This is a genomic window from Lysobacter defluvii IMMIB APB-9 = DSM 18482, from assembly GCF_000423325.1.
GTDB classification, from domain to species: domain Bacteria; phylum Pseudomonadota; class Gammaproteobacteria; order Xanthomonadales; family Xanthomonadaceae; genus Novilysobacter; species Novilysobacter defluvii.
Map to the genome: position 1 here is coordinate 65491 of NZ_KE384007.1, position 114517 is coordinate 180007.

At 71.0% G+C, this 114517-nt stretch carries 94 protein-coding genes, 1 tRNA gene and 2 pseudogenes (1 of these 97 cut by a window edge); 34 read left to right on the forward strand and 63 right to left on the reverse strand.

Going from position 1 to position 114517, the window contains the following annotated elements; translation table 11 throughout:
* The 5 genes and pseudogenes from G545_RS14660 to pilG all read right to left on the reverse strand — a co-directional run.
* Window positions 1-3254: Hpt domain-containing protein (locus tag G545_RS14660; protein ID WP_211220263.1), on the reverse strand; the 3254-nt coding region annotated here is incomplete at its 3' end.
* Between the two features lie 84 nt (window positions 3255-3338).
* Entirely contained in the window at window positions 3339-5360 is a 2022-nt protein-coding gene (locus G545_RS0111990; RefSeq protein WP_027070588.1) for a methyl-accepting chemotaxis protein, read from the reverse strand.
* Window positions 5361-5409: 49 nt separating this feature from the next.
* Window positions 5410-5955 (reverse strand): annotated as a pseudogene (locus G545_RS14665) (chemotaxis protein CheW); the annotation flags it as partial.
* A 14-nt stretch (window positions 5956-5969) separates the two neighbouring features.
* Window positions 5970-6335: a response regulator gene (locus G545_RS0112000; RefSeq protein ID WP_027070589.1), complete on the reverse strand. Its 366-nt coding sequence runs from the start codon at window positions 6333-6335 to the stop codon at window positions 5970-5972.
* Between the two features lie 25 nt (window positions 6336-6360).
* Window positions 6361-6762 (reverse strand): twitching motility response regulator PilG, encoded by a 402-nt coding sequence (gene pilG / locus G545_RS0112005; RefSeq protein ID WP_036137906.1) that lies wholly within the window; start codon window positions 6760-6762, stop codon window positions 6361-6363.
* A 206-nt stretch (window positions 6763-6968) separates the two neighbouring features.
* Between pilG and gshB the strand changes: the two genes are divergently transcribed.
* The 3 genes from gshB to G545_RS16065 all read left to right on the forward strand — a co-directional run bounded on the left by gshB (window position 6969) and on the right by G545_RS16065 (window position 10146).
* Window positions 6969-7943 (forward strand): glutathione synthase, encoded by a 975-nt coding sequence (gene gshB / locus G545_RS0112010; protein WP_027070591.1) that lies wholly within the window; start codon window positions 6969-6971, stop codon window positions 7941-7943.
* 8 nt (window positions 7944-7951) lie between these two features.
* Window positions 7952-8818 carry an energy transducer TonB gene (locus tag G545_RS0112015; protein ID WP_081677883.1) on the forward strand — a complete coding sequence of 289 codons (867 nt, stop codon included), beginning with the start codon at window positions 7952-7954 and terminating at the stop codon, window positions 8816-8818.
* 101 nt (window positions 8819-8919) lie between these two features.
* A complete protein-coding gene (locus G545_RS16065) occupies window positions 8920-10146 on the forward strand; it encodes a hypothetical protein (RefSeq protein ID WP_052347329.1) in 1227 nt (408 codons plus the stop codon).
* A 37-nt stretch (window positions 10147-10183) separates the two neighbouring features.
* Here the strand turns inward: G545_RS16065 and tsaB are convergent, their stop codons facing one another.
* The 6 genes from tsaB to mrcB form a co-directional block, all read right to left on the reverse strand.
* Entirely contained in the window at window positions 10184-10927 is a 744-nt protein-coding gene (gene tsaB / locus G545_RS0112025; RefSeq protein WP_027070593.1) for a tRNA (adenosine(37)-N6)-threonylcarbamoyltransferase complex dimerization subunit type 1 TsaB, read from the reverse strand.
* 60 nt (window positions 10928-10987) lie between these two features.
* A complete protein-coding gene (locus G545_RS0112030; protein WP_027070594.1) occupies window positions 10988-11437 on the reverse strand; it encodes a hypothetical protein in 450 nt (149 codons plus the stop codon).
* A gap of 128 nt (window positions 11438-11565) precedes the next feature.
* Entirely contained in the window at window positions 11566-12630 is a 1065-nt protein-coding gene (locus G545_RS0112035) for an alpha/beta hydrolase (protein WP_027070595.1), read from the reverse strand.
* 63 nt (window positions 12631-12693) lie between these two features.
* Window positions 12694-14757, reverse strand: coding sequence for an ATP-dependent DNA helicase (locus G545_RS14675; RefSeq protein ID WP_231553190.1), 2064 nt, complete (start codon window positions 14755-14757; stop codon window positions 12694-12696).
* Window positions 14758-14759: 2 nt separating this feature from the next.
* Window positions 14760-15296, reverse strand: coding sequence for a hypothetical protein (locus tag G545_RS16000; protein WP_052347330.1), 537 nt, complete (start codon window positions 15294-15296; stop codon window positions 14760-14762).
* Window positions 15293-17677 carry a penicillin-binding protein 1B gene (mrcB, locus tag G545_RS14680; protein WP_052106720.1) on the reverse strand — a complete coding sequence of 795 codons (2385 nt, stop codon included), beginning with the start codon at window positions 17675-17677 and terminating at the stop codon, window positions 15293-15295. Before mrcB ends, G545_RS16000 begins: the two co-directional genes overlap by 4 nt.
* A gap of 154 nt (window positions 17678-17831) precedes the next feature.
* On the opposite strand from mrcB, the gene G545_RS0112055 reads away from it, so the two are divergent.
* Entirely contained in the window at window positions 17832-19928 is a 2097-nt protein-coding gene (locus tag G545_RS0112055) for a glycosyltransferase (protein ID WP_027070597.1), read from the forward strand.
* Window positions 19929-19970: 42 nt separating this feature from the next.
* Here G545_RS0112055 and G545_RS0112060 read toward each other — a convergent pair whose 3' ends face one another.
* Window positions 19971-22133, reverse strand: a complete 2163-nt coding sequence (locus G545_RS0112060; protein WP_027070598.1) for a RelA/SpoT family protein — start codon at window positions 22131-22133, stop codon at window positions 19971-19973.
* 81 nt (window positions 22134-22214) lie between these two features.
* On the opposite strand from G545_RS0112060, the gene G545_RS0112065 reads away from it, so the two are divergent.
* Window positions 22215-22721, forward strand: coding sequence for a hypothetical protein (locus G545_RS0112065; protein ID WP_036136902.1), 507 nt, complete (start codon window positions 22215-22217; stop codon window positions 22719-22721).
* 40 nt (window positions 22722-22761) lie between these two features.
* On the opposite strand, the gene hrpA is transcribed toward G545_RS0112065, so the two are convergent.
* Complete coding sequence (gene hrpA / locus G545_RS0112070) at window positions 22762-26883, reverse strand: ATP-dependent RNA helicase HrpA (protein WP_081677885.1); 4122 nt, start codon at window positions 26881-26883, stop codon at window positions 22762-22764.
* 43 nt (window positions 26884-26926) lie between these two features.
* On the opposite strand from hrpA, the gene G545_RS0112075 reads away from it, so the two are divergent.
* Both G545_RS0112075 and recQ read left to right on the forward strand, forming a co-directional pair.
* Complete coding sequence (locus G545_RS0112075; protein ID WP_027070601.1) at window positions 26927-27511, forward strand: Dps family protein; 585 nt, start codon at window positions 26927-26929, stop codon at window positions 27509-27511.
* 73 nt (window positions 27512-27584) lie between these two features.
* Window positions 27585-29414, forward strand: coding sequence for a DNA helicase RecQ (recQ, locus tag G545_RS0112080; RefSeq protein ID WP_027070602.1), 1830 nt, complete (start codon window positions 27585-27587; stop codon window positions 29412-29414).
* Window positions 29415-29456: 42 nt separating this feature from the next.
* Here the strand turns inward: recQ and G545_RS0112085 are convergent.
* Window positions 29457-29532 (reverse strand) — tRNA-Lys (locus tag G545_RS0112085).
* Between the two features lie 145 nt (window positions 29533-29677).
* On the opposite strand from G545_RS0112085, the gene G545_RS14685 reads away from it, so the two are divergent.
* From G545_RS14685 to G545_RS14695, 4 genes are read left to right on the forward strand one after another with little or no spacing between them, the layout of a single operon-like run.
* Window positions 29678-30433 carry a cytochrome c oxidase subunit II gene (locus tag G545_RS14685; RefSeq protein ID WP_081677886.1) on the forward strand — a complete coding sequence of 252 codons (756 nt, stop codon included), beginning with the start codon at window positions 29678-29680 and terminating at the stop codon, window positions 30431-30433.
* Entirely contained in the window at window positions 30426-32945 is a 2520-nt protein-coding gene (gene ctaD / locus G545_RS14690; RefSeq protein ID WP_043711796.1) for a cytochrome c oxidase subunit I, read from the forward strand. The genes G545_RS14685 and ctaD overlap by 8 nt, the downstream gene beginning before the upstream one ends.
* Window positions 32942-33322, forward strand: coding sequence for a hypothetical protein (locus G545_RS0112100; protein WP_027070603.1), 381 nt, complete (start codon window positions 32942-32944; stop codon window positions 33320-33322). The genes ctaD and G545_RS0112100 overlap by 4 nt, the downstream gene beginning before the upstream one ends.
* A complete protein-coding gene (locus G545_RS14695) occupies window positions 33322-33891 on the forward strand; it encodes a DUF2231 domain-containing protein (protein WP_081677887.1) in 570 nt (189 codons plus the stop codon). Before G545_RS0112100 ends, G545_RS14695 begins: the two co-directional genes overlap by 1 nt.
* Window positions 33892-33901: 10 nt before the next feature.
* Here G545_RS14695 and G545_RS14700 read toward each other — a convergent pair whose 3' ends face one another.
* Window positions 33902-34390 (reverse strand): CopD family protein, encoded by a 489-nt coding sequence (locus tag G545_RS14700; protein WP_052106923.1) that lies wholly within the window; start codon window positions 34388-34390, stop codon window positions 33902-33904.
* 120 nt (window positions 34391-34510) lie between these two features.
* On the opposite strand from G545_RS14700, the gene G545_RS14705 reads away from it, so the two are divergent.
* Complete coding sequence (locus G545_RS14705) at window positions 34511-35395, forward strand: cytochrome c oxidase assembly protein (protein WP_043711797.1); 885 nt, start codon at window positions 34511-34513, stop codon at window positions 35393-35395.
* Window positions 35396-35461: 66 nt separating this feature from the next.
* Window positions 35462-36364: an SDR family NAD(P)-dependent oxidoreductase gene (locus G545_RS0112120; RefSeq protein ID WP_027070604.1), complete on the forward strand. Its 903-nt coding sequence runs from the start codon at window positions 35462-35464 to the stop codon at window positions 36362-36364.
* A 64-nt stretch (window positions 36365-36428) separates the two neighbouring features.
* Here the strand turns inward: G545_RS0112120 and queC are convergent, their stop codons facing one another.
* From queC to G545_RS0112210, 18 genes are all read right to left on the reverse strand, one after another.
* Entirely contained in the window at window positions 36429-37106 is a 678-nt protein-coding gene (queC, locus tag G545_RS0112125; RefSeq protein WP_036138207.1) for a 7-cyano-7-deazaguanine synthase QueC, read from the reverse strand.
* Between the two features lie 20 nt (window positions 37107-37126).
* Complete coding sequence (gene queE, locus G545_RS0112130) at window positions 37127-37804, reverse strand: 7-carboxy-7-deazaguanine synthase QueE (RefSeq protein WP_027070606.1); 678 nt, start codon at window positions 37802-37804, stop codon at window positions 37127-37129.
* 113 nt (window positions 37805-37917) lie between these two features.
* The gene (gene ybgF / locus G545_RS0112135; RefSeq protein WP_027070607.1) at window positions 37918-38751 is read right to left on the reverse strand and encodes a tol-pal system protein YbgF; all 834 of its coding nucleotides are present in this window, start codon (window positions 38749-38751) and stop codon (window positions 37918-37920) included.
* Window positions 38752-38766: 15 nt separating this feature from the next.
* Window positions 38767-39276 carry a peptidoglycan-associated lipoprotein Pal gene (gene pal, locus G545_RS0112140; RefSeq protein WP_027070608.1) on the reverse strand — a complete coding sequence of 170 codons (510 nt, stop codon included), beginning with the start codon at window positions 39274-39276 and terminating at the stop codon, window positions 38767-38769.
* A 68-nt stretch (window positions 39277-39344) separates the two neighbouring features.
* Complete coding sequence (tolB, locus tag G545_RS0112145; protein ID WP_027070609.1) at window positions 39345-40661, reverse strand: Tol-Pal system beta propeller repeat protein TolB; 1317 nt, start codon at window positions 40659-40661, stop codon at window positions 39345-39347.
* Between the two features lie 87 nt (window positions 40662-40748).
* Window positions 40749-41720: a cell envelope integrity protein TolA gene (gene tolA, locus G545_RS0112150; protein ID WP_027070610.1), complete on the reverse strand. Its 972-nt coding sequence runs from the start codon at window positions 41718-41720 to the stop codon at window positions 40749-40751.
* Window positions 41717-42160 (reverse strand): protein TolR, encoded by a 444-nt coding sequence (gene tolR / locus G545_RS0112155; RefSeq protein ID WP_027070611.1) that lies wholly within the window; start codon window positions 42158-42160, stop codon window positions 41717-41719. The genes tolA and tolR overlap by 4 nt, the downstream gene beginning before the upstream one ends.
* Window positions 42161-42163: 3 nt before the next feature.
* Window positions 42164-42940 carry a protein TolQ gene (gene tolQ / locus G545_RS0112160; RefSeq protein ID WP_027070612.1) on the reverse strand — a complete coding sequence of 259 codons (777 nt, stop codon included), beginning with the start codon at window positions 42938-42940 and terminating at the stop codon, window positions 42164-42166.
* Between the two features lie 145 nt (window positions 42941-43085).
* Window positions 43086-43502, reverse strand: coding sequence for a tol-pal system-associated acyl-CoA thioesterase (ybgC, locus tag G545_RS14710; RefSeq protein WP_036137407.1), 417 nt, complete (start codon window positions 43500-43502; stop codon window positions 43086-43088).
* 70 nt (window positions 43503-43572) lie between these two features.
* Entirely contained in the window at window positions 43573-44613 is a 1041-nt protein-coding gene (ruvB, locus tag G545_RS0112170; RefSeq protein WP_027070613.1) for a Holliday junction branch migration DNA helicase RuvB, read from the reverse strand.
* 841 nt (window positions 44614-45454) lie between these two features.
* Entirely contained in the window at window positions 45455-47380 is a 1926-nt protein-coding gene (locus tag G545_RS0112175) for a potassium transporter Kup (RefSeq protein ID WP_027070614.1), read from the reverse strand.
* A 33-nt stretch (window positions 47381-47413) separates the two neighbouring features.
* The gene (ruvA, locus tag G545_RS0112180) at window positions 47414-48004 is read right to left on the reverse strand and encodes a Holliday junction branch migration protein RuvA (protein WP_027070615.1); all 591 of its coding nucleotides are present in this window, start codon (window positions 48002-48004) and stop codon (window positions 47414-47416) included.
* Between the two features lie 13 nt (window positions 48005-48017).
* Entirely contained in the window at window positions 48018-48539 is a 522-nt protein-coding gene (ruvC, locus tag G545_RS0112185; RefSeq protein WP_027070616.1) for a crossover junction endodeoxyribonuclease RuvC, read from the reverse strand.
* 55 nt (window positions 48540-48594) lie between these two features.
* On the reverse strand, window positions 48595-49335 hold the full coding sequence (locus G545_RS0112190; protein ID WP_027070617.1) for a YebC/PmpR family DNA-binding transcriptional regulator: 741 nt from the start codon (window positions 49333-49335) through the stop codon (window positions 48595-48597).
* A 44-nt stretch (window positions 49336-49379) separates the two neighbouring features.
* Window positions 49380-50045, reverse strand: coding sequence for an esterase/lipase family protein (locus G545_RS14715; RefSeq protein WP_244874626.1), 666 nt, complete (start codon window positions 50043-50045; stop codon window positions 49380-49382).
* A gap of 2 nt (window positions 50046-50047) precedes the next feature.
* Window positions 50048-50581 (reverse strand): DUF3016 domain-containing protein, encoded by a 534-nt coding sequence (locus tag G545_RS0112200; protein WP_027070618.1) that lies wholly within the window; start codon window positions 50579-50581, stop codon window positions 50048-50050.
* A gap of 72 nt (window positions 50582-50653) precedes the next feature.
* Window positions 50654-52429: an aspartate--tRNA ligase gene (gene aspS / locus G545_RS0112205; protein ID WP_027070619.1), complete on the reverse strand. Its 1776-nt coding sequence runs from the start codon at window positions 52427-52429 to the stop codon at window positions 50654-50656.
* A 51-nt stretch (window positions 52430-52480) separates the two neighbouring features.
* Window positions 52481-52801 (reverse strand): FmdB family zinc ribbon protein, encoded by a 321-nt coding sequence (locus G545_RS0112210; protein WP_027070620.1) that lies wholly within the window; start codon window positions 52799-52801, stop codon window positions 52481-52483.
* Window positions 52802-52931: 130 nt separating this feature from the next.
* On the opposite strand from G545_RS0112210, the gene G545_RS0112215 reads away from it, so the two are divergent.
* Complete coding sequence (locus G545_RS0112215; protein ID WP_027070621.1) at window positions 52932-54191, forward strand: MFS transporter; 1260 nt, start codon at window positions 52932-52934, stop codon at window positions 54189-54191.
* Window positions 54192-54196: 5 nt separating this feature from the next.
* Here G545_RS0112215 and G545_RS14720 read toward each other — a convergent pair whose 3' ends face one another.
* Entirely contained in the window at window positions 54197-55405 is a 1209-nt protein-coding gene (locus G545_RS14720) for a cation:proton antiporter (protein ID WP_081677889.1), read from the reverse strand.
* 123 nt (window positions 55406-55528) lie between these two features.
* On the opposite strand from G545_RS14720, the gene G545_RS0112225 reads away from it, so the two are divergent.
* Window positions 55529-56239, forward strand: a complete 711-nt coding sequence (locus G545_RS0112225; RefSeq protein ID WP_027070622.1) for an SIMPL domain-containing protein — start codon at window positions 55529-55531, stop codon at window positions 56237-56239.
* Between the two features lie 7 nt (window positions 56240-56246).
* Here the strand turns inward: G545_RS0112225 and G545_RS0112230 are convergent, their stop codons facing one another.
* Window positions 56247-58262: an ABC-F family ATP-binding cassette domain-containing protein gene (locus G545_RS0112230; protein ID WP_027070623.1), complete on the reverse strand. Its 2016-nt coding sequence runs from the start codon at window positions 58260-58262 to the stop codon at window positions 56247-56249.
* Between the two features lie 98 nt (window positions 58263-58360).
* On the opposite strand from G545_RS0112230, the gene ybaL reads away from it, so the two are divergent.
* Window positions 58361-60037, forward strand: a complete 1677-nt coding sequence (gene ybaL / locus G545_RS0112235) for a YbaL family putative K(+) efflux transporter (RefSeq protein ID WP_027070624.1) — start codon at window positions 58361-58363, stop codon at window positions 60035-60037.
* Window positions 60038-60121: 84 nt separating this feature from the next.
* Window positions 60122-62509, forward strand: coding sequence for a TonB-dependent receptor plug domain-containing protein (locus tag G545_RS0112240; RefSeq protein ID WP_027070625.1), 2388 nt, complete (start codon window positions 60122-60124; stop codon window positions 62507-62509).
* 81 nt (window positions 62510-62590) lie between these two features.
* Here G545_RS0112240 and clpB read toward each other — a convergent pair whose 3' ends face one another.
* Window positions 62591-65176, reverse strand: a complete 2586-nt coding sequence (gene clpB, locus G545_RS0112245; RefSeq protein ID WP_027070626.1) for an ATP-dependent chaperone ClpB — start codon at window positions 65174-65176, stop codon at window positions 62591-62593.
* A gap of 171 nt (window positions 65177-65347) precedes the next feature.
* Between clpB and otsB the strand changes: the two genes are divergently transcribed.
* From otsB to G545_RS0112265, 4 genes and pseudogenes are all read left to right on the forward strand, one after another.
* Window positions 65348-66091 (forward strand): trehalose-phosphatase, encoded by a 744-nt coding sequence (gene otsB, locus G545_RS0112250; protein WP_043711803.1) that lies wholly within the window; start codon window positions 65348-65350, stop codon window positions 66089-66091.
* Window positions 66088-67872, forward strand: coding sequence for a glycoside hydrolase family 15 protein (locus tag G545_RS0112255; protein WP_027070628.1), 1785 nt, complete (start codon window positions 66088-66090; stop codon window positions 67870-67872). The genes otsB and G545_RS0112255 overlap by 4 nt, the downstream gene beginning before the upstream one ends.
* 260 nt (window positions 67873-68132) lie before the next feature.
* Window positions 68133-68541, forward strand: a pseudogene (locus G545_RS14725) (endonuclease domain-containing protein).
* A 98-nt stretch (window positions 68542-68639) separates the two neighbouring features.
* The gene (locus G545_RS0112265; RefSeq protein WP_027070629.1) at window positions 68640-70274 is read left to right on the forward strand and encodes an NAD+ synthase; all 1635 of its coding nucleotides are present in this window, start codon (window positions 68640-68642) and stop codon (window positions 70272-70274) included.
* 90 nt (window positions 70275-70364) lie between these two features.
* On the opposite strand, the gene G545_RS0112270 is transcribed toward G545_RS0112265, so the two are convergent.
* A complete protein-coding gene (locus G545_RS0112270; protein ID WP_027070630.1) occupies window positions 70365-71219 on the reverse strand; it encodes an outer membrane protein assembly factor BamD in 855 nt (284 codons plus the stop codon).
* A 77-nt stretch (window positions 71220-71296) separates the two neighbouring features.
* On the opposite strand from G545_RS0112270, the gene rluD reads away from it, so the two are divergent.
* From rluD to gloA, 3 genes are read left to right on the forward strand one after another with little or no spacing between them, the layout of a single operon-like run.
* Entirely contained in the window at window positions 71297-72268 is a 972-nt protein-coding gene (gene rluD / locus G545_RS0112275) for a 23S rRNA pseudouridine(1911/1915/1917) synthase RluD (RefSeq protein WP_027070631.1), read from the forward strand.
* The gene (pgeF, locus tag G545_RS0112280; RefSeq protein ID WP_027070632.1) at window positions 72252-73043 is read left to right on the forward strand and encodes a peptidoglycan editing factor PgeF; all 792 of its coding nucleotides are present in this window, start codon (window positions 72252-72254) and stop codon (window positions 73041-73043) included. Before rluD ends, pgeF begins: the two co-directional genes overlap by 17 nt.
* A 55-nt stretch (window positions 73044-73098) precedes the next feature.
* Window positions 73099-73626 (forward strand): lactoylglutathione lyase, encoded by a 528-nt coding sequence (gloA, locus tag G545_RS0112285; RefSeq protein ID WP_027070633.1) that lies wholly within the window; start codon window positions 73099-73101, stop codon window positions 73624-73626.
* A 6-nt stretch (window positions 73627-73632) separates the two neighbouring features.
* Here gloA and otsA read toward each other — a convergent pair whose 3' ends face one another.
* From otsA to sucC, 3 genes are all read right to left on the reverse strand, one after another.
* Complete coding sequence (otsA, locus tag G545_RS0112290) at window positions 73633-75012, reverse strand: alpha,alpha-trehalose-phosphate synthase (UDP-forming) (protein WP_027070634.1); 1380 nt, start codon at window positions 75010-75012, stop codon at window positions 73633-73635.
* 227 nt (window positions 75013-75239) lie between these two features.
* Window positions 75240-76115: a succinate--CoA ligase subunit alpha gene (gene sucD, locus G545_RS0112295; RefSeq protein ID WP_027070635.1), complete on the reverse strand. Its 876-nt coding sequence runs from the start codon at window positions 76113-76115 to the stop codon at window positions 75240-75242.
* Window positions 76116-76252: 137 nt separating this feature from the next.
* Window positions 76253-77416, reverse strand: a complete 1164-nt coding sequence (gene sucC, locus G545_RS0112300) for an ADP-forming succinate--CoA ligase subunit beta (protein ID WP_027070636.1) — start codon at window positions 77414-77416, stop codon at window positions 76253-76255.
* Between the two features lie 157 nt (window positions 77417-77573).
* On the opposite strand from sucC, the gene G545_RS0112305 reads away from it, so the two are divergent.
* Window positions 77574-79169, forward strand: a complete 1596-nt coding sequence (locus tag G545_RS0112305; RefSeq protein ID WP_027070637.1) for a sensor histidine kinase — start codon at window positions 77574-77576, stop codon at window positions 79167-79169.
* Window positions 79170-79182: 13 nt separating this feature from the next.
* Here the strand turns inward: G545_RS0112305 and G545_RS15870 are convergent, their stop codons facing one another.
* The 4 genes from G545_RS15870 to G545_RS0112325 are packed head-to-tail and all read right to left on the reverse strand — an operon-like array spanning window position 79183 to window position 84182.
* Window positions 79183-79386 (reverse strand): hypothetical protein, encoded by a 204-nt coding sequence (locus G545_RS15870; protein ID WP_052106686.1) that lies wholly within the window; start codon window positions 79384-79386, stop codon window positions 79183-79185.
* Window positions 79387-79442: 56 nt separating this feature from the next.
* Window positions 79443-80267 (reverse strand): hypothetical protein, encoded by an 825-nt coding sequence (locus tag G545_RS0112315; RefSeq protein ID WP_027070638.1) that lies wholly within the window; start codon window positions 80265-80267, stop codon window positions 79443-79445.
* Window positions 80248-81069 carry a glycoside hydrolase family 19 protein gene (locus G545_RS15080; protein ID WP_052347332.1) on the reverse strand — a complete coding sequence of 274 codons (822 nt, stop codon included), beginning with the start codon at window positions 81067-81069 and terminating at the stop codon, window positions 80248-80250. The genes G545_RS0112315 and G545_RS15080 overlap by 20 nt, the downstream gene beginning before the upstream one ends.
* The gene (locus tag G545_RS0112325) at window positions 81066-84182 is read right to left on the reverse strand and encodes a type VI secretion system Vgr family protein (protein WP_052106682.1); all 3117 of its coding nucleotides are present in this window, start codon (window positions 84180-84182) and stop codon (window positions 81066-81068) included. Before G545_RS0112325 ends, G545_RS15080 begins: the two co-directional genes overlap by 4 nt.
* A 142-nt stretch (window positions 84183-84324) precedes the next feature.
* Here G545_RS0112325 and G545_RS0112330 point away from each other — a divergent pair, with 142 nt between their 5' ends.
* The 3 genes from G545_RS0112330 to G545_RS14740 all read left to right on the forward strand — a co-directional run bounded on the left by G545_RS0112330 (window position 84325) and on the right by G545_RS14740 (window position 86602).
* Complete coding sequence (locus G545_RS0112330; protein ID WP_043711804.1) at window positions 84325-85803, forward strand: sigma-54-dependent transcriptional regulator; 1479 nt, start codon at window positions 84325-84327, stop codon at window positions 85801-85803.
* Window positions 85804-85901: 98 nt separating this feature from the next.
* Window positions 85902-86138, forward strand: coding sequence for a CopG family transcriptional regulator (locus tag G545_RS0112335; RefSeq protein WP_027070641.1), 237 nt, complete (start codon window positions 85902-85904; stop codon window positions 86136-86138).
* The gene (locus G545_RS14740; RefSeq protein ID WP_052106680.1) at window positions 86135-86602 is read left to right on the forward strand and encodes a PIN domain-containing protein; all 468 of its coding nucleotides are present in this window, start codon (window positions 86135-86137) and stop codon (window positions 86600-86602) included. Before G545_RS0112335 ends, G545_RS14740 begins: the two co-directional genes overlap by 4 nt.
* A 23-nt stretch (window positions 86603-86625) precedes the next feature.
* Here G545_RS14740 and G545_RS0112345 read toward each other — a convergent pair whose 3' ends face one another.
* Genes G545_RS0112345 through G545_RS15445 form a run of 5 tightly spaced genes read right to left on the reverse strand, consistent with a single transcriptional unit; the run spans window position 86626 to window position 90730 of the window.
* Window positions 86626-88770 carry a hypothetical protein gene (locus G545_RS0112345; RefSeq protein WP_154656594.1) on the reverse strand — a complete coding sequence of 715 codons (2145 nt, stop codon included), beginning with the start codon at window positions 88768-88770 and terminating at the stop codon, window positions 86626-86628.
* Window positions 88752-89456 (reverse strand): PilW family protein, encoded by a 705-nt coding sequence (locus G545_RS0112350; protein ID WP_027070643.1) that lies wholly within the window; start codon window positions 89454-89456, stop codon window positions 88752-88754. The genes G545_RS0112345 and G545_RS0112350 overlap by 19 nt, the downstream gene beginning before the upstream one ends.
* Window positions 89453-89884 (reverse strand): hypothetical protein, encoded by a 432-nt coding sequence (locus G545_RS0112355; RefSeq protein ID WP_027070644.1) that lies wholly within the window; start codon window positions 89882-89884, stop codon window positions 89453-89455. Before G545_RS0112355 ends, G545_RS0112350 begins: the two co-directional genes overlap by 4 nt.
* Window positions 89868-90317 carry a prepilin-type N-terminal cleavage/methylation domain-containing protein gene (locus G545_RS15085; RefSeq protein ID WP_027070645.1) on the reverse strand — a complete coding sequence of 150 codons (450 nt, stop codon included), beginning with the start codon at window positions 90315-90317 and terminating at the stop codon, window positions 89868-89870. The genes G545_RS0112355 and G545_RS15085 overlap by 17 nt, the downstream gene beginning before the upstream one ends.
* Complete coding sequence (locus G545_RS15445) at window positions 90314-90730, reverse strand: type IV pilin protein (RefSeq protein WP_081677891.1); 417 nt, start codon at window positions 90728-90730, stop codon at window positions 90314-90316. The genes G545_RS15085 and G545_RS15445 overlap by 4 nt, the downstream gene beginning before the upstream one ends.
* A gap of 342 nt (window positions 90731-91072) precedes the next feature.
* On the opposite strand from G545_RS15445, the gene G545_RS0112370 reads away from it, so the two are divergent.
* The 5 genes from G545_RS0112370 (at window position 91073) to coaE (ending at window position 96278) form a co-directional block, all read left to right on the forward strand.
* Window positions 91073-91504 carry a pilin gene (locus tag G545_RS0112370; RefSeq protein WP_027070646.1) on the forward strand — a complete coding sequence of 144 codons (432 nt, stop codon included), beginning with the start codon at window positions 91073-91075 and terminating at the stop codon, window positions 91502-91504.
* Window positions 91505-91589: 85 nt separating this feature from the next.
* Complete coding sequence (gene pilB / locus G545_RS0112375) at window positions 91590-93323, forward strand: type IV-A pilus assembly ATPase PilB (RefSeq protein WP_027070647.1); 1734 nt, start codon at window positions 91590-91592, stop codon at window positions 93321-93323.
* A gap of 175 nt (window positions 93324-93498) precedes the next feature.
* Window positions 93499-94758 (forward strand): type II secretion system F family protein, encoded by a 1260-nt coding sequence (locus G545_RS0112380; protein WP_027070648.1) that lies wholly within the window; start codon window positions 93499-93501, stop codon window positions 94756-94758.
* Window positions 94759-94767: 9 nt separating this feature from the next.
* The gene (locus tag G545_RS0112385; RefSeq protein WP_027070649.1) at window positions 94768-95631 is read left to right on the forward strand and encodes a prepilin peptidase; all 864 of its coding nucleotides are present in this window, start codon (window positions 94768-94770) and stop codon (window positions 95629-95631) included.
* Window positions 95628-96278: a dephospho-CoA kinase gene (gene coaE, locus G545_RS14755; protein ID WP_052106835.1), complete on the forward strand. Its 651-nt coding sequence runs from the start codon at window positions 95628-95630 to the stop codon at window positions 96276-96278. The genes G545_RS0112385 and coaE overlap by 4 nt, the downstream gene beginning before the upstream one ends.
* Before the next feature lie 41 nt (window positions 96279-96319).
* Here coaE and G545_RS0112395 read toward each other — a convergent pair whose 3' ends face one another.
* The 3 genes from G545_RS0112395 to G545_RS0112405 all read right to left on the reverse strand — a co-directional run bounded on the left by G545_RS0112395 (window position 96320) and on the right by G545_RS0112405 (window position 101218).
* The gene (locus tag G545_RS0112395) at window positions 96320-97345 is read right to left on the reverse strand and encodes a Nudix family hydrolase (protein ID WP_052347333.1); all 1026 of its coding nucleotides are present in this window, start codon (window positions 97343-97345) and stop codon (window positions 96320-96322) included.
* Between the two features lie 65 nt (window positions 97346-97410).
* A complete protein-coding gene (gene secA, locus G545_RS0112400; protein ID WP_027070651.1) occupies window positions 97411-100188 on the reverse strand; it encodes a preprotein translocase subunit SecA in 2778 nt (925 codons plus the stop codon).
* Between the two features lie 118 nt (window positions 100189-100306).
* A complete protein-coding gene (locus G545_RS0112405; protein ID WP_036137040.1) occupies window positions 100307-101218 on the reverse strand; it encodes a M23 family metallopeptidase in 912 nt (303 codons plus the stop codon).
* A gap of 6 nt (window positions 101219-101224) precedes the next feature.
* Between G545_RS0112405 and G545_RS0112410 the strand changes: the two genes are divergently transcribed.
* A complete protein-coding gene (locus G545_RS0112410; protein ID WP_027070653.1) occupies window positions 101225-101668 on the forward strand; it encodes a DUF721 domain-containing protein in 444 nt (147 codons plus the stop codon).
* A gap of 434 nt (window positions 101669-102102) precedes the next feature.
* Here the strand turns inward: G545_RS0112410 and lpxC are convergent, their stop codons facing one another.
* The 11 genes from lpxC to G545_RS0112465 all read right to left on the reverse strand — a co-directional run.
* On the reverse strand, window positions 102103-103017 hold the full coding sequence (gene lpxC / locus G545_RS0112415; protein WP_027070654.1) for a UDP-3-O-acyl-N-acetylglucosamine deacetylase: 915 nt from the start codon (window positions 103015-103017) through the stop codon (window positions 102103-102105).
* Between the two features lie 215 nt (window positions 103018-103232).
* Window positions 103233-104441, reverse strand: a complete 1209-nt coding sequence (gene ftsZ / locus G545_RS0112420; protein WP_027070655.1) for a cell division protein FtsZ — start codon at window positions 104439-104441, stop codon at window positions 103233-103235.
* Between the two features lie 80 nt (window positions 104442-104521).
* Window positions 104522-105772: a cell division protein FtsA gene (gene ftsA / locus G545_RS0112425; protein WP_027070656.1), complete on the reverse strand. Its 1251-nt coding sequence runs from the start codon at window positions 105770-105772 to the stop codon at window positions 104522-104524.
* On the reverse strand, window positions 105769-106491 hold the full coding sequence (locus G545_RS0112430) for a cell division protein FtsQ/DivIB (protein ID WP_027070657.1): 723 nt from the start codon (window positions 106489-106491) through the stop codon (window positions 105769-105771). Before G545_RS0112430 ends, ftsA begins: the two co-directional genes overlap by 4 nt.
* A complete protein-coding gene (locus tag G545_RS0112435; protein WP_027070658.1) occupies window positions 106488-107480 on the reverse strand; it encodes a D-alanine--D-alanine ligase in 993 nt (330 codons plus the stop codon). The genes G545_RS0112430 and G545_RS0112435 overlap by 4 nt, the downstream gene beginning before the upstream one ends.
* Complete coding sequence (gene murC / locus G545_RS0112440) at window positions 107477-108916, reverse strand: UDP-N-acetylmuramate--L-alanine ligase (protein WP_027070659.1); 1440 nt, start codon at window positions 108914-108916, stop codon at window positions 107477-107479. Before murC ends, G545_RS0112435 begins: the two co-directional genes overlap by 4 nt.
* Before the next feature lie 8 nt (window positions 108917-108924).
* The gene (locus G545_RS0112445; protein WP_027070660.1) at window positions 108925-110112 is read right to left on the reverse strand and encodes a UDP-N-acetylglucosamine--N-acetylmuramyl-(pentapeptide) pyrophosphoryl-undecaprenol N-acetylglucosamine transferase; all 1188 of its coding nucleotides are present in this window, start codon (window positions 110110-110112) and stop codon (window positions 108925-108927) included.
* Window positions 110109-111470 (reverse strand): putative lipid II flippase FtsW, encoded by a 1362-nt coding sequence (gene ftsW / locus G545_RS0112450; protein ID WP_027070661.1) that lies wholly within the window; start codon window positions 111468-111470, stop codon window positions 110109-110111. Before ftsW ends, G545_RS0112445 begins: the two co-directional genes overlap by 4 nt.
* Window position 111471: 1 nt before the next feature.
* A complete protein-coding gene (gene mraY, locus G545_RS0112455) occupies window positions 111472-112551 on the reverse strand; it encodes a phospho-N-acetylmuramoyl-pentapeptide-transferase (protein WP_027070662.1) in 1080 nt (359 codons plus the stop codon).
* Window positions 112541-113962: a UDP-N-acetylmuramoyl-tripeptide--D-alanyl-D-alanine ligase gene (locus G545_RS0112460; protein ID WP_027070663.1), complete on the reverse strand. Its 1422-nt coding sequence runs from the start codon at window positions 113960-113962 to the stop codon at window positions 112541-112543. The genes mraY and G545_RS0112460 overlap by 11 nt, the downstream gene beginning before the upstream one ends.
* Window positions 113959-114517: the 3' portion of a UDP-N-acetylmuramoyl-L-alanyl-D-glutamate--2,6-diaminopimelate ligase gene (locus G545_RS0112465; RefSeq protein ID WP_027070664.1), read on the reverse strand. The gene runs 947 nt beyond the window's last position; the window shows 559 of its 1506 coding nt (coding positions 948-1506); its start codon lies beyond the right edge, outside the window; it ends in the stop codon at window positions 113959-113961. The genes G545_RS0112460 and G545_RS0112465 overlap by 4 nt, the downstream gene beginning before the upstream one ends.

Sequence of the window (114517 nt, forward strand, 5' to 3'; positions counted from 1 at the left end):
GCTTCGAGACGCTCTGCTTCGAGACGCTCTGCTTCGAGACGCTCTGCTTCGAGGCGCTCCGCCTCGAGACGCTCCGCCTCGAGACGCTCTGCCTCTAGACGCTCTGCCTCGAGACGCTCTGCCTCGAGACGTTCTGCCTCGAGGCGCTCCGCCTTGAGACGCTCTTCCTCACCGGCAGCTTCGACCCCCGCCGGGTCTTCCTCCACGACCGGTACGTCGCCGGCACCTGCCTCGACGCCGAGGCCGGTCATGTCGATGTCGACGATCGCCGGCGCTTCGATGACCGCCTCGGCGGCGGCATCGTCGTCCCCGTCACCGGCCTCCAGGGCGGACGGGCGTACCGGCGGCAGGCTGTCGCGCAGGGCTTCCATGCGCTCGGCCAGGCCCGGGAACAGCGGCACGCGGGGCTGGTCGGATTCGAGCGTGGCGAGGGTGCGGGCCACGGCCTCCGACACCGCCTCCATCGCCCCGACGCCTTCCGCGGTGGCGGGCTGGCCGCTGGCGAGCAGGCGCCGGACATAGGCCTCGGCGGGCGAGGTGATCTCGGTGATCACCGGCACCTCGGTCATCGCCAGGGCGCCGTTGAGGGTATGGATCGCACGCTGCAGGGCGTCGTCGGCCGGCTGCGGGACAGCCGCGCTGCGGTCGAGCCAGCCATGGATCGTGGACAGGTGCGAGGCGGCCTCGGCAGCGAGGATCTCCAGCAGGACGGCGTCGACGGAAGCGGGGACACCCTCCTCTTCCGGCGCCGCGCCGGGCACTTCCTGCTCCGCCGCGGCAGGCGCGGATCCCGGCTCCAAGGCTTCGCCGGGCGGCGGCGCCGTCACGGGCTCGTCCTCGACCGGCGCCTGGGCCACGGGGGCTTCGTAGCGCACCTCCTCGCCCGCGGCAACGCGGTCGGCGACCGCCTCCATCGCGGCGAGGTCGGCCGTCACCGGATCCGTCCCGGCCAGCGCGGCGCGGAACTGGGGCAGCACTTCGTGCGCCTGCCCGACCAGCGCGACCACGGCCGGGCTGGCATCGCGGCTGCCATCGAGAACCCGGTTGAGCATGTTCTCGATCTTCCAGCTGAACTCGCCCAGCGCACGTGCGCCGACGAGCCGCCCGCTGCCCTTCAGGGTGTGGAAGATGCGGCGGATCGAGCGCACCTGCTCGGTGTCGTGGGGCGCGTCGCGCCAGCCCTGCAGCAGATCGCCAAGGTTCGCGACCTCCTCGTCGAGCTCCTCCAGGAACACCTCGCGGATGTCGTCGTCGATGTCGGCGCTGTGCTCGAACCCGCCCACGGGCGGACGGCCGCCGGTGGGCTCTTCCGGTGCCGCGGAAGGCGCCGGTCCGGCCGTCACGGAGGGCTGCGCCGACGGTGCGGCAGCACTTTCCCCGGGCATGCTTCCGGGTTCGGCCCGCGTCTCCACGGCCGCGGCGGACGCCTCGCGGCCCGCCTCGATGGCCGCGGCAGGAGCTTCGGCTTCCTCCGGCGCGTCGGCAAGGTCCATGCCCAGCGCGGCCGCCGCGCCGTCGCGATCGGCAAGGCTGACCGGCGAGTCGCCCTCGGCCATCGGGACCGGCACCGGCCAGTAGCCCAGCGCCTCCAGGCTCTGGCGGGCGATGTCGAGGATGCGGTCGCGGTTCGGCCGCTGCTCGCGCAGGGCCTCCAGGTAGTACTCGATGCTGGCCAGCGCGTCGGCCATGGTGTCCAGCTGGCGGCTGTTGGGCACGCGCCTGCGCCCCAGCAACTCCAGCTCGATGTAGCGGCGGATGCCCAGCAGGTATTCCGCGGGCGAATCCAGGTCGAGGATGCGCAAGGCACCGCCGACCTCGTCGAGCAGGCGCGGGATCTCGGCGAGCTCGGCGTGGTCCCAGCCGGTCTCGACGAAGGCCACGAATGCCTGCCGCGCATCGCCGAAGTTGGCGATCGCCTCGCGGACCACCACCTCCAGCACGCGGCGCGATTCGGCGGCCATCAGGTCGGCGTCGGCGCGGTCGTCGGGCAGGCCGAGCCGGGCGACCTGCTCGTCCAGCGACGCGTCGACGTAGAGCAGCGCACCGGCGATGTCCAGCAGCGAGGCCTCGTCGGCCGGGCTGTTGCCGGCGACGATCGCGTGCATCGCGTCGCGCTGCTGCAGCACCACGCCGCGGGCCACGCCCAGGCCCATCATGCCGAGCGTATCGCTGACCCGGCCGAGGGTCTCAACCTGCGGACGCAGGTCCTCGACCCCGGTCTGGCCGGTGCGCAGGTGCAGGTCCAGGACATCCTTGACCCGCAGCAGGTCTTCCTTGATCGCCGCCGAGACCGTGTCCAGCAGCGCGCGGTTGCGTCCGCTCAGGCTGCCGCGGGCGTGCTCGATCTCGGACTCGCTGGGCAGCTGCGCGTCCAGCTCGAAGGTGTGGCGCAGCCGGTCCAGTGCCGGATGGCCGCCGTCGCTGTGGGCGACGTGGTAGAGCAGCTGGCGGGTAGGTTCGGCATTCGCCTCCTGTCCGCTGAAGCCGGTGTCGGCGAGCGCGCGGCGGGCCTCGCGCTCGACTCCGCTGAAGGCCGCGCGCAGTGCGCGCGTGGGCTGCAGCGCGCCGTCGCGAAGCGCGCCGGCCACCGACGAGGCGACCCAGAGCATGCGCCGCAGCGGTTCGACGGACACCTCCGACAGCAGCTGGTCGACCGCCCCGGCAAGTGCCTCCGGGTCACCGGGCGCGCCGTCCTCGGGCCACTGCGACAGCGCGTTGCGCAGCGCCGCGACGGCCGGGCTGGGCGGGCGCGACGAGGTGCCCACGGCCGCCGGCGGGGCGTCCGGCGCCGGCAGGTCCTGCGGCAACGGCCGGTCCAGGTCCGGCGCGAACAGGATGCTCTCGTTGAGGCCGGGTTCCCCGCGGGTGGCGCGCAGCTCGTTGAGCAGGGGCAGCAGCACGATCGGGATGTCGCGGTGCCCGCCCTGCAACCTCTCGAGGTAGTCCGGCAGCTGCACGGCGCCGCGCATGAGCATCGCGCAGGCGTCCTCGCGGTCGTCGATCCCGCCATGGACGAGCGCCAGCGCCAGCCGCTCCATCTCCTCGGCCACCATCGCCGGGGCGTACAGCTCGATCATCCGCAGCGTGCCGTGGACCTGGTGCAGCAGGCCGGCACAGGTGCGCATGTGCTCGACCTCCCCCAGCGACTGGGAGAACGCCTCGATCTCCTGGCGGGCCAGCCGCAGGGTCTCGTCGAGCTCGGGCTTGATCCAGCCGAGGGTGGTGGTGTCGATCGCGTCGCGCATCACTGTCATTGGTCATCCCCGCCGGCCGCAGGGCCGGGTGCCGGTCCTGCCGTCCGGCGGGTACTGGCTGCCATCCGTCGGTCCGCCCCGCCCTCAGGCCGGGAGCTTGAAGTCGGCGACCGAGCGACGCAGGTCGGCCGCCAGCTGCGCCAGGTTCCCAATCGACTGTGCGGTCTGGTTGGCGCCCTGGCTGGTCTGCGAGGTGATCTGCTGGATGGTGCTCATGGTGTGGGTGATGTTGGCCGCCGCCCCGGACTGCTGCTGCGCGGCCTGTGAGATGCCCTGGATGAGGCCCGACAGGTCGGACGACACCTTTTCGATCTCGCCCAGCGCGGTGCCGGCGTCCTCGGCCAGGCGCGCGCCGGCCACCACCTCGGACGTGGTCTGCTCCATCGAGCTGACCGCCTCGTTGGTGTCGGCCTGGATGGTCTGGACCAGCGATTCGATCCGCTTGGTCGCGTTCGACGAGCGTTCGGCAAGGCGCTGCACTTCGTCGGCGACCACCGCGAAGCCGCGGCCGGCCTCGCCCGCGGACGCCGCCTGGATCGAGGCGTTCAGCGCCAGGATGTTGGTCTGCTCGGAGATGTCGTTGATCAGTTCGACGATGGAGCCGATCTCCTGCGAGCTCTCGCCCAGCCGCTTGATGCGCTTGGAGGTCTCCTGGATCTGGTCACGGATGTTGTCCATGCCCTGGATCGTCTGCCGCACGACGCCGGCGCCGGTGGTGGCGATCTGCACCGAGCGCTGCGCCACGTCCGCCGACTCGGCGGAGTTGCGCGACACCTGGTCGATGCTGGCGGCGATCTCGCTGATGCGGCCGGAGGCAGAGGTGATCTCCTGTGCCTGGTGCTCGGCGGCCTCGGCCAGGTGCATCGCGGTGGCCTGGGTCTCCTGGGCGCTGGCGGCGACCTGCACCGAGGTGTCGGTGATGGTCTGCACCAGGCTGCGCAGCTGCTCGATGGCGAAGTTGATCGAGTCCGCGATGGCGCCGGTCACGTCCTCGGTGACGGTGGCCTTGACGGTCAGGTCGCCCTCGGCGAGCGAACCCATCTCGTCCAGCAGGCGCATGATCGCCTCCTGGTTGCGGTCGTTGAGCTCCTTGGTGGTCTCGTAGCGCGCCTGCTGCTGGCGGTTGAGCGAGAACAGCAGGCCGCCGATCGCCAGCAGCGCCAGGGCGCCGGACACGATCGAGATCCAGATGTTGCCGACCAGGCTGGTGTCGCGCAGCGAGCCGAACGCGGTGAAGGCGTCGAACAGCGAACGCGCCTCGTCCAGCAGGCTCTCGGACCCGGCGGTGATGGCGTCGGCCGCGGACTGCGCCGCGACCAGGTCGCCCGAGGAGGCCAGGATGGCGTCCAGGTCGGTGCGCATCTCCTCCCACAGCGTCTCGGCCTGCGCCAGCGTCTCCAGCGCGGCTGCGTTGGACAGCGCGGCCACACCGGAGGCTTCGTCGCCGGAGCGCAGGCCGGCCAGCACGGTGCCGAACAGCGTCGCGTCGCGCTGCAGCCCCTCGCTGGCGGTGGTCGCGGCCGGGCCGCCGGCACGGATCTCGGTCACGCGGCGGGCCATGGTTCCCGACAGCACGACCTGGCGCAGGGCGTAGTAGACCTGCGAGGACGGCGAGCCGCTGGAGGACATCGCCCGCACCAGCTCGTCGAGCCGTGCCTGCAGGTCCGGGACCCGCGCGGTGAAGCTGTCGGCGCGCCCGGCCAGGCCCAGCACGGCCTCCTGGCTGGCGGCCAGCTGCGCGGCGCTCTGCTCCAGCGGCGCCCAGGTCGCATTGGCCTGCTCGAGCGGCCCGGCCACCCCCGGGGTGGAGCCGAACTGCCCGGTCAGGCGCTCCAGGGTGCCGTCGATCTGCCCGCGCGTGCGGTTGAAGGCCTCGAACGCGGCCGCCTCGCCGCCCACCGCCTCGCGGGCGTGGACCGCCAGCTGCTGCGAGTACACGCGCAGGTCGGAGGCCGAGGTGCTGGCACCGCCCAGCTGGGCACCCTTCCAGGTCGCGTAGCCGGTGTTGAGGCCGAACACCAGCACCGCCAGGGCCAGCAACACCAGCCAGGTGTTGACGCCGGCATTGCGGACCTTGCCGGCCACGGAGTTCATATCAGTGCTCATGGTCTTCCTCGGGTGTGTCGCTGGCGCTGGTGTGCGGGCGGGCCCCGTCCGACGCGGCCTGCCTGAATTCGGGGGTACGGGTCAGCCGGTCCAGGCTGAAGATGCCCCAGTCGTGGTCGTCGAGCCGGAACGCCCGGTCGACGAAGTGGGAGTAGCGGCCGGCCGGGATGCCGGACGCGGCCAGGACGGCGTCGTCCAGCCGCTGGGAGGGCAGGAAGCTGCGCTGGCCGAACAGCTCGTCGATCAGCACCGCGACGTTGCCGCCCTCCTGCCGCACCACCAGCATCCGCTGGCCCTCGTGCAGCACGGTGCGCACGCCCTCCAGCAGCTGCTTCAGGTCGGCGACGGGCAGCAGGTTGCCGCGGACGTTGGCCAGCCCGAGCATCCATGGCTGCGCGCCGGGCACCGGGGTGACCTGCGGCAGCGGCAGGATCTCGACCACCTCGTCGAAGCTGGACGCCAGCCGGCGGCGCCCGATGCGGTAGCCGATGCCGCGCCACAGTCCGGGCGTGTCGAGCTGCTCCGGCAGGCCGGCCACGTGCGCCAGGCTGCGGCGCTCGTAGTCCAGCAGGATGTCGAAGGCATCCACCGCCATGGCAGCCAGGCTGGTCACGGCTCCAGCAGCGCGTTGATGCGCGCGACCAGGTCTTCCTCGCGCGGCGGCTTGACGATGTAGTCGCGGGCGCCCTGCCGCAGGCCCCAGGCCTTGTCGGTCTCCATGCCCTTGGTGCTGACGATCAGCACCGGGATGGACCGGGTGTCGTCGTCGCGCGACAGCGCGCGGGTCGCCTGGAACCCGTTCATGCCGGGCAGGATGATGTCCATCAGCACCAGGTCCGGCCGCTCGCGGCGGCACATCTCGATGCCGTCCTCGGCATTGTCGGACGCGAGTACACGGTGCCCGTTGCGTTCCAGCAACTGGGTCAGGACCGCCGTATCGGTCGGCGAATCCTCGATCAGCAGGATGCGTGCCATGAATCCCCCACCCCCCTGGGGCGAATCAGTCTGCGTTGTTTACGTGGGTACGGATCGCGTCGAGGAGCTCCTCACGCGTGAAAGGCTTGGTGAGGTACTGCTCGGACCCGACGATCCGGCCACGCGCCTTGTCGAACAGCCCGTCGCGGGACGAGAGCATGATGACCGGCGTGGACTTGAACACTTGGTTGTTCTTGATCAGCGCGCAGGTCTGGTACCCGTCCAGCCGCGGCATCATGATGTCGACGAAGATGATCTGCGGCTGCTGGTCGGCGATCTTGGCCAGCGCCTCGAACCCGTCGGTGGCGGTGACCACCTCGCACCCTTCGCGCTTGAGCAGGGTCTCGGCCGTCCTGCGGATGGTCTTCGAGTCGTCGATGACCATGACCCGCAAGCCTTCCAGGCTCCTGCGACCTTCGTCTTGCATGTGACTGACACCCCTGTGGCGATGCGCCCGACGCGTATCCCCGTGGCGCGTCGCGAGGCATCCTTTATTTCAAGCAAGCGACCGAGTGTCAAGCCGCGGTGACGAACGGCGGCGCCCCCCGCGACGCCCGTCACGCCCCGTGCCCCGCCACGCCGGCGGGCGCCCCGCGGCTGGTAGGATCGGCACAGGACATTCCCGGCGCCGCCATGCCCCTCGATATCGTCGTCGTGATGGACCCGATCGGGTCGATCAACATCGCCAAGGACTCCACCTTCGCCATGCTGCTGGAGGCCCAGCGCCGCGGGCACCGGCTGCTGTACGTGCGCCCCGGCGGCCTGGCGGTGGACAACGGCGCCGCCGTGGCCACCATGGCGCCGCTGCAGGTGCGCGAGGACCCGTCCGGCTGGTACCAGCTGGGGGACTGGGCGACGACCCCGCTCGGCCCCGGCCACGTGGTGCTGGTGCGCACCGATCCGCCGGTCGACGCCGAGTACATCCACGACACCCAGGTGCTGGGCCTGGCCCAGGCGGCCGGGGCGATGGTCGTCAACGACCCGCAGGGGCTGCGCGACTACAACGAGAAGCTCGCCGCGCTGCTGTTCCCGCAGTGCTGCCCGCCGACCCTGGTCAGCCGCGACGCCGCCGCCCTGAAGGCCTTCGTGGCCCGCCACGGTCGCGCGGTGCTCAAGCCCCTGGACGGCATGGGCGGGCGATCGATCTTCCTGCTCACGCATGGCGAGGCCAACACCAACGTGGTGCTGGAGACGCTCACCCAGGGCGGGCGGAGCCTGGCGATGGCGCAGCAGTACCTGCCGGAAATCTCCGAGGGCGACAAGCGGATCCTGCTGGTCGACGGCGAGCCGGTGGACTACTGCCTGGCGCGGATCCCGCAGGGCGACGAGTTCCGCGGCAACCTGGCCACCGGTGGCCGCGGAGAGGGGCGCCCGCTCAGTGACCGCGACCGCTGGATCGCGTCGCAGGTCGGTCCGGAGATGAAGCGCCGCGGCATGGTGTTCGTCGGGCTGGACGTCATCGGCGACTGGCTGACCGAGGTCAACGTGACCAGCCCGACCTGCATCCGCGAGCTGGACGCGCAGTTCGGGCTGAACATCGCCGGCCGGCTGTTCGACGCCATCGAGGCACGCGCCGGCTCCGGCCCGGCGGCCCCGCGCGCGGAGTGACTACCGCGATGGCGGCGGCACGCGGCTTCCACGACTCGGGCCAGCGCCTGGGCGCGACCATGGCGCTGTCCCTCGCGCTGCATGCGATCGTGCTGCTGGGGGTGGGCTTCACGCTGCACCAGGCCGCGCCGGTGGTACCGACGCTGGATGTCATCCTGACCCGCACCACCACCGCGCTGACCCCGGAGCAGGCCGATTTCCTGGCCCAGGCCAGCAACCAGGGCGGTGGCGAACACGACCACAGCACCCGCCCGAGGGAGAACCAGGCCGGGCCGCTGCCACGCCCGAGCACCGGGCTGGCGGCCCAGCAGCTGCAGGCCCAGGCACCCGATCCGCAACCGGCGCCCGAGGCGCGGGTGGTGGACAGCGCGCGCGGCGAGGCGCCCGCCGCGGTCGCCCGCGACACGCCGGAGCCGGAGACCCGCCCGCTCCCCCGCGGCCGCGAACGCATCGAGCACGACATGGAGATGGCGCGCTTGGCGGCCGAGATCCACCTGCGCTCGGAGCAGTACGCGAAGCGGCCCTCGCGCAAGTTCGTCTCCGCCAGCACCACCGAGTACGCCTGGGCCGGATACCTGCGCGAGTGGGTGGATCGCGTGGAGCGCGTCGGCAACCTCAACTACCCGGACGAGGCACGCCGGCGCCGGCTTTCGGGCGAAGTGGTGATCAGCGTCGCGATCCGCCGGGACGGAAGCGTCGAGCAGTCGCGGATCCTGCGCAGCAGCGGCATCCCGCTGCTGGACGACTCGGCGCTGCGCATCGCCGCGCTGGCCGAGCCGTATCCCCCGCTGCCGCGGACCGAAGAGGATCCGGACATCCTGCACGTGACGCGCACCTGGGCGTTCCTGGCCGGTGGGGAGCTGGTGGACCGCTGAGGCCGGTGGCAGTTCCGGTCGCGGGATTGCGTTGTCTGGAGGGCCCGGGGATGACCGGGTGCGGCCGGGCCGCCGTACGGTCCGTCACTCCGGAGCACGCCATGCCCAGCACCAAGCCCTGCCTCGTCGCCGCGATCGCCGCGGGCGTCGCCCTCGTTTCCCTGCCCGCGGCGGCGCAGCAGCCGCAGGCCGAGCTCCACATCGACGTGGCCACCCACAGCGCCCCCGGGATGCCCGGGATGGGGGCCGCCGGGCGCCTGGCCGGGATGATGGGAGGTGGCAAGGCCAGCTACGGCATGGCCCGCCACCCGGCGATGCCCGGCAAGTACCTGGACCTGGCCCTGTACAACCGCAACCGCCCGGGCACCGCGGCGCGCCAGGCGATCCCCGAGGGCGCGCGGATGGGCCCCCACCTCGACCTGCTCCCCCCTCCCCGGCCGGTCGAGACGGCACGCGACGCGAATCCGATCGCCAACGCCACCGGCCAGGCGGACGGCGGCCGCGGCCGCATCCTCTACTACTGGGGCTGCGGCGAGACGGTGGGCGCGGGCCAGCCCCGGGAGTTCTCGTTCGAGGTGCGCGATGGCGAGTTCCGCACCACCGGCGACGCACCCGCGCCGCGGGCGGTGGCCGATGCCGGCATCAGCGCCGGGCCGGAGTATGGCCTGTGGCCGAACGACACCCACGGCCCGATGGTCCCGGCCGACGCCTCGCTGCGCGGTGGCCACCACGTCACCGGCGAGGCCCTGCCCGACTCGATGCGGTTCGAGCTGCAGCAGGCGCATGACTTCATGCCGGCCCTGGACGTGGAGCGCAGTGGCTCGGCGGCGGACGGCATCACCCTGCAGTGGCAGCCGGTCGACGGCGCCCGCGCCTACTTCCTCCACGCCATGGGCAGCCGGGGCGACGACACCATGGTGATGTGGAGCAGCTCGGAGGTCGGCAACGCCGGCCCGGAACTGATCACCTATCTGTCCAGCGCCCAGGCCGACCGGTGGGTCGGGGAGAAGGTGCTGCTGGACCGCGACGCGCGCTCGTGCACCATCCCGCGCGAGGTCTTCGCCGGCGACGGCACGGCGGTGGAACCGATGGTGCAGATGGTCGCCTACGGCGGCGACAGCACCATCCAGCAGCCGCGCCCGGCCGACGCGCCGGCTGGCTGGGCTCCGGAGTGGCAGGTGCGGGTCCGCAACAAGTCGACGGCGATGCTGGTCCCGGGCATGGAGGGCATGGCGGTGCCGGACGCCAGGGACGTCGCCGGGGAAACCGGGAAGGACCAGGTGAAGCGGGCCGCGCGCGGCCTGTTGCGGGGGATCCTGGGGCGTTGAGCCCCTGGTCCGGCGCCAGCCCTGGCGCGCGGAGCGGTCAGGGCGTCCGGGCGCCGCGGAGCGCCTGTTGCTCGCCAATGGTCAGCGCGACCTGGTTGCGCAGGTAGGCCGGTTCGACGTCGTGCGGGGCCACCGCCTCGCCCCGGGCCCATGCGCGTGCGGCAAGACGGGCAAGTCGGCCCGCCCGCGGCAGCGCGGCCGGATCGGTCGCCCGCAGCCGGCCGGCGAGCCTGGTGGCGAGCGCGCCGTCCAGGGCGGCCAGCCCGGTACCCACTGCCACCCAGCCTGGACCCTGGTCCGCGTCGCCTCCGGTCGCCGTGGGCAGGTCGATCGCGTCCGGCGCGCCCACCGTCTCGGCCTCCAGTGCCAGGGCATCGCCGTCGCGCAGCTCGAAGCTTCCGGCGTAGACCTCCTGCATCCGCGCATCCAGCGTGGCCAGCACGCGGATCGGCGCCGGATCCGGAACCAGCCGGGTCGCCTCCATCGCCAGCACCGCGAGCGTCGACACCGGCACCAGCGGCCGGTCCAGCCCGAGCGCCAGTCCCTGCGCGACCGCGATCCCCAGGCGCACGCCGGTGAAGGCACCCGGTCCGCGGCCGACCGCGACGGCATCCAGTTGCGAGCGTGCCACGCCGGCTTCGGCGAGCACCTGTCCGCACCACGGCAGCACCAGCTCGGCATGGCGGCGCGGCGCCAGCTCGAAGCGCTCCACCACCTCCCCGCCGCTCAGCACGGCGACCGAGCAGGCTTCGGTGGAGGTCTCGATGGCGAGCAGGTTCATTGCACGGCGTCCGGGAGCGGGCCGGACAGGGTAGCGCCCGCGGCCGGGCGGCGGGAGCGCTCAGCGCACCAGGTCGGCGCGCGCGGTGATGGGACCGAAGTCGACCGCGCCCGACGGGTCGCGCATGCACGGCGTGTTGAAGAAGCCCACCACGTAGGTGCCGGGGCCGGCCTCGAAGCCGGAGTCGAGCACCCAGTCGTTCCCCTCCGGGTCGCGCGCGCCCAGGTTGATGCCGCCGTTCTCCAGCCGGCGCCAACGGGTGATTTGCCAGCCATCGTCGCGCCAACGGTCGTGCACTTCGTCCAGGATCCGGGCCGCGTCGTCGGCGGGCGCCACCGCCCGGGTGCCCACCCAGACCGTGTAGATGTCGTCGCGCTGCTCCCCCTCGCTGCCCGCGCAGCGGTTGGCGCGCACCTCGAACTTCTCGCGGCGCAGCGGCAGGCTGTCGAGGAAGGCCTCCACCTTCGGGGCGAAGGCCTGCGCGGCGTCTCGGCTGGGCTTGGTCTGCATGGCTCCCTTCTCTACACCGTCGGCCGGGGCGCGGCAACCGGCGGCCAGCAGGAATACGAATGCGCACACGAAGGCCGCGCCGGGGGGTACGCGGCGCGGCCAGGGGCGTCGTGGATCATCCGGTCGGCTCAACCCACCCGCCTGCGCTCGGTGGTCACCTGCGAGTAGTTGCCGGTGATGATGTAGGCCTGGTTGCGCAGCGACTCGCTGCCGTTGTCCCAGTACGACGAATGCCCGGACAGGTCGCCGGTGGCGATGCGCTGGCCGCCGAAGCTCCAGTCGACTGGGCTGTTGCCATGGGCCTGGGTGTAGGTGACCACGTCGTTGCTGTTCGCGCCGGCCCAGAAGTGGTCGGCGCCGATGTTCATCTCGTCGACGTCGCCGATGGTGATGTCGTCGAACAGGCCGACGTTGGACGGCACCTCGTAGCCCATGCCGGGGCTGCCCATGGCGATGATGTCGGTGGCGCCGAGCCCGCCGTCGAGGGCGTCGGCGGTGCCGACCACGGTCGAGCCATAGGAGTGGCCAATCACGGTGATCCGGGCGTCGTCGTTGCGCTCGCCCAGCCCCTGGGTGAAGGACTGCAGGTCGGGCGCGCCGTCGGTCGCGTACCCCGGGAGTACCGCGGCGGGAATGTGGTCGGGCGCGTCGTAGCCCAGCCAGGCAATCGCCACCGTGTCGCCGGACCCGGGCACCATCTCCGACTGGGCACGCAGTTCATCGGCGCGGTCCAGCGAGCCGCCGAAGTTGCCCAGGTCGCTGCCGGTCCCCGGAACGTAGACGGCGATGTTGTCGGCGTGGTCGGGGTTGCCGACCGAGGCGACGATCTTCGCGTCCTCGCCGCCGGGGCCGGGCGGCTGGTAGCCGAGCAGGTGGATGCGCTCGCCCTCCGGCCCGTTCCAGGATTGTTCGATGCGGTCCAGCAGCGCCCGCGCCTCGGTGGGCTGGCTGCCGTTGGCCGCGTCCTCGCGCAGCACCTGCAGGTTCGCCTCGTGGCGGACCTCGGCCGGCAGCCCGTCCATTCCGCCCAGCGAGTCGGCCTGGTAGAGCATGTGCGCCTGCTGCTCGACCGCCGAGAGCCCGCTCCACCACTCGCCGGCCCGGGCTGCATCCATGCCCGCCGGGGGCGGCGCCGGGCACCAGGCGGGGCCCTGCTGGAGGGAGTGCGCGTCGAAGGAAACCGGAGCGGTCATGGCGTGGCTCCACGTCCATGGAGGGAGGATGGCACCGATCCAAGCACATGCCGCCCGGCGCGGTCAGCTGGGGCAAACCCCTGCAGCGGCCACCGCCGGCACCGGCCGCTCCGCGAGGAAGGCCTGGACCCGGGCCGCCTCGCGGGTGCGCGGCAACGGCGGCAGCGAATCAAGGAACACGCGGCCATAGCTGCGCCCGGTCAGCCGCGGATCGCACAGCACCAGCACGCCGCGGTCGCCCTCGGTCCGGATCAGCCGCCCGGCGCCCTGCTTCAGCGCGATCACCGCCTGCGGCAGCTGCTCGTCGCGGAACGGGTTGCCCCCGCTTCGCCGCACCGCGTCCAGGCGCGCCTCGAAGACCGGGTCGTCGGGCGCGGCGAAGGGCAGCTTGTCGATCACCACCACCCCCAGCGCGTCGCCTGGGACGTCGACCCCCTCGCGGAAGCTGGCGGTGCCCAGCAGCACCCCGTTGCCGCTGGCCCGGAACCGCTCCAGCAATACGGGACGGGGCGCCTCGCCCTGCACGAACAGGGGCCAGGGCGCGCCGCGCAGCAGCCCGGCCGCCTCGCGCAACGCACGGTGCGAGGCGAACAGCAGGAAGGCACGCCCGCCCGAGGCCTCCAGCACCGGCCACACCGCGCGAACGACCGCCTCCGTGTACCCCGGCGACGACGGTTCGGGCATGCGCGGCGGCAGGTAGCACAGCGCCTGCTGCGGCCAGTCGAAGGGACTGGGCGCGAGCAGCGTGCGCGGCTTCGACAGGCCCAGCTTGATCGCGAAGTGCTCGAAGCGGCCGCCGATCGCCAACGTCGCGGAGGTGAACACCCACGCCGCCTGCGACCGCGCCCGGTGCCGCGCGAGCGGCCCGGCCACATCCAGCGGGGTCCGGCTGAGCCGGAAGCCGCGCGCGGTGAGTTCGTACCAGGTCACCGAGGGGTCGCCGTCCTCCACCAGCGGGCCGCGGTCGTCGGGCGGGTCGCCTGCGGGCGCGTCCTGGCCTGCGATGTCCTCCGCGTCGGCGGGCTCTTCTTCGCCATCCTCCCGCCAGCGCTTCAGCCGGTTGGCGAAGTCGCGGGCGCGCGCGGCGCAGCCATCCAGCCCGGGCGCGGCCTCGCGCACCGGCAGCAGCGCGGCATGGAGCGTCTCGAGCGCCGCGGCCAGCTGGTCCAGTGCGTCCTCCACCTCCGGCAGTTCGCCCGCGCGCACCCGGGTTCCCCGCACCGGCAGTTCGTCCATGGCGGCGCGTAGTGCGCGTGTCGCGTGCTCCAGCGCGCGAGCCGGTTCCTGCAGCACCGCCACCGCCCCCGGCGACTCCTTCGCCTCGGCGATCGCATCGCGCGCCAGTTCCACCAGCGGCCGCGCACTGAGCGACTCGCCGAAGAACTGCGCGGCCAGCTCCGGCAGCTGGTGGGCCTCGTCGATGATGAACGCCTCGGCGCCCGGCAGGACCTCGGCGAAACCTTCCTGGCGCAGCGCGAGGTCGGCCAGCAACAGGTGGTGGTTGACCACCACCAGGTCCGCCGCCTGCGCACGCTGCCGCGCCTGGACCACGAAGCACTCGGAAAAGAACGGGCAGTCGCTGCCCAGGCAGTTGTCGACGGTGGAGGTCACCATCGGCAGAAGCGGCGAGTCGTCGGGCAGGCCTTCCAGTTCGGCCATGTCGCCCATGCGGGTGCGTCCGGCCCAGGCCACCACGCGCTGGAACTGCGCGGCGACCTCGCGGCTGGCGAAGCGGCCGCCGCCCTTGGCCTGGTCCAGGCGGTAGTGGCACAGGTAGTTGGCCCGGCCCTTGAGCAGGGCGGTCTTCAGGCCCCGCCCGAGCGCATCGCGCACCCGCGGAAGGTCGCGGTGGTACAGCTGGTCCTGCAGCGCGCGCGTCCCGGTGGACACGATGGTCTTGCGGCCGGACAGGATCGCCGGCACCAGGTAGGCGAAGGTCTTGCCGGTGCCGGTGCCCGCCTCGGCCATCAGCACCCCGCGGGCCGCGATGGCCTCCGCCACCTCGGCCGAGAGGTCCTGCTGCGACGGGCGCGGGGCGAAGGCGGCGATGTTGCGCGCCAGCTCGCCTCCCTCGCTCAGCGCCTCGCGGCTTGCCGCCGCCAGCGGATGTGCGTCGCCGGGCTCCACGCTCAGTAACGCGGCACCGGGCCCACCGTGCACGCGTCGCGTGCCTCGCGCGAACGCTCGACTACCTGCGCCCACTGGGGGTCCCGGGCGGCATAGACCTGCGCCACCTGGTGCAGGGTTTCCCAGTGCCGGCGGCAATGCGGGCCGGCGCTGGTGCCGATCTCGATGGCCAGCCGCGCCCGGCTGCGCGCGCCTTCCAGGTCGCGCAGCAGCAAGGCCAGCTCGGCCCGCTCCTGCAACAGCACCGGGTCGCGCGGGGTCAGCTCCAGCGCCTCGTCGAGGGTCGCCGCCGCGGCTTCCAGCTCGCCAGCCTCCAGCTGCCGCGTGGCCTGCGCGCGCAGGTCGGCGACCTGGTTCGCACCGAGGGGCGTGACCACCAGCTCCTGCCGGTTGCCGTCGTGCCCCGCGGTGCGGATCGCCGCGATGGCGGCGATCGGGTCGAAGGAATCCGCGGGCGCCGGCTGCACTGGCGACGTGCCGGCGCAGCCCGCCAGCAGGGCAGCGGCACATGCCGCCAACGTGATCCGGTACCGGCTCATTCGCCTTGCTCCTCCGCTTGCGCCCCTGCCTCTTCCCGCCGGCCGAAGCCAAGCCACTCCAGCAGCCCCCGGCGCTCGCTCTCGACCGGCTCGGGCTCGGGCGGCTGGCAGGGTACGTAGGCCGGCGCGAAGTTGGTGACGAAGGCGAAGCGGCGCGCACCGGGGCAGCCGGCGTCGGTCACGTTGTTGCCGACCACCCAGCGCCAGTCGAGCCCCTCGTCGCCGACCTCCAGGGCGCTGCTGGGGAGCTGCGTGAACAGCCGCGACCACACCCGCATCGCGCCGGTGGACCCGTACAGCCCGGTCGGCTCGTTGTCGTCGTTGCCGACCCAGGCCACCGCGAGGTGGTCGCCGGTGTAGCCGGCGAACCAGCTGTCGCGGCTGTCGTTGCTGGTACCGGTCTTCCCGGCCGGGGCCAGGTCGCCCAGTCCATCGGCAACCAGGCGCCGGCCGGTCCCGGACCGCACCGCCTCCTGCAGCGCGATGGTGGTCAGGCGCGCGGCGATGGCGTCCCTCTCGTTCGCCGGTGCCGGCGGCTGGTCGTAGCGGTTGAGGGCCCGCCCGTCGCCGTCGAGCACGCCGCGCACCGCGCGCAGCGCCTGGATCTCGCCGCCGGAGGCGATGAACTGGTACAGCTGCGCCATCGCGTAAGGGCTCTGGTCGATCGAACCCAGGATCAGCGAGGGGTTGGCGGGCGCACGGATGCCCGCCAGGTCCTGCAGCAGGCCGGCGATGACCGCCGGCCCCACGTCCATGCCGACCCGCACCGTGGCCTGGTTGTAGGAACGCGCGAGCGCGTCGATCAGCCGCACGGTGCCGTGGCTCTCCCCGTCGGAGTTGCCGGGGCTCCACACCTGGCCGTTGTCGAGCGTGATGCTGACCGGGCTGTCGTCGACCCAGCTGGCCAGCGACCACTGCCGCGGGTTCGCCAGCGCCATCAGGTAGACGAACGGCTTGATCAGCGAGCCGACCGGGCGGTGCGCCTCGATCGCGCGGTTGAAGCCATGCGCGGCCGGGGTGCCGCTGCCGACCACGGCCAGGATCTCGCCCTGGTGCACGTCGGTGAGCACCAGCGCGGCCTCCAGGTCGGGGCGGTCCTCGCTTTCCAGCGCCTTCAGGGTGCCGGTCACCGCGCCCTCGGCATAGGCCTGGGCGGAGGGCGACATCGCCGTCATCACCGCCAGGCCCGCCCCGGCCAGGGCGTCGGCGGTGTAGTCGTTGGCGAGGTGCCGCCGGACCACGTCGATGTAGGCCGGGAACCGGTTCGCGCTGGTGGTGCCGGGGCGTGGCGTCACCCCCAGCGGCGCCTCGAGCGCCCGCTGGTACTCCGCGTCGGCGATCAGGCCCGTCTCGTGCATCTCGCCCAGCACGAAGTTGCGCCGTTCCAGGGCGCGCTCGGGATGCCGGCGGGGATCGTAGTAGGACGGCCCGCGCACGACCCCGATCAACAGCGCGATCTGTTCGGTGCTCAGCTCGTCCAGGTCGCGCGCGAACCAGAACTCCGCCGCCGCCGAGACCCCGTGGATCGCCTGCGAGCCGCGCTGGCCCCAGTACACCTGGTTGAAGTAGGCCTCCAGGATGACCTGCTTGTCATAACGGGCCTCGATCAGCACCGCGTAGATCATCTCGTTGAACTTGCGGGTCCAGGTCTGCTCGCGGCCGATGCCCAGCAGGCCGCTGCGGGCCAGCTGCTGGGTCAGGGTGCTCGCGCCCTGGCGCTTCTCGCCGGCCTTCAGGTTGACCCACAGCGCGCGCATGATGCCGCTCAGGTCCAGCCCGTGGTGGTGTGCGAAGTCCCGGTCCTCCACGGCCTGCAGCCCGGTGACGAGCAGCTCCGGGACCTCGTGCAGCTGTACCAGGCGGCGCTCTTCCTGCTTCTGGCCGTACAGGGTGGCGATGCGGGCCGGGTCCAGGCGCGCGGAGGCGATCGCCTCGCCCCCGGCCTCGCGCAGCCGCGAGACCACCCCGCCGCCGACGGCCAGCTCGATCCGCCGTGGTGGCACCGGGCCGCCCACGTCATTGAAGCCGCGGCTGGAGATCCTCCACTGCGCGCCGTCGCGGGCGTAGGTGCCGGGTCGTTCGCCGTCTCCTTCCTGGTAGCCGGCGGCGTCGAGCTCGGTCTTCAGCGTCGCCGAGTCCATCGGCATGCCGGAGGCGAGCTCCAGCGGCCGGGCGTACACGCGCGTCGGCAGCTGCCAGCGCAGCTGGTCGAAGCGTTCGCTGACCTCGTGGTTGAGGTACAGGGTGTACGGCACCAGGAAGCCGGCCGCCAGGCCCGCGGCCGCCAGCACCCAGGTGAGGATGCGGCGTGGCCATGGCGACGGGTGGTCGGGGTCCCGCGGACGGGGTTCGCGCTTGGGATCGGGTCGGGTTCGCGCCACGGCAGGAATGAAATGACAGGGCCGGGCCCCAGGTGGTCCCGGAGTCTATCGCAGCCGCAGTGGGGCGCCGGACGGCCTTTCGTGGCCGGACCGGCGGCGGTTCATCCGCCCGGGCGCCTATCATTGCTGCCCCCGAACAGCGGACCGTTCCTGGATGCCGATCACCGCGGCCGACCTGCGATTCCTGATCGACCGCGCCACCGGCCTGGCCTGGCGCGGCCTGGGCAGCCTGCGCACCCGCGGGCTGCGGCCGACGCTGGAGCGCGTCGCGCGCCAGTTGCGCCCGGTGCCCACGGCGCAACGGGCCACGGCATGGATGCCCGACGAGGCCCCGTTCGCCGCGTTCACCGTGCCGGCCAGCGACGCGCCCGTGGCGAGCATCGTGATCCCGGTCTTCAACCACAGCGCGCATACCGTGCGCTGCCTGCGCTCGATCGCCGCGCACCCCCCGGCGACGCCGGTCGAGATCATCGTGGCCGACGACGGCTCCGGCGACGACACCCTTGCGCTGCTGCGCCGGGTGGAAGGCCTGCGGCTGCACCCCCGGCCGGCCAATGGCGGCTTCATCGCCGCCTGCAACGACGGTCTGGCGCTGGCCCGCGGCGAATACGTGGTCTTCCTCAACAACGACACCGTGCCCCAGCCGGGCTGGCTGGACACGCTGCTCGGCACCTTCGCTTCCGAGCCGGGGACGGGGATCGCTGGCGCGCGCCTGCTGTACCCCGACGGCCGCCTGCAGGAGGCCGGCGGGGCGATCTACCGCGATGGCTCGGCCGACAAGCTCGGCCGGCTGCGCGAGCCGGCGCACCCGGCGTTCTCATTCCTGCGCCGGGTCGACTATTGCTCCGGCGCCGCGATCGCGGTGCCGCGCGCGCTGATGCAGGAGCTGGGCGGGTTCGACCACCACTTCGCCCCGGCGTTCTACGAGGACACCGACCTGGCGATGAAGGTCCGCGCCCGCGGACTGCAGGTGCTGTGCAACCCCTTCTCGGAGGTGGTGCACGTGGAGGGCGCGACCGCCGGGACCGACACCCGCCACGGGGTCAAGGCCCACCAGGTCGTCAACCAGCAACGCTTTGCGGAGCGCTGGGCGGATGCGCTGGCCCGCCACCCCGCCCCCGGGGCGCCGGAGACCGCGCTCACCGACCGCCTGTACGGGCGGACGGTGCTGGTGGTCGATGCACTGACCCCGCGGCCCGATCGTGATTCGGGATCGCTGCGCCTGGTGAACCTGATGCGGCTGCTGCGCGACGAAGGGGCGCACGTGGTGTTCGCCGCCGCCGATCGTGGCCATGACGGCGACTACACCACGGCCCTGCAGCGGCTGGGAATCGAGGCCTGGCATGCGCCGCAGATGGCCCGCTGGCCGGCCTGGCTGCGCGAGCACGGGCCGCGCTTCGACGTGGCGCTGGTGAGCCGCCACTACGTCATGCGCGAAATGCTGCCGCTGCTGCGCCGCCATGCCCCGCGGGCGAAGCTGGTGTTCGACAGCGTCGACCTGCATTACCTGCGCGAGCGCCGCGGGGCCGAGGTGTCCGGCGATCCCGCGGCGCTGCGGGCGGCCAACCGCACCCGGGCACTGGAGCTGGACGTGATCGGCCGCAGCGATGCCACCCTGGTGGTGAGCGAGGTCGAGCGCGCGCTGCTGCGCGAGGACGCGCCGGGGGCCCGGGTCGAAGTGCTGTCCAACCTGCACGAACCCGGCGGAGAGGGCCTGCCGCTGGAGCAGCGCCGCGACGTGATGTTCGTCGGCGGCTTCCGCCACCCGCCCAACGTGGATGCAGTGGAGTGGTTCGTCGGGGAGATCTGGCCGCGGGTGCGCGCGCAGCGTCCCGGGGTGCTCTTCCACTGCATCGGCGGCGACGTGCCGGCGCGGATCGCCGCCCTGGGCGAGCAGCCCGGGGTCCGGGTCCATGGCCACGTGCCGGACCTGGCGCCGTGGCTGGAGGGGTGCCGGGTCGCCGTGGCCCCGCTGCGCTATGGCGCCGGGGTCAAGGGCAAGGTCAACCAGCCGATGGCCCACGGCCTGCCGGTGGTGGCGACGAACTGCGCGGTCGAGGGCATGCACCTGGTCCCGGGCGGGGACGTGATGCTCGCCGGCGAGGCCGACACCTTCGCCGACGCCGTGCTGCGGCTGCTCGACGAGGACGACCTGTGGCACCGGTTGTCGGCGAACGGCCGCGAGAACGTGCGCCGCCACTTCTCCCCGGACGCCGCCCGCGCCGTGGTCCGCGAACTCCTCGCCCGGTAGCGCGGGCAGGCGCCCAGCCGGGGCGGGCTCCCCCGGCACCCGTCAGGCCCGCCGCGCCTCCTCCACCCCTGCCAGCCCGGAGAACCGGCCCAGCAGCGCCGAAAGCTGACCGAAGTCGCCGACCTTCAGCCGCATCCGGATCCGCACCCGCGCCCCGTTGCGCTGCGAGTCGGTGTTGACCGCCAGCAGCTGCACGTTGGCCTGGGCGATCAGGTTGGTGATTTCCTTGAGCAGCCACTTCCGGTCGACGGCGAGCACCTCGACGTCGACCTCGTAACCGCCGCGCGCGCTGCCCCACTCCACTTCCAGCACGCGCTCGGGGTGCTTCCCGGCCAGCCGCCGCAGCGTCGCGCAGGAGGCGCGGTGCACGGTCACCCCGCGCCCGCGCGTCAGGTAGCCGGCGATGGCATCCCCCGGCACCGGCTGGCAGCAGCGGGCCATCTGCACCAGCAGGTTGTCCACCCCCTGCACGGTGAAGGCGTCCGCATGCGGCCGCGCCGGGCCGCTCGACTTCGACACCTGCACCACCGGCGCCGCGGGCTCGGGTGCGTCGCGCAAGCGCTCATGCTCCGCGAGCAGGCGGCCGATCTGGTGCGGCCCCAGGTCGCCGAGCGCGACCAGCACGTACAGCTCGCCGACGCTGTCGAGGTGGAAGCGCTCGCAGGCCGGGGCCAGGTCGGCGCCGAGCAGGCCGAGCCGGCGCAGTTCCCGGTCCAGCAGTTCCTTGCCCTCGGCCTCGTTGCGGGCCCGGTCGAGCTTGTGGAACCAGGCCCGGACCTTCTCGCGCGAGCGGCTGCTGGCCAGGAACCCGTTGGACTCCAGCAACCAGTCCCGTCGCGGCTCGCCGGTCTTCGCGGTCATGATCTCGACCCGGTCGCCGCTCTGCAGCCGGTGGTTGAGCGGCACGATGCGACCATCCACCTTGGCCCCGCGGCAGCGGTGCCCGACCTCGGTATGCACCCGGTAGGCGAAGTCCAGCGGCGTCGCCCCCGCGGGCAGGTCGATCACCTCGCCCTTCGGCGTGAGCACGTAGATGCGGTCCTCGACCAGCTCGCTGTCGAGCTCGCCGGCGAGGATCGCATCGTCGGAGCCGCCACCGGACTCCAGCAGCCTCCGCATCCACGCGACCTTGCGCTCCAGCGCGGCGTCGGTGCCGCCGCCCTCCTTGTACTTCCAGTGCGCGGCCACGCCCATCTCGGCCTGGCGGTGCATGTCCCGGGTGCGGATCTGCACTTCCAGGGTCTTTCCCTCCGGACCCACCACCGCAGTGTGCAGCGAGCGGTAGTCGTTGGGCTTGGGCCGCGCGATGTAGTCGTCGAACTCGCTCGGGATCGGCATCCAGGTGGCGTGCACCACCCCCAGCGCCGCGTAGCAGGCGGCGACGTCGTCGACCAGGATCCGCACCGCGCGCAGGTCGTAGAGCTCGCTGATGGGCGCCTGCTTGCGCTGCATCTTCCGCCAGATGCTGTAGATGTGCTTGGGCCGTCCGGCGATGTCGGCGCGGATCCCGTTGCCCGCCATCGCGCCGTCCAGGGTCTCGATGACCTCCCGGATGTAGCGCTCGCGGTCGGCCCGCTTCTCGTCCAGCAGCCGCGCGATCTGCTTGTAGGTATCCGGGTGCAGGTAGCGGAAGGCCAGGTCCTCCAGCTGCCACTTCAGCTGCCAGATGCCGAGCCGGTTCGCCAGCGGGGCGTGGATGTCGCGGGTTAGCCGGGCCAGTGCCAGCCGCCGTTCCTCCGGCAGCGCCATCGCGTGCTGCATGCGTGCCAGCTGCCGGGCCAGCAGGATCGGCACCACCCGCAGGTCGCGCACGATCGCAAGCAGCAGCCGGCGCAGGCCTTCGCTGCCGGCGCCGTGGTGGTGCTCCTCGCGCTCGGCGTGCAGCGCCCATACCGGCGACGCCGCGCGCTGCCCTTCCAGCAGCCCTGCGATGCGCGGGTGGTCGGCCTCCAGCTTCGGCCCGCCCAGCGCGTCGAGCACGCCCGGCCAGGTATGCAGCAGCGCGGCGGCGAGGGTGTCGCCGTCGGCGTCCAGCAGCGCCAGCGCTTCCAGCATAGAGCCGACGACCTCCGGCGGGTCGTGCGCGCCTTCGGCGGCCCCTCCACCGGCGACGGCCCCGCGCATCTGCTCCAACAGTCCGGCCGGGATCCGCCCGGCTTCGGCGCGGTCCAGGAGGGTGGCGGGTTCGGGGTCGGGAGCGCTCATGGCGAGCCGTGGGGCGGGTGTACCGGCGGGCGGGGGTTCGTGCCTACACTATCGCCGTCCACCGCCTGCAGGAACAGCCCGATGCGCAACCCCGTCCACCTGTCCCGCCTCCGCATGCCGGCCCTGGCACTGGCCCTTGCCGTCGCCCTGCCGGCGGCCGCGCAGGACGCCACCGCCCCGATCGAGCAGCAGATGAACGGGGAGGAATTCCGCGACGCCGGCCTGCACAAGCTCGACCCGGACGAACTGGCCGCGCTGAACCGGTGGCTGGGGAACACGGTCCGCGAGGAATCCCGGCGGGTCAGCCAGCGGACCGAGGAGCGGGTCGTGCAGGAGCGCCGCGGCTTCCTGTCCGCGGGCAGCAACGAAAAGGTCGAAGCGCGGATCCGGGGCCCCTTCGAGGGCTTCGGCGAGGGCCGCCTGTACCGCCTGGACAACGGCCAGGTCTGGCGCCAGACCGACGCCGCCACCCTGGTGGGGGCGAGCGGGAACGACCTCAAGGTGACCATCGCGCCGGGCATGTTCGGCGTCTGGTACATGCAGGTCGAGGGCTACAACACGCGGGCGAAGGTGGAGCGGGTGGAGTAAACAACCCTCGCAGCCGCCTCCCCGCCGCGATCCTTCCGACCTACTCCCGGACGCGGGACAGGCGGGCCGCGAGCTTCTTGGGGGAGACGCCGCCCCGCGCGCCCAGCTCCTGCGCGAACAGCGAGACCCGCAGTTCCTCCAGGTCCCAGCGCAGCGCCTGCCACTCCGGATCGTCGGCCTCCCCGCGCTCGCGTGCCTCGGCCAGTGCGTCGGCGAAGGGCTTGAGTTCCAGCATCCGCGCCTGGTCGCGCAGCGGATCGCGCAGTGCGCGCTCGCCACGCAGGGCGAGTGCCTTCAGGTAGCGCGGGTACTCGGCCAGGGCCGCCGCCGGGACGTCGCGCAGGAAGCCGGCGGGCACCAGTTCGGCCAGGTGCGCGCGCATGTCGTCGAGGTTGCCGCTGGCCCAGCCCATCAGGGGGGACTCCAGGTTGGCGCGGGCCTCGGCCACGGCCTCGAGGATGCGCTCGGCCTGGCCGAGGCGCTCGACCGCTTCCGGGAACAGGCGCTGGGCAATCGAGTCGCGGAGGGTGGCGAAGGCCTCGGGGTCGCGGATGCCGGCCAGTTCCTCGGCGGCCTGCTGCAACAGGGCATCGAAGGCGCCCTCGACCAGGTCCACGCGCAACTGGTCGCCCTCGCGGCGCGCGGCCTCCGGCGCGGTGGACTCGATCGCCGCGTACAGCAGCCCGGTCTTGGGCTTGACCGGCAGCTGGCGGCGCGCCTGGCGCAACCGGTCGGCCAGGGCGAGTCGCAGCAGGCGGCGCACGCCACGCGGGTGGTTGCGCCGGGCCACGGCGCGGTCGGCATGCACCTGCAGGGACACGCTGTCGCCGTCGTCGTGCAGGGCCGGCCAGGCCGGCACGCCGGCGGCGCCCGGGACGCTCTCGGGGATGGGCTCGTCCGGGAAGGCGACCAGCCCGCGCCGGCCGAGTCCCTCCGCCGCACGCGCGGCGAACGCCCGCGCCGCGCGCTCGCCGAAGCGTGCGCGCAGGTCCTCCAGGTCGCGCGACTCGGCCAGCACGCTGCGTCCGTCGCGGTCGAGGAGGCGCAGGTTGGTGCGCAGGTGCGGCTCCAGCGCCGATTCGTCGAAATCGGTCGGCGCCACCTCGGCGCCGGTCAGCCGGCGCAGGAAGCGAGCGAGCGTGCCGGTGAACGCATCGGGCTCGTCCACGCCGGGGTGCGCCTCGGTGAAGGCGTTGGCGAAGTCCGGCGCCGGCACGAAGTTGCGGCGCTGCGCCTTGGGCAGCGAGCGGATCAGCGCCGCCGCCTTGTCGGCGACGAAGCCCGGCGCCAGCCAGCCCAGCCGAACCGGGTCCAGGGCGTTGAGCAGGTGCAGCGGGACGATCACGGTCATGCCGTCGTCGTGCGCGCCCGGGTCGAACCGGTACTTCACCTCCAGCCGGGCCTGCCCCAGGGCGATGACGGGCGGGAATCGCGCGGCGTCGGTTTCGTCGCCGACCAGCAGGTCGTCGAGCGACCACTCCAGGGCCGCCTTCTCCTTCGCCGGCAGCTTGGCGTACCAGGCGTCCAGCGCCTGGGCGTTGTGCACATGCGGCGGCAGCCGGTCCAGGTACCAGCGCGCCATCCAGTCCTCGTCCACGACGATGCCGGCACGGCGCTGCTTGGCCTCCTCCTCCCGGGCCCGTTCCAGCACCTCGAGGTTGCGGGCCAGGAAAGCACTGCGGGTGTTGATCTCGCCGGTGACCAGCGCGTCGCGGGCGAAGATCGCCCGGCTCTCCTCCGGGAACAGGCCGCCGTAGTGCACCGGGCGCCTGGGCGCCAGCACCAGCCCGAACAGGCTGACCTGCTCGCTGCCCAGCACCCGCCCCTGCGAGCGCGACCAGCGCGGGTCGAACTGGCGGCGCGACAGCAGGTGGCCGAGCTCGTCGATCGCCCATTGCGGCTCGATCGAGGCGTTGGTCATCGCCCACACCTTCTCGGTGTCCAGCAGCGTCGCCGAGAGCACCCAGGGCGGCGGCTTGCGGATCAGCCAGGAGCCCGGGAACAGGCCGAAGCGGCGGCCCCGCGGGCCTTCGTACTCCGCGGGCGGGCGGCGCTCGCCGGGCTTGCGTCCCCCGGCCGGCTTGCCGGAGGGCGGAATGCGGTGGCCGAGCTGCGTGGGCAGGCCGGTGAGGATGGCGCGGTGGAGGTTGGCGTATTCGGCGGCGGAGAGGCGGACACCGGCTGCTTCATCTGCCGGGTCATGGGCCGCAGGAGCGGTTTCAGCTGCGACCTGGCCGTCGCGGCCCCTGCGGTCCATGGATCCCCGCGTGCGCGGGGATGACCCGCCGGTTTCGATGCCCCACCCCAGTTCCTGCACCAGCACCTTGAGTTGCCGATGCAGCTCGCGCCACTCGCGCATGCGCAGGAAGCCGAGGAAGTTCTTCTCGCACCACTTGCGCAGCTGCGACTGGGTCAGCTCCTCGTGGGCGTCCTGGTAGGCCTTCCACAGCTTCAGGATGCCGACGAACTCCGAGCTGTAGTCCACGAACTGCGCGTGCGCGTTGTCGGCCGCGGCACGCTGCTCCGGCGGCCGCTCGCGCGGGTCCTGGATGCCCAGGAAGGAGGCGATCGCCAGCATCTCGCGCAGGCAGGCCTTGTCGTTGGCGGCGACCAGCATCCGGCCCAGCTTCACGTCCACCGGAAGGCGTGCCATCAGCTTGCCGGTGGGGGTCATGGCGCGCTTGTCGTCGATCGCACCGAGCTCGCCGAGCTCCTGCCAGCCGTCGGCGATGGCCCGGCTGTCCGGCGGCTCCAGGAACGGGAACCGGTCGATCTCGCCCAGCCCGAGCGAGAGCATCCGCAGGATCACGCCGGCCAGCGCGGCACGGCGGATCTCCGGGTCGGTGAACTCCGGCCGCGACTCGAAGTCGGCCTCGCTGTAGAGCCGGTAGCAGGTGCCGGGCGCGATGCGCCCGCAGCGCCCGGCGCGCTGGTTGGCGCTGGCCTGGCTGACCGGCTCGATGTGCAGGCGGTCGAGCTTGCCGCGCGGGCTGTAGCGCTTGACCCGGGCCAGGCCGGGATCGACCACGTACAGGATCCGCGGCACCGTCAGCGAGGTCTCGGCGACGTTGGTGGCCAGCACGATGCGGCGCTGCGGACCGGGGTTGAACACCCGGTCCTGCTCGCGCACCGACAGCCGCGCGTACAGCGGCAGGACCTCGGTATGGCGGTACTTGCGCCGCTCCAGCGCCTGGTGGGCGTCGCGGATCTCGCGCTCGCCGGGCAGGAAGACCAGCACGTCGCCCCGCGGGTCCTCGCGGGTGATCTCGTCGCAGGCGGCGACGATGCCGTCGGTGACCGTGCGCTCGCCCTCGCGTTCGCCCTCGCCTTCCAGCGGCCGGTAGCGCACCTCGACCGGGAACCCGCGGCCCTCCACCTGCACCACCGGGGCTTCGCCGAAATGGGCGGAAAAGCGCGCCGTGTCGATGGTCGCCGAGGTCACGATCACCTTCAGGTCCCGGCGCCTGGCCAGCAGCTGCTTGAGGTAACCCAGCAGGAAGTCGATGTTGAGGCTGCGCTCGTGGGCCTCGTCGATCAGGATCGTGTCGTAGCGCGACAGCCAGCGGTCGGAGGCGATCTCCGCCAGCAGGATGCCGTCGGTCATGAACTTGATCGCGGTGTCCTCGCCGACGTTGTCGGTGAAGCGCACCTGGTAGCCGACCGCGCCGCCCATCGGCACCTGCAGCTCCTCGGCGACCCGGCGGGCGACGGCGCGCGCGGCGATCCGCCGCGGCTGGGTGCAGCCGATCATCCCCGCCGCGCCGCGGCCGGCGGCCAGGCACAGCTTCGGGATCTGGGTGGTCTTGCCCGAGCCGGTCTCGCCGGCGATCACCACGACCTGGTGGTCGCGGATCAGTTCGACGATGCGGTCGGCCTCGGCGGCGATCGGCAGGCCGGTGTCGACCGGTGCGCTGGGCAGCCGGGCGGCGCGGGCCTCGCGGCGCGCCGCCGACTCGGCCACGGCCTGTTCGAAACGGCCGCGGCGGTCGTCGTCTTCCGGCGACTCGCGCCAGCGCGACCACAGGCCCATCAGCCGGCCGCGGTCGCGGCTCAGCGCGGTGTCGATCGCCTCGCGCCCGCGCGCCAGCAGCGGCGGCACCGGGCCACCCTTGCGGCCGCGGCGTCGTGACGGGGAATTGTCATGGCGGGGGGTAGGTTTCATTGCTGGCAATTGTCGCCGCTGACGACCCAGGAGTACTCACGACATGGCAACCGCGAAGAAGACCCGCAGCACCGTGAAGGCCACCAAGGCCACGAAGGGAGGAGGCGTGCGAACCCGCCCGGCCGCCTCGCCGGGGAACGATTCGCGCGCCCCGCAGCTCGATATCGGGATCGAGGACGGGGACCGCAAGGAGATCTCGACCGGCCTGTCGGCGTTCCTCGCCGACGCCTACACGCTGTACCTGAAGACCCACAACTTCCACTGGAACGTGACCGGGCCGATGTTCAACGCCCTGCACGCAATGTTCGAGGAGCAGTACACCGAGCAGTGGGAGGCGCTGGACGACATCGCCGAGCGCATCCGTGCCCTGGGCTACAACGCCCCCGGCTCCTACCAGGAGTTCATCGCCCTGACCTCGATCGAGGAGGAGACCGGGCTGGACCGTGCGCCGGAGTGGAAGGAAATGGTCGCCCAGCTGGTCGCTGGCAACGAGGCGGTGTGCCGGACCGCGCGCCGGGTGCTGCGTACCGCCGACGACGCCGGCGACGACCCGACCGTGGACATGCTGACCCAGCGCCTGCAGACCCACGAGAAGTACGCCTGGATGCTGCGTTCGCTGTTGCAGTAACCGCTGTTTTCCCAGGCCGGCGGGGGCGCTTTTCCCACCGCCCCCGGCCGGCCCGGCTGGTACCCTGTGCGGCATGCAACAGGCTGCGCTGGAACTGCTCCGCACCACCTTCGGCCACGAGGGATTCCGTGGCGAGCAGGCGGAGATCGTCGACTGCGTGGCCGGGGGCAACGACGCCCTCGTGCTCATGCCCACCGGCGGCGGCAAGTCCCTGTGCTACCAGCTCCCCGCGCTGCTGCGCGGCGGCTGCGCCATCGTCGTCTCGCCCCTCATCGCGCTGATGCAGGACCAGGTCGAGGGCCTGCGCCAGCTGGGCGTGAAGGCGGCTTTCCTGAACTCCACCCTGGACGCGGCCGGGGTCGCCGCCGTTGAGCGTGACTTCCTCGGCGGCGACCTGGACCTGCTCTACGTCGCGCCGGAGCGCCTGCTCACGCCCCGGTTCCTGTCGCTGCTGGACCGCGCCCACGCCGGCCCGGGCATCGCCCTGTTCGCAATTGACGAGGCCCACTGCGTGTCCCAGTGGGGCCACGATTTCCGTCCCGAGTACCGCCAGCTGACGGTGCTGCACGAGCGCTGGCCGGGCGTGCCGCGCATCGCGCTGACCGCCACGGCCGACGCGCCCACCCGCGAGGAGATCGCCGAGCGCCTTGGCCTGCAGGACGCGCGGCGCTTCACCAGCTCCTTCGATCGGCCCAACATCCGCTACACCGTCGTGCAGAAGGACGGCGGTGGTACCCGCGCGCTGCTCGACTTCCTGGCCCGCCACCGCGGCCAGAGCGGGATCGTCTATGCCTTCTCCCGCCGCCGGGTCGAGTCGGTCGCCGAGCAACTGCAGCAGGCCGGCATCGACGCCCTGCCCTACCACGCCGGCATGGAGGCGCAGGTACGCGCCGAGCACCAGCGCCGGTTCCTGCAGGGCGACGGCGTGGTGGTGGTGGCGACGATCGCCTTCGGCATGGGCATCGACAAGCCGGACGTGCGCTTCGTCGCCCACGTAGACCTGCCCAAGTCGATCGAGGGCTACTACCAGGAAACCGGCCGCGCCGGCCGCGACGGCATGCCCGCCGAGGCGTGGCTCAGCTACGGGCTGGGCGACGTGGTCAACCTGCGGATGCTGATCAACCAGGGCGAGGCCGGTGACGAGCGCAAGCGGCTGGAGCTGCGCAAGCTCGATGCCCTGCTCGGCTTCTGCGAGTCCACCGGCTGCCGGCGCCAGGCCCTGCTCGGCTGGTTCGGCGAGGAGCACGCCGGCGCCTGTGGCAACTGCGACAACTGCCTGCACCCGCCCGAGTGCTGGGACGGCACCGAGGCCGCGCGCATGGCCCTGAGCTGCGTGTACCGGACCGGCCAGCGCTTCGGCGCCGGGCACGTGATCGACGTGCTGCGCGGCACCCCCACCGACAAGGTGGCACAGCACGGCCACCAGTCCCTGAGCACCTGGGGCATCGGCGCCGAGCTCCCGGTCCGCCAGTGGAGCAGCGTGTTCCGCCAGCTGGTCGCGCTGGGGCTGCTGGAAGCCGACCACGAACGCCACGGCGCCCTGCGCCTGACCCAGGCCGCCGGCCCGGTCCTGCGCGGCGAGCGCGAGCTGACCTTCCGCAAGGACGCCGCACGTCCCCCGCGCGCCACCCGCCAGCGCGCGTCCGTGGACGCCTCGCTCGAGGACCTGTCGCTGGAGGAACGCCAGCGCTTCGAGGCCCTGCGCCGCTGGCGCGCCGAAACCGCACGCGAGCAGAACGTGCCGGCCTACGTGATCTTCCACGACGCCACCCTGCGCTCGATCGCCGAGGCGGCGCCGGACGACCTGGACGCGCTCGCGCAGGTGCCGGGGATCGGGACGGTCAAGCTGGAACGCTACGGCGAGGACGTGCTGCAGCAGTTGCTGGACTGCGAGGCGGCGTAGCGGGGAGTGCCTGGATTCCGGCGTGCGCGGGAATGGCGGGAGTGGTGGGCCGTGATGGATTCGAACCATCGACCAGCGGATTAAAAGTCCGATGCTCTACCGACTGAGCTAACGGCCCACGGGACCGGCAATTGTGCCACGGCACCGGCGGATGCGCGTCCTTTCACCGGGCTTTTCCCGAACCCGTGGCTGAATGGCCGCCATCCGTCCCAGTGGAGCATGGCTTGTCAGGACCGGCCCCGAGGTCGCGCCCGCGGTCGCACATGACCGCCTCCCTGTGCGTCGCAGCCGCCGTGGTGCTGGCCGGCAGCGGCTGCAGCGGCGTGCAGTCGATGCTCGATCCCGCCGGTCCCGCGGCCGAGGGGATCGCGCGCACCTGGTGGATCATGGCCGGCGGGGCGATGGTCATCCTCACCCTGGTCATGGTGCTGCTGTGGCGCGCCATGGTCCGCGACCCGGACGCGCCCCCGTTCCGCAGCGGCATCCTGATGATCGCCTTGGGCGGCCTGGCCTTTCCGGTGGCGGTGCTTGCCGCCCTGCTGGTGCACGGCACGGCCACCGGGTGGCGGGTGATGGCCATGGACCGGCCGGCGGACCATGCGATCGGGGTGCACGCACGGCAATGGTTCTGGACCTTCCGCTACCTGGGGGAAGACGGCGAGCCGCTGGCCACCACCCGGGACGTGCTGGTCATGCCCCAGGGACGCGACGTGGAGTTCCGCATCACCGCCGGGGACGTGATCCACAGCTTCTGGGTCCCGCGCCTGGGCGGGAAGATGGACGCGATCCCGGGCCGCACCAACCTGCTGCGCCTGCGCGCCGACCAGGCCGTGCCGATCCGCGGCCAGTGCGCGGAGTTCTGCGGCCGCGACCACGCCCACATGGCCTTCGAGGTGGTGGTGGTGCCCCCGGCGGAATACGAGGCGTGGGTCGCGGCGGGCGGTGGCCCGCTGCCGGACCGCCACCCGGACGCACGGCGTGCGCAAACGGATACACGGGGGGACTCCACCGATGACTGATCCCGCCCCGCACTCCCCCGCCGACCAGGTGCGGCTGGCCCGCCTGCACGAGGTCTGGTCCAACCCGCCCGGGCTCACCGGCACCCTGACCGGCGTGTTCCACAGCTCAGTGGGCATGCGCTACGTCTATACCGGTTTGGCCTTCATGCTGGTGGGCGGGCTGCTGTCGATGTTCATCCGGCTGCAGCTGGCCTGGCCGGGCAACGAGGTGCTGGACCCGGACCGCTACAACCAGTTCGTGACCATGCACGGCACCACGATGATGTTCCTGTTCGCGGTGCCGATCATGGAAGGCTTCGCGATCTACCTGCTGCCCAAGATGCTGGGCACGCGCGACCTGCCGTTCCCGCGCATGGGCGCGTTCGGGTACTGGTGCTACCTGTTCGGCGGGCTGTTCCTGTACTCCAGCTTCCTGTTCGGCGAGGTGCCGGACTCGGGCTGGTTCATGTACACCCCGCTGACCAGCAGCACCTACTCGCCGGGCATGGGTCCCGACTTCTGGCTGATCGGCGTGACCTTCGCCGAGATCGCGGCGGTGACCGCGGCCGTCGAGCTGATCGTCTCGATCCTGGTCACGCGTGCGCCGGGCATGGGCATCCACCGGATGCCGCTGTACGCGTGGTACATCCTGATCACCGCCTTCATGATCGCGTTCGGGTTCCCGCCGCTGATCCTGGCCTCGATCCTGCTGGAGATCGAGCGCGCCTTCGGCTTCGCCTTCTTCGAGGTGGCCCGCGGCGGCGACCCGCTGCTGTGGCAGCACCTGTTCTGGCTGTTCGGCCACCCCGAGGTCTACATCATCTTCCTGCCGGCCGCGGGGGTGGTGACCACCCTGGTCGCGACCGTCGCCCAGCGGCCGATCGTGGGCTACCACTGGATCGTGCTGGCGATCATCGCCATGGGCTTCCTCAGCTTCGGGCTGTGGGTGCACCACATGTTCACCGTGGGCATCCCGCTGCTGTCGCTGAGCTTCTTCAGCGCGGCCAGCATGGCGGTGGCGATCCCGACCGGCATCCAGATCTTCGCCTGGCTGGCGACGCTGTGGTCCGGGCGACCACGCATGAGCGTGCCGATGCTGTACCTGGCCGGCTTCTTCTTCATCTTCGTGCTGGGCGGGCTGACCGGGGTGATGGTGGCGCTGGTCCCCTTCGACTGGCAGGTGCACGACACCCACTTCATCGTCGCCCACATGCACTACGTGCTGATCGGCGGGATGATGTTCCCGATGTTCGCCGGGCTGTATTACTGGCTGCCGCTGGTGAGCGGGCGGATGCCGTCGGAGACGCTGGGACGGGCCGGGTTCTGGCTGCTGTTCCTGGGCTTCAACCTGGTCTTCCTGCCGATGCACCTGACGGGCATGGCCGGGCTGCCGCGGCGGGTCTACACGTACGTGCCGGAACTGGGCGTGTCCTGGCTCAACCTGCTGTCCACCGCCGCCGGCTTCGCGCTGGCGGTGGGCGTGGTGGCGGTGCTCGTCGACCTGGCGCTGTGCTTCCGCCACGGCCGGCGCGCGCCGGCTAACCCGTGGAACGCAGGCTCCCTGGAGTGGGCGCTGGCGCTGCCCCCGCAGCCGTACAACTTCGCCTCGATCCCGCGCGTGGGCAGTGGGTACCCGCTGTGGGATCGCCCTGCAACGGCCGCCGAAGCCGCCTCGCCGCGCGGCCTGCTGGCCGATGCAAGCCATGGCCAGCGCGAGCTGATCGGCAGCGGCATCCTGAGCGCACGGCCCGAGCAGGTGGTGCGGGTCGCCACCAACAGCTGGGCGCCGATCCTGGCGGCGCTGTCGATCGCGGTGATCCTCGCCTTCTTCATCGCCAAGGTGTACGTCGGCGCGGTGCTCGGACTGCTGCCGCTGCTGGCGGTCCTGACATGGTGGTTGTGGACGACCGGAGACCGCCATGCCCCGGCCCGGATCGAGGCCGAGCCGGGGCTGTGGCTGCCGGTACAGGCCGCCGCGCCCAACGCGCCGGGCTGGTGGGCCACCGTGGTGTCGCTGCTGATCGACGGGTCGCTGTTCGCCTCGCTGGTGTTCGCGTACTTCTACCTGTGGCTCAACGCCCCGGCGTGGCCGGCGCCGCCCGCGGAGGTCGGCCCGCTCGGGGTACCGGTGCTGGCCGCCTTGCTGCTGGTCGCCGCCGCCGTGGCCGGTGGCCGGGCGCTGAAGCGGAGCGATGCCGGGCAGCCGCGCGGGCTGCGCCTGTGGCTGGTGCTCGCCACCGCGGCGGGACTGGGCTTCGTCGCGCTGCAGGCGTGGGTGCTGGGCGACGTCGCCGGGGACCCGCGCGGGCACGCCTACTCCTCGGTGGTGTGGACGCTGGCCGGATTCCACTGGGTCCACGTGGCGGTCGCGGCGCTGGTCTCGGCCTTCGTGTGGGCGCGCTCGGCCGCAGGGCTGGTGGACGCGGAGAAGCGGCTGGAGCCGCGCATTGCCGCGGCCCTGTGGCGGTATGTCGCGGCGCAGGGGCTGGTCGCCTGGGCGGTGATCCACGTGTTCCCGAGGCTGTCGGCATGAGCGGCCGGCGTCCCTGGACCCTGAGCCTGGTGGCCGCGCCCATGGTGATCTGGGCGCTGCACCTGCTGGTGGTCTACAGCCTGGAGGGGCTGGCCTGCGCGCGCGGCTGGCCGCTGGGGCGGTTCGCCGGCATGTCCTGGTTCAACTGGCTGCTGGTGGGCGTGACCATACCTGCGCTCGTGGCGGTCGCCTGGATGATGTGGCGCGGCTGGCGCGATGCGCGCGATCCGGCCGGACCGGCCGGATCCTCCATGGCGCGGCGCCAGCGCCTGCTCGCCTGGGTCGCGATGGCACTGGCCGCGGTGTCGGTGGTGGCGATCGTGTTCGCCACCGTGCCGGTCTTCATGCTCCCGCCCTGCACCCCGGAGGCCCTGTGATGCGCCCGCCCTGGAGCAGGGGTCGCGCCAGCGACCCGCAGTACGCCCGCAAGGTCCCGAGCGTGATGGCGGTGATGCACCACCCGATCCATCCGATGGTGGTGGTGTTCCCGATCGCCTTTCTGATGGCGGTGCCGGCGACGGACCTTGCGTGGCTGTTCACCGGCGACGGGTTCTGGGCCCGGCTCTCGCTGTGGCTGACCGGGGGCGGGCTGGTGATGGGACTGCTGGCGGCAGTGTTCGGGATCGGCGACCTGCTGCTGTTGCCGGAGGTGCGGCGCAAGCCGGCCGCGTGGGGCCACTTCATCGCCGCGGTGATGGTGCTTGCCCTCGCCGGCGTGGGCCTGTGGCTGCGCCTGCCGGATCCCGGGGCGGCGGTCTGGCCCTGGGGCCTGGCCCACGGACTGGTGACGGCGGGCGTGCTTGCCGTCGCCGGCTGGCTGGGCGGCACGCTCAGCTTCCACCACGGAGTCGGCGTATACGGACACCGGCCGCATGGCTCGGACGACGCGGCCAGCCCGGGCGGCGCCGAGGAGAACGCCGGGCCGTCGAGTATCGGGCGCGAATAAAGCCTCAGCCTCAGCCGCCCGCCGCCATCGGCGGTGGCGGCAGCGGCGGCACGGTCACCGGCTTGCCCCCGGTGATCCCGGCAAGGGCGACCAGGAGGATCAGCGGCGCCCAGCCCGCCAGCCGCTGGAGCCAGGCCGCGCCGGGTGCCCTGCCCTGCTCGAACCGCTGTACGCCCACGCCGAGGTACAGGTGGATCATCACCGCGAAGGCGACCACCGCGAGCTTGAGCACCAGCCACGCACCGGGCTCGGCGAAGGGCACCAGCGCCAGGCCCAGGGCGACGGTGACCACGCCGGCGGGCGACATCACCCGGAAGTACAGCAGCCGCGCGGCCCGAAGCTCGAATTCGGGCATTGCCGGATCCGCTTCCACCCAATGACCCGTCTGCGTGGCAACCCCCGTCGCTGCGCGACAGCGCAACAGGCGCGGCAACAGCAGCAGCCCGCTGAACCACACCGACATCGCGGCGATGTGGAGGACCTTCATCCAGAAGTACACGCGCGTCTCCGCGGCCAGGTTCGCGCCCAGACTAGACCCGCGTGCGCAAGGGCTCGTGTAGGCACGGCGGGAAAGCGTCGCATTGCGCCCCGCTGGACTCCGGGTTGGTACGCTCGCGACATGAGCCGTGTCCTAGCCGCCCTGCCCCTTCTCCTGGCCACCCCCGTGGCGCTTGCGCACCAGACCGGCGACGGTCCGCCGACCTGGGGCACGGCGTGGACGCTCTCGCCCTGGGTGCTGCTGCCATGGCTCGCGCTGGGCGTGCTCTACGCGGCCGGTCTGGCGCGCCTGTGGCGCCGCGCCGGCACCGGGGCGGGAATTGACCGGCTGCAGGCGACCGGGTTCGCGGGCGGCATGCTGGCGCTCGCGCTGGCGACGATCTGGCCGTTCGACGCCATGGGCGAATGGTCGCTCGCGGCGCACATCGGCCAGCACATGCTGCTGCTCGCCCTGGTCCCGCCGCTGCTGCTGGCGGGCCGGCCGGCCGCGGCGATCGCGCACGTGCTGCCGGCCCGGCTGTCGGCCCGCCTGCACCGCGCCACCGCAAGGCTGCAGGCGCTCGCCACCGGGGGGCTCGGCACGGCGACCGCCGCACACGTCGGCGTGATGCTGGCCTGGCACCTGCCGGTCGCCACCACCGCCGCGCTGCAGAACGAGGCGGTGCACTGGGTGATGCACGCCAGCTTCCTGCTGGCGGGGCTGTGGTTCTGGGCCGCGCTGCTGCATCGCATCCGCGAGCCGGAGACCGGCGTCGGTGCCGCCCTGGTCGCGATCATCGCGGTGATGATGGCCATGGGGTTCCTCGGGGCGCTGCTGACCTTCTCGCGCCGGGTGCTGTACGCGGTCTATGGCTGGCGCGCACCCGAGCTGGGGCTGGATCCGCTGGTCGACCAGCAGCTTGCCGGACTGGTGATGTGGGTGCCGGCGTGCCTGCCCTACATCGTCGGCGGGCTGGTGCTGGCGCGCCTGTGGCTGCGTCGGGCGGAGCGCCGTGCCACCGGCTGAGCGCCATTACCTGGCGCCCACGCCCGGCGCGCCACAGTGGCCACCGACCCAAACCGGGAGCGTGGCATGCAGCAGGGCAGGACCATCGTCATCACCGGCGCCTCCAGCGGCTTCGGCCACGGCCTGGCGCAACGGCTGGCCGGGCGCGGCGACAACCTGGTGCTGGTGGCCAGGCGCAAGTCGCTGGTCGAGGACCTGGCCAAGGAGTGCGGCAACGCGATCGCGGTGCACGCCGATGTCGGCAACCCGGACGACCTGGAGAAGGTCGCCGCCGCCGCGCTGGCGCGATTCCCGCGGATCGATGCCTGGGTCAACAACGCCGGGGTGGCGGCGCTCGGCCGCTTCGACGAGATCCCCTTGCGCGACCACGAACGGGTGCTGCGGACCAACCTGGGCGGCGCAGTAAACGGCAGCCACATCGCGATGCGCCATTTCCGCAGCAAGGGATCCGGCACCCTGGTGAACGTGGCCTCGATGCTCGGCCGCACGCCGGCCCCGTACTACGCCAGCTACTGCGCGAGCAAATACGGGATCGTCGGGCTGTGCGCCTCGCTGCGGCAGGAACTGGCGCTGGACCGTACGAGCGGCATCCGGGTCTGCGCGGTCCTGCCGATGGCGGCCGACACCCCGTTCTACGAGCACGCGGCCAACTACACCGGGCGCAGCCTGCAGCCGTTCCCGGTCACCGACGCCTGGCAGGTGGTCGACGCCCTGGTGGATGCACTGGACAACCCGCGCGACGAGATCGTGGTCGGCGCGCCCGCGAAGGCGGCCATGGCCAGCCAGCAGTTCATGCCGTGGGTGACCGAGAGCGCGACGGCAGCGGTCTCGCACCAGCTGCAGATGGAGGACGCCCCGCCCGCGGACGTTACCGGCGGCAACCTGCACGCCCCGACCCCCATCGGCACCGGCGTCGAAGGCCAGGCGCGCGCCCGCATGGCCGCCGAACAACGAATCCGCCGCACCTGACCCCCGTTCCCCTTCTCCCGCTTGCGGGAGAAGGTGCCCGAAGGGCGGATGAGGGCACTCGCCGCTACACGTACCGCGTACTATCCACCGCCCCCGCCCGCTCGAACCCCGCCGCCCGCAATCGGCACGCATCGCACACCCGGCACGCCCGCCCGTCCGGATCGGCCTGGTAGCACGAGACCGTGTGCGAGAAGTCCACGCCGAGCCGCAGTCCCTCGCTGACGATCGCGTCCTTGCCCATGTGCTGCAGCGGAGCGTGGATGCGGATGCCGGCGCCCTCCACCCCGGCGCGGGTGGCCAGGTTCGCCAGGCGCTCGAAGGCCTCGATGAACTCCGGCCGGCAGTCCGGGTAGCCGGAGTAATCCACTGCGTTGACCCCGCAGAAGATGTCCGCCGCGCCGAGCACCTCGGCCCAGCCCAGGGCCACCGACAGCATGATGGTGTTGCGGGCCGGGACGTAGGTGACCGGGATCGGGTCGGCGGCGGCCTCCTCGCTGGTCGGCACGTCGATGTCGGCGGTCAGGGCCGAGCCGCCGATGCTGCGCAGGTCGACGTCGACCACCTTGTGCTCCACCGCGCCCAGCTCCCGCGCAACGCGGGCGGCCGCCTCCAGTTCGGAGGTATGCCGCTGGCCGTAGCGCACGCTGAGCGCATGGCAGCGGAAGCCCTGCGCGCGAGCCATGGCAAGCACCACGGCCGAATCCATGCCTCCGGAAAGGAGGACCACTGCGTTCCTGGACATCGTGTGTTCCCTCAAGCGCCTCAGCGGCCCGGTTCGTCGTTCCAAAGCAGCTTGTGCAACTGCACCTGGAAGCGCACCGGAAGCCGGTCGGCGACGATCCAGTCGGCCAGCGCGGTGGCGTCCACCTGGCCGAAGCTGGGCGAAAAGAGGACCTCGCAGGTGTCGGCCAACCGATGCTCCGCAAGCACGGCGCGCGCCCACTCGTAGTCCTCGCGCGAGCAGACCACGAACTTCACCTGGTCGTGCGCGGTCAGCTTGCCGAGGTTGTCCCACAGGTTGCGGGCCACCTCGCCGGAACCCGGCGTCTTGATGTCGAGTACCCGCGAGACGCGGGTGTCGACGACGCCGATGTCCATCGCGCCGGAGGTCTCCAGCGACACGGCATACCCGGCGTCGCACAGCCTGCGCAGCAACTCCGGGCAACGCTTCTGCGCGAGCGGCTCGCCTCCGGTGACGCAGACATGGCGCACCCCGTGGCGGGCGACCTCGGTCAGGATGCCGTCGTAGTCCCACCACTCACCGCCGTGGAAGGCGTACGCGGTGTCGCAGTACTGGCAGCGCAGCGGGCAGCCGGTCAGGCGCACGAACACGGTCGGCAACCCGATGGTGCGCGACTCGCCCTGCAGGGAAAGGAAGATTTCGGTCAGCCGCAGTCGCTCCGGCGAGGCAGCGGCGGCCGGGTGGTCCACGGCATTCATGGGGGGATTCTACCGCGGCGCACCATGGACGACGCCCGAACGGACGCCGCAGGCGGCCCAGGGTGCAATCGCCGAAGGCGCATTGCACCGGACCCGGGGGATTGCAGGCGGGGTCAGTTCAACCGGCCCAGCCGGATCGCGCCCAACCGGTCCTCGGCGATGCGCGCCGCGTCGGTGCCGGGGTACCTCGAGGAAACCTCGGCCAGCGTGCGCTCGGCCGCATCAAGCTGCTGCAGGCCCTGCTGCGATAGTCCGACCTTCAGCAGCGCGCCGGGCGCCTTGTCATGGGTCGGGAAGCGTTCCAGCAGCTGCCGGAACTGCTGCAGCGCCAGCTGGTAGTTCTGGGTCACGTAGTAGCTCTCGCCCAGCCAGTACAGCGCGTTGGGCGCGAACGCCCCGTCCGGGTAGTAGCCCAGGAAGGAATTGAACTGGCGGGCCGACTCGTCGTACTTGCCCGCGCGCAATGCGGCGAACGCGGCGTCGTAGGCCTCGCGCTCGCCCTCAAGCGCGTCCATGGCGCCGGGATCCCCGTGCACGACGGGGGCGGGGTCCGCCGGAGCCGCGGGGGTGGCGGGCGCCGAAGGCACTTCGGGGGTGGCGCCGAGCTCCAGCACCTCACCCGGGCCATCCGCCGCGGGGGCGGCACCGCCCTCCAGCCGGTTCAAGCGGCCGTCCAGGTCCAGGTACTGCATGCGCGCCGATTCACGCGCCTGCTGTTGCTGGTGGGTGAGCTCCTCCACCTGCGCGCGCAGCGCGACCACTTCGTCCTTGAGCATGTTCACCTGCCGCAGCAGATCCATCGTGGCCTGGTTGTTTCCGGCCTGCTGCTCGAGCAGGGCAACCCGCTCGGCCAGGCTCATGCGCTGCGCCGAAGCGGGCGCGGCGGCCACCAGGGCCGCCGCGACCACCACCGGTGCGGCGATCATCGCAATGAAGGATTTACGCATCACCGGTGCCATCTCTTACCGCGCGTTGTAGATGATCTCGACGCGGCGGTTCTGCGCCCAGCACTCCTCGTTGGAGGCGGTGCAGGTCGGGCGCTCCTCGCCGAACGAGTTGACCGTCTGCTGGCTGCCCGAGCCGCCGTTGGCCTGGATGGCCGCCGACACGGCATTGCCGCGGCGCTCGCCGAGGCCCAGGTTGTACTCGCGGCTGCCGCGCTCGTCGGCGTGGCCTTCCAGGGTCATGCGTGCCGACGGACGGTCACGCAGGTACTTGGCGTGGCAGCCGACGATCGACTGGAACTCCGGACGCAGGGTGTCCTGGTCGAAGTCGAAGTACACGACGCGCTGGCGCAGGCAGGCATCGGTGTCCAGGTCTTCGGGGCCGTACACGCCGGTGGTCGGCGCCGGGGTGGTCGGGGTCGGGGTCGGCTCGACCGGCGGCGGGGCTTCTTCCCGGACCTTCTTCGAGCAGGCGACCGCCGTGGTGCAGAGCAGTGCGGCAATCAGGACGCGCGTGGTGCTGTTCATGGTTACTTTCCTCGTCATGGATTCAACGTTGGACCACTTCCATCAAAACCGTCTGATCAGGACGGTAATCAATGTGGCGTACGGAACGGACCCCATGCCGGTTCGCGCACGTCCCCGTCCGCCAGCACGAGTCGCTGGCGCACGCGGCCATCCGCGGACACGGCGTAGAGCACCCCGCGGGTACCCTCCCGCGCAGCATAGAGGATCATTGCGCCATTGGGCGCAAAGCTGGGGGACTCATCCAGCGAACCGGGCGACAGCGTGGTCCAGCGCGGACTGCCCAGGCTGGAATCGGCCATGGCGATCCGGAACACGTTGCCTCCACCCTGCACCGTGGCGAGCTTGTTGCCGTACATCGAGACCGAGGCGCTGGCGTTATAGGTGCCCTGGAAGGTCGTGCGCGTGGCGCTGCCCCCGGACGCCGGGACCTGGTAGATCTGCGGCTGCCCGCCACGGTCGGAAGTGAAGTAGATCGTGCCACCGTCGGCGCTCCAGACCGGCTCGGTGTCGATCGCGAAATGGTTGGTCAGCTGCGTCAGCGCGCGGCTGGCCAGGTCCATGACGTAGATCTCGGGGTTGCCGCTGCGCGACAGCGTCAGCGCCAGGCGGTTGCCGTCGGGCGAGAACTCCGGGGCACCGTTGATGCCGCGGAACCGGGAGATCGCCTCGCGCGCACCGGTGGAAATGTCCTGGATCCAGATCTCGGAGTTGCCCGCCTCGAAGCTCACGTAGGCCAGGCGGTTACCGTCCGGGTGCCACGCCGGCGACAGCAGCGGCTCGGGCGAGCGCACCACCGTCTGCGGGTTGTGGCCGTCCGAATCGGCGACGACCAGCGCGTACTGGGCGTTGGCGCCCACGCCGGTGGCGGTCACGTAGGCGATGCGGGTGAAGAACGCACCCGGAACGCCGAGGATCTCCTCGTAGATGGCATCAGCCATCTGGTGGGCGACGTCGCGCATGGCGCCGGACCGGGCGGTCATGGCCAGGCCGATCAGCCGCTGCTGGGTGGCCACGTCGAACAGCTCGTATTCGACCCGGTAGCTCCCAGCGCCGCCGTCCAGCACGCGCCCGACCACCAGGTAGTCCTGGTTGAGCGCACGCCAGGTCGGGTAGTTGACCTCCCCGCCGCGGGTCGGCCGCTCGACGAGGTCGCGCTCGGGCAGGACCCGGAACTGGCCGGAACGGTTGAGGTCGGCGGCCACCACGGCCGCGACGTCGGTGTCCGGGGCGGCGCCACTGCCCTGGTAGGGCATGGGCACCACGGCGATGGGGAGTGCGGCGGCATGGCCGCCCACGATGTCGAGTTCCAGCGCCTGCTGGGCGAACGCGGTGACCGGCAACAGGCAGGCCAGCAGCGCGGCCAACCACGAAAGGTGTCGTTTCATCAGCGGGTCCTGACTGCGGAGCGCAACGTGTAACAGCATGCGCGTGAAAGGCTTCTCAAAGCTGAACGGGAGCCGGACGGCGCCAGGTCAGTCCTGGGCCACGAAGTTCAGCCGCAATTCGCGGGCGAACACGCGCTCGAACCCCGCATACGGCAGCGGCTGCGCCTTGAGGACGGCGGCCTCCACCGAGCGGCGTCCCTGCTCGTCGTAGCTGCAGGGGCTGGCCACGTCCACGCTCATCACCTCGCCCCCGGGAAGCTGGCGGATGACCAGGGTGCAGCGCGCGCCCAGCGGCACGGTCTCCGGCCGCGTCCACTTGGCCCGGATCGCCTCGGTCAGCGCCGCGGCGTACCGTGCCTGGAGTCCGGTGTCGACGCCCTCGTTGCCCGGCGGCGGACTGGCGGTGCTGCCCGTGGCCGCGTCGGCCGCGGCACGGGCCTCGGCCAGCTGCCGCGCCTTCTGCTCGAGCAGTTCGCGCTCGCGCTCGGCCTTCTCGCGCTCGCGGCGGATCTCCGCCAGGCGCCGCTCGCGTTCGGCCTGCTGCTCGGCGCGCCGGCGCTTCTGCTCGGCCTCCTCCTGGCGCTGGCGCTCGGTGAGGTCGATCTGCTCCTGGCGGCGCCTTTCTTCCTGCAGGCGCGCGTTCTCCTCGGCCGGGGTCGGCGTCGGCTCGGCGACCACCTCGTCCTGGTCGACGGTGTCCGGGTCGGGCAGCGACTCCTGCGGCGCCTGCTGGGGCGGTGCCGGTGCGTCCTGCGGGCGCGGCTCGGGCTCGGGCTGCGGCGGCGGTGCGACCGGCTCCGGCTCCGGCAGGGGCTCGGGTTCGGGGTCCGGCAACGGCTCCGGTACCGCCGGCTCCGGGCGCTCGCTCAGCGCCTGCTGCATGGCGGCCGACAGCGCGTCGGCATCGACCAGCTCGGCCGCGACCGGCGAGCCGGCGGCGGAGACGGGCTCCGGCGCGCGGGTCCACCACAGTCCCGCCAGCATCAGCCCGAACAGGACCAGGTGCAGGGCGACGGCCAGCACCACCGCCTGCACGGTGTCGGCACGGGTCTCCCTCACTGCTGCCCGGCCTCCGTGGGCACGCTCATCAGGCTCACCCGCGGCACGTCGGCGTTCTTCAGCAAGGCCAGCGCTTGGACCACCAGCTCGTAGCTGGTGTCGCGGTCACCGGCGACGAATACCGGCACATTGGGGTTGTTGCGCACGAACGCCGAGATCCGGGCCTCCAGCTCCTCCGGGGTCAGCGCCTCCTGCGGCGCGCCCTGCAGGGTCAGGAAGTAGTTGCCGGCCGCGTCCACGCTGACCACCACCGGGTCGGTGTCGCTGCTGGTGATCGAGCGGGCGTCGGCGCGCGGCAGCTCCACGTCCACGCCCAGGTTCATCAGCGGCGCGGTGACCATGAAGATGATCAGCAGCACCAGCATCACGTCGATGTACGGGACGACGTTGATCTCGGCCTTGAGGCGGCGCTTGCGCACCCGGCGGCTGTTCGGGCCCATGCCTCACTCCTGCCCGGACTGGCGTTCCATGATCGAGGAGAACTCCTCGGAGAACGCGTCGTAGCGCACCGCGATGCGCTCGACCTTGGTGGCGAAGCGGTTGTACGCCCATACCGCGGGGATGGCCGCGAACAGGCCCATCGCGGTCGCGATCAGCGCCTCGGAGATGCCCGGCGCCACGGTGGCGATGGTCGCCTCCTTCATGTTGGCCAGGCTGTGGAAGGAAATCATGATCCCCCACACGGTGCCGAACAGGCCCACGTAGGGCGCGATCGAGCCGACGTTGGCCAGGAACTCCAGGTTGCGCTCCAGCCCGTCCAGCTCGCGCGCGGTGGTCACGCGCATGCCGCGCTGCGCGGCCTCCAGCTGCATGCGGCTGTCGGCGACCCGGCGCTGGCGCGAGAACTCGCGGAAGCCGGACTCGAAGATCGCCTCCATCCCGCCGACCTCCCGGTTGCGCTCCGAGGCAGCGGCGTACAGGCGCGTCAGCTCGGTGCCGGACCAGAAGCGCTCCTCGAAGCTCTCGGCCTCGCGCTCGGCGCGGTCGAGCACCTTCTTCTTGCGGAAGATGATCACCCACGACGCGATCGAGGCCGCGACCAGCAGCAGCATCACCAGCTGGACCGGGATGCTGGCGTGCAGGATGAGGTCGAGGTAGTTGAGGCCGCCCTCCAGCTCCACCGGTCCCGGCGCTGCCGGCAGCTGGGTGGCGGCGGTGTCGGCGGTCTCCGGGAGCGGCTCGACCTGCGCCGCCTGCATCGCGATGGGCATGGCGATCATCGGGCCGCCTCCGCGCCGGACGCGCCGCCGGCCAGGCGGGGGCACGGACGGGGGAACGGGGAAGGAAGGATCGGCTTGGCTGTCATGCAGGGATCTCCGCCCATGTCACGGGCACTGGTTGTTCGGATCGCGTCCGGTTCGATTGTCATGCCTGCGGCGCGGGTTCGACCCGCGCCCGCAGCGCCTCCAGCAGCGGCTCGGTGATCGCGACGGGCCGGAAGCCCTCCACGTCCACCGCCGCCACCCGCACCTTCGCCGTGACCAGTACCTCCTGGCCGCGGCGCACCACCTGGTGGAACACCGCGCTGGCGCGGCGGCACTCGACCAGCGAGCAGCCGACCCCGAGCAGGTCGTCCAGCCGCGCCGCCCGGCGGAAGTCGATCTCCATCGACCGGACCACGAACTGCAGACCGTGCTCGCGGCGCAGGAGTTCCTGCCCGAACCGCTGCGCGCGCATCCACTCACTGCGCGCCCGCTCCATGAAGGCCAGGTACTGCGCGTGATAGACGACGCCACCGGCGTCGGTGTCTTCCCAATAGATGCGGAGAGGGAGGCTGAACATGGGATGAGGAGGTGAAGCGGGAACGGGGAACTGGGAACCGGGAACAGGAAAAGCGGCGGGTTGGACGGTATCAGAACAGACTCGCGGTCCCGGTTCCCGTTTCCCGGTTCCCGGCTTTCGGCTCCAGCCCGAGGTGCCGGTACGCCTTGTTCGTCGCCATCCGGCCACGCGCGGTGCGGACAAGGAAGCCCTGCTGGATCAGGTACGGCTCGATGACGTCCTCGAGCGTGCCGCGCTCCTCGCTCAGCGCGGCGGCCAGCGACTCCACGCCGACGGGACCGCCGTCGAAGGCCTCGATGATGGTGCCGAGCATGCGCCGGTCCAGGTCGTCGAAGCCCTCGGGGTCGATCTTCAGCATCGCCAGCGCGGCGGCGGCGGTCGGCTCGTCGATGTGGCCGCCCGCGCGGACCTGGGCGTAGTCACGCACGCGGCGCAGAAGGCGGTTCGCGATGCGCGGAGTCCCGCGGGCGCGGCGGGCGATCTCCCCCGCCCCGGCTGGCTCGCAGTCGATGCCAAGGATCCTGGCTGAACGACGCACGATCTTCGTCAGTTCCTCGACGCTGTAGAACTCCAGCCGCTGGACGATGCCGAAGCGGTCGCGCAGCGGCGCGGTCAGCAGCCCCGCGCGCGTGGTCGCCCCGACCAGGGTGAACGGCGGCAGGTCCAGCTTGATCGAACGCGCCGCCGGCCCCTCGCCGATCATGATGTCGATCTGGTAGTCCTCCATCGCCGGGTAGAGGACCTCCTCGACCACCGGCGAGAGGCGGTGTATCTCGTCGACGAACAGCACGTCGTTGGGCTGCAGGTTGGTCAGCAGCGCCGCCAGATCGCCCGCCTTCTCGATCACCGGCCCCGAGGTCACCCGCAGGTTGACCCCCAGTTCGTTGGCGATCACGTGGCTGAGGGTGGTCTTGCCCAGCCCAGGCGGGCCGAAGATCAGGACATGGTCCAGCGCCTCGCCCCGGCCCCTGGCGGCCTCGATGTAGATCTTGAGCTGCTCGCGGACGGCCTGCTGGCCGAGGTATTCGTCCAGGCTGCGGGGGCGGATGGAGGCCTCGACGGCGTCGTCCTCGCGGGTGGCATCGGCGGCAATCAGGCGCTCTTCTTCCATCCGCGTATCGTCGCATGGTTCGTTGGCTCCGGATGGAGCGTCGCCCTTGTGACGTGCTTGCTGGCCGGTTCGGGGGCTCCGGCAGGAGCGTCGCACGTGTGGGGTGCTTGCCGGTCGGTTCGGTCGGGCCATCCATGGCCCGACTCACCGAGCGTGGGCCATCCATGGCCCACTCCGGCAACACCCCACCCGTACGCCGCCCCGGCGGTTCGGTTTTCGGTGGCACAAAGAGGTGGTCGGCCATCTGGGGAACTGCGCCCGAGACGGGATGGCTGGCCCAGGTCAACAACGTTGGCCGAGAAATTCGGGGCACTCCGGCGCCGAGGTGCCGGGAGTGCCACGCCCCCCCGAGCCGGAGGTCCTAACCGGATGCGACCAGGCCAGGCCAGGCCAGGCCAGGCCGGGCTGGGCGCCGGTCGCCGGTCGCCGGTCACCGGTCGCGGGACGCTGCGCGCTTGATCCCCTGTCTTCACCCCGGCCTGGTCAAAGGCGCGCCCGGAAGCTTGGTAGCCACCACACAAAGCCCGCCACCACGCAGGTGGAGCATCTCGCGGCGCCGCCTGCACTCCCGACCACGCCGCCAAACCAAGGCGCCGGTGCGGCGTGCGTGTGGGGTGTTGCTGGAGCAGGCCATGGGTGAAGCCGGGCTGCTTGCGCGGCACTGCCGCGCGCCCGGCTGAACGCCCGGCGCGCTGCGCCGGGCCGGACCCGCGTAGCGGGGCCTGCGCTCGGTGAGTCGGGCCATGGATGGCGCGATCGAACCGGCCAGCAAGCACCCCACACGCGCGCCGCTCCTTCCGAAGCCCGCGCTTTCCCCCGCGCGGATGGAACGGGGAAGGAGCTAGATCTCCACCTGCGCCCCCAGCTCCACCATCCGGTTGCCCGGGATGTGGAAGAACCCCGAGGCTGGTGCCGCATTGCGGTGCATGAAGGCGAACAGCCGGTCGCGCCAGACCGGCATCCCCCGGTGACGCATGGCCACGACGGTTTCCCGGCTGGCGAACCAGGTCGTGTCCATGGGGTCGATCACGATCCCTTCCCCGTCTTGCTGGTCGCACGAGCGCATCAGCGCCAGCGGGACGTCCGGGACCTCCATGAAGCCGAAGCGGACCACGACCCGGTAGAACTCGTCGCCGATGGAGCGGATCGACAGGCGCCGGTCGGCCGGTGCGTAGGGGACGGTGAGCGTCTCCACGGTCAGGAACAGGTTCCGCTCGTGCAGGACCTTGTTGTGCTTAAGGTTGTGCAGCAGTGCGTGGGGGACCACGCCCTTGTCGGCGGTGAGGAAGATCGCGGTGCCCGGCACGCGGGTGGGCGGGGCGAGCATCAGGCCGGGCAGGAAGGTGTCGAGCTGGATGCCTTCCTTGCGGATCTCCTCGCGCAACAGCTCGCGGCCGTGGCGCCAGGTGCGCAGCAGGGTGAACAGGACGATGCCCAGGACCAGCGGGAACCAGCCGCCGACCGGGATCTTGGCGGCGTTGGCCACGACGAAGGCGATGTCGCCGACCAGGAACACCGCGCACAGCGGCAGCACCCACCAGCGCCAGGCCGGCCACAGCGCGCGGGCGACCAGGGCCAGCAGCAGGGTGTCGATCAGCATGGTCCCGGACACCGACACGCCGTAGGCGACGGCCAGCGCCGAGGAACTGCCGAAGGCCAGCACCAGCAGGACCACGACCACCGCCATCGCCCAGTTCACCGAGGGGATGTAGATCTGGCCGATGGTGTCGCGCGAGGTGTGGCGGATCCCCAGCCGGGGGATGTAGCCCAGCTGCATGGCCTGGCGGGTGACCGAGAACGCGCCGGTGATCACCGCCTGGGAGGCGATCACGGTCGCCGCAGTGGCAAGCACGATCATCGGGATCCGGCCCCACTCCGGCACGCCCACGTAGAACGGGTTGCGGATCGCCGCCGGGTCCTCCAGCACCAGCGCGCCCTGGCCCAGGTAGTTGAGCATCAGCGCCGGCAGCACGAAGGCGTACCAGGCGATGCGCACCGGGCGCGCACCGAAATGGCCCATGTCGGTGTAGATCGCCTCGCCACCGGTCACCGCCAGCACCACCGCGCCGAGGATGAAGATCCCGCCCCAGCTGTGGTCGACGAAGAAGCGCGCCGCCCACAGGGGGTTGATCGCCTGCAGCACCTCCGGCTCGTGGAGGATGTTGGCCACCCCCAGCACCGCGAGCACCAGGAACCACAGGCCGGTGATGGGGCCGAACACCCTGCCGACCCGCTCCGTGCCGAACCGCTGGACCGAGAACAGCGCCACCAGCACCAGGATCGTCAGCGGCACGACCCAGCGCCCCAGCTCGGGTGCCACGACCTCCAGGCCTTCCAGTGCGGAAAGCACCGAGATCGCGGGGGTGATCACCCCGTCACCGAAGAACAGTGCCGCGCCGAACACCCCCAGCAGGCCGACGAGGTAGCTCGATCGCGGGCGACCGGCCAGGGTGCGCTGGGCCAGCGCCATCAGCGCCATGATCCCGCCCTCGCCCTCGTTGTCGGCGCGGGTGATGATCGTGACGTACTTGACCGTGACCACCAGCACCAGCGCCCAGAACACCAGCGACAGGATGCCCAGCACGGTGTCGTGGTCCGCGGCCAGCCCGAACGCCGGGTCGAAGGCCATCTTCAGGGTGTACAGCGGGCTGGTGCCGATGTCGCCGAACACCACGCCGATCGCGGCCACCACCAGGCCCGCCAGCCCGGGCCGGCCCGATGCGGGCGCCTTGCCCCCAAGGGCGCGGGCGGAACGGGGAAGTGGCATGGCGGTCCTGCGCGGCCGGATCGGCCCGTGTGCTCAGCGAAGCGCGGACTGTAGCGCCTTGCGGATGATCGTTGCAGCGTCGTCGCCCGCGGCCGTCGCGCCGCGCGCCATCTTGACCGCCTCGGCCGGCTTGTAGCCCAGCTGCTGCAGCGCGATCACCGCCTCCGACTCGGGGTCCGCAGGGACCCCCCCGGATCCGGCGGCCCCCCCGGCACCGACGAGGTCGGCGGCGCGGTCGCGCAGTTCCACCACGATGCGCTCGGCGGTCTTCTTGCCGATGCCGGGGATGCGGACCAGCGCGGCGGTATCGCCGGCCTGCACCAGCCGTGCGAACTCGTCGACGCTGGCACCCGACAGGATCGCCAGCGCGATCTTGGCGCCGATCCCGGTCACCCGCTGCACGTCGCGGAACAGCCGCCGCTCGGCCTCGGTCAGGAAGCCGTAGAGCGAGACGCTGTCGTCCTTCTGGGCGTAGTGGGTGGACAGCACCACCTCGCGGCCGACCTCGGGCAGGTCGTAGAAGGTGCTCATCGGCGCCTCCAGCTCATAGCCCACCCCACCCACGTCGACCATCAGCCAAGGCGGCTGCTTGTGGACCAGCGTGCCTTTCAGTCGTCCGATCATCGTGCTACTCCCTTCAGCGCCGCCGCAACAGCGCCACTCCGACGCCGGTGCGGGCGGCGGTCGCACTCATGTGTGCATGGGTCAGGGCCACGGCGAGCGCGTCGGCGGCGTCGGCCTGCAGCCGGGTGCCGTTGGCCAGGTTCAGCAGCAGGCGCACCATGTGCTGGACCTGCTCCTTGTCGGCGGCGCCGCGCCCGACCAGCGACTGCTTGATCACCCGCGGCGCATATTCGCTCACCTCCAGCCGGCGGCGCACCACCGTCGCCAGGGCTGCGCCGCGGGCGTGGCCGAGCTTGAGCGCGGAGGTGGCCGACTTGCCCATGAAGACCGTCTCGATCGCCACGTGGGTCGGCTGCCACTCGTCCAGCACCCGGTCCAGGCCCTCGCAGAGCAGTCCCAGGCGCGCGGGGAAGTCGCCGGCGTCGACCAGCTTCAGCGCCTCGCAGTGCACGTAGCGGCAGCGGCCGTCGGCGGCGACGTCGACCAGGCCGATGCCGGTGCGCTGCGAGCCGGGGTCGATCCCCAGGATCCTCACGGCCTGTCCCCTCCGGTGCCCCGCGGGCCGGCGCCGCCCTTCCGGGCGGCACGGCTCAGGCGTAGGCGTCCTCGCCCAGCTGGGCGTTCGAGTACACGTTCTGGACGTCGTCCAGGTCTTCCAGCCAGTCGAGCAGTTTGGCCACCTGCTGCGCGGTCTCGCCCTCCACCGCCACGTCGTTGTCGGCGCGCCAGGTGACCGCGGCTTCGGCCGGTTCGTGGCCGGCGGCCAGCATCGCGTCACGCACCGCCTCGAAGTTCTCCGGCGCGGTCAGCACGTCGACGGAGCCGTCCTCGGGATAGGCGACGATGTCGTCCGCACCGGCCTCGATGGCGGCCTCGGTGATTGCGTCCTCGTCCGCGCCCGGCGGGTAGCTGAGCACGCCCAGCTTGTTGAACATGAAGGCGACCGAGCCGTCGGTGCCCAGGTTGCCGCCGAACTTGCCGAAGGCATGGCGCACGTCGGCCACGGTCCGGACCTTGTTGTCGGTCAGGCAGTCGACGATCACCGCCACCCCGCCGGGGGCGTAACCCTCGTAGCGGATCTCCTCGTAGCTCACGCCCTCCAGCTCGCCGGTCGCCTTCTTGACCGCGCGCTCGATGACGTCCTTGGTCATGTTGGCGGCCAGCGCTTTGTCCATGGCGGTGCGCAGGCGCGGGTTGTTGGCGGGGTCACCGCCCCCGGTGCGCGCGGCGACCGAGATCTCGCGGATGAGCTTGGTGAAGATCTTGCCCCGCTTGGCGTCCTGCGCCCCCTTGCGGTGCTGGATGTTGGCCCACTTGGAATGGCCTGCCATTGCTGCTCTTTATTGCCTTGTCGCCACTGCGACGGAAGCGGCGATTATAGGCTGTCGCCCCGCCCCGGGTTGCCGCCGGCCGGGTGCCGGAAGCGGCCGTGCCGCAGGAACTCGATCGCCTGCGCCGCCGCCCGTGCCGAGAACAGCATCCCGCTGTGGCTCAGCGGCAGCACGATGTGGTCGGCCAGTCCCTCCAGCCGCGTTTCGGCCACCGCCACGGTGCCATCGCTGGGTCCGGTGAAGCGGCCCAGCGCCTGGCCGAAGCCCAGCGGGCTGTCGCCGGCGACGACGCCCAGCTCGGCGGGTCCCTTCCAGGGCTTGCACCCCCGGCTCAGCAAGCGGGCGCTACGACCCAGGGCGCGCCGTCCCAGCGGGCGGCTGGCCAGGCCCTCGGCCGCCGCGCTGCCGCACAGGGGCGAGCCCAGGCAGACGATGCGCCCGACCGGCAGTTCCGGCGAGCGCTGCAGCGTCTGGACCGCCATCACCCCGCCCAAGCTGTGGGCGAGCACGTGGGTCGGCTCCGACAGGCGCGCGCGCAGCGCCGGCAGGGTGCCGCGCAGGCCCTCGGTCACCGAGGCGTAGCCGAACAGCTGCGGCTGGAAGCCGGCCCGCCGCAGCTGCCCGGCCATCCAGCGCATCGAGGCCCGCGGCATCCACAGCCCGTGCAGCAGCAGGACCCGCGTTACCGGTGCCCCGCCGGCCGCATCCACGCTCAGCTTCGACCCAGCTCGCGTGACAGCCAGTCGTCGAGCAGCTGCTTCTCGTAGCGCAGCGGGTCGCTGCTGCGATGGGTCAGGGCGCGCGACATGAAGCCGCTGTCCCTCAGCCGGCGCTCGCCTTCCGCAAGCACCCCGCCCGTCGCGTCGAGGTGGCGGAAACGCAGCACGATGCTGGGCGGATAGATATGGCGCGTGATCCGGATGTCGTCGGCTTCCGGGCCATGCCAGGGCTCGTAGTCACCGGCGCGGTCGATGTCCAGCAGTTCGACCTCCAGCGTTTCGCCCGGCTGCAGGCGCTCGGCCGCGGTGTCGCGCAGGTAGGTGGCGAGCTCGCGGACCCAGGTGCCGCGCAACGTCTCCATCCGGTCCCGGCCGCGGGTGATCTCGCTGAACTCCGCGGGATCGTTCCAGGACACCTGGACGGGTCCCTCGGTATCCAGCTGCCCGGGGCCGCTGGATACGGCCGGGGTGGTGGCACAGGCCGCCAGGAGTACCGCGGCGGCGGCGGTCAACAGGTGCAGTTTCATGTCGTCGGCTCCCGTTCGGGGGAGGAACCATTGTGCGCCACCCGCGTCAAGGGTGGCGCATTCCCCGTCGGCTCAGCCGCCCTGCCCCGCCTCTTCCGGCGTCCGCACGGCGATGTGCACCTCGGTCAGCTGCGCCTCGTCCAGCGGCGACGGCGCGTCGGTCATCAGGCACTGCGCGCCCGTGGTCTTGGGGAAGGCGATCACGTCGCGGATCGACTCGGTGCCCGCCATCAGCGCGGCGATGCGGTCGATGCCGAAGGCGATGCCCCCGTGCGGCGGCGCGCCGTACTTCAGCGCGTCCAGCAGGAAGCCGAACTTGGCCCGCTGCTCCTCCGCGCCGATGCCCAGCAGCTCGAATACGGCGGCCTGCATCTGCGGGCGATGGATGCGGATCGAGCCGCCACCGATCTCGTTGCCGTTGAGCACCATGTCGTAGCCGCGGCTCACCGCGGTGGCGGCGTTGGCGCGCAGGTCCTCGATGCTGTCGACGGCCGGGGCGGTGAACGGGTGGTGCAGCGCCACGTAGCGGCCGGCCTCCTCGTCGTACTCGAACATCGGGAAGTCGGTGACCCACAGCGGCTTCCAGCCCTCCCCGACCAGCCCGAAGTCCTTGCCGGCCTTGAGCCGCACCGCGCCCATGAAGTCGGACACGGTGCCGTACGCGCCGGCGCCGAAGAACACCAGGTCGCCGTTGCCGGCACCGGTGACGTCCAGCAGCTCCCGGAACGCGGCCTCCTCGAAGAACTTGGCGACCGGCGAGTTCACCGCGCCGTCCTCGCCGATCTTCGCGTACGCCAGACCCTTGGCGCCGTACTTGCCGGCGTGGGCCGCGTACTCGTCGATCTGCTTGCGCGAGAGCGTGGCGCCGCCGGGGATGCGCAGCGCGCACACGCGGCCGGCCGGGTCGGCGGCCGGCTCGGCGAACACCTTGAAGCCGCACCCGCGCACCTGGTCGGCGACGTCGACCAGCTCCAGCGGGTTGCGCAGGTCCGGCTTGTCGGAGCCGTAGCGTCGCATCGCCTCGGCCCAGGTCATGCGCGGGAACACGCCCAGCTCCACGCCGATGACCTCGTTGAACACCTCGCGCATCATCCGCTCGACGGTGTCCTGCACGTCGCGCTCCTCCACCCAGGCGAACTCGATGTCCAGCTGGGTGAACTCCAGCTGCCGGTCCGCGCGCAGGGCCTCGTCGCGGAAGCAGCGGGCGATCTGGTAGTACCGGTCGAAGCCGGACATCATCAGGATCTGCTTGAACAGCTGCGGGCTCTGCGGCAGGGCGTAGAACTCGCCCGGGTGCATGCGCGCCGGCACCAGGAAGTCGCGCGCACCCTCGGGCGTGGCGCGGGTCAGGATCGGGGTCTCGATGTCCTGGAAGCCGCGCCCGTCCAGCCAGCGGCGCAGGGCCGCCACCAGCTTCGTGCGGGTGCGCAGCCGGCGCTGCATGTCCGGGGTGCGCAGGTCCAGGTAGCGGTACTTGAGGCGGATGTCCTCGCCCGGGTTCTCGTGGGCGTGGAACGGCAGCGGCTCGGCCTTGTTGAGCACCTCGATGCGCTCGGCCACCACCTCGACCTGGCCGGTGCGGATGCGGTCGTTGACCGACTCGCGGCGCCGCACCGTGCCGGTGACCCGGATGCAGTCCTCGTAGCCCAGGTCGGCGGCCGTGGCGATCACAGCCGCGTTGCCCTCCGCCTGCGACGGCTCGGCGACCACCTGGACGATGCCCTCGTGGTCGCGCAGGTCGACGAAGCACAGGCCGCCCAGGTCGCGTGCGACGTCCACCCAGCCGCACAGGGTCACGGCCTGGCCGATCAGCGCCTCGTCGACGAGGCCACAGAAATGGGTACGCATGGGGGACACCGGCAAATACGGAAACGGGCGATTTTACCCGTCCCCGGCTGGTTACGGAGCGGCCGCGGGGGCGGGCGTGGGCGCTGCGGCCGGCTTGGACTCCGGCTTCGGTGCCGGCTTGTCGGCGCTGCCGGCATCGGCCTTCGGCTTGTCGCCACCATCGCCCGCCAGGTTCCGCTTCTTCTCGCCGTCCTTCTTGAAGTCGGTCTCGTACCAGCCGCTGCCCGACAGGCGGAACTGCGGGGCCGTCAGGCGGCGCCGGACCTCGTCGCGGCCGCACTCGGGGCACTGCGTCGGATCGGGGTCGGAAAGCTTCTGCAGGCGGTCGAAGCCATGGCTGCAGGCGGCACACTCGAAGGCGTAGATGGGCATGGCAGGGCAAGGTACCGGAGACTGCGGCCATGGATGGGGACGGCGCGCCCGGTTTCAAGGCTGCGTGGACCGTGGCCCCGGCCGGGCCTGATACCTTGCGGCCCACTCCCGAAGACCCGCCACAAGTGGAATGATCGCCACCGTCCGTCCCCTCGCCGCGCTGCTCGCCGGCGTCGCCATCCTGCTCACCGGAACCGGGATGCTCGGCAGCCTGCTGGGCGTCCGCGGGCAGATGGAGGGCTTCAGCGCGCAGACCCTCGGCCTGGTGATGTCGTGCTACTTCGTCGGCTTCTTGGCCGGCACCTACTTCACCCCCGGGCTGATCCAGCGGATCGGGCACATCCGTGCCTTCGCGTTCTTCGCCTCCGCCACGGCGGCCTCGGTGCTGCTGCACCCAGTGCTGGTCGATCCGTGGGCCTGGGCGCTGCTGCGGGCGGTGACCGGCGCGGCGCTGGTCGGGTGGTACACGGTGATCGAGAGCTGGCTCAATGCCCAGGCGCCCCGCGAGCAGCGCGGGCAGGTGTTCGCCGTCTACATGGCGGTCAACCTGGGCGCGGTCGCGCTCGGGCAGCTGCTGCTGGGTGCGAACGACCCGGGCGGCTTCGTCGCCTTCAGCCTGGTCGCGATCCTGGTGTGCGTGGCCACCCTGCCGGTCACCGCCAGCCGGATGGTGCAGCCCAGCTTCCCGCGCACCCCGCGGATGGCACCCGCCGAGATCTTCCGCATCGCCCCCGCGGCCGGCAGCGGCGCGCTTGCCTCGGGGCTGGTGATGGGCGGCTTCTGGGGCCTGGCGCCGGTGTACGCGACGACCCTCGGGCTCGAAGTCGGCGAGGTGGCGCTGATGATGTTCGCCGCCGTCGCCGGCGGGGCGCTGCTGCAGTGGCCGATTGGCCGGCTGTCCGACCGCGGAGATCGCCGGACCACGCTGGTGCTGGTGAGCCTGGCCGCCTGCGGCCTGTCGGTCGCGCTGTGGTCGCAGGGGGCGGAGAGCCGGCCGATGCTGTACGCCCTGTTCTTCGCCTACGGCGGCATGGTCTTCGCGGTCAACCCGGTGTGCGTGGCGCACCTGCTCGACCATCTGCCGGCCGAGCGGATCATGGCCGGGGGCAGCAGCCTGCTGCTGGTCCACGGTGCCGGCTCGGCGCTGGGCCCGATGCTGGCCGGCGCGTTGATGGACCGCATCGGCCCGGCGGCGCTCCCGGCCTTCTTCGCGGCCGTGCTCCTGCTGCTCGCGTTCGTGGCCGCGGGCCGCCGCCTGCTACGCCGCCGCGACCGCACCGCGCCCGCCCACTTCCACGCGATGCAGGGCACCACCCCGTCCGCGCTGGAGATGCTGCCGGAGACCCACCCCGAGGATGCCGCGGACGGCGGCGGTTCCCCACGGGCGTAGGCGGCTCAGTCGTCCGGGTGGCGCGCGGGCACCGGATCGTGGCTGCCGTTCATCCGGTCCTCGGGGTGCGCGGCCGGGCCGCCGGCCGGAGCCACGTCAAACGGCGTGCGCAGCAGCAGTGACGGCAGCAGGGTATTCAGCGTGGTGTACAGGATCAGGGCCCCGAACAGCGTGCCGCTGACCTGGAAGCGGTTGTAGAGGATCTCCGCCAGCACCAGGGTGAACACCAACGTGGGCGCCAGCGCGACCGAGACGTTGAGGCTTGCACCGCGCGCCTCCCCGAACAGCCACCGCCTTTGCAGCCAGCCCATGGCCACGCGCAGCGGCAGCACCGCCGCGGTGAGCGCCAGCCCCAGCAGCCCCGCCTCCCAGGTCAGCGCATCGCGCGAGATGCCGGTGCCAGCGTGGAAGAAATAGAACGGCACGAAGAAGGTGGCGAACAGCCGCAGCGCGTGGATGTTGGTGTCCGAGGCCAGCCGCGGGATGCGGATGCGCAGCATGCGCGCCACGAAGCCGGCGATGAACGCCCCGACCAGGTAGTACACGCCCAGCCGGTAGGTGATGTAGGCCGCCACCAGCCCGACCATCACCAGCAGCGAGAACTCCGAGCCCGGCGCGTGCGGCGCCACCCACCGGCCCAGGGCGATGAACAACAGCGGCAGGCCCACCACCATGCCGACCATCCAGGCCGTCGAGATGCCCAGTTGCACGGGATCGCCCGCCTGCAGCACCACGAACATCACCGCCAAGGCCATCAACTCGCCGATGATCGCCTTGCTGGTGACCCAGAACCGCTCGTCCTCTGCCAGCCCCAGCCGCTCCAGCGTGTCCAGGATGAAACCGGTCGACGGGGTCAGCAGCGCCAGCGCCAGCAATGCGGCGGCCTGCCAGCCCAGGCCGGCCCAGCGCATCCCCAGCCAGCCGACCAGGACCAGGCCGGCGGCACGGATGACCAGGTGCACGCCCAGCTTCGTGGCGCCCCGCCGCAGCGCCGCCGGGTCGACCTCCAGGCCCGCGAACAGGAACAGCGAGGAGATGCCGATGGTCGACAGCAGCGCGACCACCGGGTCCTGCACCCGGTCGCCAAAGGCCAGCATCGCCGCCAGTCCCAGCAGCAGCGAGGTGATCGGCGCCGGCAGGTTGAACCGCTGCAGCGCGCGCGGCACCACCAGCAGGCCGAAGATCAGCAGCAGGTACACCAGGTCCTGGCGCATGGGCGGGCCTCTCCGCGGGGGTTGCCGGAATGGTCGGGGGCGCGCCCGCGGCTGGCAACCCGCACGCTGGTGCCGGTTCAGCGGCAGGCGCTACGCTGTGGCGGTCCCCGCGTGGAGCCACCCATGTCCCGTCCCACCCGCACCGCCACCGTCCTGATCGCCGCCGTGGTCCTCGCGCTCGGCTTCGCCGCCGCGGGCTGGTTCGCCGCCGGCGGCATGGAGCGCCTGCGCGCCGCCGACCGCTTCGTGACCGTCAAGGGCTCGGCCGAGGCGATCGTCGACGCCGACCTGGTGGTCTGGCCGCTGCCGCACTCGGTCGGCGGCAACGACCTGGCCACGGTGCAGCGCGAGCTCGACGCCAACACCGCGATCATCCGCGACTTCTTCCTGCAGGCCGGCTTCGACGCGGACTCGATCGTGGTTTCGCCGCCGCGGCTCGAGGACCGCTGGGCCTGGGCCTACGGCGACTCGCGCCCGCCGGAGCGATTCCGCTACGCCAATACCGTGAGCCTGCGGACCGACGACGTCGCCAAGGCGCTGGAGGTGGTCCGCCGCAGCGGCGAACTGGTCAGCCGCGGGGTGATGGTGGGCGAAGGCAGCGCGCCCGAGTTCGACTACACCAAGCTCAATGACATCAAGCCGGGCCTGATCGCGGAAGCCACCGCCGCCGCACGCGACTCCGCCCAGCAGTTCGCAGAGGACTCCGGCTCGCGCCTGGGCGGAATCCGCAGCGCCAACCAGGGCGTGGTGACCATCAGCGACCGCGACCAGAGCAGCCCGCACGTGAAGCGGGTGCGGGTGGTGACGACGGTGGAGTACTTCCTGCGGGACTGACCTGAGGTCACTCGTCCGCGTACAGCTCCAGCAGGGCCTCCTCGGCCGCCTCGAGCCCGGTACGCAGTTCCGCCTGCCGTTTCGCCAGTTCCGCGGCGCGGCTTCCGCCATCGGTGTAAAGATCGGGGTCGGCCAGCTCGGCCTCTAGCGCCGCCAGCTGTTCTTCGAGCTCCGCGACCCGCGCCTCGGCCTTCGCGAGCTTGTGCGGGTTGCCCTTGCGCCGCTTGGGCGTGGCAACTGGGGCCGGCGCGGGGGCCGGGGTGTCTTCCTTGCGCTCCGCGGCCTTGTCGCCGTCGCGGCTGCGCAGCCACGCCGCGTACTCGTCCAGGTCGCCATCGAAGGGCACCGCGCGGCCGTCCGCCACCCGCCAGAACGTGTCGCAGACCAGGCCGATCAGGTGGCGGTCGTGGCTGACCAGCACGATCGCCCCGTCGAACACCGCCAGCGCCTCGGCCAGCGCCTCGCGCATGTCCAGGTCCAGGTGGTTGGTCGGTTCGTCGAGCAGCAGCACGTTCGGCTGCCGCCACGCGATCAGCGCCAGCGCCAGCCGCGCCCGCTCGCCCCCGGAGAACACGTCCACGTTCTCGAACGCCCGGTCACCGGGAAAGTTCCAGCGCCCCAGGAAATCGCGCAGCTGCTGCGTCGGCACCCCGTCCCCGGCGATCTCCGCCAGGTGGTCCACCGGACTCGCCCCCGCCCGCAGCGACTCCACGGTGTGCTGCGCGAAGTAGCCGATGCGCAGGTCCGGATGCGCCTTGCGCTCGCCCGCAAGTAGCGGCAGCTCGCCGACAAGGGATTTGACGAGGGTGGACTTGCCGGCGCCGTTGGGGCCGAGGAGGGCGACGCGGTCGCCGGATTCGAGGGTGAAGGTGAGGTCGTGGAGGATCGTGATCGCATCCCCCCCTCCCGCCTGCCTTTCCCCCTCTCCCGCTTGCGGGAGAGGGTTGGGGTGAGGGGCTTTTGCTTTTGCTTCTGCTTTTGCAGTTGGTTCTGATCCCGACGAAAAGCTGCCCTCATCCGCCCTTCGGGCACCTTCTCCCGCAAGCGGGAGAAGGGAGTAGCCGCAATCCACTTGCACCAGCCCCAGCAAGCTATGCGGCAGCTTCGCCGGCTCGGGGAAGCTGATCCGCAGGCTGCGTTCCACCCGCACCGCCTCGGTACCGGCCAGCTTGGCCAGGCGCTTGACGCGTGACTGGGCCTGCCTGGCCTTGCTGGCCTTCGCCTTGAAGCGGTCGATGAAGCTCTGCAGGTGGGCGCGTTCGGCCTGTTCCTTCTCGTGGGCGATCTGCTGCTGGCGCAGGTGCTCGGCGCGCTGGCGCTCGAAGGCGGTGTAGTCGCCGGTGTACAGGCGCGCCTTGCCGTCGGCCAGGTGCAGGGTGTGGGTGCTGACGCCGTCGAGGAACTCGCGGTCGTGGCTGATCAGCAGCAGGGTGCCGGGGTAGCGCAGCAGCCATTGCTCCAGCCACAGCACCGCGTCCAGGTCGAGGTGGTTGGTCGGCTCGTCCAGCAGCAGCAGGTCGGATGGCGTCATCAGCGCGCGCGCCAGGTTCAGGCGCACCCGCCAGCCGCCGGAGAAGGCCTTCACCGGCCGGCCGTGGGTGTCCGGGGCGAAGCCGAGGCCGTGCATCAGGCGCCCGGCACGCGCGGACGCGTCGTAGCCGCCCAGCTCCTCCAGCCGGGTGTGGGCGGCGGCGACGGCCTCCCAGTCCTCGCGCGCAGTGGCGGCGCGCTCGGCCTGGATCGCGGCGAACACCTCGGCATCGCCCGACAGCACGAAGTCCGATGCGACGTCATCCAGCGCCGGGGTCTCCTGGGCCACGCTGGCGATCCGCACGCGGCCCGGCAGCTCGATGCCGCCGCGGTCGGAGTCGATCTCGCCGCGGATGGCGGCGAACAGGGACGACTTGCCGGTGCCGTTGCGCCCGACCACGCCCACCCGCCAGCCGGTGTGCAGGGTGAGGTCGACGCCGGACAGGAGCAGCCGTTCGCCACGGCGCAGGGCGAAATCACGCAGGGAAATCATCCGCGCATTGTACGGGCCGGCCCCGGGCGCCCGCTGCGTTGTCCCTTGCACGGGGAGCGGCGGCGGGCACATCCTGCAGGCACGCCCGGGAGTCCCCGATGCCGCACGACACCTCGCTCATCACCATGCTGGTCGGCGGCTTCGTGCTGGCCTTCGTGCTGGGCGCGCTGGCGAGGCGGGCCCACCTGTCGCCGCTGGTGGGGTACCTGGTCGCCGGCATCATCGCCGGTCCCTACACGCCCGGCTTCGTCGGCGACCAGGAGCTGGCGCCGCAGCTGGCCGAGATCGGCGTGATCCTGCTGATGTTCGGCGTCGGCCTGCACTTTTCCTGGCGCGACCTGATGTCGGTGCGCAACATCGCCCTGCCCGGCGCGCTGGCGCAGATCGCGGTGGCGACCACGCTCGGCTGGGGCATGGCGCGGTGGATCGGCTGGTCGAACGGGGCCGGCATCGTCTTCGGCCTGTCGCTGTCGTGCGCCAGCACCGTGGTGCTGCTGCGGGCGCTGGAGGACCGGCGCCTGGTGGAGACCAACCGCGGACGCATCGCGGTGGGCTGGCTGATCGTGGAGGACATCGCCTGCGTGCTCGCGCTGGTGCTGATGCCGGCGCTGGCCGGCAGCATGGGCGGCGACACCTCCGGGGGGATCGGCCGGTCGCTGCTGGTGACCCTGGTGAAGGTCGCCGCGTTCGGCGCGGTGATCCTGCTGGTGGGCCGCAAGCTGGTGCCGTGGATCCTGGAGCGGGTCGCCGGCACCGGGTCGCGCGAGCTGTTCACCCTGTGCGTGCTGGCGATCGCGCTGGGCGTGGCTTTCGGGTCGGCGGCGCTGTTCGGCGTGTCTTTCGCGCTGGGCGCGTTCTTCGCCGGCATGCTGCTGGCCGAATCGGAGTTCAGCCACCAGGCCGCCAGCGAGACGCTGCCGCTGCGCGATGCCTTCGCCGTTCTGTTCTTCGTTTCGGTGGGAATGCTGTTCGACCCGGCGATCCTGGTCGAACATCCCTTCGAGGTGCTGTTCACCTGCCTGATCATCGTGGTCGGCAAGTCCGCGGCCGCATACGGCATCGTGCATGCGTTCGGGAAACCCCACTCCACCGCGCTGCTGATCTCCACCAGCCTGGCGCAGATCGGCGAGTTCTCCTTCATCCTCGCCGGGCTGGGCCTGTCGCTGGGCATCATCGACAAGGAGGCGCAGGACCTGGTGCTCGCCGGCGCCCTGCTGTCGATCATGCTCAACCCGCTGCTGTTCGCCTGGCTGGACCGCCAGCAGCAGCACGCCGTCGTCCCCGATCCGCGCAACTACATCGCCGAACCGCCGGTGCCGGAGGACCTGAGCGGCCACGTGATCCTGGTCGGCTTCGGCCGGGTCGGCAGCGAACTGGGCCGGGTGCTGGTGGATGCCGGCGTACCGGTGGTGGTGGTCGATGGCGAAGACGCCCTGGTTGACCGCGCCCGCGCCTCCGGCATCCCCTCGATCCGCGGCAACGCCGTGCACCCGGCGGTCCTCGCCGAAGCGCTGCCCGAGCGCGCCCACACCGCCCTGCTCGCCATCCCGAATCCCCTGGAGGCCGGCGAGATCATCGCCCGCCTGCGCGAGGCCAACGCCTCGCTCACCATCGTCGCCCGGGCGCACTCCGACGCCGAGGTGAAGCACCTGCTGGAGCGCGGCGCCGACGCGGCGGTGATGGCCGAGCGCGAGCTGGCGCACAGCCTGGCGGAGATGGTCCTCGCGACCCCGCCCTACCGCGGCGAACGCCACCTGCCCCCCGCCGTGGCCTGAGCCCCTCCCGCATACGTATTCCCCCTTGACGCCAACCTCCGCGCTCACGTACACGGGATTCATCGCACAGGGAGCCGTACGCACATGAAGTGGAATCCGCTGTTGGTCGCCATCGCCGCCGCACTCGCCGCGCCCGTCGCCTCTGCCCAGGTCGCGCCGCCGGCCGAGCGCGAAGCCACCACCCTCGACCAGGTGATCGTCACGGGCACCCGCGTGGCGGACCGCACCGTCGCCGAGTCGACTTCGCCGATCGACATCATCACCCCGGAGGCGCTGGCGGCCACCGGCACCACCGAACTGGCGACCGCACTGTCGCGCGCCCTGCCCTCGCTGAACTTCCCGCGCCCGGCGATCACCGACGGCACGAGCGCGATCCGGCCCGCGCAGCTGCGCGGCATGGCACCGGACCAGGTGCTGGTGCTGGTCAACGGCAAGCGCCGGCACGTGACCGCGCTGCTGAACGTCAACGGCAGCCAGGGCCGCGGCTCCTCGCCGGTGGACCTCAACGCCATCCCGGTGTCGGCGATCGAGCGGGTCGAGGTCCTGCGCGACGGTGCCTCGGCGCAGTACGGCTCGGACGCCATCGCCGGCGTCGTCAACGTGGTGCTGAAGGGCAGTGCCTCCGGCGGCAGCGTCACCGCGAGTGCCGGCCAGTACTCGGCGGGTGATGGGGAGCAGTACCAGCTCGCCGGCGACGGCGGACTGGCGATCGGCGACCGCGGCGGCTTCCTCCACCTGGCCGCGCAGCTCGGGGAGCAGGACCCCACCAACCGCGCCCGCCCCTTCGCCGGGACCCCGGCACCGACGCAGCCGGAGCCCGGCCAGAAGGCGTTCGTCTACGGTGACCCGGAGGTCGAGCACTGGGGCCTGTCGCTCAACACCGTGGTGCCACTGACGGACACCTGGGAGCTGTACGGCTTCGGGATGATGAGCGAGCGCGACATCACCTCGTTCGCGTTCTTCCGGGCACCCGGCAACCCGAACCAGAACGTCCCGGAGATCTACCCGGACGGCTTCCTGCCCCGCATCAACAACATCGCCGACGACCGCTCGATCGTGGCCGGGCTGCGCGGCGACGCCGGCGGCTGGACTTGGGACCTGAGCTACAACTACGGCTTCAACCACCTGGAGTTCTTCACCCGGAACACGCTCAACGCCAGCCTCGGCGCGAATTCCCCGACCTCCTTCGATGCCGGGGCGCTGGAGGTCACCCAGAACATCGTCAACCTCGATGCCAGCCGGCAGTTCGACTGGGGCCTGGCCTACCCGGTCAACCTTGCCTTCGGCGCCGAGTACCGCGAGGAGAAGTGGAACCAGTCACCGGGCGAGCCGGATTCGTGGCGACAGGGGCCGATCCCGCCGCCAGTCGCAGCCGGCGCGCAGGGCTTCCCGGGTTTCCGCCCCGGGGATGCGGGCCACCACGAGCGCGACAGCCACGCCGTCTACGTGGACCTGGAGGCCAACCTCACCGACCGGCTCAGCGCCGGTGCCGCCGCGCGCCACGAGGACTACAGCGACTTCGGCAGCCAGACCTCCGGCAAGCTGTCGGCACGGTACGAGTTCTCCCCGGAGGTCGCCCTTCGCGGCACCGTGGCCAGCGGCTTCCGGGCACCGTCGCTGTCGCAGCAGAACTTCCAGACCACCAGCACGACCTACATCCCCGGCGTGCCCACCCCGTTCGAGATTCGCACCTTCCCGGCCGCCGGCGGGATCGCCCGCGCACTGGGCGCCGAGCCGCTGCAGGCGGAGGAGTCGCTCTCGTACAGCCTCGGCCTGGTGCTGCAGCCGGCCGAGCGCCTGTACGTGACCGTGGATGCGTATGAGATCGAGGTCGACGACCGCATCGTGCTCTCGTCCAATCTCACCGGCGACGCGGTGCGCGAGTTCCTCGAGGCGCGGGGCATCTTCGGGGTCACGGGCGGGCGCTACTTCACCAACGCGGTGGACACCCGCACCCGCGGCGTCGACGTGGTCGGCAGCTACTCCTGGCCACTCGCCAACGGCAGCTTCGACCTGACCGCCGGCTACAACTACTCGAAGACCGAGATCACCCGCGTCGCGCCCAACCCGCCGGAACTGGAAAGCGGCGGACTGGACCTGGAGCGCCTGGACCGCGCCGAGCGTGGCCGGATCGAACGTGGCTACCCGCGCGACAAGTTCGTCCTCAACGGCACCTGGAACCTGGGCGACTGGACCCTGCTGGCGGGCGCCACCCGCTACGGCAGCTTCCAGACCACGCCCAGCAACGCCGCCAACGACCAGACCTACGGCGCCAAGTGGCTGGTGGACCTGGCCGCGACGTACCACCTGGGCGGGTGGGCCTTCACCCTGGGCGGGGACAACGTGTTCAACGAGTATCCCGACGAGAACATCTTCGGGAATTCGACCAACGGGCAGTTCCCGTACAACTCGGCCTCGCCGTTCGGGTTCAACGGCGCGTACGTGTACGGACGCATCTCGTACCGCTGGTAGGCACCCCCTCCCGTCATCCCCGCGCACCGCGGGGATGACGGGACGCCGCTCCCGGCTCCGGAGGGCCGCCGGGAGAGGCCGTCAGGCCTTCTCGAAGACGAGCCTGCCCCCCTCGGCCCCCACCCGCACCGTATCCCCGCTGGCGAACCCACCTTCCAGGATCTTCTGCGCCAGCGGGTTCTCCACCTGCTGCTGGATCGCCCGCTTCAGCGGCCGCGCGCCATAGACCGGGTCGAAGCCGACGTCGGCCAGCAGGCCAAGCGCCTCGTCCGACAGCTCCAGCTTCAGCCCGCGCTCGTCGAGCCGCTTCTCCAGCCCCTTGAGCTGGATGCGGGCGATCTGGCGGATCTGCGGCTTGCTCAGCGGGTGGAAGACGACGATGTCGTCCAGGCGGTTGATGAACTCCGGGCGGAAGTGGCCCTGGACCACGCCCATCACCGAGGCCTTCATCTGGGTGTAGGCCTCCGGGGAGTCGTCGCCGGCCAGCTCCTGGATCAGCTGGCTGCCCAGGTTGGAGGTCATCACGATCACGGTGTTGCGGAAGTCCACCGTGCGGCCCTGGCCATCCGTAAGGCGCCCGTCGTCGAGCACCTGCAGCAGGATGTTGAACACGTCGGCGTGGGCCTTCTCGACCTCGTCGAGCAGGATCAGCGAGTACGGCCGGCGGCGAACCGCCTCGGTCAGGTAGCCGCCCTCCTCGTAGCCGACGTACCCCGGGGGCGCACCGATCAGGCGGGCCACCGAGTGCTTCTCCATGAACTCGCTCATGTCGATGCGCACCATCGCGTCGGGGCTGTCGAACAGGAACTCGGCCAGGGCGCGCGACAGCTCGGTCTTGCCCACGCCGGTGGGGCCCAGGAACAGGAACGAGCCGGTCGGGCGGTTCGGGTCGGACAGGCCGGCGCGCGAGCGGCGCACGGCATCGGACACGACCTTGATCGCCTCCTCCTGGCCGACCACGCGCTCATGCAGCATGGCCTCCATGCGCAGCAGCTTCTCGCGCTCGCCCTCGAGCATCCGGCTGACCGGGATGCCGGTCCAGCGCGCGACCACCTCGGCGATCTCCTCGTCGGTCACGCGGTCCTGCACCAGGCGGAACTCCTGGCGCTCCGCCTGCTGTGCGGCCTCGAGCTGCTTTTCCAGTTCCGGCAGGCGGCCGTACTGGATCTCGCTCATGCGGGTGTAGTCCTGCTGGCGCTGGGCGGCCTCCAGCTCCAGGCGGGCCTGCTCGATGTCCTCCTTGATCTTCGTCGCGCCCTGCAGGGCGGCCTTCTCGGACTTCCAGACCTCGTTGAGGTCGGAGAACTCGCGCTCCAGCTCGCCGATGTCGGATTCCAGGTCCTCCAGGCGCTTCCTGGAGGCCTCGTCGGTCTCCTTCTTCAGCATCTCGCGCTGGATCTTCAGTTGGACCAGCCGGCGCTCCAGGCGGTCGAGCTCCTCCGGCTTGGAGTCGATCTCCATCCGGATGCGGCTGGCTGCCTCGTCCATCAGGTCGATGGCCTTGTCGGGCAGCTTGCGGTCGCTGATGTAGCGGTGCGACAGGGTGGCCGCGGCGACCACCGCCGGGTCGGTGATCTCGACCCCGTGATGCACCGCGTAGCGCTCCTTCAGCCCACGCAGGATGGCGATGGTGTCCTCCACCGTCGGCTCGCCGACGAACACCTTCTGGAAGCGGCGCTCCAGGGCGGCGTCCTTCTCGATGTACTGGCGGTACTCGTCGAGCGTGGTCGCGCCGATGCAGTGCAGCTCGCCACGTGCCAGCGCCGGCTTGAGCATGTTGCCCGCGTCCATGGCGCCGTCGGCCTTCCCGGCGCCGACCATGGTGTGCAGCTCGTCGATGAACAGGATGATCTGGCCTTCGTTCTTGGCCAGGTCGTTGAGCACCCCCTTCAGGCGCTCCTCGAACTCACCGCGGTACTTGGCCCCGGCGATCAGGGCGCCCATGTCCAGCGCCAGCACCCGGCGGCCGCGCAGCCCCTCGGGCACCTCGCCCTTGATGATGCGCTGGGCCAGGCCCTCGACGATCGCGGTCTTGCCCACGCCCGGCTCGCCGATCAGCACCGGGTTGTTCTTGGTCCGGCGCTGCAGCACCTGGATGGTGCGGCGGATCTCCTCGTCGCGGCCGATCACCGGGTCCAGCTTGCCGCTCTCGGCCCGGGCGGTGAGGTCGATGGTGTACTTCTCCAGCGCCTGGCGCTGGTCCTCGGCCGACTCGGACTGCACGCTCTCACCGCCGCGCAGCCTGTCGATGGCCGCTTCCAGGCGAGCCTTGTCGGCACCCGCGGCCTTGAGCGCGCGGCCGACCTCGCCGCCCTCCTCCAGCGCGGCCAGCACGAACAGCTCGGTGGCGATGAACGCATCGCCGCGCTGCTGCGCCAGCTTGTCGGTGACGTTGAGCAGCCGCGCCAGGTCGTTGCCGACGCTGAGGTTGCCGGCCTGGCCGGACACCTTCGGCAGGCGCTCCAGCGCCTCGGCCAGGCGCTCGCGCAGGACGGGCACGTTGACGCCCGCCTGCGAGAGCAGCGGGGTGGTGCTGCCCCCGGACTGGTCCAGCAGGGCCAGCATCAGGTGAATCGGTTCGATCAGGCTGTGGTCGCGCCCGACGGCCAGCGACTGGGCATCGGCCAGGGCCTGCTGGAAGCGCGAGGTGAGCTTGTCCATCCGCATCGGGCTGTTCCTCTTGGATTCGGGCCGGATATCCCGGCGATGCCACACAGATGCGGGCTGGGGCTTGTGAATCAAGGGGTTTTATGCATCAGGCGCGAATCACGCGCCGCGACGGGCCCGGGCAGGCCCGTGTACGTGCCCTTGCCAGGGGTGGTCGATAGAGTGCGGCCCATGATTGCCAAGCTTCTTCCCCCGCCGCCGGCCCTCGACGACCGCTGCGCCCTGTTCCTCGACGTGGACGGCACCCTGCTCGATTTCGCACCCCACCCGGACGCGGCCCGCGTCCCGGACGGATTGCGCGAGGTGCTGGCCGCCCTGCACCGTCGCCTGGATGGCGCCCTGGCGCTGGTGAGCGGGCGCCCCGTGGACGGCCTCGACACGCTCTTCCACCCGCTGCGGCTGCCCGCGGCCGGCCTGCACGGGCTGGAGCTGCGCAGCGGCGAGGACGGCACCCGCGCACCGCCGGTGCCGGACGCACTCTCCGATGTGCTGGATCGCGCGCGCGCGTTCGCGGCGCCGCGGACGGGCACGGTGGTGGAGGACAAGGGCAGCGCCGTCGCCCTGCACTGGCGGGCGGCGCCGGAGCACGCCGAAGAAATGCGCGGCTTCGCGGAGGCGGCGGTCGAGCGGCTCCCGGGCTATCGCCTGCAACACGGCAACCAGGTGGCCGAACTGCGCCCGGAAGGCGCCGACAAGGGCGACGCCATCGCCGCCCTGGCAGGGGAGCCGCCGTTCCGCGGGCGCACGCCGGTGTTCGTCGGCGACGACCTGACCGACGAGCACGGCTTCGAAGTGGTCAACGAGCGCGGCGGGACCAGTGTTCTGGTCGGCGATCGCCAGCCGAGCTCGGCGCGGTACCGCCTCGCCGACACCGCCGCCGTCCATGCGTGGCTGCGGCAGGGGGCGGGCGCATGAACACGTCGAACCTCGACCTGGGCCTGGTCGGAAACGGCTCGGTCGCGATGCTGGTGGACCGCCAGGCGCGGGTCAGCTGGGGCTGCATCCCGGCCTTCGACGGCGACCCCGCGTTCTGCGCGCTCATGGAGCCCACGGAGCACGAGGGCGGCGATTACGCCATCGAGCTGGAGGACTTCGACCACGCCGAGCAGGAGTACGTCGAGAACACCGCGATCCTGCGCACCGTCCTGCACGACACCCATGGCGCGTCGGTGGAGGTCACCGACTTCTGCCCGCGCTGGCGCCAGTACGACCGCTGGTACCGGCCGGTGATGCTGCTCCGGCGGGTGCGGCCGCTGTCGGGCACGCCGCGCATCCGCGTCCGCGTGCGGCCGCTGGCCGACTGGGGCGCGACGCGGCCGGATCGCACCTGGGGCAGCAACCACATCCGGTACCTGCACCCGGACTTCACCCTGCGCCTGACCACCGACGCGCCGGTCCGGCTGGTGCGCGACGAGACCGCCTTCGTGCTCGAGCACGACCTGCACCTGGTGCTTGGACCGGATGAAACGCTGACGCAGCCAGTCGGAGACTTCGTGCGCCAGGCCGAGAAGCGCACCTGCGAGTACTGGCGAGAATGGGTGCTCTCGCTGGCCCTGCCGCTGGAGTGGCAGGAGGCAGTGATCCGCAGCGCCATCACCCTGAAACTCTGCCAGTACCACGAGACCGGGGCGATCATCGCGGCGGTCACCACCTCCATCCCCGAGGCGCCGGGTACCCAGCGCAACTGGGACTACCGCTACTGCTGGCTGCGCGACGCCGCCTTCGTGGTCCGCGCGCTCAACCGCCTCGGCGCCACCCGGACCATGGAGGGCTACCTGGGCTACGTGTTCAACCTCGCCACCAACGAGGAAGGCGAGCTGCAGCCGCTCTACGGCATCGGCCTGGAGCACGAGCTGACCGAAGAAGAGATGCCCGCGCTGGCCGGCTACCGCGGCATGGGCCCGGTCCGCCAGGGCAACCTGGCCTGGGTGCAGAAGCAGTACGACGTGTACGGCAGCGTGGTGCTCGCCTCGACCCAGCTGTTCTTCGACCGGCGCTTGGCCCACCGTGGCGACCGCACCACCTACGAGCGCCTGGAGCACGTGGGCGAGCGCGCCTGGGCCCTGTACGACCGGCCGGACGCCGGCCTGTGGGAGTTCCGCGGCCGCACCGGCGTGCACACCTACACCGCGGCCATGTGCTGGGCCGCCTGCGACCGGCTGGCGCGCATCGCGGTCCACCTCAACCTGCCCGACCGGGTCCAGCTCTGGCGCACGCGCGCGGACACCATGCACGCCCGGATCCTGGCCGAGGGCTTCAGCGAACCGCTCGGCCACTTCGTCGCGACCTTCGGCGGCGACCAGCTCGACGCCAGCCTGTTGCTGTTGTGCGACATCGGCTTCATCGACCCGATGGACCCGCGCTTCATCGCCACCGTCGAGGCGATCGGCCGGGACCTGCGCCGCGGCGACGGCCTGTTCCGCTACATCGCCCCCGACGACTTCGGGGTTCCGGAGACCAGCTTCACCATCTGCACCTTCTGGTACATCGAGGCCCTGGCCGCCATCGGCCGCAAGGAAGAAGGCCGCCAGCTGTTCGAACGCGTCCTGGCCCGCCGCAACCACCTCGGCCTGCTGTCGGAGGACCTGGCCTTCGAGGACGGCGAACAGTGGGGCAACTTCCCGCAGGCGTACTCGCACGTGGGCCTGATCATGGCCGCGTCGATGCTGAGCCGGCCGTGGCGGGACGCGATCTAGCATCTCATCCCCTCTCCCGCTTCCTGGCCCCCTCTCCCGCTTGCGGGAGAGGGTTGGGGTGAGGGGAGCTTTTGATCTTTTGCTTTTGATCTTGGCCGCGAGTCGAAAATCAAAAGCTCCCCTCATCCGCCCTTCGGGCACCTTCTCCCGCTAGCGGGAGAAGGGGTTTGCCTACCGTTCGTCGGGCTCCTCGCCGATTTCCGGTGCTCCCCGCCCACACCACGCTGGCCCTCCACCCCCAAGGAGGACCCGCCATGCCCATGCGCCCAGGCCAGAAACGGGATTTCGCCCGCGAGCTCCGGCGAGTGCCGACCGACGCCGAATCCACACTCTGGTATCACCTGCGCGCCCGCAGACTGCTGGGCCTGAAGTTCCGGCGCGAGGTCCCGCTCGGCCCCTACGTCGTGGACTTCGCCTGCCTGGAGCGATCGCTGGTGGTGGAGGTTGATGGCGGGCAGCACAACGGGGCGGCGCCGGACGCGGTACGGGACCGGTTCCTGGCGGGGCTGGGTCACCGTACTGCGGTTCTGGAACAATGAGGTGCTGTTCGGGCGGGAGGTGGTGTTGCAGCTGATCGCGGATGCGGCGGCTGCGAATGCGCCAATGTCCTTCTCCCGCGCACTCCTCCCTTCTCCCGCTCGCGGGAGAAGGTGCCCGAAGGGCGGATGAGGGCTGCTTCTGTTCTTGCGTACGCGGATCAAGAGCTGCCCTCACCCCAACCCTCTCCCGCAAGCGGGAGAGGGGGCAAATAACGCAAGGGAGCTTTCATGTCGCAGCCGTTACGCATCGCCCTGGCCCAGTTCGACTTCCCCGTGGGGGCGGTCGAGGACAACGCGAACCGGATCGTGGAGCTGATCGCGGAGGCCCGCGATGGCTACGGGGCCGACCTGATCCTGTTCCCGGAGCTGGCGCTCAGCGGGTATCCGCCGGAGGACCTGCTGCTGCGACCGTCGTTCCTGCATGACTGCCACCGGGCGATGGAGCGGATCGCCGGGGCGGCGACCGGCATTGCGGCGGTGGTGGGGTGGCCGGAGTCGGTGGGCTCGGTGGCCTACAACGCGGCCAGCCTGCTGCGCAACGGGCGGATCGAGCACACCTACCGCAAGCGCGAGCTGCCCAACTACGCGGTGTTCGACGAGCGCCGGTACTTCGAGGTCGACCCGGACGGGGGCGACTTCGTCTTCGAGCTCAAGGGCGTCCCCGTGGGCGTGCTGGTCTGCGAGGACCTGTGGTTCCACGAGCCACTGGCCAGCACCGTCGAGGCCGGGGCGCGGCTGGTGGTGTCGATCCATGCCTCCCCGTTCGAGCACGACAAGCGCCGCCGCCGCGACCAGCTGCTGGAGGACGCGACGCGCGCGCACGGCGTGCCGATCGCCTACGTCAACTGCGTCGGCGGGCAGGACGCGGTGGTGTTCGACGGCGGCTCGCTGGTGGCCGACGGAGACGGCGCGGTGCACCCGGCCGCGGTCGGATTCCAGGAGCAGCTGTTGGTGGTCGACCACGACCCGGACTCCCGCCGCTTCGCGCCCGTGCAGTGGGTCGACGAGGGCGACGAGAGCAACGACGCGATGGCGTGGCGGGCGGTGGTCTGCGGCATCCGCGACTACGCGCGCAAGAACGGCTTCCGCCGCAGCTGGGTGGGCCTGTCGGGCGGCCTGGACTCCTCGGTCGTGCTCGCGCTGGCGGTCGACGCCCTGGGGGCCGACAACGTGACGGCCGTGCGCCTGCCCTCGCGCTACACCGCCGGGATCTCCAACGACCTGGCCGCCGACCAGTGCGCCGAGCAGGGCGTGCAGATGATCACCCTGCCGATCGAAGGGCCCTTCCAGGCCTTCCTGGACATGCTCGGGGAAACCTTCGAAGGCCTGCCGGTCGACACCACCGAGGAGAACCTGCAATCGCGCATCCGAGGCGCGACGATGATGGCGCTGGTCAACAAGCTGCACGGGCTGCTGCTGACCACCGGCAACAAGAGCGAGTACGCGGTCGGCTACGCCACCATCTATGGCGACATGGCCGGCGGCTACGCCCCGCTGAAGGACCTGTACAAGACCGAGGTGTACGACCTGGCCCGCTGGCGCAACACCGTCGGCGACCCGGTGATCCCGGTAGGGGTGATCGAGCGCCCGCCCTCGGCCGAGCTGCGCGCCGACCAGAAGGACCAGGATTCACTGCCGCCGTACGACGTGCTCGATGCGATCCTGCGCCGGCACATCGACGGCGAACAATCGACCGAAGAGATCATCCGCGCCGGGTTCGACGCCGCCACGGTCGAGCGGATCGCCGCGCTGGTGCGCACCAGCGAGTGGAAGCGCCACCAGGCCGCGCCGGGGCCTAAGGTCTCGCGGCGCGCGTTCGGGCGCGAGCGGCGGTACCCGATCACCAGCGGATACCGGGGCTGATGCATACGGCGCAATACGCCGCGAGGCGGCTATTGCGCCCTACGGTTCCTGGAGGGCGCATCAGGCCAGGGCCGTAATGCGCCGTACGTATCAGTACTCCAGGTCGAGCGCGGTCTTCTCCGACCCGAGCGGGTTGAGCTTGCGCCAGTTGCCCGGGTACTGCGGCCACTCGCCCACCAGGTACGGGTGCGACGGGTTCAGCTCCTGCAGCTGCTGCCGTGCGCTCGCCGCCAGCGCTGCGTTGCCCAGGCCGGTGTAGGCCGCCGCCAGCAGCGCCACCGCGTCGTCGTTGTACTGGCTCTGCGGGTAGGACTCGAGCAGGAAGTTGGCGCGCTCGGTGGCGGCCACATACGCGGTCCGCCGCAGGTAGTACAGGCCGGTCTCGATCTCGTGGCGGGCGAACACCTCGCCCAGCTGCTGCTTGCGCTCGGCGGCATCGGCGGCGTAGCGGCTGTTCGGATAGCGCTCGGTGACGATGTCGAAGTCGTTGTAGGCCTGCCGGTGGGTCGCCATGTCGCGGCGGCTCGGGTCCAGGCTCCAGACGCGCTGCAGGAACACCGTGTCGCGGCTGGAGTTCACCAGCCCGCGCAGGTAGTACATGTAGGCCGCGTGGCGGTGGGTCGGGTAGGTGCGCAGGAAGCGGTCGATGCTGCTGATCGCCTCCTCGTGGCGGCCGGCCTTGTACTGCGCGTAGGCGGTCTCGATCAGCGCCTGCTCGGTGTACGGGCCGTACGGGTACTGGGCGACCAGGCGGCGGAAGGTGGTCGCCGCCCCGCTCCAGTTGCCGCGGGTCATCGCCTCGTGGCCTTCCTCGTACAGCGTCTCGACCGGGACGTTCTCCGGCTGCTCCTTGTCCTTCTTGAACATCGCGCAGCCGCTGGTGGCGACCAGCACGGTCAGGGCGAGCGCGGCGAGGCGCAGCGGAAAGGTGGTGCGTTGGGTCATGGGGTCGGTCGGGGGCGCCGGGGCACGAAGGGCGGATAATAGCAGTCCCGCACCCCGCGTCCTTGAATGCCCTGCCCATGCAAGTCGAAGCCATCGAGCTGAGCGCCACCGTCCCCGACAGCGCGACCGGGCGCCGCTTCGACGCGGTGCTCGCCGAGCTGTTCCCGGAGCACTCGCGCTCCCGCCTGGCGGGCTGGATCAAGTCCGGCCAGGCCCGCCTGGACGGGCGCGAAGTGCGCCCGCGCGAGCCCGTGCGCGGCGGCGAACAGGTGACGGTCCGCGCCGAGGCCCAGGTCCAGACCGACGCGGCGCCGGAGGACATCCCGCTGGCGATCCTCCACGAGGACGCCGACGTGATCGTCCTGGACAAGCCGGCCGGACTGGTGGTGCACCCCGGCGCGGGCAATCACACCGGCACCCTGGTCAACGCCCTGCTCCACCACGATCCCTCGCTGGAGGCCCTGCCGCGCGCCGGGATCGTGCACCGCCTGGACAAGGACACCTCCGGGGTGATGGTGGTCGCGCGCAACCAGCAGGCCCAGGGAGCGCTGGTGGACCAGCTGTCCTCGCGCGAGGTCCACCGGCAGTACCTGGCGGTGGTGACCGGCGCGCTGGTGGCCGGCGGCACCGCCGACGCCCCGATCGACCGCCACCCGCGCGACCGCCTGCGCATGGCGGTCCGGGGCGACGGCAAGGAGGCGGTCACCCACTACCGGCTGCGCGAGCGGTTCCGCGCCCACACCCTGCTGGAGTGCCGGCTGGAGACCGGCCGGACCCACCAGATCCGCGTCCACATGGCCCACCTGAAGCACCCGATCGTCGGCGACCCGGTCTACGGCGGGCCGCTGAAGCTGCCTCGCGGCGCCGACACCGCGCTGGTGGAGGGGCTGCGCGGATTCCGGCGCCAGGCCCTCCACGCCGAGGCGCTGGAGTTCCAGCATCCGGGCACCGGCGAGCCGCTGCGTTGCGAGGCGCCGCTGCCTGCCGACATGGCCGCGCTGGTCGAGCTGCTGCGCGAGGACGCCCGGAACCATGGCCAGGCAGGCTGACCCGCACCCGGCGCTGCTGGCGCCGGACTGGCCCGCGCCGGAGACGGTCCGCGCCGCGGTGACGCTGCGCCATGGCGCCGGCTGCTCGACGGCTCCGTTCGACCGGTTCAACCTCGGCAGCCGCTGCGGCGACGACCCCGCGGCCGTCGCGGCCAACCGCGCCGAGCTGGCGCGGATCGCCGGCCTGCCCTTCCCAACCCGCTGGCTGCGACAAGTGCATGGCACCGGCGTGGTCGAAGTCCGGCAGCTGCCCGAACCCGGCACGGACGAGCCCGAGGGCGATGCGGCCGTGACCGGCACGCCGGGCGTGGTGCTGGCGATCCTGACCTCCGACTGCCTGCCGGTCGTGTTCTGCAACCGCGCGGGCACCCGGATCGGCGTGGCGCACGCCGGCTGGCGCGGTCTGGCGGCGGGAGTGCTCGAGGCGACCGTGGCCGCGATGGAGGTCCCGGCGACGTCGCTGATGGCGTGGCTGGGTCCGGCCGCGGGGCCGGAGCGCTACGAGGTCGGTACCGAGGTCCGCGACGCCTTCCTGGCCCACGACCCGGCGTCGGCCGCGGCATTCACCGCCACCCGGCCCGGGCACTGGCGCGTCGACCTCTACACGCTGGCGCGCCAGCGCCTGGCCGCGGCCGGCCTGTCCGCGGGCGCGATCCACGGCGGCGGGCTGTGCACGATCAGCGACGAGGCCCGCTTCTTCTCCCACCGCCGCGACGGCCGTGGCGGGCGGATGGCGACGCTGGCCTGGATCGATCCGTCCCGCACGGGTGCTTGATAGCGTCCGCCGGCGGCCGCATCTGTTGGGGTCCCCCCACATCCAACGAGACGCAATGAGCCTGCAGCAGAAACTCGACGCCCTCCCCGGCGTGCACCCGCGCCCCGCCGAGACCGCCGGATTCGTGTTCAACCACACGATGCTGCGGGTGAAGGACATCACCCGTTCGCTGGACTTCTACACCCGGGTGCTCGGCTACACCCTGGTCGACATGCGCGAGTTCCCCGATGCCGGGTTCAGCCTGTACTTCCTGGCCTACGTGGACGACACCTCGGCGCTGCCCGGCGATCCCGAGGGGCGCCGGGAGTGGCTGGCGCGCCAGCAGGGCGTGCTGGAGCTGACCCACAACCATGGCACCGAGGACGATCCGGACTTCGCCTACCACGACGGCAACAGCGACCCGCGCGGCTTCGGCCACATCTGCGTGTCGGTGCCGGACGTGGTCGCCGCCTGCGAGCGCTTCGAGCAGCTGGGCGTGCCGTTCCAGAAGCGGCTGACCGATGGTCGGATGAAGTCGCTGGCGTTCATCAAGGACCCGGACGGCTACTGGGTCGAGGTGATCCAGCCGACGCCGCTGCCGTAAGGTCCCCTACGCGGCGCGTAGCGCGGCCAGGTAGTCCTTGCGCCAGCGCGTGATGTCGTGCTCGCGCAGCCGGTCCATCATCGGCTGCCAGCGCTCGCGGCGCTCGCCGATCGGCATGTTGGTGGCCTCGGCGATCGCCGCGGCCACGCCGTCGATGTCGTAGGGGTTCACCAGCAGGGCGCCGTCCAGCTCGCGGGCGGCGCCCGCGAAGCTCGACAGCACCAGCACGCCCGGGTTCTCCGGATCCTGCGCGGCCACGAACTCCTTGGCCACCAGGTTCATGCCGTCGCGCAGCGGCGTGACCAGCCCCACCCGTGCCTGCCGGTAGAAGCCGGTCAGGGTGGCGTGCGGGTAGTTGCGGTTGACGTAGCGCATCGGGGTCCAGTCCGGGTCCGACCAGCTGCCGTTGATGTGCCCGGCGAGCTGTTCGAGCTCGGCGCGCAGTTCCTGGTACTCCGGGACCCCGCTGCGCGAGACCGGCGCGATCTGCAGGTAGGTGAGGCGCCCGCGCTGGTCGGGGTAGGAGTCCAGGTAGCGCTCGAAGGCCCGGAAGCGCTCCGGGAGCCCCTTCGAGTAGTCCAGCCGGTCGACGCCGATCGCCAGCTGCCGGTGCCCCAGACTCTCGCCCAGGCGCCGCGAACTGCCCCGGTCCACCGCCGCGGCGGCAAGCGTGCTGATGTGTTCGGTGTCGATGCTGATGGGGAACGCGCCGGCGCGCAGCCGGTGCCCGCCCGCCGTCTCCAGCAGGCCGGTGTCGACCACCTTGCCGCGCCCGAACAGCCGCACGTAGTCCTGGAACCGCTCCAGGTCGCGCTGGGTCTGGAAGCCGATCAGGTCGTGCGAGGACAGGCTCTCGAACAAGCGCTCGTGATGCGGCAGCGCCGCCAGCAGGTCCGAGGACGGCATCGGCACGTGCAGGAAGAAGCCCAGCTTGCAGGTCACCCCACGCCGGCGCAGCAGCTTGGCCAGCGGGATCAGGTGGTAGTCGTGGATCCAGACGACGTCGTCGGCACGCAGCCGCGGCGCGAGGAAATCGGCGAACAGCTCGTTGACCCGCCGGTAGCCCTGGTAGGCCTCGCGGTCATAGTCGACCAGGTCAGGCCGGAAATGCAGCAGCGGCCACAGCGCGCGGTTGGCGAAGCCGTTGTAGTACTCGTCGTGGTCGCGCTGCGACAGGTCCATCGTCAGGTAGTCGATGGACCCGCCCTCCGCGCCCACCCGGTGCTCGTGCACCTCGCCGGAGCGCTCCGGATCGATCCGCCCGCTCCAGCCGAACCAGATCCCCCCCGTCTCCTCCAGCGCCGCCTGCAAGGCCACCATCAATCCGCCGGAAACCGGCTGGCCCGGCTGCGGGACGCGATTGGAAACGACTACGAGTCTGGACACTTCGTCATCTGCGCGGGGAGACGCGGAAGTGTGGCGGGGGTGGGGTCAAACTTCGGTGAAGCGGCGGGAAGCCCGCCGCGACAAACCCCCTCTCCCGCTTGCGGGAGAGGGTTGGGGTGAGGGGAGCTTTTGCTGTTGCTTCTGAAAAGAAGTCAAAAGCCCCTCATCCGCCCTTCGGGCACCTTCTCCCGCAAGCGGGAGAAGGGACGCGAGGGGGGGAGTGCGCGTCAGCCCTGGAGCTTCTTGGCAATCGCCTCGCCCAGGTCACCCGGCGACTTGACCGTGGTGACGCCGGCCTTCTCCAGCGCTTCGAACTTGCCCTCGGCCGTGCCCGAGCCGCCGGAGGCGATCGCGCCGGCGTGGCCCATGCGCTTGCCCTTGGGGGCGCTGGCGCCGGCGATGAAGCCGACCACCGGCTTGGTCACGTACTCGGCGATGAACTCGGCCGCTTCTTCCTCGGCGCTGCCACCGATCTCGCCGACCATGATGATGCCTTCGGTCTGCTCGTCGTCCTGGAACATGCGCAGGGCGTCGATGAAGCTGGTCCCGTGGATCGGGTCGCCGCCGATGCCGATGACGGTCGACTGGCCCAGGCCCGCCGCGGTGGTCTGCTTGACCGCCTCGTAGGTCAGGGTGCCGGAGCGCGACACGATGCCGATCTTGCCCGGCTGGTGGATGTGGCCCGGCATGATGCCGATCTTGCACTCACCCGGGGTGATCACGCCGGGGCAGTTCGGGCCGACCAGGACCACGTCGTCGTAGTCGCGCAGCACGTTCTTGACGCGCAGCATGTCGAGCACCGGGATGCCCTCGGTGATGCAGACGATGACGGTGATGCCCGCGTCGGCGGCCTCGAGGATCGCGTCGGCCGCGAACGGCGGCGGCACGTAGATGACCGAGGCGTTGGCGCCGGTCTCGTTGACCGCGTCGGCGACGGTGTTGAACACCGGCAGGCCCAGGTGCTCGGTACCGCCCTTGCCCGGGGTGACGCCACCGACGACCTTGGTGCCGTACTCGAGCATCTGCTCGGCGTGGAAGGTGCCCTGCGAGCCGGTGAAGCCCTGCACGATCACCTTGGTGTCTTTGTTGATCAGAACGCTCATGGATTGGATCCTTGGTGTTTTTGCCCCCTCTCCCGCTTGCGGGAGAGGGCTGGGGTGAGGGGCCTTTTAGAAAAGCAGCCCTCATCCGCCCTTCGGGCACCTTCTCCCGCTAGCGGGAGAAGGGAATGTGCGGGGGGTCAGGCGGCGACCGCGGCCACGGCCTTGCGGGCGCCGTCGTTGATGTCGTCGGCGGGGGTGATGGCCAGGCCGGAGTTCTTCAGCAGCTCCTTGCCCTTCTCCACGTTGGTCCCCTCCAGGCGCACGATCACCGGCACCTTGACGTCGACCTCCTTGACCGCGGCGATGATGCCCTCGGCGATCATGTCGCAGCGCACGATGCCGCCGAAGATGTTCACGAAGATCGCCTCGACCTTGTCGCTGGACAGGATCAGCTTGAACGCCTCGGTCACGCGCTCCTTGGTCGCGCCGCCGCCGACGTCGAGGAAGTTGGCCGGCTCGCCGCCCTCGAGCTTGATCACGTCCATGGTGGCCATGGCCAGGCCGGCGCCGTTGACCATGCAGCCGATGTTGCCGTCCATGGTCACGTAGTTCAGGTCGTGCTGGCTGGCCTTGACCTCGGTCTCGTCCTCCTGGCGGATGTCGCGCATGGCGACCAGCTCCGGGTGGCGGAAGGCGGCGTTGTCGTCGGAGTCGACCTTGCCGTCGAGCACGGCCAGGTTGCCATCGGTCAGGATCGCCAGCGGGTTCAGCTCGACCAGCGCCAGGTCCTTCTCGTGGAACAGCTTGAACAGGCCCAACATGATCTTCGTCAGCTGGTTGGCCTGCTTGGCGGTCAGGCCCAGCTCGAAGCCCAGCGCGCGGCACTGGTACGGCTGCAGGCCCTCGACGTAGTTCACGTTGATCGACTTGATGGCTTCGGGCTTCTCGGCGGCCACCTGCTCGATGTCCATGCCACCCTCGGCCGAGGCGATGAAGGTGACCGACTGGGTGCCGCGGTCGACCAGCACCGACAGGTACAGCTCCTTGTCGATGTCGGTGCCCTCGGAGATCAGCACGGTGTCGATCGGGAGCTCGACGCCGGCGGTCTGGTAGGTCGCCATCTTCGTGCCGAGCATCGCGGCGGCGTACTGCTTCACCTCGTCATGGGTCTTCGCCAGCTTGACGCCACCGGCCTTGCCGCGGCCGCCCGCGTGGATCTGGGCCTTGACCACCCACAGGTCGCCGGGGATGGACTTGGCGGCCTCGACGGCCTCTTCGGGGGTACGGGCGATGCGCCCGGCCGGCACGGCGATGCCGTACTCGGCAAACAGCTGCTTTGCCTGGTATTCGTGGAAGTTCATGCGTCACCGGATGGTGTGGAGGACATCCCACGCAACGGGCAGCCGGCAGGCGGCGCGGGCGCGAGGGGGCCCGGTATTGTCGCCGATCGGGGGTACGCGGGCAAAATGGCGCCATACTCGGCAACGGCGGGACACGTCCGACAGGGGGAGGGGCCGCTTGCCTACCATCACTGCCAGGGTCAACCGGGGGGCCGAACACGCCCTTCGCCGCGAGCTGTACTTCTACAGCCTGTACCGGCTGCTGGAAGCGTCCATCCTGGTCCTGGTGGTCTTCGGGCCGGTCGCCGAGCTGCTGGGCCCGGCGCGCCACCCGGTGGCGGCCGCCACCGTCGCGCTGACCTTCGCGATCCTGTCGGTGCTGCTGTTCGCCCTGCACCGGCGCGGCGAGCTGCACGTCCACGCCCTGCTGGGCGTCGCCTGCGACCTGGTCTTCGGCATCGCCGCCATCCACGCCCTGCCGGCGGCCGGTACCGGCATCGCGCTGATGCTGCTGTTCAACGTCGGCTCGGCCGCGCTGCTGCTGCCGGCCCGCTGGGCGGCCGCGGTCGCCGTCTCCGCCGCGGCCGGCCTGATCGGCGAACACGCCTGGAGCATCGGCTTCGACGGCAGCACCCGCCACCACGCCGAACCGGTGATGTTCGCCCTCGCCTACCTGGCCTTGGCGACACTCACCAGCGTGCTGGGCCGGCAGATGCGCGAGAGCTACTACCTCGCCCACCACCATGGCGAACAGGCGGCCCACCTGGTCGAGGTCAACGACCTGATCATCCGCCGGCTGCGTACAGGCGTGCTGCTGGTGGACGGCAACAACCAGGTCGGCCTGGCCAACGAGGCGGCCGGCGCCCTGCTGGGCGAGAAGGTCGACGGGGAGCGTGACCTGGCCCGCGCCCTGCCCGAACTGGCGCGCCGCCTGGCGCTGTGGCGCGAGACCGGGCAGGCCGACGAGACCCCGATGCGGATCGCCGCCGACGCCCCCGAAGTCGTGCCCCGCTTTACCCGCCTGCTGGCCGGCAGCGACCAGACCCTGGTGTTCCTGGACGACACCTCGGTGGTCTCGCGCAAGGCCGAGTCGATGACCCTGGCCACGCTGGGCCGCTTCTCCGCCAGCCTCGCCCACGAGATCCGCAACCCGCTGGCGGCAATCAACTACGCCGTCCAGCTGATGGAGGAGTCCGAGGACATCAAGCCCGCCGACCGCCGCCTGCTGGAGATCATCCACCAGCAGGGCAAGCGCATGGACGGCATCGTCGAGAACGTGCTGGGCCTGGCCCGGCGCGAACCCGCCAAGCCCGAATACGTCGAACTGGCCGCGTTCGCCCGCCGTTTCATCGACGAATACCGCAGCGCCCACCCGCTGGAAAACGACGAACTGCGCACCACCTCCAGCGAACCCCGCGCGCCCGCCCTGGTCGACCCGCGCCAGCTGCACCAGATCCTGGTCATCCTGGTGCACAACGCCCTGACCTACGGCCGCATGCCCGGCGAACCCGCCCGCGTGACCCTGCACATCCACCGCGACACCCGCGGCGCCCCGATGCTCGACGTCCGCGACCGCGGCCCGGGCATCCCCGAAGGCACGGCGCGGCAGCTGTTCACCCCGTTCTTCACCACGTCCGGCCATGGCACGGGGCTGGGGCTGTACATCGCCCGGGAGTTGTCGCGGGCGAACCAGGCGACACTGGACTATGTGTCGCTGCCGGGGGGTGGGAGTTGTTTCCGGTTGCGGTTGGCGCCTGGGCGGGGTGGGCGGTAACCCGCGCCTCCGCTCAGAGGTGGCACTCCGGCGCTTCGGCGTGGTGCCCCGACTCCAAACGCGCCATCCAGGCATCCGCCTCGGCTGCGGTCAGGTGCAAGCCGGTGCGCTGGTAGTCGTCCCAGGCTTCGCGGGCGGCGGCGCGCAAAGCGGCGAGACGCTGCCGGCGCTCGTCTGGTTCGCGGCTGGATTCGCAGCTGGTTGTCTTCATCGCCATGGCCCGCCAAGTGTGATGTGTTGCTACCAGTATCGCTGGATGAGCGCTACGTATTGTCAGTTCTCCAGGCTGCTGCACTGCCGCCGAGCTGCCGCCTGCATGTCTCCCAGTTCCGAGGCAGCGGCCCAGCCCGTGTCACCGGTTGCGGCCTCCACAAGCACCCACTCGCCGGCACTCCCGTCTGTACGAGCGACATCGAGGACGCGAAGCGATCCCTCCATGATTCTCCCTGCCTGGGAACCAGGGGCGTCGGCAACTTCCACGGGATCGTCCACGTTGAGGTGCGCCTCGCCGCATCCCGGCAGACCGAGGAACACGACCATGCTGGTGGGCGCATCGTCATCGGAACGCTGCTCGAAGCGGCTGAAATCCGGGCTGAGGGGCTCCTGCCGGCGTACCCATTCAATGCCCCCCTGATCGGCTGGCACGTACTCCGTGGCGCGCGAATATGGCCCGTCGCGATCCACGGTGATCAGCGTCCCGCGCTCGTCCAGCGCGGGGTTGCAGAACAGATCGTCGTGCCGCACGTATCCACCCGCTCGCGACCACCAGAGTTCATAGCAACTCCCAGATCTTGACGGGAACAGTTCCACGAACAGCTCCATTGCCCCGTCGCGGGTGATGTCAGCGGCCAGCACGTGGGTGTCGGTGAAGTCCAGGCTCGAGAGCGCGGTCACCTCCCCGTCTTCGACCAGCTCGACAACCCCGTCCCGAACTCTCAGGTTGGCGACGCGGTCCGGTGACAGCCTGATTGCCGCGCCGGGTTCGTGGCGGGAGAGCGCCTCCGGTAGGTCACCCTGGCCCCCGCTGCTATCGGCGGCTGGGGCCGAGCACGCGAGAAGCAGCAGGAAAAGGAACGGGCTAAATCGCATCACGCCCACCCAATTGGTTCCTCCAGTACCGCGGCCCATTACGGGTCCGGCTCAAAGCGCTGTCCTCAAACCTGTACTGCTCGAAGACAGCCTCCTGATGAACTTCGCAGGCTGACACGCGCAGCGACCTCGCCAGACTCTGTAGATGCTGCTTTCGCTGATGGTGGTGGTTGAAGCCGCCGTTTACGCCCATGGTGATCCAGATGAAATCGTTGGATCTGGCACGTGGCGACAGGTCGCCCCATGCGGAACCGTGGCGCCAGAACCAACAGGCGGAATCAACTGCCACCTGCAACTCGGATGCGACCAACTCAGGCGTGGCGACGTAGTCGACACCAGCATGCCGCGAGTATTTCCGGTAATTGTGATCATGGGTCAGCTGGATCAGCCCCCTTCCGTGGTACTCGACACCGCCGCTATAACGCTGCCACTTGGACGGATAACTACCGTCCCTGTTCCGGTACTCCGCTGTCGTTCTGAGGCTATCCGACTCCACCGCGACCTGTGCAAGGAAGTGCGCCTTGTCGATGCAGTCGTGGATTCCGTACTGCTCCATCGAACCGTTCAGGCAGACAAGGAACTGCTCCCAGGGCGTACCGGCCAGACCGTGCGGAGATGCAGCAAACAGATCGCCTGTTCCAATACCCGCGAGCCCTGACTTGAGCTCTTCGAGCGTGATGTCCCGCTCGCACGCACATTGCGACCCCAGCGACAAGGTCAGTTCGTTCCCCCGAGCCCCCGGAACCAGGGTGAACATGGCGGTCCAGCGACCATCCTCGCTTTGTCGAGCGCTCAGGATCCGGGTCGTCATTCCATGCGCTCCTTGCCCGTGATCCGAATAGCCACGGACTCGGGCGACAAGCCCCTTTGTAGAGGCACCCGCCCCGCTTCGTCCGTCACACCGGATATCAGCGCTCCGTCAGCACGTTCGAGCTCATACCGGTAGCCTGCGGCCGGCGTCCCATCCTGCAGTCTCACGCACACATTCCGCTCAAACCGCGCCTCCGGCCACGAGTTCATCTCCCTACTCAACTGCGCAGGCCCCACGAACTCCTTCTTCTGCGCATGCACGCGGATCTCGCCGGGGCAGGCGATGCGGATGTTGCCGTCTTCGATGGTGATGCTTGCGCCGCCGCTGGTGGCGAGGTGGAGGGCCTTGGAGGCGGTGAGGTCGACTTGGGCGGTGGTGCTGGTTAGTTGGAGGGTGTCCCTGGCTTGGAGTTTGAGGTCGTCGGTTTGGGCCTCGAGGTGCAGGCTGTCTTGGGCTGCTACGAGGGATAGTGCGTCGGGGTTGGGGGGGCCCTCACCCCGGCCCTCTCCCGCAAGCGGGAGAGGGGGAAAAGCGGCGGAGCGGGAGGGCACGCTTCCGGCATTGGCGAGCCAGCCGATTGCCTGGGCGGTGTGGATCCGGAGGTGGCCGGCTACGGCGGCGTTGCTGGCGGCGCCGCTGGAGAGGGTGAGGGTTTCGCCGGTGGTCCAGTGCAGGGACTGGCCGGCGACGAAGCCGATACCGGCGGGGGCGGACAGGGCCAGCAGGGCGTCGGCGGTGTGGGGGACGCGGTTCGCGCCCGGGGCGGGGCTGCGTTCGGCTGCGGAGGCGACGGCGGCGTCGAAGCTGGTGCCGTCGACGGTGCTGCGGGCGCTGGCATCGAGCGCCTGCAGCGGCGCGGCCGAAGGCCTGACCGTGAGGTGGGTGCCTGCGATGTCGGAGTACGCCTGCGCCAGCGTCGCCACCTGGCGCAGCAGGGCGTTGACGGGGACGTGGTCGCCGGCGGGTTCGTCGGGGCTGGCCGCCCAAGCGCTGATCCACACGCCGCGGGCGCCGCGGATCGCGCCCCACTGGTCGGTCCGCAGCTCGAAGCCTTCGCCCCGGAAGCTGCCGCGGTAGTTATCGGCCTGGTGCACCAGGTGCCCGAGGTTGAGTTCGCTGTGACCGTGGGTGGTCGCCAGCTGAAGGCGGAGCTGGCCGTCGGTGTCGTCGAAGACAAGCCGGTTGTGCCCCTCCCCGCAGATTTCCTTGCTCTTGAAGCCCGACAGCGCGCCCGCGTTGCGGTGGCCTTCCGCGTCCGGGCTCATGCCGTGCCAGGCGGGGGCGTTGCCACCGGACAGGTTGCCCTGCGCGCTCGGCCGGTGGTCCCCGGCTTCCGCGAACAGGCCATCGGCGACCGGGTCACCCTGGCGACCACCCAGCGTCGGCGCGACGCCGCCCTCGCCGCGCCCGTTGTAAAGGCTGCCGACGACGATCGGGCGGTCGATGTCCCCTTCCAGGAAGCCGACCAGGACCTCCTGGCCCACCCGCGGCAGGAACTGGCTCCCCACGCCCGGCCCCGCGTAGCGCTGCGACACGCGAAGCCAGCAGCTGTCGTTCGCGGGTCCGCTGCCGTCCTGGAAGTGGAACCGGACGCGCACGCGCCCCATCGCATCGGCGTGGATCTCGCCGCCGTCCCCGCCGCCGACCACGATGGCGGTCTGGTAGCCGGGCGCGGTTGGCCGGGGGTTGAGCCGCAGGCCCGTTTCGTCGGCGAGTACCGGTCGCCATGGGCGCGTACGGGGGATCGCAGTGAAGGCGTTGGCGTAGCCGACGGCCTGGGCGGCGCGTTCCAGCTCATCGTCATCCCGGCGCGAGGCGCCCCATGCGCCGTCATCCGCGCGGGAGGAACCCCATGCGCCGTCATCCCCGCGCACGCGGGGATCCAGGCCAGGGTCGCTGGATTCCCCTGTGCGCGGGAATGACGGGCCCAGCAGTGCTTCCACGCCGTCGCGCACCACGTCGGGGAGGTTGTTGATGCCGAAGTGGCGGACCGAAAGGAGGAGGAGTTCGGGGGAGTCGGTGGATCCCCGCGTGCGCGGGGATGACGGCGTCGAGGGGGATGACGGGATCCGGGATGACGGCGCCGCGACCCGGAACCACTCCCCGGCGCGGAAGCTGCGCACGGTGCCCCGCCCCCTCCACTCGTGGCGGGACGCCTCCGCCGCCTCCGCCATCAGGCCGGCATAGCGGGCGCCCTCCGTCTGGGTGGCAAAAGCGTACGGTCCGGCGAAGTCATAGGCCTCCAGCCGGTGGCCCTCCCCGCCCGCCTCCAGTGCCGCCGAGGCGCTGAGCACCTGGTGGCGGTAGTCGTCGGTGAGCACGGTGAGCTGGCCGGGGCCAAGCGATTCGCGCTGGCCGAGGATCTGGATGGCGTCGCCGCGCTCGGCTCCGTCGTACCGGTGCAGGCGCAGCGCACCGTTTGCCGGGCAAGACGGATCCTGGGACCCGGCGGCACTGTCGGAAAACACCACCATCTGGTGTCCGGATTCGCCGCCATCGTCCCCCGGCACCTCCTCGAGCCGCCAACCCAGGCCCTCCTCGGCCAGCAGCCGGGCGATGAAATCCGCATCGCTCTCGCGGTACTGCACGCAATAACTGCGCGGCCGCGCCGGCGCCGGCAGGCCCTCGCCGGCGAGGAACGGCCCGACCTCGTCCGCCACCTGCCAGCGCGCGAGCGGCGCGTAGCCGGCCAGCACCTCCGCCACGATCTCCAGCACCGTCATGTCCTCGAACACGCGGCTGTGGCGGCCCTGCCCCAGCAGCCAGGTCCACGGGACCAGGCAAAGTCGGTAGCGCGCCAGGCCTCCATCTCCGCCCAGGCACGCGGCCTCGCGCACCAGGCCGCTGCGCGGCAGGCGGCCGCCGTCGGCCATGCGGGTCCACAGGGTGGCGCGGCGCCCGATCATCGGATCCAGCGGCAGGTGGGCGTTGGTGGACAGCACGTCCACCCACCACTCGAACCCGCTGGAGAGCGCCTCGTGGCCCTGCCAGCGCTCGACCACCAGCTCGGTGGGGCAGTCCTGCAGGTCCAGGGCGTACAGGCGCGTGGCGCCGGTGAACCGCGAAAGCGCCGCCAGCGCCTCGCGGGCAACAGTGACTCCGCTGTTGATCATGCGTCTCTCCGTAGACGCGCTAAAGCTTAGCCGACGCCTGCCGATACGCAATCGGATGGGGCCGGAAGGGGCATTCTGCGTCAGAAACTGCCTGCGCCCGTCTTCACGATGCGTTAATATCCCGCAACGCCCGGAGGATCGGATGGAAACCCGTAGTGCATTGGTGGTCGACGACGAACGCGACATCCGCGAACTGCTCGTCCTGACCCTCGGCCGCATGGGCCTGCGATGTGACACCGCTTCCAGCCTCGCGGAGGCGCGGGCGCAGCTGGCCGGCAACCGCTACGAGCTGTGCCTGACCGACATGCGCCTGCCCGACGGTTCGGGCATCGAGTTGGTGTCGGAGATCACCCGCAACCACCCCAACACCCCGGTGGCCATGATCACGGCCTTCGGCAACGTCGACGTCGCCGTGGAGGCGCTCAAGGCCGGCGCCTTCGACTTCGTGTCCAAGCCGGTCGAGCTGTCGGCGCTGCGCGACCTGGTGCGCCACGCCCTCGACCTGGGCAAGGCCGGCGACAAGGAAGTGCGCGTGACCGGCCCGGTCGCGACCCGCCTGTACGGGAACTCCCCGGCCATGACCAACCTGCGCGAGACCATCGCCAAGGTCGCCCGCAGCCAGGCTCCGGTCTACATCGCCGGCGAGTCCGGCGTGGGCAAGGAGCTGGTCGCCCGCACCATCCACGCCGAGGGCGGCCGCGCGGCCGGCCCGTTCGTGCCGGTCAACTGCGGCGCCATCCCGACCGAGCTGATGGAGAGCGAGTTCTTCGGCCACAAGAAGGGCAGCTTCACTGGCGCCCATGCCGACAAGGCCGGCCTGTTCCAGGCCGCGGACGGCGGCACGCTGTTCCTGGACGAGGTCGCCGAGCTGCCGCTGTCCATGCAGGTCAAGCTGCTGCGCGCCATCCAGGAAAAGTCGGTCCGCCCGGTCGGCGCCAATGCCGAGGTGCCGGTGGACGTGCGCATCCTGTCGGCCACCCACAAGAACCTGTCGCAGCTGGTCACCGAGGGCCGCTTCCGCCAGGACCTGTACTACCGCATCAACGTCATCGAGCTGCGCGTGCCGCCGCTGCGCGAGCGCACCGGGGACCTGTCCGGCCTGTCGGAGGCGATCCTCGAGCGCCTTGCCGGCGAGCTGGGCCGCCCCGCGCCGATCCTCTCGGACGAGGCCGTCGACGCCCTGCGCGATTACCCGTTCCCGGGCAACGTGCGCGAGCTGGAGAACATCCTCGAGCGCGCCATGGCCCTGGCCGACGGCGACGTGCTGAGCGCTTCCGACCTGTGCCTCCCGCAGAACAATGCCCCGGTCCCGGGCGCTCCCTCGCCGGCCCCGGCGCCGTCGCCGCTCCCGCCCGCCTCGGGCAGCGAGCCGTACGCGGCCGCCCCCGGTGCCGCCCCGCATCCGCACGCCGCCGCGGCCGCCCAGGGCATCGACCCACGCACCCTGGACCCGCGCGACACTGCGACCAGCGCCCTGCCCTCGTACATCGAGGAGATCGAGCGGGCCGCCATCGAGCACGCCCTGCGCGAGAACCGCTACAACAAGACCAAGACCGCCGCGGCGCTGGGGATCACGTTCCGGGCGCTGCGGTACAAGCTGAAGAAGCTGGGGATTGATTAAGAGCGGGGAACGGGGAACCGGGAACGGGAGTACGCGGTCAGCTGACCGATCCGGGGCTGTGGTACGGTGCGGGAACACATACGCACCAACGCACCAGCATGAGTCGCCTGACTATCACTCTGTCCGACGAGCGCTATCGCGCCTTGAAGGAAGCCTCCGCACAGCGTGGAAAGACGATCGGCCAGCTGATCGACGAGAGCCTGGAGTTTTACGGGATCAAGTCGCACGACGACGCCCGCGCACTGGTCCGGCGTGCGCGCCGTGGCGCGGCGCTTGCGCCGGAAGAAGCACTCGCGCTCGCTGTCGAAGAGGTACGCGGGGCGCGTCGCGAATGACCGGACCCGTGATCGTCGACACCAACATCGTGGTGGCGGGACTCCTGGCCTCCCGCGATGACGCGCCGGTCGCGTGGATCCTGGACGGCATGCTCGGTGCCAGCTTCCCGTTCGTGGTTTCCGAGGCGCTACTGGCCGAGTACCGGGACGTGCTGGACCGGCCGCGGCTCTGTCGTGCGCATGGGCTGGCACCCCGGGAACGCGAGATCGTGCTGACCCGCATCGCCTGCAACGCCATCGTGCTGGAACCCCATCCCGCAGCACCTGCTCCCGATCCCGGCGACCAGCACCTGTGGGAACTGCTGACTGCGCGCGAGGACCTGCGCCTTGTCACGGGAGACCTGCAGCTCCTTTCGGCGGAGGAGACGTCCGGCCGCGTGTGGAGCGCGGAGCAATTCGTCGCGGAGGCACGCGGCGGCCGGCGCGGATACCCGGTGCAGGAGCAGTCCGCGCAATACGCGTGATGCCGCGTACACGATCCGCGCAGCTACAAATACCGCGACCACTGCACCGTAGCCGTATTGCCCTCCACCGGCTCACCTAGCTCGGGCTCCGGCTCGCAATCGACCATGCATGGAATCGGCGCGCTGGGGTCGTAGTCGTCCGACCCGCTGCCCAGATCCATGGTCGTCGAGCCGCCCATCCGGATCTCGTCGCTCGCGCCGGCGCGCTGTGCGGCGCTGACGATGCGGCCGTTGAGGGTGGTGCTGCCGCCGGTGCGGAGCAGGTTGCCGGCCATCACCGCGCCGTCGGCGCGGGTGGAGGCGCCCAGGTCGATGTCGCCGCCTACGAAGCCGCCGCCCGGTGCCAGTCCGCCGGCCAGGTAGGCGATGTTGCCGAGCGGCTCGCCGGTCATCGTGCCGTCCTCGATGTTGCACAGGTTCGCCGGCACCAGCTCGGCGAAGTGGCTGTACACCCCCATCCGAGTTCCGGCCGGGGCCGCATTGCGGCAGGTCGTGGCGTACCCCGCGTAGTTGGGGGACACGGTGCGGTGGCTGCCGGAGGTGTTGAGGTTGCCGGTGGCCAGGAAGGTGTTGACGTAGGTGCCGTTGCCCACCTGCAGGTCGCCGTCGAACCACGCCACGCCGCGCGCCATGCTGGTCCCGTCGACGGTCCACTTGCCCCGGTCATAGGTAAAGCAGGCGTTGTACTCCGAGAAGCCTTGGCAGATCGTCGCCACCGGCCGCTGGCACACCCCGTTGCGCAGGTCGCCGGGGCGGCACAGCCAGTCCTTGCGGCCGTCCTGGCGCTCGCCGAGCACGTAGGTGCCATCCGGGATCCCGGCCACCTGCGACACTTGCACCTGGATCCGGTTGCCGACGTACTCGAACACGTAGTTGGCCGCCGCGCGCAGCGGGTACACGTCGATGCGGTAGCCGGGCATCTGCACCTCGGGCACTTCCGGGATGGAGACCGGGACCACCGGCTCCACGGTGTCGCGGGGCCGCACCGTCCCGGCCGAGAACGACCCCGTCAGCGTCAGTCCGCCGCGCGCGGCCACGGTGTCGAAGCGGCCCCAGCCCTCCCCGCGCACCTGCCCGTTGGCGTGCGCCAGGCCGGCACCGGCCGCGGTCGCGGTGATGTTGCCGCGCGAGCGCAGCGTCGGTGCCGCCCCGCTCTTGCCCCCGTTGTAGCGGATGTTGCCGTTGGCGTGGATGGTGCCTGCACGGCCGCCGGAGCCCGACCAGTCCACGTCGGCCTCGGTGGCGATGGAGGTAATGTTCACCCCGCCGGCGCTGACCCTGACCCCACCCCGCGATTCCACTACCGAGCCGTTGCCGCCGGCGAAAAGCACCCGCCCGTTGGCCCGCACCGTCATCGGGCTTGATCCGCCGCGGATGGTCACGTCGCCGCGGCTGCGGATCTCGCCGACGCCGGAGCTGCCCGTGAGCTCGACATTGCCGTTGGCGTGCACCGCCCCGACCTGGATGTTGCTGCCGATGGACACGTCGCCGGTGGCACGCAGGGTGTCGATGCCGGTGATTGAGGCACTGTCGAGCCGCGCGTTGCCGTTGACGTTGATCACCGCGTTGTCCGGGCCGCGGAACTGGATGCTGCCGGTCAGGTCCAGGTTGCGGTGGATGTCCATCGCGTGGATCACGCCGCCGCCACCCGACGGCGGCGGGGTGGTCCCGCTGCCATCGCCTGGGACGACCCGGTAGACCACTTCCACCAGCGAGGTCGACTGCGCCGGCGTACCGCGCGCGGCCATTCCCGACACCTGGGCCGTGACCCGGTAGTACGGCCCCACCATGCCGCTTCCCGGCACCTCCACCACCTCGGTGATGCGGGCAGTGATGCCCATGTCGCCGCCGATCGCCAGCGGTGCGCCCTCGCGACCCCAGTCGGCGATGACGTCGCCGTCCACCGCCTCCAGGTAGCGCCGCACGAGCTGCACCCCACGCCACGCGGTGGCCTGCGCCGGCGCCGTGGAGTGCACGGCCAGTTGGCGCTCCTGCGCCCCGCTGAGCACGTGGTAGCTGCCGAACGCCGCGGCCGTCACCACCAGCCCGAGCATGACGACGATAAGGAGCGTGGCTACGCCGCGGTCCCGTCCCTTGAACCTGCTCCCGTCATTCCCGCGCACGCGGGAATCCAGCGCCCTCACGACCTTCATAAGCTCGGCAAGCACATGGTGAACAACTCCCCCCGCCCGATCCGCAACTGCACCGCCGGGTGCTCCGCCAGCTCCCGCGACGGCCCATAGGTAGAGCACGCACTGGCCGCCACCCGCTGGAACCGCGCGCCCGCCAGCCCGAAGCCGCCCACTTCGTCCGGCCGTCCCGGATCGAAGGCGATCTCCGACGCCAGCAACCGCGGCGGCGGCTGTCCGGCCTGCCCCCAGGGCAAGCCAGGCTGGTCGGCGCTGTTGCACTCTACTGGCGGCAGGAAATACAGCCCACCCGCGCCCGGATCCGACGCGCCCGCCGGCGCCACCACCGCGCCGCCGCCGGACCCTGCGCCCGCGGCGGCCGGATCCGCCAGCACCAGCCCCGCGCACTGCAGGCGCAGGTCATCGAGCACCGGCCGGAACCGCCACACCACCCGCTGGCCGTCCGGGGCGACCCACAGGCTGCTGCCCGGCGTCCCCGGCTCGATGCCGAAGCCGGCCTGCTGCATCTCCATCTGCGCCGCCATCGCAGCCGAGGCGACCTGGCCGTCGCGCTGGGCCAGCCGCGTGGTATCGCGGGACACCGCGACCATGCCCTGGTACAGCGCCAGCATTGCGGCGACGGTCAGCAGCGACAGCGCCATGCCGACCATCAGGCCGACCAGGGTTTCCCCCGCAATCCCGGCAGGGCGCGCGACCGGCTTCATTGCAGCGTCCCCACCACCAGCGCGGGGCCGTCGTCGCGACCGGCCCCGAGGTGCTCGGCCGCCACCCGCAACACCACGGCGCGCGGCGCTTCCACCGACAAGGTGCCGGCGCCGGGCGCCGCGATCGCCACCACCGACGGAGCGGACTGGCACTCCACCTCAATCGGCACCTGGCGGCCGGCGATGTCCACCGTGTGCCCACCCGGCGCATCGCAAAGGCCCTCGCCCTGGGTGCGCAGCAGCCGGCGCATCTCGACCATCGCCAGGGTCTCGGCGCGCAGGTCCGCCTGGCGCGCAGCCAGTTGCCCGCCCACGTGCAGCATCCCGGCGCCCAGCAGGCCGGTAAGCAGCACCCCGACCAGCGCCTCCATCAGCACGCCGCCACGTTCGCGCCGCCAGCGCGTCGCCGGGTCAGAGCAGCTCGACATCGGCCGGTGCCCTCCGTTCCCCCGAATGCACGCGCACCCGCGGCGCCCAGGTGCAGTCCGGCGCGGTGGCCGGATCCGGGCGCAGGCCGCGGCTGTCGAAGGCAACGCAGGCGAATGGCACCCCGCCGTCATCCCGCAGCGCCACGCCGGAATGCAGGTCCGCCTGCCAGCTGACCTCACCGTTGGCGACCCGCACCACCTGCAACGTGTTGCCGCGCAGGCGCACGAGCGCCGCCGCCTGCCCCGCCGCGCGCCCGTCCGGGTTGCGGATCGCCAGCGCCCGCGCCCGGCCGAGCGCCTCCTCGAGCTCCCCGCGCGCCTCGGCCTGCCGCGCCCCCGCCGCCCATGTGGCCGCGGCCGGCAGCGCAAGCGCGGCGAGGACGGCGATCACCGCCACCGTCACCATCAGCTCGACCAGCGTGAAGCCCCTCACCAGCCCACCTCCCCCGCCGCATCGCAGGCGGGCGTGGACTCGCGCACGTTGCCGGTGCGCAGGACCAGCTCGCAGCCACTGAGCTTGCCGCCGCCCTGCCAGGTGGCCGTGACCGCGAACCCGCCGCCCGGCAGCGGGCGGTAGTCGAAGGCGAAGTCGCCGGGCTCCGAGCCGGGGCTCCAGCCGGGGAACTGCGCGGTACCCGCTGCTGTCGGGTAGGACAAGGTGCGCTGGCGGTGGTTCTCGACGTTGGCGACCAGCGCCGCCAGGTCGCCCTGGGCCAGCCGGACCTTGGAGCGCAGGACATGGTTGGAGTACGACGGCCAAGCGAGGGCCGCCAGGATCGCGACGACCGCGACGGCGATCATCAACTCGATCAACGTGAAGCCCAGGAGGCGCAGCCAACGTCCCATGGCGCACATGCTAGGAACGCGCGGCACAGCGCGCCGTGAACCCCCGGACCCGCGGTCCGCGCACGCACGGCACACCCGGAGTCAGGCCTTCCCCTACCCCGCCCCGACACATCGCGTCAGGTTCCAACCCGGAACTGACGCTTTTGGTCACCCCGCTCCGCGACGGGGCACAGACCGACCGTGACGGGCCACCCAGTTCAGCCTCCCGGCCCCCGACGCAGCAGGGTTGGCACGCCTCATGCGTAGCCCTACATGCACGTGCTTTACGTGCAACGCCGCCCGAGGACCGGAACGCCGGCACGAAGGGCACGTGAGAACCAACCACTCCTAGGGGATTTACAAATGAAGAAGTCGATGCAGAAGGGTTTCACCCTGATCGAGCTGATGATCGTTGTGGCGATCATTGCGATTTTGGCGGCTATTGCGCTGCCGGCATATCAGGACTACGTGGCTCGCTCGCAGGTTTCCGAAGGCGCGAGCCTTGCCGCCGGTGCCAAGACCGGCGTTGCTGAAGAGTACGCGAATACCGGCGATTTCACCGGTATCGACAATACCGCCGCTGGATTGGACGCCGCTGCGAACATTAATGGAAAGTACGTTACCCAGGTGGAAGTGGAAGACGGGGTTATTACGGTGACGTACGGCAATGACGCGAGCGCGAAGATCGCGGCCGCCACGCTCGTATATGAACCCACTGACCAGGGTGGCTCGATCAGCTGGCAGTGCGACAACAGCACGCTCGATGCCAAGTACCTGCCGAGCGCTTGCCGCTAAGCGATCAGCAAGTCAGAACGAACCCCGCCGCCGGCGGGGTTCGTTTTTTGTACCATCGATAGCCTAGGCTATCCACATCCAACATGTGGCAGACATCGTGACAGTCAATCTCGTCGGCATTACGGGTATCGCACGCCGCTTGGTTCAGGATGGGGCCTTGGACGAACCCAAGGCGCGTGCCGCATTAGCTGCGGCAGCCTCGGAGAAGGTTCCAGTAGCGTCATACCTTCTTGATCAACGTCTGGTCAGCCCCGCTGCCATGGCAGCCGCGAACTCAGTGGAGTTCGGCATACCGCTGTTCGATCCGTCTTCAATGGACCCGGACCAGGCCGCCGTCCGCTTGGTGAAGGAAGAGCTGCTGCGAAAGCACTGCGTGCTGCCGCTTTACAAGCGTGGCAACCGTCTCTTCGTCGCGACCTCCGAGCCAACTGACACCCGTGCGCTGGACGAGATCAAGTTCCAGACGAACCTGCGCACCGATCCTGTCCTGGTCGACACGGAAACCATCAGGCGGCTGATTGAGCGATGGCTGGAGAACGCCGATGCGATGGATGACGCCTTCGGCGAGGACGACGACGGCCTGGAGAATCTGGACGTAGGCGGCCCCGATGAAGTTGAGGGTGATAATCAAGGCGCAGTCGACACCAGTTCGGACGATGCACCGGTCGTCAAGTTCGTCAACAAGGTCTTGGTGGACGCCATCCGCAAGGGGGCGTCCGACATCCATTTTGAGCCCTACGAGGACGAGTACCGGGTCCGCCTGCGCATCGACGGCATCCTCAAACGCACCGTCCGCATGCCGGTGAAGATGCAAAGTCGCATCTCCGCACGCCTCAAGGTAATGGCGCAGCTTGACATCGCCGAAAAACGTGTCCCGCAGGACGGACGCATCAAGCTCAACCTGAGCAAGACCCGGCAGGTTGACTTCCGCGTCAGCACGCTGCCGACCCTATTCGGCGAAAAGATTGTCCTGCGTATCCTTGACAGCAGCGCGGCCAAGCTGGGGATCGAGAAACTGGGTTACGAGCCCGATCAGCAGCAGCTCTATCTAGACGCGATCGCCAAACCCTACGGTATGGTGCTCGTAACTGGCCCGACTGGCTCGGGCAAGACGGTCTCGCTGTACACAGCGCTCAATATCCTCAACGACGAGACCCGCAACATCTCGACCGTCGAGGATCCGGTGGAAATCCGTGTCCCCGGCATCAACCAGGTGCAAATGAACGTCAAGCGTGGCATGACCTTCGCCGCCGCGCTACGTAGCTTCCTGCGTCAGGACCCGGACGTGATCATGGTCGGCGAGATCCGCGACCTTGAAACGGCGGAAATCGGCATCAAGGCGGCCCAGACCGGCCACATGGTGTTGTCGACGCTTCATACGAACGACGCCCCGCAAACAATCGCCCGCCTGATGAACATGGGCGTAGCACCATACAACATCACCTCCTCGGTGACCCTCGTCGTTGCCCAGCGATTGGCCCGTCGGCTGCACAGTTGCAAGAAGCAGGTCGAACTGCCTGAGCACGCGTTGCTGGCGGAAGGCTTCACTGCCGAGGAGATCTCCGAACCAGACTTCCGGATCTATGAGCCGAGGGGTTGCGAGGAGTGCACCGAGGGCTACAAAGGCCGCGTCGGCATTTACCAGGTAATGCCCATGAGTGACGAGATTCAGGAAATCGTCCTGGCGGGCGGCAACGCCATGGCGATTGGGGAGGCGGCCGAGCGTGCAGGTGTCCGGGATCTCCGCCAATCCGCCCTGTGGAAGGTGAAGCAGGGTGTCACCAGCCTGGCCGAGATCAACCGGGTCACCAAGGACTGAGTCGGCGCGCAGGTGTGACGCAGGTTCTACCGCGCCCCTACGGGGCAGGATATGCTGTGACGCGGCATGTCCGGGCAGAGGGCCCGGCCGCCGGTGCCCATGCAGGCGGGGAACTTGCCAGGCACCGTGGGCGCACCGCCGTGCGCCGCGCCACATGACCCAGGGGACCTGAGCGATGTCCGTGACCCGATCTGCTGCCAAGCCTGCGACGCCGTTGCGTCGTGCCGAAGCGATGACCATGTTCGTCTGGGAGGGCACCGACAAGCGCGGTGTCGTTATGAAGGGCGAGCAGCCGGCCAAGAACGCCAATTTCGTGCGCGCCGAGCTGCGCAAGCAGGGCATCACGCCGAAGGTCGTCAAGGTCAAGCCCAAGCCGCTGTTCGGAAGCTCTGGCCGGCGCGTCACCCCGCTGGATATCGCGGTATTCAGCCGTCAGATCGCCACCATGATGAAGGCCGGCGTCCCGATCGTCGCTGCGCTAGAGATCATCGGCAGTGGCAACAAGAACCCCAAGATGCAGACGCTGGTCAACACTGTCCGTGCTGACGTGGAGAGTGGCCTGTCGTTGAGCGAGGCGATCGGCAAACACCCGGTCCAGTTCGATGAGCTGTACCGCAACCTGGTTCGGGCCGGCGAATCCGCCGGCGTGCTGGAGACGGTGCTCGACACCGTGGCCACCTACAAGGAGAACCTTGAGGCCCTGAAGGGCAAGATCAAGAAGGCGATGTTCTACCCCGCGATGGTGGTCGCTGTGGCGCTGATCGTCAGTTCCATCTTGCTGATCTTCGTGGTGCCGCAGTTCGAGTCGGTGTTCCAGGGCTTCGGCGCTGATCTGCCCGCCTTCACCCAGATGATCATCGGCCTGAGTGATTTCATGGTGGCTTGGTGGTGGCTGATCTTCGGAGCGCTCGCGATCGGAATTGTGGCGTTGATTGCCTTCTACAAGCGCTCGCCAGCGTTCCAGCACACCCTGGACAAAGTTGTGCTGAAGGTCCCCGTGATCGGACAGATCATGCACAACTCCTCGCTTGCGCGCTTCTCACGCACGCTGGCGGTCACCTTCAAGGCCGGCGTTCCGCTCGTCGAGGCACTAGACACAGTCGCCGGTGCAACAGGCAATACCGTGTACGAGCAGGCGGTGCTCCGCATCCGCGACGACGTCTCGGTGGGCCACTCCGTCAACGTCGCCATGAAGCAGACCGACCTCTTCCCACACATGGTCACGCAGATGACGGCAATTGGCGAAGAGGCCGGCGCACTAGACACCATGCTGTTCAAGGTCGCCGAGTTCTACGAGCAGGAGGTGAACAACGCCGTCGACGCGCTGTCCAGCCTGCTGGAACCCTTGATCATGGTGTTCCTCGGCGTGGTCGTCGGCGGCATGGTCGTCGCGATGTACCTGCCGATCTTCAAGCTCGGCGCAGTGGTCGGCTAAGCTTCCCCGATGGCATTCCTCGACGAGAACCCCGGCCTCGGCTACCCGCTGGCCGCCGGCCTGGGGCTGCTGGTGGGCAGCTTCCTGAACGTGGTCATCCTGCGCTTGCCGCGGCGGATGGAGTGGGAGTGGAAGCGCGAGGCGCGCGAGATCCTGGAGCAGCCGGACGAGTACGATCCGCCGCCGCCGGGCATCGTGGTCGAGCGCTCGCACTGCCCGCACTGCAAGCACCAGTTGCGCTGGTACGAGAACATCCCGGTGTTCAGCTGGCTGGCGCTGCGCGGCAAGTGCCGCAACTGCGGGGCGCCGATCTCGGCGCAGTACCCGGCCGTCGAGCTGCTGACCATGCTCGCCTTCCTGGCCTGCGTGTGGCAGTACGGCTTCGGTTGGCAGGGCTTTGGCGCGCTGGTATTCACCGGCTTCCTGATCTCCTTGGCCGGCATCGACCTGCGCACGCAGCTGTTGCCCGACCAGCTCACGCTGCCGCTGATGTGGCTCGGGCTGATCGCCGCGGTGGACAACCTCTACATGCCCGCCAAGCCGGCGCTGATCGGCGCGGTGGTGGGCTACCTGAGCCTGTGGATCGTGTGGTGGGTGTTCAAGCAGCTCACCGGCAAGGAGGGCATGGGCCACGGCGACTTCAAGCTGCTGGCCGCCATCGGCGCCTGGTGCGGGCTGGCCGGCATCCTGCCGACGATCCTGCTGTCCTCGCTGGTCGGCGCGATCATCGGCTCGGTGTGGCTGGCGATGAAGGGCAAGGACCGCGCCACGCCCATCCCCTTCGGTCCCTACTTGGCCGTGGCCGGGTGGATCGTGTTCATGTGGGGGGAGGACCTGGTGGGGTGGTATATGCGGGTGTCGGGGCTGGCTTGAGGTACACCGTCGCCCTCACCGGCGGCGTCGCCTCCGGCAAGTCCACGGTCGCCCGCCTGTTCAAGGACCTGGGGATCTACGTTGCCGATGCTGACATCGCCTCGCGGGAGGTGATCGCCCCCGGCTCCGCGGGTCTCGCGGAGGTGGTGGCTGCGTTCGGTAGCGGGGTGCTCGACCAGTCCGGCGCCCTGGACCGCGCCGCGATGCGCAAGCGGGTCTTCGGTGACCCCGCGGCCCGCAGGCAGCTGGAGTCGATCATCCACCCGCGCGTGCGGACGTGGCTGCAGGACGCCGCCGCAACGGCGCCTGGCCCGTATGTGCTCGTCGACATCCCGTTGCTGGCCGAGGGCGGCGGGCGCACCGCCTACCCTTGGCTGGACCGCATCCTGGTAGTCGACGTGCCCGTGGAGGTACAGCGCTCCCGCGTGATGCAACGCGACGGCGTGGACGCCGCCCTGGCCGACTCGATGATCGCCGCCCAGGCAACCCGCGATGACCGCCTGGCGATCGCCGACGACGTGCTGGTCAACGATGGCGCCATCGAAGCCCTCACGCCCCACGTAGAGGCCCTCGACCGTCTCTACCGCACCCTGGCGGCTTCAGCCGCAGGTCTCCCGTCCCCTCTCCCGCTCGCGGGAGAGGGCTAGGGTGAGGGCCCGCCCATACCGCGCACTAGAGCGCCACACCATCACCCGGGCCAGAACCCCCTGATCCCCGCCACCCCCTGCGCCCCATGCCGCCGCGCCACTTCATGATCCCCCGCCCCCAGCCCGCCAATCGCGAACAGCGGCAGGTCCACCTCCTCGCGTAGCCGCGCGAACCCGTCCCACCCGATCGGCTCCTGCCCGGGATGGCTCGGGGTTGCCGCCACATGGCCCACGACTGCGAAGTCGCAGCCCAGCGCGCGCGCCGCGTGCAGTTCCTCCACCGTATGGCAGGACGCCGCCAGCGGCCGCGGCAGGTCCACGGCGCCGCCCGGCTCCCCGGCCTCGGCCGCCGCCGCGAGCAGCTGCCGCGCGGGAAGGTGCAGGCCGAGCCCGTGCCGCGCCGCAAACGCGGCATCACCATTCACCAGTGCCCGGGCGCCCCACTGCTCGCACAGCGCCGCTGCGCGTGCCACCAGGCCTTCCCAGCGCGCCGTGTCGAGTCCCGGCGCTCGCAGCTGCACCAGCCGCACGCCGCCCTCCAGCGCCCGTGCAAGCGCGCCCAGCCATGCGTCGTCATCCTCGCCCGGGGTTGGGGTGACGAGGTACCGGTCGGGATGGTCGAGCGCGGCGACCACGGGCCGGTCGGCCGGCGGCATCTCGTAGCTGCGCAGCTTCTGCGGCGGCACCCAGACCAGGGCCTGTCCTTCGCGGCCGCGGGGGTGGCCGGACCAGCGGGGGATGTCGCGCACGTCCAGGGTCAGGCGCTTGTCGGGGTAGCGCTGGGGGACGTTGATCAGGCGCTCGCCGATGGCCTCGATGCGGATGCCGAGTTCCTCGTCGATCTCGCGGACGAGGGCCTGCTCCGGGGTCTCGCCGGGCTCGCGCTTGCCGCCGGGGAATTCCCAGCGGCCGGCCAGGTCACGGCCTTCGGTGCGGCGGGTGAGGAGGATGCGGCCGCGGGTGTCGCGGAGGACGGCGGCGACCACTTCTATGCTGCGCAGGCCGTCTGCCCCTCTCCCGCTTGCGGGAGAGGGGTTGGGGTGAGGGGGCTCTTGCGTTGGCTTCATGGGATGGAAAAGCTGCCCTCATCCGCCCTTCGGGCACCTTCTCCCGCTAGCGGGAGAAGGGAACCTCAGAGCTGCCCATGGCAGTGCTTGTACTTCTTCCCGCTGCCGCACGGGCAAGGTTCGTTGCGGCCCACGTTGGCGAACTGTGGGTCCTGGCCGGGGCCGCCGCCGATGCGCTGGGGCTGGCCGGCTACGGCCGCGGCGGCGAAGGCGCCGCCGCCGGCGCGGATCTGCTCGGCTTCCTCGTCGGCGCCGTAGCCGCCGGCGCCGGCGTGCTGGAACTGCATGCGGCGGGCGCGGGCCTCGGCCTCGGCGCGCTCGGCGGCCTCCATGCGGGCGACCTCTTCCTCGTCGCGGATGCGCACGCGCGACAGCAGCACGATCACGTCGCGCTTGACCTTCTCCAGCAGCTCGGAGAACAGCTCGAAGGCCTCGCGCTTGTACTCCTGCTTGGGCTGCTTCTGGGCATAGCCGCGCAGGTGGATGCCCTGGCGCAGGAAGTCCATGCGGGCCAGGTGCTCCTTCCAGTTCTGGTCCAGCACGTTGAGCATGATGTGGCGCTCGAGCATGCGCATGGTCTCGCTGCCGATGCTCTGCTCGCGGGCCTCGACGTGCGCGGCGATGGCCTGCTCGACCTTCTCGGCCACGCCCTCGGCATCGACGTTCTCCTCGCGCAGGTCCTTGAGCTCGATCTGCAGGCCGAAGTCCTCGGCCAGGGTGCGCTCCAGGCCCTCCAGGTCCCACTGGTCGTCCATGGACTCGGGCGGGACGAAGCGGTGGATGGTCTCGGCGACCACGTCGGCGCGGATCGAGTCGATGGTCTCCTTGACGTCCACCGCCTCCAGCAGCTCGTTGCGCTGGGCGTAGATGACCTTGCGCTGGTCGTTGTTGACGTCGTCGAAGTCCAGCAGGTTCTTGCGGATGTCGAAGTTGTGGGCCTCGACCTTGCGCTGGGCGTTGGCGATCTGCTTGGTCACCATCGCGCTTTCGATGATGTCGTCTTCCTTCAGGCCCATGCGCTCCATCACCTTCTGCACCCAGTCGGCGGCGAAGATGCGCATCAGGTTGTCTTCCAGCGACAGGTAGAAGCGGGACGAGCCCGGGTCGCCCTGGCGGCCGGCGCGGCCGCGCAGCTGGTTGTCGATGCGGCGGGACTCGTGGCGCTCGGTGCCGATGATGTGCAGGCCGCCGGCGGCGATGACCTGGTCGTGGCGCTGCTTCCACTCGGCCTTCAGGCGGGCCAGGGTGGCCTCGTCGACCGGCTGGCCGGTCTCCTTCTCGATCTGCTCGGCCTCGTTCTCCCACGAGCCGCCCAGCACGATGTCGGTGCCGCGGCCGGCCATGTTGGTGGCGATGGTGATCGCACCGGGACGGCCGGCCTGGGCCACGATGGTCGCCTCGCGCTCGTGCTGCTTGGCGTTGAGCACCTCGTGCGGGATGCCCTGCTTCTTGAGCTCGTTGCTCAGCAGCTCGGACACCTCGATCGAGGTCGTGCCCACCAGCACCGGCTGGCCGCGCTCATGGGCTTCCTTGAGCTCGCGCGCGACCGCTCGGTACTTGCCGGCGCGGTTGAGGAACACCGCGTCGGGATGGTCGACGCGCTTGATCGGCCGGTTGGTCGGGATGACCACGACCTCCAGCCCGTAGATGCTGTGGAACTCGAACGCCTCGGTGTCCGCCGTGCCGGTCATGCCGGCCAGCTTGTCGTACATGCGGAACAGGTTCTGGAAGGTGATCGAGGCCAGCGTCTGGTTCTCGCGCTGGACCGGGACCCCTTCCTTGGCCTCCACCGCCTGGTGCAGGCCGTCCGACCAGCGGCGGCCCGGCAGGGTGCGGCCGGTGAACTCGTCGACGATCACCACCTCGCCGTCGCGGACGATGTAGTCCACGTCACGCTGGTAGATGGCGTGCGCGCGCAGGCCGGCGTTGAGGTGGTGGACCACGCTCAGGTGGCGCGGGTCGTACAGCTCCTCGTCCTCGCCGAGGATCCCGGCCTCGCGCAGCAGGCGCTCGGCGTTCTCCTGGCCCTGCTCGGACAGGTGCACCTGCTTGGACTTTTCGTCCACCCAGTAGTCGCCCTCGCCGTCCTCGGTCTCCTGGCGCTTGAGCGCGGGGACGATGCGGTTGACCTTGATGTACAGGTCCGGCGACTCGTCGGTCGGGCCGGAGATGATCAGCGGGGTGCGGGCCTCGTCGATCAGGATCGAGTCGACCTCGTCGACGATCGCGTAGCGCAGCTCGCGCTGGTTCCGGTCCTCCTTCGACAGCGCCATGTTGTCGCGCAGGTAGTCGAAGCCGAACTCGTTGTTGGTGCCGTAGGTGATGTCGGCGGCGTAGGCGGCCTTCTTGTCGCCGTGCGGCATGCCCGGGTAGACCACGCCCACGCTCAGGCCCAGCCAGTTGTAAAGCTTGCCCATCCACGCCGAGTCGCGGCGGGCCAGGTAGTCGTTGACGGTGACCACGTGCACGCCGCGGCCTTCCAGGGCGTTGAGGTAGACCGGCAGGGTACCGACCAGGGTCTTGCCCTCGCCGGTGCGCATCTCGGCGATCTTGCCCAGGTGCAGCACCATGCCGCCGACCAGCTGCACGTCGTAGTGGCGCATGCCCAGCACGCGGCGGCTGGCTTCACGGCAGACCGCGAAGGCCTCGGGCAGGATCTTGTCCAGTGCCTCGCCGTTGGCGATGCGCTCGCGGAACTCCGGGGTCTTGGCCTGCAGCTCCGCGTCGCTGAGCTTCTCCATCTCCGGCTCGAGCGCGTTGATGCGGTCGACCGAACGTTGCAGCTGGCGCAGCAGGCGCTCGTTGCGGCTGCCGAAGATGCGGGTGAACAGGTTGTTGAGCATTGGGGTTCCGGGTCCGGAGTGGATGCCGCCAAACAAAAACAGGGCGCCAGGCGCCCTGTCATGGCGAAACGGCCATTCTAGCGTGGGGGCCGGGTCGCGCGTATCAAGGGGCCAAACGTCAGCCCGTCAGCGGCGACCGCTGGCCCAGGAACTGGCGCGGGTTGACCGCGCGGCCGTCCTGCCAGACCTCGAAGTGCACGTGGGCACCCGTGGAACGCCCGGTGGAGCCCGCCTTGGCGATCTCCTGCCCGGCGCGGATCGGCTCGCCGACCTTGCGCACCAGGCGCGAGTTGTGGGCGTAGCGGGTCATGAAGCCGTTGCCGTGGTCGATCTCCACGGTGTAGCCGTAGCCGGACTTGTTGCCGGCGAAGCTGACCACGCCATCGGCGACGGCCTTGACCGGATCGCCGACGTCGGCCTCGAAGTCGATGCCGGCGTGGAACTTGCGGCCGCCGCGGAACGGGTCGGCGCGGTAGCCGTAGTGGGAGGTGATGTAGCTGTCGATCGGCTCGCCCGCCGGCACCGACGCCATGTCGAGCTGGCGGTTGAACAGCAGCGACTCCAGCACCGACAGCTGCCCGCCGGCGTGGCGGAACTGCATGTCCAGCGAGGCCAGCTCGTCGTCGAGCGCCTCGCGCGGCATGTCCTCGATGGCGCCCTCGTCGCCACCGACGCCCACCGGCTTGTTGAAGTCGAACTCGCCGTCCTGCAGCTGGCCGATCCGGGTCAGCCGCTCGCCCAGCGCGTTGAGGCGGTTGGCCTCGGCCTGCAGCTCACCCAGGCGCGCGGCCAGGGCGTTGATCTCGCGCTGCGCTTCCTGCTGCGTGGCGGCCACCTCGGCGCGCTGCTGCTGCAGCTGTGCGTGCATGGCCAGGTTGCCGGCGACGCCGATGCCCAGGCCCAGCGTCAGGCCGCCGCCGACCAGCAGGGCCGCGGCCGCGACCGGGCGCTGGATGGCGCGATACAGCAGCTGCTGCCCGATCGGGCCACCCCTGCCGCTTGACTTGAAGATGATGGGTCGGTTGATCATGTTCCAATGTCTCGTCCGTCACGGCCGCGCCAACCTTCGACCCCCACCGCCGCGCTCGATGCGCTGATGGCGGCCCCGGCTGGCGATCCGATCCGGCGTGCCCTGTGGCTCGACGACCTCGATCGCCGGTTCCACCCCCTCCTGCCGGCTGCGCTGGCACCGCACGTGCGGCTGGCCAACTACGAGCGCGGCAGGCTCGTGTTCCTCGTCGATGCCCCGGTGTGGCGCGCCAAACTGCGCCTGCTCGCACCGCAACTCCTCGACGCCGCCCGGTCCCTCGGACTCGAAGCAAGGGAGGTGGTGGTCCGCACCAGCCTGGTTCCCCCTGCCCGGCCCGCGCCAACGCGCAAGCCACTGCATATCTCCGATGCCGCCCGCGAATCACTCGAGGCGGCCCTGGCGTCCCTGAAGGAGCCACCCGAAGGCGGATCCGGCCGGGGCGCCAGGTGACCACTTCCGCCCCTCCACGGCGTTTGTCGTGAAGGGCTCGTGATCACCGACGGACGAATCCTAGAGGCCAGAAAGGGGCAACTTGTTAAGAAGCACCTTCTATTTCGTTAGGATTTCGTTAAACGATCACTCGGAGGGCACAGACGATTCACTTCCGTGACGGGGAGCCCGAACGGGTTATGAATGGGTCAGGTGCGTAGGTAGGAGCGGGAACAGGGAACGGGGAACAGGGAACGAAGGGTGTGTCGTGGTTCCCGGTGCGACCGCGACCCAGGGCTCGCGTGCCCGTGCCGCCGACCAGAACGAAAACAGGCACCAACCAGGAACGACGGGATAGGGTCGCCAGCCAAACAACGGCACCCCTCTCGTTCCCTGTTCCCTGTTCCCTGTTCCCTGTTCCCGCCTTTCTCCTCCCCCTGGGAGGAGAAAGGCCCTCAGATCACCGCCGGCTTCAGGAACCCAATCGGCGATTCCTCCGCCGTCTCGTCCTCGAACGTGACGATCTCCCAGGCGGATTCCTCGGCCAGCAGTGCGCGCACCAGCTTGTTGTTCAGCGCGTGCCCGGACTTGAAGCCCTCGTAGGCGCCGATGATCGGGTGGCCGGCCAGGTACAGGTCGCCGACGGCGTCGAGGATCTTGTGGCGGACGAACTCGTCGGCGTAGCGCAGGCCGTCCTCGTTGAGGACGCGGAAGTCGTCGAGCACGATCGCGTTGTCCATCGAGCCGCCCAGGCCCAGGTTGCGGTCGCGCATGTACTCCAGGTCGCGCATGAACCCGAAGGTGCGGGCGCGGCTGACTTCCTTGACGTAGTTGGCCGAGGAGAAATCGATCTCGACGCTGGACTGACTGGCCGGGATCGCGGGGTGGTCGAAGACCACGGTGAAGGCGACCTTGAAGCCGTCGAACGGCTTGAAGCGGGCGGCCTTGTCGCCGTCGGTCACTTCCACTTCGCGCTTGATGCGGATGAAGCGCTTGGGCGCATCCTGCTCGACGATGCCGGCGGACTGCAGCAGGAACACGAACGGCCCGGCCGAGCCGTCCATGATCGGGACCTCCGGCGCGGACAGCTCGACGAAGGCGTTGTCGATGCCCAACCCGTGCAGGGCCGACATCAGGTGCTCGACGGTCTGGACCTTGGCGTCGTCGCAGGTCAGGCCGGTGCACAGGGTGGTCTCGGTGACCAGGTCGGCGCGGCCGGGGACCTCGACCACCGGGTCCAGGTCGATGCGGCGGAACAGGATGCCGGTGTCCGGCGGCGCCGGTCGCAGCGTCAGGAAGACCTTGTTCCCGCTGTGCAGCCCCACGCCGGTGGCACGGATGACGTTCTTCAGGGTGCGCTGGCGGAGCATGGGGCCATTGTCTTCGGGTACGGAAAGCGGCGGAAGGTTAGCACGGGGCGGGTTGAAACCCGGATGAAACAAAAGCGGGGAACGGGGAACCGGGAACAGGGAACGGGAGGTCGCGGCAAGCGTCGGGTGCGATAGGCCTACGCCGTATCGCACCCATGGCGAACCACCTCGCACGCCGGGCACCCCACGCGCCCGGCGTGCCACCCCGCTGGCGGTCAGTCGGCCTGGCGGCGCAGGAAGGCCGGGATGTCGAGGTAGTTGTCGCTGCCGAAGTCGGCGGCGGCCACGGCGGGCTCCGGTGCCGGCGCCGGGGCGCTGGAACGCAGGTTGCTGACGAAGCTCGGGGTGTGGCTGGTGGTGGCGACGGCGTCGTCCTCGACGATCTCGGCCTGGCCGGTGGTGCCGTTGCGGACCAGCTGGATCGGGGCGCGGGCCTCGTTACCGCGGCTGTTGCGGGCGACGCCGCGGTTCAGGCCGGTGGCGACGACGGTGACCTTGACCTCGTCCTGCATGTCCGGGTCCAGCACGGTGCCGATGACCACGGTCGCGTCCTCGCTGGCGAAGGCGTCGACGGTGCGGCCGACCTCGTCGAACTCGGCCATGGTGAAGTCCGGGCCGGCGGTGATGTTGACCAGGATGCCGTTGGCGCCCGACAGGTTGACGTCGTCCAGCAGCGGGTTCTGGACCGCGGCCTCGGCGGCGGCCTGGGCGCGGTCGTCGCCGCGGGCGGCGCCGGTGCCCATCATCGCCAGGCCCATCTCGCTCATCACGGTACGCACGTCGGCGAAGTCGACGTTGATCAGGCCCGGGCGGACGATCAGGTCGGCGATGCCCTGCACGGCGCCCAGCAGGACGTCGTTGGCGGCGCGGAACGCCTGGATCATGGTCGCGTTGCGGCCGAGGACCGTGATCAGCTTCTCGTTGGGGATGGTGATCAGCGAGTCGACGTGGTGGCCCAGTTCCTCGATGCCCTTGAGCGCGACCTGCATGCGGCGGCGGCCCTCGAACGGGAACGGCTTGGTGACCACGGCCACGGTCAGGATCCCCATCTCCTTGGCCAGCTGCGCGACCACCGGCGCGGCGCCGGTGCCGGTGCCGCCGCCCATGCCGGCGGTGATGAACACCATGTCGGCGCCTTCCATCGCGTCCATCAGGCGTTCGCGGTCCTCCAGGGCGGCCTGGCGGCCGACCTCGGGGTTGGCGCCCGCGCCCAGGCCCTTGGTGACGTTGTCGCCCAGCTGCAGCTGGAGCTTGGCGCCGCAGTTCTTGATCGCCTGCGAGTCGGTGTTGGCGGTGATGAACTCCACGCCATCGACGTTGTTGCTGACCATGTGGGCGACCGCGTTGCCACCGCCGCCGCCGACGCCGATGACCTTGATCACCGCATTGGGCGCCATGTTCTCGACCAGTTCGAAGTTCGCCATGTCCGTGTCCTCTCTAGTGGGGGTTTGCTGTTGTGCGGGGTGGTGGTTGGGTGGTTGGGAAAAGCCTCGGTGCGCGCCGCCTAGAAGGCGCCGCGGTACCAGTCCTTGAGGCGGTTGAAAATCGTGCCCGCGCGGCCGGCCGACAGCGCCGGGCGGCGGCGGGGGTTCTCGATCTGGCTGCCCATGAGCAGCAGGCCGACGCCGGTGGCGTGCACCGGGTTGCCGACCACTTCGCCCAGGCCGGTGACGTGCTGGGGGATGCCCAGGCGCACCGGCATGTTGAGCATCTCCTCGGCCAGCTCGACGACGCCTTCCATCTTGGCGGCGCCGCCGGTCAGGACCATGCCGGCACGCACGTGCTGCTCGAAGCCGCTGCGCCGCAGCTCGGCCTGGACCATCTCGAAGATCTCCTCGTAGCGCGCCTGCACGGCCTGGGCAAGCGAGGCGCGCGGCATCCGCCGCGGCGGGCGGTTGCCGACCGACGGCACCTGGATCGACTCCTCGGCGGTGGCCATCTGCGCCAGCGCGCAGGCGTAGCGGACCTTGATCTGCTCGGCCTCCGGGGTCGGGGTGCGCAGCATGTGCGCGATGTCCTCGGTGACCTTGTCGCCGGCGATGCCCAGGCTCGCCGAGTGGGCGATCGCACCGTGCACGTAGACGGCGATGTCGGTGGTGCCGGCGCCGATGTCGACCAGCGCCACGCCCAGCTCGCGCTCGTCGTCGGTCAGCACCGCCTGGCTGGAGGCCAGCACGCCCAGCACCAGGTCGTCGACCTGCAGCGCGCATCGCTCCACGCACTTGGTGATGTTGGTGGCCGCCGACTGGGCGCAGATCACCAGGTGGGCGTGCACCTCCAGCCGCACCCCGCTCATCCCGACCGGGTTGCGGATGCCTTCCTGGGAGTCGTCGAGCACGTAGTCGCGCGGGATCGCGTGCAGGATGCGCTGGTCGGCGGGCACCGCGACCGCCTTGGCGGCGTCGAGCACGCGCTCCAGGTCGCCGTGGGTGACCTCGCCCTCGCGGATCGGGGTCACGCCCTGGGAGTTGCGGCACTGGATGTGGCTGCCGGAGATGGAGGCGTAGACCGAGTTGATCTCGCAGCCGGCCATCAGCTCGGCCTCCTCGATCGCCCGCTGGATCGACTGCACGGTGGAGTCGATGTCGACCACCACCCCGCGGCGCAGGCCGCGCGATTCATGGCTGCCGATGCCGATCACCTCGATGGGGTTGTCCGTCCCGGCACCCGGCACGTACTCGCCCACCAGCGCCACCACCTTGGAGGTGCCGATGTCGAGGCCGACGATGAGCGACTTGTCACCCTTGCGATTCATGATGCTTCCTGTGGTTGCGCGGGCAGGTCGGCCCAGCGCAGTGCGAAACCGTTGGTGTAACGGAGGTCGGCCTGCTCCAGCTGCTTGCCGGGCTGGGGCAGCAGGCGCGGCACCAGCCGCGCGAAGCGCTCCAGCCGGCTGCGCGCCTGGCTGCGGCCGACCACCACCCGGGTGCCGTTGTCCAGCGCCAGGGTCCAGCTGCCGCGGGCGTCCATGTCGATCGCCCGCACCACCAGCCCGGCGCGGCCGAACAGGCTTTCGGCGTGCTGGTAAACCTCGACCACCTCCTCCACGCGCCCGTCCGGGCCGTGCAGCAGTGGGAGGGTTGCCGGTACCCCGGCACCGGCGGCGTCGAACAGCGTCCCGCGCACCGACAGCAGCCGGTCCTCGCCCCAACGGGCATACGGCACGTGCTCGACCAGGCTGACCTCGAGCACGTCCGGCCAGCGCTTGCGGACCTCGGCCTGCTCGACCCAGGGCAGCGCGGCGACTGCGGCGCGGGCGCCGTCCAGGTCCACCGCGAAGAAGCCCTGCTCGGCATACGGCAGCAGCGCCTCGCGCAGGCGGGCCTCGTCGACGCGGTCGAACTGGCCGGTGGCGCGCAACGTGGTCAGCGGCCAGCGCTCGGCCCCGATCCAGCCCTTGAGCACGGCGACCACCGGCAGCGCGACCAGCGCCACCGCGAGCAGCCAGACCAGCAGGCGCGCGATCGCGTTCACCGGTGCGCGCCCTCCCCGACCGTGGCCTCGAGCACGCGCCAGCACAGCGACGGGTAGTCGATTCCCAGCTTGGCGGCCGCCTTGGGCACCAGCGAGTGGCTGGTCATGCCGGGGGCGGTGTTGACCTCCAGCAGGTACAGCGCGCCGGTGGCGCGATCGCGCATGAAGTCGACCCGGCCCCAGCCATGGCAGCCGGCGGACACGAAGGCCGCGCTGGCGAGGCGGCGGATCTCGTCCTCGGCCGCGCCCTCCAGGCCCGGGCACAGGTAGCGGGTGTCGTCGGCGTGGTACTTGGCCTGATAGTCGTACCACTCCCCGGCTGGGACGATATGGATCGAGGGCAGCGCGACGTGCGTTGTGCCGTCGAACAGGATGCCGACGGTCAGCTCCTCGCCCTGGATCATCTGCTCGGCCAGCAACTCGCCGGGGTAGCCGGCGGCGAACTCCGCCGCCGGCGCCAGGTCGACCTCCGACAGCACGCGGAACACGCCCACGCTCGACCCTTCGCAGGACGGCTTGACGAACACCGGGTAGCCCAGCGCCGCCGCGGCCGCACGCAGCGCGCCCGCCGGGTCGCCGCCCGGGGGGATGCGCTGGAAGCGCGGGGTCGGCAGGCCCTCGCTGATCCACACCTGCTTGGTGCGGACCTTGTCCATGGTCAGCGCGCTTCCCAGCACGCCCGAGCCGGTGTACGGAACCTGCAGCGCCTCGCAGACCCCCTGCAGCACGCCGTCCTCGCCGCCGCCGCGGTTGCCGTGGAGGATGTTGAACACCCGGTCCACGCGCCCGGCGCCGATCGCCTCGAGCAGGGCCGGGATGCCGTCGACCGCGAACGCGTCCACGCCGCGCGACCGCAGCGCCTCCAGCACGTTGCGGCCGGAGTCCAGCGACACCTCTCGCTCGGAGCTGGTGCCGCCCATCAGCACGGCGACGCGACCGAACACGGTCGGGTCGGTGAAGCGCGGCGGCGCGAGCACGGGTGCGTTCATTCGGCGGCCTCCCTGCCACGCAGGCCTTCGCGGGCGACCTGCTGGGCCACCTGGCCGATGTCGCCGGCGCCCATCATCAGCAGCAGGTCGCCATCGCGCAGCACGTCGGCCAGCACGTCCGGCAGCTCCTGGGCGGGACCGGTGACCACCGGGTCGACGCGGCCGCGGCTGCGGATCGCACGGGCCAGGGCGCGCTCGTCGGCGCCGGCGATCGGGGCCTCGCCGGCGGCGTAGACCTCGGTGAGCACCAGCGCGTCGACCTCCGACAGCACCGCGGCGAAGTCGTCGAGCTGGTCGCGGGTACGGCTGTAACGGTGCGGCTGGAAGGCGACCACCAGGCGCTTGTCCGGCCAGCCGCCGCGTGCGGCCTCGAACACCGCCTCCAGCTCCTTGGGATGGTGGCCGTAGTCGTCGACCACGGTGACCAGCCCGCCATCCGGCAGCGGTGCCTGGGCCAGCAGGTTGAAGCGGCGGCCGATGCCGGCGAAGGCTTCCAGCGCGCGGGTGATCGCCTTCGGCTCGATGCCCAGCTGCCAACCGACGGCCGCGGCCGCCAGGGCGTTGAGCACGTTGTGGCGGCCCGGCAGCGCCAGCATGATCGGGCAGCGCGCGCCGTCCGGCAGCACCAGGGTGAAGCGCATGCGTGCGCCGTGCTGCTGCACGTCCTCGGCGCGCACCTCGGCCTCCGGCGACAGCCCGTAGGTCATCACGTGGCGCGGGGTGGCCTCGGCCAGCTCGGCCACCTCCGGGTCGTCGATGCACAGGATCGCCACGCCGTAGAACGGCAGCCGGTGCATGAACTCCAGGAAGGCCGCGCGCAGGTTGGCGAAGTCGCCGCCGTAGTTCTCCAGGTGGTCGGCGTCGATATTGGTGACCACCGCCATCTGCGGGTTGAGGCGCAGGAAGCTGCCGTCGCTCTCGTCCGCCTCGGCCACCAGCCAGTCGCCGCTGCCGAGCCGGGCGTTGGCGCCGGCGGCGAGCAGCTGGCCGCCGATGACGAAGGTCGGGTCCAGGTCGCCCTCGGCCAGCACGCTGGCGGTCAGCGAGGTGGTCGTGGTCTTGCCGTGGGTGCCGGCGATCGCCACGCCGCGCTTGAAGCGCATCAGCTCGGCGAGCATCTCCGCGCGCGGCACGACCGGGATCCGGCGCGCGCGCGCCTCGACCAGCTCCGGGTTGTCGGGTCGGATGGCGCTGGACACGACCACGCAGTCGGTACCGGCCACGTGGGCGGCATCGTGGCCCTGGTGCACCTTGATGCCCAGGCCCTGCAGGCGGCGGGTCACGGCGTTGTCGGCCCGGTCCGATCCGGACACGGTGTAGCCGAGCGTGCCCAGCACCTCGGCCAGCCCGCTCATGCCGGTGCCGCCGATACCGATGAAGTGGACGCGGTCGGCGGCGTGGGCGAGGTCGCCCCGGTCCTGCATGCGACGGCGCAGGCTGGTGCTCATGCCCTGGCTCCGGTTTCGAGTACGGCCGAGGCCACCGCGTCGGCGGCATCGGGACGGGCGAGCCCGCGGGCGGCCTGCGCCATCGGCAGCAGGTCGGCGCGCTCGCAGAGGATTTCCAGCGTGGCCGAGACCCGGTTGGCGAACTCCTTCGGGTCCTCGCCCTCGGGAAGCAGGTGCGCGGCGCCGCGCTCGACCAGGTACTCGGCGTTGCGGGTCTGGTGGTCGTCGACCGCGGCCGGGAACGGCACCAGCAGCGCGCCCACGCCCGCCGCGCACAGCTCCGCCAGCGTCAGCGCGCCGGCCCGGCAGACCACGATGTCCGCCCAGGCATAGGCCGCCGCCATGTCGGCGACGAACGGCTCCACGGAGACCTCGAAGCGAGCCGCCGCGCCGCCGTCGCCGCGCACTCCAACGCCGTCATCCCCGCGCACGCGGGGATCCATCGACCCGACCACCTGCACCGGATTAAGCCCCGCGTCGCGATACGCCTGCAACGTGTCCTCCACCTGCTTCTCCCCGCACTGGTGGCGCACCTCGCAGCCGGGGATGCGCCCGCGCAGGTCGGCCACCGCCACCGGCAGCGCGCGGTTGAGCGCGCGCGCGCCCTGGCTGCCGCCCAGCACCAGCACCCGCAGCGGACCGCTGCGGCCGGCGAAGCGCTGCTCCGGTACGGGCACCTGGGCAATTGCCGTGCGCACCGGGTTGCCCACGACCTGCTCGCCGCGGAAGGTGCCCGGGAAGCCGGTCAGCACCCGGTCCGCCCAGCGCGCGAGGACGCGGTTGGTCAGCCCCGCGGCGCGGTTCTGCTCGTGCACGACCAGCGGGATGCCGGCGAGCCGTGCGGCCAATCCACCCGGGCCCGCCGCGAAGCCGCCGAAAGACACCACCGCGCGCGGCTGGTGCGCCTCCAGCACCTTGCGGGCCGCGCGCAGCGAACCGAACAGCCGGAACGGCGCGGCCAGCTTGGCGGCGATGCCGCGGCCGCGGATGCCGGCCACGTCGATGGTGTCGATGGCGATGCCGTGCTCCGGAACCAGCCGCGCCTCCATGCGCCCGGTCGCGCCGAGCCAGCGCACCGGCACGCCGCGCGACTGCAGGGCATCGGCGACGGCCAGGCCCGGGAAGATGTGCCCCCCGGTGCCGCCGGCCAGGATCATCACTGGGCGCTGCGTGGCCGCGTTCATGCGAACCTCCCGAGCGTCGGCTCGACGCGCTGGCGCAGGCGGCTGGTGCCGCGGCTGGTGGCGGCAGGCATGTCCAGGGCAGGCTCCCGCATCGCGGGCTCGGCGGCCGGCGCCACGCGGGGACTCGACGGGCGGCGCGGACGGCCGCGAGCGGGCGCCGGCTCGTCCACCGTCGGCGTGGCCACCGCCGCCTCGCCGCGCAGCAGCGCAACCTGGCGGCGGGCACGGTCCAGCTCGTAGCTCACCCGCAACAGCAGGCCCATGGCCACGCAGGTCATCAGCACCGAGGAACCACCCGAGGAGATCAGAGGCAGGGTCAGGCCCTTGGTCGGCAGCAGCCCCAGGTTCACGCCGATCGACACAAAGCTCTGCAGCCCGATCCACAGCGCGATGCCGAAGGCGCAGTAGCCGGCGAAGTGTCGGCGCATGCGCACGCACTGCAGGCCCAGCCACAGCGCCCGGCCGACCAGCAGCGCGAACAGCCCGATCACCGCGCACACGCCGACGAAGCCGAACTCCTCGGCGATCACCGCCAGGATGAAGTCGGTGTGCGCCTCGGGCAGGTAGGACAGCTTCTGCACCGAGCCTCCCAGGCCCACGCCGAACCACTCGCCGCGGCCCACCGCCATCAGCGCGTTGGTGAGCTGGTAGCCCGCGTTGAACGGGTCCGCCCACGGGTCCAGGAAGGAGGTCAGGCGGCGCATGCGGTAGGGCTCGGCGATCGCCACCACCGCCAGCATCGGCAGCAGGCCCAGCATCGGCCCGAACATGCGCGGCATGTTGACCCCGCCCAGCACCAGCATGCCGCCGGTGATCGCCAGCAGCAGCGAGGCCGAGCCGAAGTCCGGCTGCGCCAGCAGCAGGACGACCATCAGCAGCACCGCGCCGATCGGCTTGAGCATCGCCTTCCAGGTCGCGGTGACCTCGTCGCTGTAGCGCTTGAGGTAGCTGGCCAGCCAGACGATCAGCAGCAGCTTGACCGCCTCGACCACCTGGAAGTTCGACAGCCCCAGGGTGATCCAGCGCCGCGCCCCGTTGACCTCCACGCCCAGCCCGGGCAGGAACACCGCCAGCAGCAGCGCGAAGCAGGCCAGCAGCAGCCACTGGCCGCGGTGCTCGATGATCTTGAGCTCGGTGCGCATCAGCCACAGCGCCAGCACCGCGCCCACGCCGATGAAGAACACGTGCCGGCCCAGGTAGTGGAAGGCGCTGACGCCGTACTCGCCGGCGATCGACACCGAGGCCGAGCCGACCATCACCACGCCCACGCAGGCGAGCGTGCACACCGCGCCCAGCAGCCAGCCGTCGAAGCGGCCGCTGATGGCGTCCAGTCGCGTGGCCTGGCGAGCGTCGTTCATCTCAGCGCACCTTCAGCGTCGCGAGGCCGACCAGCACGAGCACCACCGAGATGATCCAGAAGCGCACGATCACGCGCGGCTCCGGCCAGCCCTTGAGCTCGAAGTGGTGGTGGATGGGCGCCATCCGGAAGACGCGCTTGCCGGTCAGCTTGAACGAGGCGACCTGGATCATCACCGAGAGCGTCTCGATGACGAAGATGCCGCCCATGATCACCAGCACCAGCTCCTGGCGGGCGATCACGGCGATGGTGCCCAGCACCGCGCCCAGCGCCAGCGCGCCGACGTCGCCCATGAACACCATCGCCGGGTAGGTGTTGAACCACAGGAAACCCAGCCCGGCCCCGGCGATCGCCGCGCAGATGATCACCAGCTCGCCCGCGCCTGGTACCGAGGGGATCTGCAGGTAGTCGGAGAACACCGCGTGGCCGGAGGCGTAGGCGAACACGCCCAGCGCGCAGGCGACCAGCACCGTGGGCATGATCGCCAGCCCGTCCAGGCCGTCGGTCAGGTTCACCGCGTTGGAGAAGCCGACGATCCAGAAGTACGCGACCACGATGATGCCGGCGCCGATCGGCAGCGCGAGGTCCTTGAACATCGGCACGTAGAAGGTGGTCAGCGACGCGGTGTCGGCGGTCAGGTACAGGAACACGCCCGCGGCGAGGCCGAAGATGGACTGCAGCAGGTACTTCCAGCGCGACTTCAGGCCGTTGGGGTCGCGCTTGGCGATCTTGATCCAGTCGTCGTACCAGCCGATCGCGCCGAACGCGGCCATCACCGCCAGCACCAGCCACACGTACTTGTTGCGCAGGTCGCCCCACAGCAGCACCGAGGCCAGCACGGTGAGCAGGATCAGCCCGCCGCCCATGGTCGGGGTGCCGGCCTTGGAGAAGTGGCTCTGCGGGCCGTCGGTGCGGATCGGCTGGCCCTTGAACTCGGCCAGCTTGCGGATCACCGCCGGCCCCCACCACATCGACAACGCGAGCGCGGTCAGCGAGGCCAGGATGCCGCGGAAGGTGAGGTAGCCGAACAGGCCGAACAGGCTCTCGAGCTGTTCCAGCCAGCGTGCCAGTTCAAGCAGCATGGTCGTCGCCTCCCGTTTCGCCGCCGCCCGGCACGTCCGCCAGCAGCGCCCGCACCACCGTGTCCATCGCGCTTCCGCGCGAGCCCTTCACCAGCACCCGTACTTCCTTCTCGTCGTCATTCCCGCGCACGCGGGAATCCAAGGCGGCGCGGATCGCCTCCGCCACCTCGCCATGGCTGTCCAGCACCTGCCCGCCCTCGCCGAACGCCTCCGCCGCGGCCGCCGACAGCGGCCCGAGCGCGAACAGCCGGGTGATGCCCGCCGCCTTCGCGCGGCGCCCGGCCTCGGCGTGCATCGCCTCGGCGTCCTCGCCCAGTTCGCGCATGTCGCCCAGCACCAGCCAGCCCTCGCCCGGCCCCTCGGCCACGGTGTCGATGGCCGCGGCGAGCGAGCCGGGGTTGGCGTTGTAGCTGTCGTCGACCAGTGTCACGCCGTCGCGCAGGCGGTGGGTGACCAGGCGGCCCTCCACCGGCCGTGCCGCCGCCAGGCCACGCGCGATCGCCTCGAGGTCCACGCCCAGCCCGGTTGCCAGTGCGGCGGCGGCCAGCGCATTGCGCACGTTGTGGCGGCCGCGCAGGGCCAGCTCGACCGGGGCCTCGCCCGCCGGGGTGACCAGCACGAAGCGCGAGCCATCGCCGGTCAGTTGGATGTCGCGGGCGGTGACGTCGGCCGTCGCCTCCAGCCCGAAGCGCACCAGCCGACGGCCGTGCGCGCGCTCGGCGAAGAACGGGGCGAAGGCGTCGTCGGCGTTGATCACCGCCACGCCGTCGCGCGGCAGCGCGTCGTAGACGGCGGCCTTGGTGTCGGCGATCGCCAGCAGGTTGCCCATGCGCTCCACGTGCGCCGGTGCGATGTTGTTGACCAGCGCCGCGTGCGGCACGGCGATGCGCGCGAGGTAGGCGATGTCACCGGGCTTGCCTGCGCCCATCTCGTACACCGCCACCTCGGCATCCTCGGGGGCGTCGAGCACCGCCAGCGGCAGGCCGATCTCGTTGTTGTAGTTGCCCGGGTTGCCGTGGACGCGGGCGAAACCTTCGGCGAGCACCGACAGCAGCAGGGTCTTGACGCTGGTCTTGCCGTTGCTGCCGGTGATGGCGACCACGCGGGTGGAGCGCCCGGCCTGGACGGCGGCGGCCAGCTGCGCCAGCGCCAGCTGGGTGTCGGCCACGCGCACCTCGGGCACGCCGGCGTTGACCGGCCGGGAGACCAGTACCCCGGCGACCCGGTCGGCGATCTCCCGGTCGAGGTGGTCGTGGGCGTCGAAGTTCTCCCCGCGCAGCGCCACGAACAGCGGCCGTCCGTCGGCGCGCAGGCGCCGGGTGTCGGTGGCCACGCCCTCGGCGGTGGCGTCGGCGCCGTGCAGGGTGCCGCCGGCCAGGCGTGCGACTTCGGAAAGCGTCATCGGCCTCATGTCCAGCGCTCCAGTGCCGCACGCGCGACCTGCGCGTCGTCGAAGGGATGGCGCACGCCGGCAATCTCCTGGTACGGCTCGTGGCCCTTGCCGGCCACCAGCACGACGTCGCCCACGCGGGCGCTGGCGATCGCGCGCTCGATGGCGCGGCGACGGTCGCGTTCGACCAGCAGGCGAACGCCATCCGGGGTGGCGTCCAGGCCGGCGAGGATGTCGGCGACGATCACGTCGCCGTCCTCGCCGCGCGGGTTGTCGTCAGTGACGATCACCACGTCGGCGCGGTCACGGGCGATCACGGCCATCTCCGGGCGCTTGCCACGGTCGCGCTCGCCGCCGCAGCCGAACACGCACAGCACGCGTTCGGCGGCGTGGCCGCGGACCGCATCCAGGGCCTGCAGCAGCGCGTCGGGGGTATGCGCGTAGTCGACCACCACCAGCGGCTGGACCGGACCCGCGCCCGAGGCGCCGCCCAGGCGGGTCATGCGCCCGTGCACCGGCTGCAGGGCGCCGAGGACCCCGGCGATGCGCGCCGGCGGCACGTCCAGTGCGTACAGG

Excerpts from the sequence above, each read along its gene's own strand:
- G545_RS0112330 (WP_043711804.1), top strand. The coding sequence starts at position 84,325 with ATGGAAACCCGTAGTGCATTGGTGGTCGACGACGAACGCGACATCCGC.
- G545_RS0112460 (WP_027070663.1), bottom strand. The coding sequence starts at position 113,962 with ATGAGGCCGATGACGCTTTCCGAAGTCGCACGCCTGGCCGGCGGCACC.
- G545_RS0112240 (WP_027070625.1), top strand. The coding sequence starts at position 60,122 with ATGAAGTGGAATCCGCTGTTGGTCGCCATCGCCGCCGCACTCGCCGCG.
- gloA (WP_027070633.1), top strand. The coding sequence starts at position 73,099 with ATGAGCCTGCAGCAGAAACTCGACGCCCTCCCCGGCGTGCACCCGCGC.
- gshB (WP_027070591.1), top strand. The coding sequence starts at position 6,969 with ATGCCCCTCGATATCGTCGTCGTGATGGACCCGATCGGGTCGATCAAC.
- ftsA (WP_027070656.1), bottom strand. The coding sequence starts at position 105,772 with ATGAATCGCAAGGGTGACAAGTCGCTCATCGTCGGCCTCGACATCGGC.
- G545_RS0111990 (WP_027070588.1), bottom strand. The coding sequence starts at position 5,360 with ATGAGCACTGATATGAACTCCGTGGCCGGCAAGGTCCGCAATGCCGGC.
- G545_RS15445 (WP_081677891.1), bottom strand. The coding sequence starts at position 90,730 with ATGGGACGTTGGCTGCGCCTCCTGGGCTTCACGTTGATCGAGTTGATG.
- G545_RS16065 (WP_052347329.1), top strand. The coding sequence starts at position 8,920 with ATGCCCAGCACCAAGCCCTGCCTCGTCGCCGCGATCGCCGCGGGCGTC.
- G545_RS0112000 (WP_027070589.1), bottom strand. The coding sequence starts at position 6,335 with ATGGCACGCATCCTGCTGATCGAGGATTCGCCGACCGATACGGCGGTC.
- G545_RS0112230 (WP_027070623.1), bottom strand. The coding sequence starts at position 58,262 with ATGATTTCCCTGCGTGATTTCGCCCTGCGCCGTGGCGAACGGCTGCTC.
- ybgC (WP_036137407.1), bottom strand. The coding sequence starts at position 43,502 with ATGTTCAGCCTCCCTCTCCGCATCTATTGGGAAGACACCGACGCCGGT.
- G545_RS0112350 (WP_027070643.1), bottom strand. The coding sequence starts at position 89,456 with ATGAAGCCGGTCGCGCGCCCTGCCGGGATTGCGGGGGAAACCCTGGTC.
- pilG (WP_036137906.1), bottom strand. The coding sequence starts at position 6,762 with ATGCAAGACGAAGGTCGCAGGAGCCTGGAAGGCTTGCGGGTCATGGTC.
- G545_RS0112030 (WP_027070594.1), bottom strand. The coding sequence starts at position 11,437 with ATGCAGACCAAGCCCAGCCGAGACGCCGCGCAGGCCTTCGCCCCGAAG.
- G545_RS14685 (WP_081677886.1), top strand. The coding sequence starts at position 29,678 with ATGACCGCCTCCCTGTGCGTCGCAGCCGCCGTGGTGCTGGCCGGCAGC.
- tolR (WP_027070611.1), bottom strand. The coding sequence starts at position 42,160 with ATGGGCCCGAACAGCCGCCGGGTGCGCAAGCGCCGCCTCAAGGCCGAG.
- clpB (WP_027070626.1), bottom strand. The coding sequence starts at position 65,176 with ATGCGGATGGACAAGCTCACCTCGCGCTTCCAGCAGGCCCTGGCCGAT.
- G545_RS0112075 (WP_027070601.1), top strand. The coding sequence starts at position 26,927 with ATGGCAACCGCGAAGAAGACCCGCAGCACCGTGAAGGCCACCAAGGCC.
- pgeF (WP_027070632.1), top strand. The coding sequence starts at position 72,252 with ATGGCCAGGCAGGCTGACCCGCACCCGGCGCTGCTGGCGCCGGACTGG.
- ruvB (WP_027070613.1), bottom strand. The coding sequence starts at position 44,613 with ATGGAAGAAGAGCGCCTGATTGCCGCCGATGCCACCCGCGAGGACGAC.
- pal (WP_027070608.1), bottom strand. The coding sequence starts at position 39,276 with ATGAACAGCACCACGCGCGTCCTGATTGCCGCACTGCTCTGCACCACG.
- G545_RS0112015 (WP_081677883.1), top strand. The coding sequence starts at position 7,952 with ATGGCGGCGGCACGCGGCTTCCACGACTCGGGCCAGCGCCTGGGCGCG.
- G545_RS0112325 (WP_052106682.1), bottom strand. The coding sequence starts at position 84,182 with ATGATCAACAGCGGAGTCACTGTTGCCCGCGAGGCGCTGGCGGCGCTT.
- queC (WP_036138207.1), bottom strand. The coding sequence starts at position 37,106 with ATGTCCAGGAACGCAGTGGTCCTCCTTTCCGGAGGCATGGATTCGGCC.
- G545_RS16000 (WP_052347330.1), bottom strand. The coding sequence starts at position 15,296 with ATGAGCCGGTACCGGATCACGTTGGCGGCATGTGCCGCTGCCCTGCTG.
- tolB (WP_027070609.1), bottom strand. The coding sequence starts at position 40,661 with ATGAAACGACACCTTTCGTGGTTGGCCGCGCTGCTGGCCTGCCTGTTG.
- G545_RS0112380 (WP_027070648.1), top strand. The coding sequence starts at position 93,499 with ATGTCCGTGACCCGATCTGCTGCCAAGCCTGCGACGCCGTTGCGTCGT.
- aspS (WP_027070619.1), bottom strand. The coding sequence starts at position 52,429 with ATGCGTACCCATTTCTGTGGCCTCGTCGACGAGGCGCTGATCGGCCAG.
- G545_RS0112335 (WP_027070641.1), top strand. The coding sequence starts at position 85,902 with ATGAGTCGCCTGACTATCACTCTGTCCGACGAGCGCTATCGCGCCTTG.
- tsaB (WP_027070593.1), bottom strand. The coding sequence starts at position 10,927 with ATGAACCTGCTCGCCATCGAGACCTCCACCGAAGCCTGCTCGGTCGCC.
- G545_RS0112385 (WP_027070649.1), top strand. The coding sequence starts at position 94,768 with ATGGCATTCCTCGACGAGAACCCCGGCCTCGGCTACCCGCTGGCCGCC.
- G545_RS0112175 (WP_027070614.1), bottom strand. The coding sequence starts at position 47,380 with ATGCCACTTCCCCGTTCCGCCCGCGCCCTTGGGGGCAAGGCGCCCGCA.
- G545_RS14695 (WP_081677887.1), top strand. The coding sequence starts at position 33,322 with ATGCGCCCGCCCTGGAGCAGGGGTCGCGCCAGCGACCCGCAGTACGCC.
- sucC (WP_027070636.1), bottom strand. The coding sequence starts at position 77,416 with ATGAACTTCCACGAATACCAGGCAAAGCAGCTGTTTGCCGAGTACGGC.
- G545_RS14705 (WP_043711797.1), top strand. The coding sequence starts at position 34,511 with ATGAGCCGTGTCCTAGCCGCCCTGCCCCTTCTCCTGGCCACCCCCGTG.
- ybgF (WP_027070607.1), bottom strand. The coding sequence starts at position 38,751 with ATGCGTAAATCCTTCATTGCGATGATCGCCGCACCGGTGGTGGTCGCG.
- G545_RS0112370 (WP_027070646.1), top strand. The coding sequence starts at position 91,073 with ATGAAGAAGTCGATGCAGAAGGGTTTCACCCTGATCGAGCTGATGATC.
- G545_RS0112100 (WP_027070603.1), top strand. The coding sequence starts at position 32,942 with ATGAGCGGCCGGCGTCCCTGGACCCTGAGCCTGGTGGCCGCGCCCATG.
- rluD (WP_027070631.1), top strand. The coding sequence starts at position 71,297 with ATGCAAGTCGAAGCCATCGAGCTGAGCGCCACCGTCCCCGACAGCGCG.
- G545_RS0112190 (WP_027070617.1), bottom strand. The coding sequence starts at position 49,335 with ATGGCAGGCCATTCCAAGTGGGCCAACATCCAGCACCGCAAGGGGGCG.
- G545_RS14720 (WP_081677889.1), bottom strand. The coding sequence starts at position 55,405 with ATGCGCCAGGACCTGGTGTACCTGCTGCTGATCTTCGGCCTGCTGGTG.
- G545_RS0112120 (WP_027070604.1), top strand. The coding sequence starts at position 35,462 with ATGCAGCAGGGCAGGACCATCGTCATCACCGGCGCCTCCAGCGGCTTC.
- G545_RS0112395 (WP_052347333.1), bottom strand. The coding sequence starts at position 97,345 with ATGAAGCCAACGCAAGAGCCCCCTCACCCCAACCCCTCTCCCGCAAGC.
- ctaD (WP_043711796.1), top strand. The coding sequence starts at position 30,426 with ATGACTGATCCCGCCCCGCACTCCCCCGCCGACCAGGTGCGGCTGGCC.
- G545_RS0112270 (WP_027070630.1), bottom strand. The coding sequence starts at position 71,219 with ATGACCCAACGCACCACCTTTCCGCTGCGCCTCGCCGCGCTCGCCCTG.
- G545_RS0112225 (WP_027070622.1), top strand. The coding sequence starts at position 55,529 with ATGTCCCGTCCCACCCGCACCGCCACCGTCCTGATCGCCGCCGTGGTC.
- tolQ (WP_027070612.1), bottom strand. The coding sequence starts at position 42,940 with ATGATCGCCATGCCCATCGCGATGCAGGCGGCGCAGGTCGAGCCGCTC.
- ftsZ (WP_027070655.1), bottom strand. The coding sequence starts at position 104,441 with ATGGCGAACTTCGAACTGGTCGAGAACATGGCGCCCAATGCGGTGATC.
- G545_RS15080 (WP_052347332.1), bottom strand. The coding sequence starts at position 81,069 with ATGACGACCCGGATCCTGAGCGCTCGACAAAGCGAGGATGGTCGCTGG.
- ruvA (WP_027070615.1), bottom strand. The coding sequence starts at position 48,004 with ATGATCGGACGACTGAAAGGCACGCTGGTCCACAAGCAGCCGCCTTGG.
- G545_RS0112055 (WP_027070597.1), top strand. The coding sequence starts at position 17,832 with ATGCCGATCACCGCGGCCGACCTGCGATTCCTGATCGACCGCGCCACC.
- secA (WP_027070651.1), bottom strand. The coding sequence starts at position 100,188 with ATGCTCAACAACCTGTTCACCCGCATCTTCGGCAGCCGCAACGAGCGC.
- recQ (WP_027070602.1), top strand. The coding sequence starts at position 27,585 with ATGCAACAGGCTGCGCTGGAACTGCTCCGCACCACCTTCGGCCACGAG.
- G545_RS0112215 (WP_027070621.1), top strand. The coding sequence starts at position 52,932 with ATGATCGCCACCGTCCGTCCCCTCGCCGCGCTGCTCGCCGGCGTCGCC.
- ybaL (WP_027070624.1), top strand. The coding sequence starts at position 58,361 with ATGCCGCACGACACCTCGCTCATCACCATGCTGGTCGGCGGCTTCGTG.
- mraY (WP_027070662.1), bottom strand. The coding sequence starts at position 112,551 with ATGCTGCTTGAACTGGCACGCTGGCTGGAACAGCTCGAGAGCCTGTTC.
- G545_RS0112255 (WP_027070628.1), top strand. The coding sequence starts at position 66,088 with ATGAACACGTCGAACCTCGACCTGGGCCTGGTCGGAAACGGCTCGGTC.
- hrpA (WP_081677885.1), bottom strand. The coding sequence starts at position 26,883 with ATGAAACCTACCCCCCGCCATGACAATTCCCCGTCACGACGCCGCGGC.
- G545_RS0112035 (WP_027070595.1), bottom strand. The coding sequence starts at position 12,630 with ATGACCGCTCCGGTTTCCTTCGACGCGCACTCCCTCCAGCAGGGCCCC.
- G545_RS0112265 (WP_027070629.1), top strand. The coding sequence starts at position 68,640 with ATGTCGCAGCCGTTACGCATCGCCCTGGCCCAGTTCGACTTCCCCGTG.
- ftsW (WP_027070661.1), bottom strand. The coding sequence starts at position 111,470 with ATGAACGACGCTCGCCAGGCCACGCGACTGGACGCCATCAGCGGCCGC.
- otsB (WP_043711803.1), top strand. The coding sequence starts at position 65,348 with ATGATTGCCAAGCTTCTTCCCCCGCCGCCGGCCCTCGACGACCGCTGC.
- G545_RS14740 (WP_052106680.1), top strand. The coding sequence starts at position 86,135 with ATGACCGGACCCGTGATCGTCGACACCAACATCGTGGTGGCGGGACTC.
- G545_RS0112200 (WP_027070618.1), bottom strand. The coding sequence starts at position 50,581 with ATGAAACTGCACCTGTTGACCGCCGCCGCCGCGGTACTCCTGGCGGCC.
- G545_RS0112435 (WP_027070658.1), bottom strand. The coding sequence starts at position 107,480 with ATGAACGCACCCGTGCTCGCGCCGCCGCGCTTCACCGACCCGACCGTG.
- G545_RS0112355 (WP_027070644.1), bottom strand. The coding sequence starts at position 89,884 with ATGTCGAGCTGCTCTGACCCGGCGACGCGCTGGCGGCGCGAACGTGGC.
- G545_RS0112065 (WP_036136902.1), top strand. The coding sequence starts at position 22,215 with ATGCGCAACCCCGTCCACCTGTCCCGCCTCCGCATGCCGGCCCTGGCA.
- queE (WP_027070606.1), bottom strand. The coding sequence starts at position 37,804 with ATGAATGCCGTGGACCACCCGGCCGCCGCTGCCTCGCCGGAGCGACTG.
- sucD (WP_027070635.1), bottom strand. The coding sequence starts at position 76,115 with ATGAGCGTTCTGATCAACAAAGACACCAAGGTGATCGTGCAGGGCTTC.
- lpxC (WP_027070654.1), bottom strand. The coding sequence starts at position 103,017 with ATGCTCCGCCAGCGCACCCTGAAGAACGTCATCCGTGCCACCGGCGTG.
- G545_RS0112410 (WP_027070653.1), top strand. The coding sequence starts at position 101,225 with ATGTCTCGTCCGTCACGGCCGCGCCAACCTTCGACCCCCACCGCCGCG.
- G545_RS0112060 (WP_027070598.1), bottom strand. The coding sequence starts at position 22,133 with ATGAGCGCTCCCGACCCCGAACCCGCCACCCTCCTGGACCGCGCCGAA.
- G545_RS15870 (WP_052106686.1), bottom strand. The coding sequence starts at position 79,386 with ATGGCGATGAAGACAACCAGCTGCGAATCCAGCCGCGAACCAGACGAG.
- G545_RS0112445 (WP_027070660.1), bottom strand. The coding sequence starts at position 110,112 with ATGAACGCGGCCACGCAGCGCCCAGTGATGATCCTGGCCGGCGGCACC.
- G545_RS0112210 (WP_027070620.1), bottom strand. The coding sequence starts at position 52,801 with ATGCCCATCTACGCCTTCGAGTGTGCCGCCTGCAGCCATGGCTTCGAC.
- G545_RS0112405 (WP_036137040.1), bottom strand. The coding sequence starts at position 101,218 with ATGATCAACCGACCCATCATCTTCAAGTCAAGCGGCAGGGGTGGCCCG.